The following is a 115,343-nucleotide window of genomic DNA, read 5'->3' on the forward strand; positions in this document are numbered from 1 at the left end:
AGCACTGCCCGCACCTCGGTATCATCCTGCGCGCGCCGCGCCGCCTCGACGAGACCTTGTGTCATGTCCGGATTGAGCGCATTGCGCCGATCAGGGCGGTTCATGGTGATGGTGAGGAGACCCTGGTCGAGGGATTGCAGGACCATCTGATTGTCGCTCATGGCGTTTTGCCTTTCGTTGTTGTTGGTCTGAACCTGACGTCGTCATTGCGAGCGAAGCGAAGCAATCCATGCCTCAATCCGGAAGATGGATTGCTTCGTCGCTATCGCTCCTCGCAATGACGGCGGAACATTGTTATTTCTTCACCAGCGGGCAGCGCGATTCCGACAGCGGCTGGAACGCCTGGTCGCCCGGCACGGTCGCGAGCAGCTTGTAATCGTCCCAGCGGCCCTTCGACTCCGAGGGCTTCTTGACCTCGAACAGATACATGTCGTGCACCATGCGGCCGTCCTCGCGAATCCGGCCGTTCTTGGCGAACATGTCGTTGATCGGGGTCTCTTTCATCACCTTCATGACAGCGGCGGCATCCGTGGTGCCGGCGGCCTTCACCGCCTGCAAATAATGCAGCACCGAGGAGTAGACGCCGGCCTGGGCCGAGGTCGGCACCCGCTTGGTGCGTTCCATGAAGCGCTTTGAGAATGCGCGGGTGTCGTCATTGAGATCCCAATAGAACGCTTCCGCGAGCAACAGGCCCTGCGCGGTCTCCAGCCCGACGCTGTCGATGTCGGTCACGAAGGCCAGCAGCGGCGAGATCTTCTGGCCGCCCTTGGTGATGCCGAACTCGGCACCCTGCTTGATCGCGTTGATGGTGTCGCCGCCGGCATTGGCGAGCCCGATCACCTTGGCCTTCGAGGCCTGCGCCTGCAGCAGGAAGGACGAGAAGTCCGAGGTGTTGATCGGATGCCGCACGCTGCCGAGCACCTTGCCGCCCGACTTCACCACGACATTGCTGGTGTCCTTTTCCAGGTCCTGGCCGAAGGCGTAATCCGCGGTCAGGAAGAACCAGGTATCGAGGCCGGATTTCACCGCGGCAAGCCCGGTCACATTGGCCTGCGCGAAGGTGTCGAACACGTAGTGCACGGTATAGGGGCCGCAGGCCTCGTTGGTCAGGCGGATCGAGCCCGGCCCGTTGAACATGATGATCTTGCCGCGCGCCTTGGCGATCTCGCCGGCGGCAAGCGCAGTCGCGGACGCCGCGACGTCGAAGATCATCTCGACACCCTGGTTGTCGATCATGTCGCGGGCGATGTTGGCGGCAAGGTCGGCCTTGTTGAGATGGTCGCCGACCACGATCTCGATCTTGCGGCCGAGCACCGTGCCGCCGAAATCCTCCGCCGCCATCTTGGCCGCGGTCTCGCTGCCCGTGCCGGTGATGTCGGCATAAAGGCTCGACATATCGAGGATGCCGCCGAGCTTCAGCGGAGGCTTGTCCTGCGCCAGCGACGCATTCGCCGAGATCGCAAACACACAGGCCAACACGCCAGCCAAAACTCGTCTCATTCAAACCCTCCCCTGGAGATGCGGACCTCATTCTGTCAGGTCCGTTTCGAGGAGCGGATCATGCCGCATGGCCCGCACTGCAGCAAGCCGCAGCGGCAGCAATCTGTTTTCCGCTAGCCGGAATGACGCGCTGCGCCGGCGATACCGGCGGCGCGCCTGCGAACGCGATAAGAGGTGCGATCAGAGATGGAAGTCAGGCACGGTCTGATAGGGCGTTCCGGCGGGCAGCCCGAGGAACAGGTACTGCATGCCATAATGACCGGCGAACGCCGATGCCGTCGCATCCATGATGACGTGACCGCCGAGATCGAGATGCAGCTCCGGCCGGGTGATCGCCCCGATCGTGTAGGCCGGCGCCGTTGTCTCGTTGATGTGCAGCGCATCGAAGACGGCGGACACGGCTGACAGCGAGGCCGCATTACCGGCCAGGTCGATCACACTTGCGCCATTGGCGGCGAAGCTGGTTACCGCCAGCGAGGCGGCGCGATCGGTCGACGACACGATGTGATCGAACACGAGCTTCGAGGGATCGCCGAGCAGCGTCGTGGCAGCGGCATCGTAGATCGCGCTGCCGCCATCGTTCAGCGTCAGTGTCGGCGTGCCGCTGATGACGCGAACCGCCTCGCTGAAGCCGACCGTCAGTTGCACCAGCGCGCCCGGTGCCGCAACGCCGCCGGACGGCGTCGCCGTGATCCCGGTGAGATGGGGCGCAGTGGTGTCGAGGGTGAAGGTCAGGCTGGACGACGCGCTGACATTGCCGGCGGCGTCGAGTTCCTGCACTGTTACGGAGTGCACGCCATCAGTCGTGAAGACCGGCGCCACCGTCGAGAAGCCCGACGCGCCGTCGGCCTTGAAGCGCAGTGTGTCGGCCGCATCGGACTTGGTGTAGTCGATCAGCGGATTGCTGGTGATGTGATCGGAACCGGAAACCCCCGTATCCTGATGCAAAGCCAGCCGAGGCGCCGACGGCGCCTTGGTGTCGCCCGAGAAGGCGATGCTGCTGCTTGCCGCGCCGGCATTGCCGGCGATGTCGGTGTAGCTCGCGCCGGCTACCGACAGATTTGCCGACAGATGGTCGGTGACATCAGGCGTGAAGATCGCGGTGTAGATATCCTGGCCGGAGCCGTTCAGTCCGACATGGACCAGGCTGCCCATCAGGCCGCCGTGCACGGTGATGTCGCCGAGCCCGAAGCCCGCGACGGCCTCGGAGAAGGTGAAGGTCATCAGCGCCGCGTCGCCGGCATGCAGCACGGTGTGATTGGCCGCCACCGACACCGTCGGCGCATGCGTGTCGCCACCGATGGTCGCGGTGTTGCTCGCCGCGCCGGCGTTGCCGGCATCGTCGGCATAGCTCGAGGCAATGACCCGGATCGAGCCCGCCAGCACATCGTTGATATCAGGCGTGAACAGCGCGGTGTAGACGTCCTGGCCCGACAAATTGAGCCCGACATGGACCAGATTGCTCAGCGCTCCGCCGGCGACGACGGTGTCGCCGAGCGCGAAGCCCGCGACATGCTCGGAGAAGGTGAAGGTGACAACCGAAGCCTGCCCGGCCAGCACCGTGCTTGGGCTCGCGGCAACCGACACTGTCGGCGCCTTGGTATCGCCGGTGAAATTGACGGTGTTGCTCGCCGCACCGGTGTTGCCGGCAACGTCGGTATAGCTTGACGCCGTGACCTGCACCGAGCCTGCCTCGGTGTTGCTTTCATCCGGCGTGAAGATCGCGGTGTAGATGTCCTGGCCCAATGCGTTGACGCCGACATGGATCAGATGGCCGAGCGCCCCGCCCTGTGCGGTGACATCGCTGAGCGCGAAGCTCGCGATCTCTTCGGAGAAGGTAAACGTCACAAGCGCGGTCTGGCCCGCCAGCAACGCGTTACGGTCGGCCGCGATCGACACCGTCGGCGCCAGCGTATCGCCGCCGATCGTGGCAGTGTTGCTCGCCGCGCCGGAATTGCCGGCAACGTCGGTATAGCTCGATGCATTGACCTTCACCGAGCCGGTCTCAGTGTCGCTGACATCAGGCGTGAAAGTCGCGGTGTAGACGTCCTCGCCCGCGCCGTTGAGCCCGACATGCACCAGATTGCTCAGCGCGCCGCCATGCACGGTGGTATCGCCAAGGCTGAAGCCGGACACCGCCTCCGAGAAGGTGAAGGTCGCAACCGAGAGGTCGCCGGCCAGCACCGCGTCCGGATTGAGCGTGACGGAGACCGTCGGCGCTTTGGTATCGCCGGTGAAATTGATCGTGTTGCTGACAGCACCGGCATTGCCGGCCGTATCGCTGTAGCTCGATGCGTTGACCTCGACCGATCCGACCTCGGCGTTGGTGACATCGGGCGTGAAGGTCGCAGTGTAGATGTCCTGGCCGGAGCCATTGACGCCGACATGGACGAGATTACCCAGCGCGCCGCCGCTGACGCTGACATCGCCGAGCGCGAAGCCTGCGACCGCCTCGGAGAAGGTGAAGGTCACGACCGCGGTCTGGCCGGCGAGTAGCGTGGCATGGTCGGCCGAAACCAACACCGTCGGCGCCTTGGTATCGCCGGTGAAATTGATCGTGTTGCTCGACGACCCGGAATTGCCGGCAACGTCGCTATAGCTCGATGTGTTGACCTGCACCGAACCCGTTTCAGTGTTGGTCACGTCGGGCGTGAACGTCGCGGTGTAGACGTCATGGCCGGAGCCATCGACGCCGACATGGGTGAGATTGCCCAGCGCGCCGCCGCTGACGGTGACGTCGCCCAGGCCGAAGCCGATGACGGCCTCGGAGAAGGTGAAGGTGACGAGCGCGGTATCGCCGGCCGTGAGCGTGCTGTGATCGGCGGTGACCGACACCGTCGGCGCCTTGGTATCGCCCGTGAATGTGATCGGACTGCTTGCCGCGCCGGCGTTTCCGGCAATGTCGGTATAGCTTGACGCGGTGACCTGCACCGCACCCGCCTCGGAATTGGTCACGTCAGGCGTGAAGGTCGCCGCGTAGATGTCCTGATGCGCTGCGTTGAGGCCGACATGGACGAGGTTGCTCAGTGCACCGCCGCTCACCGTCGTGTCCGCAAGCGCGAATCCCGTGACCGCCTCGGAGAAGGTGAAGGTAACGGTCGAGGTTAGTCCAGCCAGCAGCGAGGTCGAGCTTGCCGCCACCGACACGGTCGGCGCGATCGCATCGATCACCAGATGCAGATCGGTCGCCGCATGGGTGACGTCGGCGTCCTGGCCGCCGGGATCCTTGATCGTTCCGCCGTTGAGCGACAGGCTCTGCACTTGCAGATCGGACGTGCTGTCGCCGTCCTGCACCGTGTAGCTGAACACCAGTGCCTGCGATCCGCCGCCGCTGACATAGGTCGCAACTTTGCCGTCACTGAGCAGCAGCTCCGGCGCGCCGGTCACGCTCACGGTGTTGCTGAAGCCGACGGTGATGGTGACGACCTTGCCGGTGTTCAGCGTCGTGAGGTGACCAGTGGTATCAGCCGTGACCGAGGCAATGCTCGCCTGTGACCGGATTTCGAGATGCGGCGAGGCCGAGCCGTCGGACGCCAGCATCAGCGAGCCGAACGAGGCGCCGGCGCCGAAACTCAGATTGAGCGAGGCGAGCGTCGCGCCGCCGCTGCTCTTCACCAGCAGCACGCCGTTTGCATAGGACAGCGTCGCCGTCGCGTCATAGGCGAGATTGCTGAAATCGATGGTATCGCCGCCGGCAAAGCCGGTGATCGACGTGCTGAACGAAGTGCCGGAGAATGCCGCGGCATCGAGCACGAGCTTCTCGGTAGAGCCGTCGGTGAAGGCGATCCCGCCGGTACCTGCCGCGCCGCTCGCCGCCAGTTCGAGGATCGAGCCCTTGACGACGGTGCCGCCCGAATAGGTGTTGTGCGCGGACAGCACCAGCCGGCCGCCGCCGGTGACCTCGACATCACCCGGCGTCGCGCCATCCGAGATGACGCCGCTCTGGGTGACGGTCTCGCCGGCGGCGACATTGAAGACCGGATCGCCGGCGACGGTGATGTTGCGGGTCTGCGTGAAGCCGTCGGTAAAGCTGATGCCGGTGCCGTCGCCGAGCTTCAGCACGTTGCTGACCGCGCCGAGATTGACGTTGGACGAGATCGACACCGTTGTGCCGGCGCCGCTGACCGTGGTGTTGCCGGTGTAGGTGTTGTTGCCGCCGAGAATGACGGTGCCGCCGCCGCTGATCACGAGACTGCCGACGCCTGCATTGGCGCCTGTGCCGCCATTGCCGCTCTGGTCGGCAATGTCGTTGGCGACCGTCAGCGTCTGGCCGCTTGCAGGCGTGAAGCTGAGGTTGTTGTTGCCCTGGATGAAGATGCCGGAGCCGTATGCCGAGCCGCTGGCCTGGCCGATGCCATTGGTGCCGCCGGCGACGGCGTTGAAGCCGGAATCGTTGGAGAGCGAGCCGCCCTTGATGGTCAGCGAACCGCCTTCCTGAACGAACACGGTGCCGCCTGCACCAAGGCCGCCGCCGCCACCCGGCGCGCCGTTGCCGTTGGTGCCGCCATTGCCGCCGCCGAAGCCGCCCATGGCGCCGATGCCGCCGCCGCCACCGAAGCCGCCATTGCCGCCGTAGCCGCCGCCACCGCCGAAGCCGCCATTGCCACCGGCGCCGCCGCCGCCACCGTAACCGCCGTTGCCGCCGTTAAGCGAATTTCCACCGCCGATGCCGCCGCCGGCCCCGTTCGCGCGGGTATTGATGCCGACTTCTCCCCCGGCGCCGCCGCCGCCGCCATTGGCACCGCCTGCCCCGCCTGCTCCGTAGTTGGGGATATATCCGCCATTATAGGGGAAGTTGTATCCATCGCTGCCTTTGCCGCCGCTGGCTGCGCCAGGCACAATGCCACCCGCACCGGCGGTGGTGATGTAGGAGTCGGAGCCTTGGGCGCCGAGACCGATCCCGCCGCCGCCGCTGCTTCCGCCGCGGCCGCCCATCCCACCGCCGCCGCCCAAGCCGTAGAAGCTGGTGATACTTCCAGTGCCGCCGCTGCCGCCATTGCCCCCGATCGCGGCGCTGTTGTGGAAGGTGACATTGTCGATCGTCGCGCTGCCGTTCGACGAGATGAACAGCGCGCCGCCGAGCCCGGCGCCGCCGCCACCGCCGCCGCGGGTCACACCGCCGCCCACCGCGACCGTGTTCTGGATGGTCAGGTTCTCGAGATTGACGTTACCCGCATAGACGAAGAAGCCACGCTGGGCGTTGAGTCCGTCGATCGTGTAGGTGCCGCCATGGCCGTCGCTGCCGTTGATCGTGACGCTCGATCCGCTCAGCAGGTTGAAGGCGAGCAGCTCCGACGTCAGGCTGAAGTTCGCCGTGATGTTGATCGTGTAGTTGGCATTCTGCGCGGCGTTCTGCCCGCCGGAATCCATTTGCAGGATCGCCGCATTGAGATCGGCGACGCTGGCCACATTGAACACGCGCGTCGAGACGATCTGCACGACCGTGCCGCCATTCGCATCCTGCGTGAGCTGGAAGCGGGTGCCGCCGTCGAGCCCGGTCACGGTCAGCGTGTCGGTCGTGGTGCCGTTCGAAATCGAGAGCGTGTTGCCGGACAGGCTGACCGTGTTGAGCGACGGGTTCTGGGTGTTGTACGCCAACCCGGTGAGATCGATCTTCTGACCGGGATTGAAATTCGAGATCGTGTTGGTGAACGCATTGCCGTTCAGCGCGGCGTCGTCGATCTTCAGCGTGCCGCCGAGGCCCGTCGTGAACGAGATGTTGCCGCTGCCGGCAGCGCCATAGGTCGTGAGCCAGGCGGTGCCGGAATAGATCGTCGTGCTGCCATAGGTGTTGGCATGGCCGAGCACGAAGGTGCCGCCGCCGTCGATGCCGAGATTGCCGCCGCCGCTGATCAACGCCGTGTCGGTGACGGTCGCGCCAGTCCCGACCGCAACAACGGAATTGCCGCCGACCACGATCGCGTCGTCAAAAATGCCGCCGGTCGTCAACCCGAGGTGCCCACCGCTCAGGTTGAGCGTCCCGGTCAGCCCTGCGAGCTGACCCATCCCGAGCTGCAACGTGCCGGCACCCGACAGCGTGAACGTGCCGGAGCCGCTGATCGCGCCCGTGTCGGCGATCGTGCCGGACGAGATGTCAAAGGTGCCGCCAGCGGCGGTGACCTGGATGTCGTGGGTGAAGGTGTAGCCGCCGGTCGTGGTCAGCGTGCCGCCGTTGAGGATCAGCGCGCCGGCCGAGCCGCCAATATTGTTGTCGGCGGTGATCGAGAGCGTGTTGCCGGCGTCGATCTGGGTGCCGCCGACATACGTGCTCGCGCCGGTCAGCGTCAGCGTGCCGCCGCCGGATATTTGCAACTTTCCGGTCGTGCCGGTGCCGCTGATTCCCTTCTCGTCCGCGATGGTGTCGGCGATCGTCAGCGTGGTGACGGTCTGCAATCCCTCGAAGACCGTGGAAACGGTGTGCGTCGGCGTGACGACCATCGTGCCCTGGATGAAGATGTCGCCATAGGCCGAGCCGTTGCCGGCGCCATTGGCGCCGGTGCCGCCGGTCTCGGTGGCACCCGACAGGGTGCCGCCGATGACGGTCAGCGTGCCGCCCTGCTGAACGAAGATGTTGCCGCCGGCGCCGAGGCCGCCGCCACCGCCGCCGGCGAGCGAGCCGCTGCCCGCACCGAAGCCGCCGGTGCCGGGCGTGCCGTTCGATCCGCCGCCGCCGCCGCCGAAGCCGCCATTGCCGCCGGTATGCACATAGCCGCTGCCGTTACCCGATCCGCCGCCACCGCCAGCGAACCCGCCGTTGCCGCCGGCATAAATGCCGCCACCGCCTCCGCCGCCAATGCCGCCCACGCCGCCGTAGCCAGCACCGCCAATGCCAGCCACCGAGTTGCCGCCACCGATGCCGCCGCCACCACCACCGACGCCGCCGCCACCGCCGCCGCCATCCGCGCCACCGCCGGCATGCGCGCCGTAGCCGATGCCGCCGTAATTGTCGGCGCCCTGCCCGCCGCCCGCCGCGCCGCCGATCGTCGCCGGTGTGCCACTCGCATTGTTTGCGCCGGTCGAGGGATGCTGGGTGTCAGAGCCCGCCTCGCTGTACCCGTTGCCGCCGGTGCCATGATAGCCGTAGTAGTCCTGGCCGCCGAAGCCGCCGCCACCGCCGCCACCACCATTGCCGCTGCCGCCATCGGCACCGATGCCGCCGCCACCACCGCCGCCACCGGCCGGATCGACTGCGCCGCCATTGCCGCCCTTCGCGGTGTTGCTGCCGAAATTGACATTGTTCAGCGTGACGTTGGCGTTCTGTCCGACGAACAGGCCGCCGCCGAGGCCCGCGCCGCCGCCGCCACCGCCGACGCCGCCATTGCCGCCGCTCGCAACCGCGTTGATGATGGTGAGGTTCTTGAACGTCACCGTGCCTGAGGTGACGACAAAGCCCTGAAAGCCGCGCGCATCGATGACGTCGCTGTAGTCCTGGCCGCCGAGCTGATTGTTGTAGTCGGAGTTGCCGTCGAAGGTGAGCGTCGAGCCGTTCATCAGGTTGATGGCCGGCAGATCGTCGAGCAGCTGCAACGTGCGCGCGCCTGACGAAAGCGAGAAGTTGATGACGTAGTCGGTGTTCGCCGCAGCGAGGCCACCGCCGACGCTGATCGCCGAGATCGCGTTGTAGAGCTGGGTGTAATCGTGGACGGGATCGCTGGTCGTCAGCGTGAGAACAACGGGGTTCGACACAAGGACCTCGGCAATATGCATGTGCGACCGCAATCGGCCGCTATTTCTAAAAATTGCCGAATAGTTACCTTGCGTCGCAAGTCATTGGCAATAATAACGAATTCTCATTCCGCGCACGAAGTTGAGATGGTCAATGGGTAAGGTTGACGCGCGCGAGGACCGCGCTGCGCGCGATCGGACGGGCATCTTCGCCGTGGCAAAGGACATGCGAGGCGCGTTTGTCCCATAGCGCGCACGCATTGATGTGAAACCCGCGATACGTCCCTGCGCGCGATGAGAAGCGCTACCGAAAAAATGTTCGCCGAATCAAGGCGCCTTCGCTTGTGGCTCCGCGACGATCTTTCCGTCAGACTGCCTCTGTGGCCAACGCTCGGAACGGAGCGTCGCCGGAGTGAAGAGTGCAACATGACGCCTCCACACATTCGAGCATGGCAACGCCGTCCGCGGACGGTGACGTTCGCAGCCTGCGCGCTCGCAATCGTCGCATGTGTCGGACGTGCCGAAGCGGCCGCTTGCAATTTCGAGATTCAGGGCGACGGGCGCGTCGCGGCCGTGGTCGATGCACGCAGCCTGCGGCTCGACGACGGCCGTGAGGTCAAGCTCGCCGGCATCGAGGTGGCCGATCGGACCAAGGCCATGGCAATGCTGACCGCACTGCTGGTCGGCCGCGAGGTGACGCTGCGCGGGTCGGACGACACGCCGGACCGCTACGGCCGGCAGCCCGCCTACGCATTCCTCGAAGGCCAGGAGCACCCCGTGCAGGGCGAGCTGCTGCGTCAGGGCCTCGCGCTGGTGTCGTCCGAGATCGCCGACAAGGACTGCGCCGCGGCGCTGATGGCGGCGGAGGGCGAGGCGCGGGCGGCCCGGTCGGGAACCTGGGCCGAGGCCAGTGTCATAAAAAACGCCGAAAGTCCGGACGATATTTTGGCCGGGATCGGGCGCTTTATGGTGGTCGAGGGCAGGGTTTTGTCCGTTCGCCAGGCGGGGGCGACGACCTACCTGAATTTCGGCCGAAACTGGACTCGGGACTTTGCTCTGACTATTTCAAGGCGCATAGTCCCTGCGTTTGAGGCGGCCGGGCTTTCGCCCAAGTCTCTGGAAAATCGTAGGATTCGTGTGCGGGGCTGGGTGGAAGCGCGACGTGGGCCGCGAATCGAACTGCTCCGGGTGGGGCAGATTGAAGTGCTCGGCGGGAACTAGCGGCCCTCAGGACACGCACCCCGTCCGATTTTCGGGACAATTTGTGAGTTTTTGACGTGATGGAGCGCGCAGGACGGCGTGAAAATGGGACTGGCCGCCGGCTTTCGGCTGCGCCTGTGCTCGTCTGCGCGGCCCTGACGCTGTCGGCGTGCGGCAATGTCGGCCGCTTCGAGCAGGTTACCCCGACCGCGGCGGCGGCGCCGGTGAAGCCGAACCGGGTGGTGCAGCAGACGCCCAACAGCGAGCGCGAGCACGAGCGCATCCTGTCGTCCTATGGCGGCGCCTATGACGACCCGAAGCTCGAGGCGCTGATCAGCAAGACCGTCGAGCGGCTGGTCGCCGCCTCCGAACGGCCCGACCAGGCCTACAAGGTGACGATCCTCAACTCCGGCGCGGTCAACGCCTTCGCGCTGCCGACCGGCCAGCTCTACGTCACGCGCGGCCTGATCGCGCTCGCCAGCGACACATCGGAGCTCTCCTCGGTGCTGAGCCACGAGATGGCGCATGTGCTGGCCAAGCACGCCGCGATGCGCGAGGACCAGGCGCGCCAGGCGGCGGTGGTGACGCGCGTCGTCACCGACATGAGCACCGATCCCGATCTCACCGCGCTGGCGCTCGCCAAGACCAAGCTGACGATGGCGAGCTTCTCGCGGCAACAGGAATTCGAGGCCGACGGCATCGGCGTCGGGATCGCCGCCCGCGCGCATTTCGATCCCTATGGCGCGGCGCGCTTCCTGACCGCGATGGAGCGCAATGCCGCGCTCAAGATCGGCAAGACCGCGCTCGATCCGCGCGCGCAGGATTTCACCTCGTCGCATCCGGCAACGCCGGAGCGCATCAACAACGCGCAGACCACCGCGCGGCAATATTCATCGCCCGAGAGCAACGAGCGCGACCGCGAGACCTATCTCGCCGCGATCGACAACATCGTCTATGGCGAAGATCCCAGCGAGGGCTTTGTCCGCGGCCGCCGCTTCCTGCATCCGAAGCTCGGCTTCACCTTCACCGCGCCTGAGAATTTCACGCTCGACAACACCGCGCAGGCGGTGATCGGCGTGCGCGAAGGCGGCAGCCAGGCGATGCGCTTCGACGTGGTGCGAGTGCCGGCCGAACAGTCGCTCGGCGACTATCTGAATTCCGGCTGGATGGAAGGCGTCGAGAAGTCCTCGACCGAGGACCTCAACATCAACGGCTTTCCGGCGGCCTCGGCCACCGCGCATGGCGACCAGTGGCAGTTCAAGGTCTATGCGCTGCGCTTCGGCAGCGACGTCTACCGCTTCATCTTCGCCGCCAAGCAGAAATCCACCGAGAGCGAACGCAATGCGCGCGAGACCGTCAATTCATTCCGTCGCCTGACCCTTGACGAGATCCAGGCCGCGCGCCCGCTGCGCATCAAGGTGATCAACGTGCAGCCCGGCGACACCGTGGAATCACTGTCGCATCGCATGGCCGGCGTCGACCACCCGGCCGAACGCTTCCGCGTGCTCAACGGTCTCGACGCCCACGCCCAGGTCAAGCCGCGCGACCGCGTCAAGATCGTGGTGGATTGAGGCTCACCACTGTCGTCCCGGCGAAAGCAGGGACGACGGAGAGGGCGAGAACGTCTTACTTCGCTTTCTCCTTGAGGAAGGCGATGATGTCGGCTCGATCCTTCGGATCCTCAACCTCGTAGAACATCTTGGTGCCCGGAACCATCGCGTCCGGACCGGTTAGCCATTTGTCGAGATTCTCCTCGGTCCACACGATCTTCGAGTTCTTCAGCGCCGGCGAATAATTATAGCCCGCGACCGTACCGGCGAGGCGGCCCACCACGCCCTTGTGCATCGGGCCGACGTCGTTCTTCTCGATCGAATGGCAATCGCCGCAGCCCTGGTACAGCGTGGCGCCGCGCGCCGGATCTCCCGCCGCCCGGGCGCTGTTCAGCGCGAGCAGGATCGCGATGGCCGCCATCGCCACGATTTTGGCCTGCCGCGGCGCCAACGCGCCTGCGATCGAACGAATGGTCATTCCGGGTCTCCTGTTTGCCACCACAACAGGAGCAGCCACGCTGCCATTCTATTCCCTGAAATGCCGCCCGTCATTGCACTGGACGCCAGCGGCATTGATCGCCGACAATCACGCGTCTTGTTGAAGTTTTTTCTTGCCCGCGAGGAATATCCGCACGGCCTCGTCGATCTTTGATCGCAGCTGCCACCTCCGCAGCCGCGCCGCGCTATTGGAGCATCCCCAGTGTTTCAGACCAGGTTCGGCGCCGTCGCTCGACTTGCCGAACTCGGGTGCGTGCTTGCTGCGCTCACACTCGCAGCAGCCACCGCCGCGCGCGCGGACGGCTGTCCCAAGCCGAGCGACGAAATTGCGACCGACCGGCCCGACGTCACCAATTCGAGTATCGTCGTGCCGGTCGGGAGCCTGCAGAACGAGAACGGCGTCAACCTGACCGGCCGCGACGTTGGCCGCAGCATCGACGGCAGCAACAGCCGCTGGCGGCTCGGCATCGCGCCCTGCCTCGAAGTGCTGGTCGACCTGCCGAGCTATGTCGGCACGCTGAGATCGCCAGGCGCCTCGGGCTTTTCCGACGTCGCGCCGGGAATCAAATGGCAGATCAGCCCGGTGCCCGGGAAGATCGACCTCTCGATCACCGCCGGCATCGCGCTGCCGACCGGTGCTGCGGCCATCGCCGGCCGCGGCGCGCAGCCTTACATCCAATTGCCATGGTCATGGGAGCTGCATGACGGCTGGGGCGTCAGCGGCATGTTCACGGAATTCTTCCGCCCCGCCGAGCTGACCGGCCAGCACATGTCGGAAGCGACCTTCGTGATCGAGAGGAAGCTGACCGAGCGGATCGGCGTGTTCACCGAATATGTCGGCGACTATCCCGACGGCGCACGGCCGATCCAGCTGATCAATTCCGGCGGCATGTACCGGATCACGCCGACCCAGCAGCTCGACCTTCACGTCGCGTTCGGGCTCAACCGCAATTCGCCGAACTATATCGTCGGCCTCGGCTATTCCTTCCGCGTCGACGGACTGTTCCGCTAGATCAGGCCTCCGCTTCGCGCAGGCCGCTCAGCCACAGCGCCAGCAACGTCCACACCGCGCCCGACAACAGATACGCGCCGGCCGAGATCAGGCCGAAATGCGTCGCCAGCAGCAGCGCGGCCAGCGGCGCAAAGCCGGCGCCGAACAGCCAGGCCAAATCCGAGGTCAGCGCCGAGGCGGTGTAGCGATAGTTGCGCGCGAAGTTCGACGCGATCGCGCCCGACGACTGGCCGAACGACAGCCCGAGCAGCACAAAGCCGAGCACCATGTAGATCGTCTCACCGAACGCGCCCGCGTCGAGCAGCTGCGGGGCGAAGCCGCTATAGACCGCGATCGCGACCGCCGAGCCGAGCAACAGCGGCTTGCGCCCGACGCGGTCGGCGATCATGCCGGAGGCTATGATCGCGGCGACCCCGACCATGGCGCCGATCATCTCGATGATGAGGAAGCGCACCGGGCTTTCCTTGGTGAACAGGAACACCCAGGACAGCGGAAACACCGTGACCATGTGGAACAGGGCAAAGCTCGCCAGCGGCGCGAACGCGCCGAGCAGGATGTTGCGGCCCTCCTGCGCGATGGTCTCACCGACCCGCGCCGGCTCCAGATCGCGGCTTTCGAACAGCTCTGAATACTCATCGGTCGCCACCATGCGCAGTCGCGCGAACAGCGCCACCACGTTGATGGCGAAGGCAACGAAGAACGGATAGCGCCAGCCCCAATCGAAGAAATCATCCGCCGAGAGGTTGCCGGCGAAGAACGCGAACAGCGCGCTCGCCACGATCAGCCCGAGCGGCGCGCCGAGCTGCGGTACCATCGCGTACCATCCGCGCTTGTTCGGCGGCGAATTCATCGCGAGTAGCGAGGCGAGCCCGTCCCACGCACCGCCCCAAGCGATACCTTGCACGACGCGCGCGGCGGCGAGCAGCCAGATCGCCGCCGCGCCGATCGTGTCGTAGCCGGGCAGGAAGGCGAGCGCGACGGTCGCGGTGCCAAGCAGGAACAGCGCGATGACGAGCTTGGCGGCCTTGCCGTGGCGACGGTCGACCGCCATGAAGATCACGGTGCCGAGCGGCCGCGCGGCGAAGGCCAGCGCGAAGATGCCGAAGGAGTAGAGCGTGCCGGTCAGCTCGTTGACGAACGGAAACACCAGCTTCGGGAACACGATCACCGAGGCGATCGCATAGACGAAGAAGTCGAAGAACTCCGAGGTGCGGCCGATGATGACGCCGATGGCGATTTCGCCGGGTTTCGCCTGCCCGTGACCTGATGCGGTCGGGGTGCCGTGAGCCATTGCTGGGGCCTGTGCCATCGCCGGAAAACCGTCCTTTGGGAGCATGATCCGGAAAAGTGGAAACCGGTTTTCCGAACCAATCATGCTCGAACTAGAAGAGGCCACGGGCAGACTTTGCCACGCGGTCCACCTCACCTTCTGACCTTCTATCCCGCAGTGCAACATTGGACAAATTGTCCAATGTCAACTTTGCTGCATCGCAGCTACCCCTTGGCCGAACTCATAAAATTCCAGTGGGGTGAGCCGTGCGCGCCTTGAAATTATTGGCCTTATTGCCGTTCGCGGCGCTCCTTGGCGGGTGCGATTTCGTCGTCCTGGCGCCAGCCGGCGACATCGCCGCCCAGCAGCGCGATCTCGTCGTGATCTCCACCGTGCTGATGCTGATCATCGTGCTTCCGGTGATGGCGCTGACGATCTTCTTCGCCTGGCGCTATCGCCAGTCCAATACCCAGGCACCTTACGAGCCGGACTGGGATCACTCCACCCAGCTCGAGCTGGTGATCTGGTCGGCACCGCTTCTGATCATCATCTGCCTGGGCGCGCTGACCTGGATGGGCACCCATCTGCTCGATCCCTACCGCTCGCTCGGCCGCATCGCCGCCGACAAGCCGATCGAGAGCAAGGACGCCCCACTCAATGTCGAGGTGGTCGCGCTCGACTGGAAGTGGCTGTTCATCTACCCCGATTACGGCGTCGCCGCCGTCAACGAGCTCGCAGCTCCGGTCGACCGCCCGATCCGCTTCCGCATCACGGCCTCCTCCGTGATGAACTCGTTCTACATCCCCGCCCTTGCCGGCCAGATCTACGCCATGCCGGGGATGGAGACGAAGCTGCACGCAGTCGCCAACAAGCCCGGCACCTTCCGCGGCTTCTCCGCCAATTACAGCGGCGCCGGCTTCTCCGGCATGCACTTCGAGTTCAAGAGCCTGTCGAATGCCGATTTCGACAAGTGGATCGCGACCGCCAAGGCGAGCTCCAACATGCTCGGCCGCACCGACTATCTGCAGCTCGAGCGCCCGAGCGAGAACGATCCGGTCCGGCTCTATCGCTCGGTCGATCGCGATCTCTACAAGGCGATCCTCAACATGTGCGTCGAGCCCGGCAAGATGTGCATGAGCGAGATGATGGCGATCGACGCCAAGGGCGGCTTGGGACGCGAAGGCTTCAACAACACGTTGCCGCTGACTTACGACAAATATGCCCGCCGCGGCGCGCCGCTCGGCTCCGAGCCCACCTTCGTCGCGGGCATCTGCTCGATGGACGAGATCAAGGATGCGCCGTCGCGCGAGGTCACCGCGCCGCTCGACCTGACGCCGCTGCGCGGCTTCGGGCTGAAGCGCCCGCCGTTCTCGCCGGCCCATCCGTCATCGACATCCTTGCTGCTCGGCCAGCGTCCGAAATCAGAGTCCTGAGGAGGACCGCATGAATCCCGATCTCGTCAAGATGATCTTCGGCCGCCTCAACCTGGAAGCGCTGCCGCTGCACGAGCCGATCCTGGTCGGCACCTTCGCGGTGGTAGCGACCGGCGGCCTCGCGCTGTTCGCGATCGTCACCTACTTCCGGCTCTGGACCTATCTGTGGCGCGAGTGGTTCACCACGGTGGACCACAAGCGCATCGGCATCATGTACATGATCCTCGGCATCGTGATGCTGCTGCGCGGCTTCGCGGACGCGCTGATGATGCGGCTGCAGCAGGCGATCGCCTTCAACGGCTCCGACGGCTACCTTCCGGCCCATCACTACGACCAGGTCTTCACCGCCCACGGCGTGATCATGATCTTCTTCGTGGCGATGCCGCTGGTCACCGGCCTGATGAACTACGTGGTGCCGCTGCAGATCGGCGCCCGCGACGTCTCCTTCCCCTTCCTCAACAATTTCAGCTTCTGGATGACGGTCGGCGGCGCGGTGCTGGTGATGATGTCTCTGTTCGTCGGCGAATTCGCCCGCACCGGCTGGCTCGCCTACCCGCCGCTGTCGAACATCGGCTACAGTCCAGACGTCGGCGTCGACTATTACATATGGGGACTACAGGTCGCCGGCGTCGGCACCACGCTATCGGGCATCAACCTGGTCTGCACCATCGTCAAGCTGCGCGCGCCGGGCATGACGATGATGAAGATGCCGGTGTTCACCTGGACCTCGCTCTGCACCAACGTCCTGATCGTCGCCTCCTTCCCGGTGCTGACCGCGGTGCTGGCGCTGCTGTCGCTCGACCGTTACGTCGGCACCAACTTCTTCACGAACGACTTCGGCGGCAACCCGATGATGTACGTGAACCTGATCTGGATCTGGGGCCACCCCGAGGTCTACATCCTGGTGCTGCCGGCATTCGGCATCTTCTCCGAGGTGACCGCGACGTTCTCCGGCAAGCGGCTGTTCGGCTACACCTCGATGGTCTACGCCACCGTCGTCATCACCATCCTGTCCTATTTGGTCTGGCTGCACCACTTCTTCACGATGGGCTCCGGCGCCAGCGTCAACTCGTTCTTCGGCATCACCACCATGATCATCTCGATCCCGACGGGCGCGAAGATGTTCAACTGGCTGTTCACGATGTATCGCGGCCGCATCCGCTTCGAGCTGCCGATGATGTGGACGGTGGCGTTCATGCTGACCTTCGTGATCGGCGGCATGACCGGCGTGCTGCTCGCGGTGCCGCCGGCCGATTTCGTGCTACATAACAGCCTGTTCCTGATCGCGCATTTCCACAACGTGATCATCGGCGGCGTGCTGTTCGGCCTGTTCGCCGGCATCAACTACTGGTTCCCGAAGGCGTTCGGCTTCAGGCTCGATCCATTCTGGGGCAAGCTGTCGTTCTGGTTCTGGGTCTCCGGCTTCTACTTCGCCTTCATGCCGCTCTACGTGCTCGGCCTGATGGGCGTGACCCGCCGGCTCCGCGTGTTCGACGATCCGTCCTTGCAGATCTGGTTCGTCATCGCGGCCTTCGGCGCCTTCCTGATCCTGCTCGGCATCGGCGCGATGCTGATGCAGTTCGCGGTCAGCATCCTCCGCCGCGAGCAGCTCAAGGACACCACCGGCGATCCCTGGAACGCGCGCACCCTGGAATGGGCGACCTCGTCGCCGCCGCCGGACTACAACTTCGCCTTCACGCCCGTGGTCTACGACAACGACGCCTGGTGGGACATGAAGCGCCGCGGCTACAAGCGCCCGCTGGGTGGATTCAAGCCGATCCACATGCCGTCCAACACCGGCACCGGCATCATCCTCGCAGGGTTCGCGACGGTGATGGGATTCGCGCTGATCTGGTACATCTGGTGGCTCGCCGCCGTCAGCTTCGTTGCGCTGCTCGCGGTCGCGATCGGCCACACCTTCAACTATCACCGTGACTTCCACATCCCGGCGGATGAGGTGGTGCGGACTGAAGATGCGCGGACACGCGTTCTCGCCGCGGGAGCCCAGACATGAGCGTAGCGACAACCATCACCACTCAAGACTCCGAGCCGATCTTCCACGTCGTCGACGAGCACGATCATCCGGAAGGCGCCAGCACCATGCTGGGCTTCTGGATCTACCTGATGAGCGACTGCCTCATCTTCGCGATGCTGTTTGCGACTTATGGCGTGCTCGGCGGCAACTACGCCGCCGGCCCGTCGCCGAAGGATCTGTTCGACCTCAAGCTCGTGGCGCTCAACACCACGATGCTGTTGCTTTCTTCGATCACCTACGGCTTCGCCATGCTGACGATGGAGAAGTCCAAGATCGGCCAGACCCAGCTCTGGCTCGCGATCACCGGTCTGTTCGGCCTCGCCTTCCTCGGCATCGAGCTCACCGAGTTCGCCCACATGATTCATGAGGGCGCCACGCCGCAGCGTAGCGCCTTCCTGTCGTCCTTCTTCACGCTGGTCGGCACCCACGGTCTGCACGTCACTTTCGGCCTGGTATGGCTGGTGACGCTGATGGTGCAGACCGCGCGCTTCGGCCTCACCACGGCCAACCGGCGTCGGCTGATGTGCCTCTCGATGTTCTGGCACTTCCTCGACGTGGTCTGGATCGGCGTCTTCACCTTCGTCTACCTCCTGGGAATGCTGCGATGACATCAGACTCTCACGCCTTGCACTCCGACACCCACGATCACGGTCATGACGACCATGGCGGCGCCGCCCATGGTTCGCTGAAGAGCTACCTGATCGGATTCGGCCTCTCGGTGATTCTCACCGCAATTCCGTTCTGGCTGGTGATGACCGGCGCGATCGCCGATAAGGCGGTCACCGCGCTGATCGTGCTGGTGCTCGCGGCGGTGCAGATCGTGGTCCACATGATCTACTTCCTGCACATGAACACGCGGTCCGAGAACGGCTGGACCATGATGGCGATGATCTTCACCGTGATCATGGTGGTGATCGCCCTGACCGGCTCGCTGTGGGTCATGCATCATCTCAACATCAACATGATGCCGATGCACGACATGAGCCAGATGCCGTGACGATGCGGTCCGCCAGACCATCGCTTGTGCTGCTCACGCTCGGCATGCTGGGCGTGGTGCTGCTGAGCGCGCTCGGCGTCTGGCAGATCGAACGCAGGGCCTGGAAGCTGGCGCTGATCGAACGGGTCGAACAGCGCATGCATGCGGCGCCGGTCGCGCCGCCGCCGCCATCGTCATGGCCGGCAGTCACGGCGGCGAGCGATGAATATCGCCGCGTCACCCTAAGCGGCACGTTCCTCAATGCCGAGGAGACTCTGGCGCAGGCCGTGACGGCCGAAGGCCCCGGGTTCTGGGTGCTGACGCCGCTGCAGATGGCCGACGGAACCACCGTGCTGGTCAATCGCGGCTTCGTTCCGCCCGACAAGCGCGATCCCGCGACACGACGCGACAGCGACCTCCAGGGTCCGGTCAGCGTCACCGGGCTGCTGCGGATGTCAGAGCCGAAGGGCGGCTTCCTGCGCAGCAACGATCCCGCGGCGGGCCGCTGGTATTCACGCGACGTCGCCGCGATCGCCGCCGCACACCGATTGTCGCACGTCGCCCCCTATTTCATCGATGCCGATGCGACGCCAAATCCCGGCGGCACCCCCCTCGGCGGGCTCACGATCGTGCGGTTTCCGAACAACCACCTGATTTACGCGCTGACATGGTTCGCGCTGGCCTTTATGCTGGCCGGCGCGCTCCTGCGCATCGTCGGTGGGAGCCGCGCCGGCGCTTCCGATCCAGGGTGGAGTTCAAGGCGCGCCGCCGTGCGCCGCCTGATCGGCGCAGCCCGCAATCTGTCTCGCGACCCAGGCCCAGATGCTCGAGCGCACATCGGATCCGCATGAGGAGAATGCCGCGACCGGCACGGCCGTGATGCCGTCCGCCGTGAGCCCGGCTGCCGGCATGCCGTTCGATCTCGCAAGCCCCGCCGATATCGCGACCAACCGCAAGAACATGGCCCTCCTGGTCCAGCTGCGCTGGATCGCCGTGATCGGCCAGATCGCCACCATCGGCTTCGTGCAGTTCTGGATGGGCGTCGCGCTGCCGTTGCTGCCGCTTGCGGCCGTGATCTTCGGGCTGGTGGCGCTCAATGTCGTCAGCCTGCTGTGGCTGCGCTACCGCGCCGACATCAACAACCGCGAACTTTTGGTCGCGCTGGCGCTCGACGTCGCGGCGCTGACCGCCCTGCTCTATCTTAGCGGCGGTGCCACCAATCCCTTCACCTCGCTCTATCTGCTGCAGGTGACGCTCGGCGCGGTGCTGCTCGATGCGCCCTCGACCTGGTCGCTGGTGGCGCTGGTCTGCATGAACTTCGCCTGGCTGACCAGCTATTACCGGCCGCTGGAGCTGCCGCAGCAGGGCTTTGCCGACGCCTTTAACCTGTATATCGCCGGCACTTTCATCGGCCTCGTGCTCGACGCGGTGCTGCTCGTCGTGTTCATGACCCGGATCAACCGCAATTTGCGCGACCGCGACCTGCGCCTCGCGGCGATGCGCCAGCACGCCACCGAGCAGGACCATATCGTCCGGATCGGCCTGTTGGCCTCCGGCGCCGCGCATGAGCTCGGCACGCCGCTCGCCTCGCTCTCGGTGATCCTGGGCGACTGGCGCCGGATGCCCGTGCTCGCTTCCGATCCCGAGCTGTCGCAGGACCTCGGCGAGATGGAGATCTCGGTGCAGCGCTGCAAGTCGATCGTGACCGGCATCCTGCTGTCGGCCGGCGAAGCCCGCGGCGAAGGCTCCTCGCCGACCACGGTCGCCGCGTTCCTGACCGCACTGGTGGAGGAATGGCGGACGACGCGGCCGTCGGCCACGCTGTATTTCCGCAACGCGTTCGGCGCTGATCTGGCGATCGTCTCCGACATCGCGCTCAAGCAGGCGATCTTCAACGTGCTCGACAATGCCGCCGAGGTCTCGCGCGAATGGATCGAGCTGATGGCCGAGCGCAATTCCGATAAGCTGCTGCTGTCGGTGAACGATCGCGGCCCGGGCTTCTCGCGCGAGATGCTTTCACATATCGGCAAACCGTATCAATCGACCAAGGGCAGCCCCGGCAGCGGCCTCGGCCTGTTCCTGGTAGTGAATGTCGTCCGCAAGCTTGGCGGCGTGGTGACGGCGCGCAACCGGCCGGACATCGGCGCCACGGTCAGGCTCGAGCTGCCGCTGTCGACGCTTGCGATCGGAGACCATCTTGACGGATGAACGCCAGCTTCTGATCGTCGAGGACGATTCCGGCTTTGCCCGCACCCTGAAGCGCTCGTTCGAGCGCCGCGGCTACGGCGTCGCCGTATCCACCTCGCTCGACGAGGTCCGCGAGCTGCTCGAGCAGCAGTCGCCCGGCTATGCCGTCGTCGACCTCAAGCTCGCCGGCGGCGCGTCTGGTCTCGCCTGCGTCGAGGCGCTGCATGCGCATGACCCCGAGATGCTGATCGTGGTGCTGACCGGATTTGCCAGCATCGCCACCGCGGTCGAATCGATCAAGCTCGGCGCCTGCCACTATCTCGCAAAACCGTCGAACACCGACGACATCGAGGCCGCATTCCAGAAAGCCGCCGGCAACGCCGCCATCGAGGTCGGTGCGCGGCCAACCTCGATCAAGACGCTGGAATGGGAACGCATCCACCAGACCTTGATCGAGACCGACTTCAACATCTCGGAAGCCGCCCGCCGCCTCGGCATGCACCGCCGGACGCTGGCGCGCAAACTCGAGAAGCAGCGGGTGAAGTAGCGCAGGCGAAAGGTTCTCACCGTCATCCCCGCGCAAAGGCTTCGCCTTTGCGCGGGGATGACGGTTGGGCTGCCTACGTAGCCCGGATGCAGGGCATCAAGCAGCGCTCATCCTGAGCGCACGCCGCGGCAGCAATAGCGGCGTCGTCAGCAGCAGCAGTCCGCTGAGCGCGACTGCCGCACGGACCCCCATGAGGCCCGCCAGCACGCCCCACAGCGCCGTCAGCACCGCGATCGTCGCACTGCTGGTGATGGCCCAGGCCGAGAGCACGCGCGCCGTCCGCTCCATCTCGATCTGGGCCAGCCGATAGGCCGCGAACACCGGAGTGAAGATACCGATGCAAGTGACGAGACCGAACTGAAGCACGAAGACGACGGCGATCCCCGCCGCGCCGTGCGGGATCAAGGCGAGGCCGAGCGACCAACACGCACGCAGCGTGCCTGCTGCGAGCAACACATTGTGCTGCCCAAACCGCGCGGCGAGAGAGGGCGCGAGCCGCGCACCGATCAGCCCGCCGATGCAAGGCGCACCGAAAGCGAGCCCGTATTGCCAGGGGGCAAAACCGAGATCGCGCAGCATCAGCACCGCTAGCAGCGGCGCCGTCGCCATGATCAGGCCGTTGACCAGCACGCTGTTGACGAACAGCAGGCGCAGCACGGGGTGCGCGAGGATGGTGCGCCAGCCCTCAATCAGCCCGGCCGCGCGTAAGCCCTGCGCCGGGCGCTGGGCGGGCGCGGGCTCGCTGCCGCCGATCCGGCGGATCGCCGCCGCCGAGAGCAGAAAGCTGATTGCGTTGGCGATCACGGTCACCACAGGACCGAGCACGCCGATCGCCGCACCGCCGAGCGGCGGACCGATCGCGGTTGCGGTCCAGGTCGTCGATTCAAACCGGCCGTTCGCGATCACCAGATCGTCCGGCCTGACCAGCGCCTTCAAGCAGGCGCCGCTCGCCGCTCGGAAAGCGATGTCGGCGGCCGCCATGATGACGGCGACGACGACGAGCTGCGCGAAGCTCAGCCGTCCCAGCACGAACGCGATGGGCACGCTGATCGTCGCGGCGAAACGAATGAGGTCCATCGCGATCATCACCGGCCGCTTGCGGCGAAATTCGATCCACGGCCCGAGCGGCAGCGCGACCGCGGCCCCGGCGAGCAGGCCGACCGACGCCAGCGCCGAGACCGCCTCCGGCGGTGCATGCAGCACCAGGATCGCAAGCAGCGGGAAGGCGTCGAACGCGATCCAGGTGCCGAACGTCGAGACCGCAAACGCGGTCCACAGCCAGTCGTAACCGCGCCCCAGCGACCGTCCTGCAAGCATGCCGCGCCCCTCGCTGGTTCCGCGAGATCGCCGCCAGCGGGCAACAGAAGGTTATGAGTCGCGGCAATCCGCCAAGCGGCGATTGCGGCAGGGGGACATGCAAGAGCAAGTTTGCCGGTGTTGCTCCGCACATTCGGATCGCCTCTCTCCTAGTGGGAGAGGTGAGCAGCGCAAGACGAGGGATTTCACTCCCAAACAAAAAGCCCGGTCTTGCGACCGGGCTTTTGTTTTCAATCCGTCGAACCCTTTCAGGCGGCTTCGTCTTCGACGGCGGTGTCGTCGCCATCGGTATCGGCATCCTCGCCGTCGGCATCGCCCTCGCCTTCACCCTCGAGTTCCGCCTTGGCGCCGCGGCGCGGGCTCTTGGCGAGCTGGCCTTCGATCTCCTTGATCGCCTCGGTCTCGGTCGAGTGCTGCACGACAGCGATCTCGCGCGACAGACGGTCGAGCGCCGCTTCATAGAGCTGGCGTTCAGAGTAGGACTGCTCGGGCTGCGATTCCGAACGATAGAGATCGCGGACCACCTCGGCGATCGCAACGATGTCGCCCGAATTGATCTTCGCTTCGTATTCCTGGGCGCGGCGCGACCACATGGTGCGCTTGACGCGGGCACGGCCCTTCAGCGTCTCCAGCGCCTTCTTGACGAGCGCCGGCTCCGACAGCTTGCGCATGCCGACATTGGCGACCTTCGCCGTCGGGACGCGCAGCGTCATCTTGTCCTTCATGAAGTTGATCACGAACAACTCGAGCTTGGCGCCCGCGATCTCCTGCTCCTCGATGGCCAGGATCTGGCCGACGCCGTGAGCGGGATAGACCACGAATTCATTGGCCTTGAAGCCCTGACGCTGGGTCACGACCTTCTTCGGCTCCTCGACGCGCGGCGCAGCGGCCGGCTTGGCGGCAACCTTCGGAGCAGCGGCGGGGACGGCAGCCTTCGGGGCGGCCGGCTTCGGCGCAGCAGCAGTTTTCGGGGCGACCTTCGCAGCAGCGGGCTTCGCAGCTGCCGCTTTCGCGGCAGTCTTGGCAGTCTTTTCTGGCATCACGCTTCTTTTGTTCTTTGAGGACTTTGCAGCCGCGGCCTTCTTGGCGCCCTTCACAGGCGCCTTGGCACGGCCCTTGGTTGCGCTGCGAGCAACGACAGCGGCTTTCTTTGTCGTCTTTGAAGCACTCTTTTTACGCGTTTTCTGTGACACAGCCTGCGCGCGGAAACTGCCACGCCCCTGTTCGATTGTTGCGGGAACCTCGAAGCCACAAGGTACGCATGGCAGGGGGTTCTTGGCCTGTAATGTGTCCGATATAGCACATTTTCCGCAAAAATCAATGGTTTACGCCCGATTCCGGGCATAACAGGGCATCCTCAGGTCATATGTCCGTCATTAGGGTTAAATCGGCGGCCGAACCAAGGCCGCCGCGGGTCGAAGCCCGCCCTTATCGGGGTAGTCCCGGACCGAAATCCACGGACGTCAGCGAATCAGTCGCCGCTGCCCGGATTCGGAGAAAAATATTTCTCGAACTTGCCGTCCTTGCCTTCCCACTCCTTGGCGTCCTCGGGCGAGTCCTTCTTCTGGGTGATGTTTGGCCAGCTCTTGGCGTAGTCGCGGTTGACCTCGAGCCACTTTTCCAGGCCCGGTTCGGTGTCCGGCTTGATGGCGTCAGCCGGGCATTCCGGCTCGCACACGCCGCAATCGATGCATTCGTCGGGATGGATGACCAGCATGTTCTCGCCCTCGTAGAAGCAATCGACGGGGCAGACCTCGACGCAGTCGGTATATTTGCACTTGATGCAGGCTTCAGTGACGACGTAGGTCATCCAAAACTCCGGAACGATCTATTTTTCTGGGGTTGCGTAGCGCAGGAATACCGGGGCCGCAAGGGAAGCGGCCCCCGAAAAACGCCAGTATTCTCACGCCACTGCCCGCCAGTTTTGTTGGGAGCATGATCCCCGGGCAAACGCTACGCGTTTGTCGCGAGGAAAACCGGACCCACTTTTCCGGATCATGCTCGCTCGGAATAGCAAGCGCTAGATAACTACTCCTTACCGGCTTGCAAATTGCCGGCCTGCAAATCCTCATACAGCACGCGCGCCGAGCTGGCATCGCCGCGCCGCTCGGCGAAGCCTGTTACCTTCAGCACGCGGACGCTGTTGTCGAGCGCAACAGTGACGACATCGCCCGCCTTCACCGCATGGCCCGGCGATTTCTCGCGATTGCCGTTGATCCGGACATGCCCTGATGCGACGAGTTCAGCCGCGCTGGTGCGGGCCTTCACGACCCGTGCGTGCCACAGCCATTTGTCGAGGCGCTGTCGATCCAATCGTTAGACCAAGGGTTGGACTATTCCTTTCGGCCCGCGAGCTGCTCCTTCAGGGCAGCGAGCTTGGCGAACGGTGAGTTCGGATCGATCGGCCGGTCGCGCTCGCGCGGTGCGCTCGAGGCGTAGGGCCGATGCGACGGACCGCCCTCGCGCTTGTCGCGGCCGCCCTTGCCGAAATCGCGGCCGCCACGGTCACGATCGCCGCGCTCGCCCTTGCGATCGCCGCCACCGAACTTGTTATCGCGACGACGCTCATTCTCGCGGTCACGACCCTTGCCCTCGAAGCGCTCGCGGCGCTGGCCCTTGTCATCCCTGTTGTCGCGGGCCTGCGCGCCATCGGCGGGCGCGGCCGACGGATCCGCCGGCGCGCCGGGACGCGGGGTGCGGAAATCCTGGTGACGGCGCGGACGGCGATGCTGCTCGCGCTTGGCCTCGCCCTCGCCGCCGCCTTCAGCGGCCTGTGCGCCCTCGGCGGGCTTACCCTGGTGGCGGCCACGGTTGCGATCGTGGCCGCGATGATGCGGACGGCGCTCGTCGGAGCGGCCACCGGGCCGCCAGACTTCGACCAGCTGCGGCTCGGCCGGCGTCTCCGCGGCAGCAGGAGCGGCCTCGGCGGCAGCTTCAGCGGGCGCAGCGTCAGCGCTTGCGGCCTCGGCGGGCGCTTCGGCAACAGCTTCAGCCGGCGTCTCTGCAGCCGCTTCCACGGCTGGCGCAGGCTCGGCTGCGGCTTCAGCAACCGGCGCCTCAGTAGCGGGTTCTTCGACAGCAGCCGCGGGCTCATCCACCGGCGCGGCACGCTCGGCCACCGCATCCTGATGGGTCTCGACCACGACCGGTGTGGCTTCGCTGGCGGCGACCGCGGCAAAGCCGACATCGGGCAGCAGCGCGGCCGACGGCGCGGGATCGCCGGACACCGGCTGATGATCGACCGCAGCCTCCGGCGCATCGGCCACCACCTCAGCGGCGGCATCGACCGGCGCGTCCACGGCGGCGTCAGACGTCGCCTCGGCAGCGACCGTCTCCGTGGTCTCGGCCGGCGCAGCCTCGACCGGCTTCGGCGGCAACGGCGGGCGGCGGTCCATGCGGTAGCCGAGCGCGCGCAGGATCGAGGCAAAGTCCTCGCCGGCGGAGCCGGTCAGCGAGGTCATCGCCTGGGTGACGACAAAGCCGCGGCCATCGAACGCACCGGCGGGCTTCTCGCCCGGCGAGGTCTCGCGCCAGGCCAGCGCCGGACGGATCAGGTCAGCGAGCCGCTCCAGGATATCGACGCGCACCGCGCGCTCGCCGCACTGGCGATAGCCGAGCACGCGATAGCCGTCGCGCGGCAAGGTCTTGTCGACCGGGAACGAGGTGCGGCCGCTACTCGCCAGATGCTGCACATTCGACAGCGCAGCCATGTCGACATTGTTTTGCTTTTCGGCCCACAGCAGCGAGGCCAGCGAGCGCGCCGCGGGCTTCAAGAGCTGCGGGAAATAGATGTGGTAGGCGCCGAACCGCACGCCGTATTTGCGCAGCGCCGCGCGCGACGGCTGGTCGAGATCCTTCATCTCGGTCGCGATCTTGCTGCGCTCGAGCACGCCGAGCGCCTCGACCAGCTGGAAGGCGATGCCGCGGGCGATGCCCTGGATATCCTCGGCCTTGGACAGCTCGAACAGCGGCCCGAGCAGCTTTTCGATATGCGTTTTGAGCCAGAGATCGAGCCGGGTCTGCACGGCCTCACGCGAGGCGCCGGTCAGCCGCTCGTCGGAAATGATGCGCAGCCGCGGATGCAGCGCGTCGTCGGCCGCGACCAGCTTGGCCACCGCATCGCCGGTCCAGCGGATGGTGCCGTCGGAGGTCAGCACGAACTGCTCGTCGGGGGCGGCGCCCAGTTTCTCGGCACGCGCATCGATCTCGCGCGCCAGCACCTGCTGGGCGGCGGCTTGCAGCGCCTTGGCGTCGCTGCCGGCCTCGGCCGCATCAGGTGCGAAGGTGAAACCATCGAGCCGGCCAATCACGTGGCCTTCCACGATCACTTCGCCGGTCTTGCCAATTTCCGTATTCAAAACTGAGTTCTCCCGCAGGCGGCGCATCAATACACTGGTCCGCCTGTCAACGAAACGCTCCGTGAGCCGTTCATGCAGCGCATCGGATAATTTATTTTCGAGGTCGCGCGTGATCCCCTGCCAGTGGTCCGGGTCGTAGAGCCAGTCGGGCCGGTTGGCAACAAAGGTCCAGGTCCTAATCTGCGCGATCCGGCCCGATAGCGTGTCGATATCGCCGTCGGTCCGGTTGGCCTGGTCGACCTGGGCGGCAAACCATGCGTCAGGGATACGCCCCTTTTGCATCAGGAAGCCATACAGCGTGGTCACGAGTTCGGCATGGGCGGCCGGCGACAGCTTTCGGTAGTCCGGAACCTGGCAGGCCTCCCAAAGCCGCTCCACCGCCTTGGCCCCATGCGCCCATTCGCGCACCTCGGCGTCGCGTGCGACATGTTCGAGCACCCGCAAATCCTCGGCCACCGGGGCCCGCGTCAGTGCCTCATGATTAGGCGTCAGCGCCAGCGACACCTGGAGCGCGCCGAGCGAGGAGAAGTCCAGCTTGGCGTTGCGCCATTGCAGCATCTTGACGCTGTCGAAGGTGTGGTTCTGCAGCGCATTGACGAGCTCCGGCTCGAACGGCGCGCAGCGGCCCGTGGTGCCGAAGGTGCCGTTGCGCGTGGCGCGCCCGGCACGGCCGGCGATCTGGGCGAATTCGGCCGGCGTCAGCCGGCGGAACTGATAGCCGTCATACTTGCGGTCGGAGGCGAAGGCGACGTGATCGACGTCGAGATTGAGCCCCATGCCGACCGCGTCAGTGGCGACGAGATAATCGACGTCGCCGTTCTGGAACATCGCGACCTGCGCATTGCGCGTGCGCGGCGAGAGCGAGCCCAGCACCACGGCCGCGCCGCCGTGCTGGCGGCGGATCAGCTCGGCGATCGCGTAGACTTCATCGGCGGAGAACGCGACGATTGCCGTGCGGCGCGGCTGCCGCGTGATCTTGCGGTCGCCGGCGAATTCGAGCTGCGAAAGCCGTGGCCGCGTGACGATCGACGCGCCCGGCAGCAGCCGCTCGATGATCGGCCGCATCGTCGCAGCACCCAATAGCAGCGTCTCGTCGCGGCCGCGGCGATTGAGGATGCGATCGGTGAAGACGTGCCCGCGCTCGAGATCGGCGGCGATCTGGATCTCATCGACCGCGAGAAACGACACATCGAGATCGCGCGGCATCGCTTCCACGGTCGAGACCCAGAAGCGCGGCGCCTTCGGCTTGATCTTCTCCTCGCCGGTGACCAGCGCGACATTATCGACGCCGGCGCGATCGACGATCTTGTTGTAGACCTCGCGCGCCAGCAGCCGCAGCGGCAGCCCGATCAGGCCGGACGAATGCGCAAGCATGCGCTCGATCGCAAGATGCGTCTTGCCGGTGTTGGTCGGCCCCAGCACCGCAGTGACACCAGCACCGGGCACGCGGTCATTTCCGAACGAAGTTGAGAAAACCATTTTTTGCAGGTGTTTCTTGTTAGGGCGTGTCGCGCGGATGCGCGCCTAGGAAGTCACCTCGCCCCGCGCGCGGGGAGAGGTCGGCGCATCGCGCCGGGTGAGGGGGACCATCCGCGAGCGTGCTTGTGGTGAGAGCCCCTCACCCCGACCCTCTCCCCGCAAGAGCGGGGCGAGGGAGAACATGCAGCGCGCTCTTCCAATATCGTCACTCCGGCGCGATCCAACAACGGCATCGGATTCACGCATCCTTTCGCAAAATCTGTCTCACAATGCGACGCTTCCTGCGCCGCCCTTAAGCTTCGGAACGAGTCTAGAACGAATCGCGGCCGAATCGCTGACTCCCTTCCGGGCCTGAAACGTTCACCGCAACATCTCGGGTAGACCCTACGGCGGCGGCACTAGATCAAGTTTGAGAGGGCTCCACAAGCAGAGGATATGCGGACTGAATTCCTTAAGTTCCAGAGGTGGGCGAGTCGAATCAGAAGCGAACAAGAGTCAACTGGATTCCGGTGACGTTTGTTGCACCACTCGTCATGCCCGGGCTTGACCCGGGCATCCATCGACCAAACAAACCTCTCTCGAAACGGATGGATTGCCGGGTCAAGCCCGGCAATGACGAGGTTGCGCTATCTGTTACTGCGTCTTCGCCACGCGCGGCGGCGCGGCTGTGGTGACGAACGAGGTCGCTTCCAGCATGGCCTGGCCGAGCGGGGTCGGGATCGTCATGCGGAACGGCACCAGCAGGCGGGTGCCGGCGATCGGCACGAAGGCGATCTCGATGTTGCGCTGGGCGGCGAGGTATTTGATCACGGGGCGATCCGGGATGTAGCCCGAGATCGGCACGAAATAGAGCGCGCAGACCAGCGCCGGGCCGTGATAGCCGCGCTCGGCCTTGACGATCTCGACCCGCTTGAAATCGAGCTTGAGGTCGTAGCGCATGCGGCCGTCGAACACGCCGGCGCCGGTGCGGCAGACATCCGGGCTCATCAATTCGGCATTGCCGGGCGCGCGCAGGAACGAGCCGGTCATCGGATCGAACACGTTCTTCTTCTGCGCGTCGGTCACCGGCAGGCGGTCGGCATCGACCGGCGGCTCCGGCTCGATCGCGGATTCCTTGATGCCGCCATTGGCGAGCACCATCCGGATCGTCTCGGATTTCTTCGAGGTGGTGGTGGTCGCGGTGTAGGAGGCGGCCGCCAGCGTCCCGTTGACGACGCGGCCCTGCGAGGCGCCCGAGCCCGAACCGCCGGAAAACGCCTTCAAAAGCCCCGCGGTGCCGCCCTGGGCCGAGGCCGAGAAGCTGTCGTCGCCGATTTCGATGGTCCAGGAGCCCTTGCCGACCGGGATACCGGCCAGGGTGGCCTCATACTGGGCGTCGAGCCGACCCTGCGCGCTGGCGCGCTCGGCACAAAACAGCAAAAGGGCACCGGCGCACAGGCCGAGGAGCCGGCCGAGCGGGGGCAAAATGGCAATGGCGGTCGTCACTTAACCTACCTGACGGTCCTGCTATCGGCGCTTGATCCGTTGTCCATTTTCTAGCAGCACATCGGCCGGACAACACGCGCGTCTCTTATGGAACCAAGACTTGCAGCCGAATACGCCCTTTATATGGTTGCCATTTCAGCCGTTAAGTGGCTGGAACGGCTTATGAACCGGCATTCTCCGATACCGCCATGCGGCGATATAATCTTGACGCTTCGGTGATCTGCCCCTATACACCCGCGGTTCCTGGAAAATGGACGCGAATTCAAAACCCCCGCGCGGGCCGTGTGATTGCACGCCTGGCAGAGCGGCGGGGATGCAATAAGGATTTTGTAAGATGTCCCGGCGCTGCGAACTGACGGCCAAGGGCCCCCAGACGGGCCACAAGGTGAGCCACTCCAACATCAAGACCAAGCGGCGCTTCCTGCCGAACCTGGCCAACGTGACCTTCATCTCGGATGCGCTCGGCCGCAACGTGCGCCTGCGCGTCTCGACCAACGCGCTGAAGAGCGTCGACCACAATGGCGGCCTCGATGCCTACCTGCTCAAGGCCAAGGCCGACGTGCTCTCGCCCCGCGCCCTCGACCTGAAGCGCGCGATCGAGAAGAAGATCGGCAAGCCGGCACCAGTGAAGAAGGCGAGCTGAGCGAGACTGCGAAAGCGGAATTCGCGGAGAGTTTTGAACGGCCGGGTCGATGACCCGGCCGTTTTCGTTTTGTGACGTATCGTCACAGCGCAATGCGACCATCGGAGAAGTAAGCCAACCCTATGCTGCCGACTAGCTACCCGCTATGATCGCAAGAAAGAGAACACTCAACTGCGATGGGGAAGGGGAAAAGGATTGGCTGTCAATGTCGAAGAGCTGAGGGAGATCGCGGCTCAGCGCGATCGTTATCTGGGGCAGCTCAATCGTCTAAAGAAGCTCGGCAAACAAACAACTTGCGTGGAAGCCGCTGTTTCTAGCGCGTGCGAAACGTTGAATGCGGGCACGACTTCGTTTGTCATCTACGGCGAGCCGCAGAGCGGCAAGACAGAAATGATGATCTGCCTTACCGCGAAGCTACTCGACGATGGAAACCGCGTTATCATTCATCTGTTGAACGACAGTGTTCAGCTTCTTCAGCAGAACCTTGACAGATTTCAGCGATCAAATTTGTCGCCAGCCGCACGCAACTTCTCTGACGTCATCGACCCCGACTACTCGTTCGCGAGTGGGTTCCATGTCGTCTTCTGCAAGAAGAACGCTAGCGATCTCGCGAAGCTGAATCAAAAGCTAGAACGCGTGCGCGAGAAGGTCGTAATTGACGACGAAGCCGACTTCGCGACTCCGAACGCGCTTATCAACAAGGGTGACGTAACCCGGATCGGGACTGAGACAAGCGACCAACAAGCCCGCAATGACGACGTCATTAAGCGCATCATTTCGGATCTGAGATTGAGCCCTCGCTTATCTCCAAGACATGAGGCCGTGCTTGCTCATTATATAGAGGACATGCGCTTGTCCGTCGCAGAAGCTGCACGTGTTCTCAAGCCAGGAGGTAAGGCGATTTACGTAGTGGGGGAAAATACGGTCCGAGGCACCTTCATTCCCAACGCGAAGATCGTATCTGCGGTCGCCGAGAGAGCCGGCCTAAGCAGCGAGACACGACGCACTAGAGTGCTGCCGGCTAACCGCCGCTATCTTCCTCCTCCATCCACGCGCAACGGCCAAGAGTCGCTCGATGGGCGCATGCGCCGAGAGGTGATCTTGTCATTTACCAAGCCTGACTAGACGCGGTACATGCGCCGCCGCCACGCCAAAATCGAATTTCTGGCGCAATTCCTCGCAAAGAAAATATTCCTCTTCCATGAGCCCCCAACTCACGGGTAAAGGCAACGCGCCTCGCCTTCTCTGAGAGGGGTGTATCGCGTTCGTCACGGACGTTGGGTGCGGGATGCGGTGGACGCGAGAGGTGCGCGAGACGAGCGCGCCGCGTCGCAGACGATGAAAGCGTGTGGTCCTGACGCCCTAGTGGCAGGTGTCCTCGCGCGGGGCGCGCAAGCGTCTTGCGAAGTCGGTGACAAGCAAGCCCGGTCTCGCCGAAGAGAACAGTGGATTCTTCTTTGAGCGATTGCGCGTGAAGTAAAATCATCCATCACGCCGCATGAAGAGAGATGGATTTCTTCGTCGCTGCACTCCTCGCAATGACGGCGTCCGCGAAGGACGTACCGAGCAATGACAGCTGCCGCCAATGACAGCGGTGTCATTGCTCGCCGCAGCGCGAATCTCTGCCGATGCGCGGGGTTGCGTGAAGAAACACTTAACGCGCCCGCCTTTACCCACATAGAAACCCTATAAATAAAGGCAAAAGCGGCTTCTCGCGTATCCATTAATCACAACATCACTGCGCGTCATCACGAGCGCATGAGGCGCATGCAAAACGCCACGATCTCTTCCAGATATTAGTGTGCAAACAAGCCGTCCGACACGAATGCGATTCGCTTGCGGCCACGCCGCATCGTCTCGAACACCGTGACGGACGTCACGGCCGGTACAACTGATTGTGAGGCATGTGCGCCGCACTCTTGGGAAGAAGCCTGGCCGTTCCTACATCACGTCCAAAGAACGACCCCGATAAAGGAATTGATCAATGCAAGTTCGCGCACTCGATACGCGCGGAAGACTGGTGCCTGCGATTGCAACCGCCGCCGTGGCGGTGCTCGCGACGGCCGCCCTCGTCGTCCTCGAATTCAGCCCGCCCCGCAATGTGCGAACGGGCGAGCCCGGCATGATCACCTCCGCCGCCGCCAGCCGCGCCGGCGCCACCGTGCTGCCGACCGATCCGGTGACGACCGGCAGCGTGCGGTATCGCTGAGTTAGAGTTCTCCCTCGCCCCGCTCTTGCGGGGAGAGGGTCGGGGTGAGGGGCTGCTTCCACCAGCAGTGAATTGAGTTAGACCTGTACCCCCTCACCCGGATCGCATCTTTCGATGCGATCCGACCTCTCCCCGCAAGCGGGGCGAGGTGAGAAGCGCCCCGAGAGATTTTCATAATCATTCCACATCACGGCAGGCCAGCGCACACTCGCTGATTTTGGCGGCCTGATATTACCCCGGCCATCGCCCCCGCCGCATTTTCGCATCCCTGCCCCGGCGTCTCGCCACAAGCCTGCTTCCCCCGACCTCACGTAAGCTTGCCCCTGCGAACAACAAAAAACGCACAGGGAGGCTCACGATGATCTGGAAGGCCATTACGGCAGCCGCAGCGCTTGCGCTCGCGACACAGGTGCACGCCGCCGAGAAGAAATACGGCACCGGCGCCAGCGACACCGAGATCAAGCTCGGACAGACCTCGCCATTCTCCGGCGCGGCATCGGCCTACAGCGTGATCGCGAAGACGCAGGCCGCCTACTTCAAGATGATCAACGACCAGGGCGGCGTGAACGGGCGCAAGATCAACCTGATCACGCTCGACGACGGCTACTCGCCGCCGAAGACGGTGGAGCAGACCCGCAAGCTGGTGGAGCAGGAGGAGGTCGCCGCGATCCTCAATCCGCTGGGCACGCCGACCGGCCTTGCCGTGCGCAAATATCTCAACGACAAGAAGGTGCCGCAGCTGTTCGTCGGCGCCGGCGCCACGCTGTGGGGCGACTATCAGCATTATCCGTGGACGATCGGCTTCCAGCCGTCGTACCAGGCCGAGACCGCGGTCTACGCCAAATATGTGCTGACCCAGAAGCCGGACGCCAAGATCGCGCTGTTCTACCAGAACGACGATGCCGGCAAGGACTACGGCAACGGCTTCAAGAAGGGACTGGGCCCGGAGAACACCGCCAAGATGGTGGTGGCGGAGACGACCTATGAATCGACCGATCCGACGGTCGACAGCCAGATCGTGAAGCTGAAGGCCTCCGGCGCCAACGTGCTGTTCATGCACGCGATCCCCAAGCAAGCGGCGCAGGCGATCAAGAAGATCGGCGAGATCGGCTGGAAGCCGGACCTGTTCTTCCTCGCGGCGACCTCGACCTCCGTGTCCTCGGTGCTGAAGCCGGCCGGCTTCGAGCATTCCAAGGACATCATCTCGTCCTACTCGCTGAAGGATCCGAACGATCCGCAGTGGAAAGCGGACCCGGACGTGATCGCCTGGCAGGACTTCATGAAGAAGTATTTTCCGGACGGCAATCTGCAGGACCAGCTGATCGTCTACGGCTACGTGGTGGCGGAGGCGACGGTGCAGGTGCTGAAGCAATGCGGCGACGACCTCACCCATGAGAACATCATGAAGCAGGCCGCCAACCTCGACATCGCGCTGCCGATGTTCCTGCCCGGCATCAAGGTGAAGACCTCGCCGACCGACTACTTCCCGGTGGAAGCAATGCGGCTGCAGAAGTTCAACGGTGAGACCTGGCAGCTGTTCGGCGACACGATCGGGAATGATTGAGGGGGTTGCTGAGCGCGAAACCATCCACACCGTCGTCCCGGCGAAGGCCGGGACGACGGTGGTTAGACTCCCCGCTCCAACAACACCTTGAAATCCGCCCGCGCCCGCTGCGCCTCGGCGCGCGCGGCGTCCGACGCATCGCCAAGCCCGAAATAGCCGTGAATGAGCCCCTCGCCCGTATGGTACGCGACCTGCACGCCCGCCGCCTGCAACGCCTTGGCGTAGGCATGGCCCTCGTCGCGCAGCGGGTCGAACCAGGCGGTCGTGACCACAGCCGGCGCCACACCCGCGAGAGACTTCGCGCGCAGTGGCGAGACGCGCCAGTCGGACCCTTGCGCCTTGTCCGCGAGATAATGCCCGGCGAACCACTGCATCGTCGCTAGCGTCAGGAAGTACCCTTCCGCATTCTCTTCACGTGACGGAAATTTGGCGTTCTCGCCTGTATCGGCAAAACTGCCGACCACGTCGGTGACGGGATAGACCAGCAGCTGCCCGGCGAGCTTGATGCCGGCGTCGCGGCAGGCCAGCGCCGTGGTGGCGGCAAGATTGCCGCCAGCGGAATCGCCGGCGACACCGACGCGCGAGAGATCGCCGCCAAAGTCTTTGATGCGCGCGACGACGTCGCGGATCGCGGCGAACGCATCCTCGAACGCGCCGGGAAAGCGCGTCTCCGGCGGGCGGCGGTAGTCGACCGAGATCACGACCGCGCCGGTCTCGATCACCAGGTTGCGCGCCTGGCGGTCATGGGTCTCGAGATCGCCGGCGACCCAGCCGCCACCATGGAAGAAGATCACGGTCGGCGCCGTGCCGCTGCCGCTCCGATAAAGCCGCGCGCCGATCTTGCCCGCGGCGCCCTGCACTTCGATATCCCGCGCGACGTCGACGGGCGGCGGCGGCACCGCCTTGCGCGCCTCGGCCAGCGCGCGCAGCGAATCGCGGCAACTCTGCGGCGTCATGGTCGAGGGATCGCGCAGCGGCAGCAGGGGGATGATTTTTTCGATGACGGGGTCGAGCGGAAGCGGCATGGGAGTCCTTCAGGTCAGGTGCTTGCAATTCAGGTGAGGTGCTTCGAAAGCGTGCCGGCCTCGATCGCGGCGATTTGCAAAGCGATGAAGCGGCTGTAGATGCGAGCCTGCGAGAACGCGCCGCCGGTGAACCAAAGGCCGGGCTGCGGCGTGCGCGTCCACATGTTGCGCAGCTCCTGTGTCGCCTCGTCAAAGCCCCAGACGCGACCGACGCGTTCGGCGACGTCGTCGCCGAACAGTTGGCCGACCAAATGGGCGGGGCCCTTGTAGCCGGTCGCGAGCACGAACAGCTCGGCGGCGAGCGACGTGCCGTCGCTGAGCGCGAGGCCGGTGGCGGTAAAATCAGCGATGTCGGCGGCCTGGATCAGGCGGATCCTGCCGTCGGCGATCAGCTCGGAGCAGCCGACGTTGAAATAATAACCGCCGCCGCGAGAGCGGAATTTCAACGGCCAGCCGGTGCCGTCCTCGCCGAATTCGAGGCGGAAGCCGGCGCGCTCCAGCCGCGACAGCAACGGCGCATCGAGCCGCTTCACCTCGTCGGTGATGATCTTGTGCGCGATCTTCATCACCGGCAGCGGCACGCCGGAATTGAGGATGTCGCGCACCTCGATCGGCGGGCCGTCGCCGAGATAGGTCTTGTCGTAGAGCTGCGCCGGCTCGACATTGACCACCATGGTCGGGCTGCGCTGGATCATGGTGACGTCGGCGCCGGCGGCGTGCAGCTCCTGGCAGATGTCATGCGCGCTGGTGCCGGTGCCGAACACGACCACCGAGCGCCCCGCCCATTCGCGTCCCGCCGCGAAGGCGCTGGAATGCAGCACTTGGCCGCCGAAGCGTTCGATGCCGGGGATGGTCGGGATATTCGGCGTGCCGCTGACGCTGGTCGCGAGCACGATATGTTTCGGATGGAGCGTGCGCGGGCCGTCGCTCCGTTGCAGCGTCACGGCCCAGCGCTGCGTCGTGTCGTCATAGCGCGCGCCTTCGAACGAGGTTTCGGTCCAGAAGTCGAGCTCCATGATGTCGACATAGCTTTCCAGCCAGTTCGCGATCTGGTCCTTCGGGATGTAGTCCGGAAAGCTCAGTGGGAACGGCAGATAGCGAAACAGATTGACCGGCGTCTTGTTGTGCAGCTTGAGGCCGCGATAGCGCAGCCGCCAATTGTCGCCGATGCGGCGCTCGCGATCGACGATCAGCGCATCGAGCCCGATCCGCTTGCACTCGACGGCGGCCGCGATGCCGGCATGACCGCCGCCGACGATCAGCACATCGGGCTCGCGGTCGGCATAGGCGCGCGAGGCCTGACGCTGCTCCAGCCAGTCGGGTGCGGCGAAATCGCGGGCGTGGGATGCTTCGCTGGCGCGATGGGCGCGCGCATCGCAGATGCGGTTGAAGTCGAGCATCGCCGAGACCGTCCACGCCACGGAATTTCCGCCGCTGTCATGCACCAGGCGGACCGCGCCGGTGCCGGGCCCGTTCGACGTGTCGAAGCTGAAGACAGCCTCGATCACCTCGCGTCCGGCCACCACGGCGCGCCGCGGGTTCAAGGCGTGGTCATCGATGCGAAATCCCCGCGCGCTGACAGCGGCAGTGCGTTCCAGCAGCTCGGTAACGACGCGCTGCCGCCCGCTGAACGTCGCAAAATGCCAGGAAATGCCGAAGATGTTGCGCCAATGGCTCTCGGGCGCGAACAGCGCGGCAACAGCGTCAGGAGAGCGGCTCGCGAGCGCCGCATCGAGCGCGCCGATCCATCGCTCGGCAACGAGTTCAGGCACGTCCTCCGCAGCCGGGTTCAGTTTGTCCAGCATCGTGCTTTCTCGGGAGCAGTTGCCGTCTATCTGACAACATGCTCCCGGAAAGCACAACCATCATGCCAAGACTGATGCCAAGGCTCATGCGACGTGTTGCTGACGGGCCTCCGGCTCGGCCTCGGTCGCATCGGTATTCTCATCCGCCTGCGGCGCAGGGGCCGGTGCAGCGGCCGCGAGTTCCTTGGCGAGCGCAGTGGCACCGACATAGTCGGTCTTGCCGGTGCCGAGCAGCGGCACCTTGTCGACGACGCGGATGTCAGCCGGCACTGCGAGCTCGGAAGCGCCGGCGCTCTTGGCCTGGCGCTGCATCGCGGAGCGGTCGGCATCCTTCTGCGTGGTGAGCAGCACGATGCGTTCGCCCTTGCGCTGATCGGGCAGCGTGACCGCGACCGACATCGCCTGCGGCCACAGCGTGGTTGCCATCGTCTCCACCGCAGACAGCGAGACCATCTCGCCGGCGATCTTGGCGAAGCGCTTGGCGCGGCCCTTGATCGCGATGAAGCCCTGCGCGTCGACCGTGACGATGTCGCCGGTGTCGTGCCAGCCATCGGGCAGCGGCTCCAGCACGCCGGGATTTTCGGCACGGAGATAGCCGATCATCACGTTCGGGCCCTTCACCGACAGGCGGCCGCCTTCCTCGATGCCGGGGACCGGATCGAGGCGATACTGCATCAGCGGCGAGATCCGGCCGACGGTGCCCTGGCGATTGGCCATCGGCGTGTTCATCGCCAGCACCGGCGCGGTTTCGGTGACGCCGTAGCCTTCGAGAATGCGAATGCCGTAGCGCTCCATGTAGATCTGCCGCGTGCGCTCCTTCACCGCCTCCGCACCGGCGATGACAAGCCGCAGCGTGCGGAAGTCATAGGCATGCGCCGAGCGGGCGTAGCCGGTGAGGAAGGTGTCGGTGCCGAACAGGATGGTGGCGCCGGTCTGGTAGATCAGCTCGGGCACGATCCGGTAGTGCAGCGGCGACGGGTACATGAAGATCGGGATGCCGCCGAGGATCGGCATCATCATGCCGCCGGTCAAACCAAACGAGTGGAACACCGGCAGCACGTTGAACACCTTGTCGTTGGCATTGGCATCGACCCGCGCCAGCGCCTGCGCCGCGTTGGCGAGGATGTTGCGGTGAGACAGCACGACGCCCTTCGGCGTGCCTTCCGAACCGGAGGTGAACAGGATGACGGCGGGATCGTTGGCGTTGCGGGCGACGCGCGGCGCGATGCCGGCGCGGAAGCCCGCGATCTTGTCGGACAGGCTGATGCCGCCACGCACGTCCTCGAGATAGACCACGCGCGCCTGCTGACCGATCGCCGCGATCAGCTTGTCGAGCTTGCCCTTCTCGATGAAGGCCTGCGAGGTCAGCACAGTCTTGACCTGGGCCGCCTTCATCGCGGCCAGCACGTTGACCGGACCTGCTGAGAAGTTGAGCATCGCCGGCACCCGGCCGATGGTCTGCAGCGCCATGAACACGACGGCGACGCCGGCCGAGTTCGGCAGCAGCACGCCGACATTCTCGCCCACCGAAGTCCCCTGCTCGAGCTTGCGGCTCAACACCTGCGCGCAGAGGATCAGCTTGCGATAGGTCAGCTTGGTGCCGAGCGCGTCCTCGATGATCGGCTTGCCGGTCTCGCGGTCGCGATAGGCATGGCCGAGACCTTCGAACAGCGTCTGGTCGAGCATCGCGTTCTGCACCATGGCGTCGATCATGACGTCCTGAAGTGCGGCGCCGGCGGCATTGCGGCGCGCCTTGCCGCGCAGCGCCTGGTCGACCGGCAGCTTCACCGGCGGCAGGATCGAGATCGTCACCTTGGGGAACCAGGAGCGCTTGATCTCGCCGTTCTTGAGATAGCTGAGATGCGAGCGCTGCGCGCCCTCGATGCGGACCGGCACGACGACCGCATCGGCCTTGTCGGCGATCATCGCGGTGCCGTCATAGACCTTCATCAACGAACCGGAGACCGTGATGCGGCCTTCGGGGAAGATCACGACCGGCTCGCCGGCGGCAACCAGCTTGATCAGGTCGCGCGCGGCCAGCGGCTTCGACGGATCCATCGTGTAGTGCTTGATCATCTTAAGGAACGGCTTGGCCCACCACGCCTTGGCGATGCCGGTGTCGACCGCGAAGCTCGCATCGATCGGCAGCGTGGCGTGCAGCAGCGGGCCGTCGACCAGGCTGACATGGTTGGGCGCGATCAGCATCCGGGTGCCGGCGGGCGGCAGGTTCTCCATGCCGCGCACCTCGAGCCGGAACATCGCGCGGAACAGCAGCGCGCCGAAATCGCGCACACCTTCCTTGCCCCACTTGTTAAGCACGAACCAGACGCTGCCGAAGCTCGCAATCGCAAGGCCGAAGAAGATCCAGGCGATCGGCAGGCCGATCGATTGCAGGGCGCCGACGAACACCGCGCCGACGACCATGAAGCCGGCCTGCAGGATGTTGCCGGCGGCGATGATGCGGGCACGCTCGGACGGCGCGGTCCAGGCCTGCACCGCGGCAAATGCCGGCACCACGAACAGGCCGCCGCCGAAGGCGAACAGGAAGAAGTCGGCCAGCATGCGGAAGCCTCCAAACGAGCCTGCGAACGCAGCCGCGGTGACGTCCTTGCCGAGCGAGGTGGTGGCGATCGCCCAAGCGAGGTCGAGGCCAATCACGCCCATCACGATGGCGCCGATCGGCACCAGCGCGATATTCGGGCGGACATGGCTGAGCTGCGCGGCGAACAGCGAGCCGGCGGCAATGCCGATCGCGAACACGGCGAGGCACAGCGTGACCACGCCCTCGGTGCCGCCGACGCCTTCCTTGATCAGCGCAGGCAGCAGCGACAGCACGATCGCGCCGACCATCCAGAACCACGACACGATCACCATACCGTCCCACAGCCGCGGCTCGGCATAGAGCGACTTCAACAGCCGCACCGTCGAGGTCCAGGGATTTTTGGTGATCGGCAGATCAGGCGCCGAGGGCTGCGTGACCGGGATGCGCGATGCGAAGCCCCACGACAGCACCGACAGACCGACCACGGCGGCACAGATCCAGCCCATGTGGCTGGCACCCGCGACGAACAGGCCGCCCGCGATGGTGCCGATCAGGATTGCCATGAAGGTCGCGCCCTCGACCAGCGCGTTGCCGGTCGCGAGCTCGGACACCGACAGCTGGTCGGGCAAGACGGCATATTTCACCGGGCCGAACAGCGCGGCGACAACGCCGAACAGCGCCAGCGCGATGAACAGCAGTGGGATCGAATGGGTGAAGAAGCCGGCCGCGGCAAACGCCGCTGCGAAGATCTCGAAGAACTTCAGCCGGCGCGCGACGATGGATTTGACGTAGCGGTCGGCGAGCTCACCGCCGAGTGCCGACAGCACGAAGAACGGGAAGATGAACACCGCGCCCGCAAGCTGAACCAGCGCCGGCCCCTGCTCATTGGCGATGCCATACAGCAGCATGATGACCAGCGCGTTCTTCAGCACGTTGTCGTTCAGTGCCGAGCAGAACTGCGACCAGAACAGCGGCGCGAAGCGGCGGGACGTCATCAATTCCTTGATCATGACCGGTTCCTTGGGTTAGCGCGCATGGCGCTGGCAGGTCTGCGAGTTCGGGTGGCAGAGAATGCTGAGGGTGGTGAAAATGACGGAGATGCCGCAGCCTTTAGTCTTTTCCGCAACGTATCGGTTCGAACCCGGGCGGATCGGCCGCACCGGAGCCGCCGGGACAATGCCCGGCAGAAATGTACGAGACCTTATTCAGGGTTGTAGCCGGTCGACCTTGAAACGAGTTCGCGAGGGACATGGTGAGTGCTTTGTTGAGGTTTCGGCGACAATTGGAGCCTGGGCGCTTCAGGTCAGTTCACTCAACCCACGGAACGGCGACCAGCGGCAGCGGCGCTGCTTGCAGCGGCCACCGCTCGAAGCTACCGGGCGCGGCGCGCGCCGATCCGCGCGCCGCTGCTCCAGGACGCCTGCGACGTCACAGGCACGGGCGATCCGCTCGATCGGCGCCATCGCCAGTGAGAGGATGCCGCGGCCAAAGCCCTTCACGAGCTCGATCGCGTCATCGACAAGGGTGGTGGTCAATTGAAGTGCTAGGGTCTGCATGTGAGTGGCCTCCTATGCCAACTTGAGCAACGCTCAAATTAGTAGCTCGAAAATGAACATTGTTCAAGAAGAATCGCGCCGGGACCGGAAAAAACTTCAGCGGCGCACCTTGCTGATCGAGATCGCGCGCCGGTCCATCGCGACTAAAGGACTGAGATCATTGAAAGTTCGGGATGTCGCCGAAGCTGCCGGCTGCTCCATCGGGAGCGTTTATAATGAATTCGGCGACTTCGACGGCCTGATCCTGACCGTGAACCGGGAGACCGTTCAGGCTCTGACCACGCGGCTCAAGGCGGTCCCAACAGACGATCCGCTGCGCCAGCTGCACGGGCTCGCCGACGCCTATCTCGGCTTCGCCAGCGAGCACGCCAATCTGCTGCGCTCGCTGTTCGAGCACCGGATGGAGGACGACCGGCCGTTTCCGGAAGATATCCTGGCGATGGTGATGGAGGCCTTCGCGCTGATGCATGCGCCGCTGGTGCGGCTGCTGCCCGATCGCGATCCCAGCGACGTCGCGCTGCTGTCGCGGATGATGTTCTCCGCGGTCCACGGCATCATCTCGCTGGGCCTCGAGGAGCGCATGGTCGCGGTGCCGCCGGAGCAACTGCGCGAGCGCCTCGCGCAGTTCGTCGACACGCATCTTGCGGGATTGGGCATCACACGCAGTGCATAGTCGCACGCGGGTGCGGACGACCTGCATGGCGACGATCGTCACCAACAACCGCTAATTTGGCACGATGCCGTGATCCTGCGGTGCAAGCCAGTTCGCAAATTCCGCCAGAGGATGCCACGTTCCGTGAGCAATCGGTGGCACGGATGCAACAGCCGCGAAGACGATCAGCGACAAGCCAGCGACCAGCAACCATCGGGGAAACGCGGCCAAACGTGCTGCTGTGCCCCAGGACGTCGACGCCCCGCGCGGAGCGTTGTGCATTCCGTGATCATGTGCCGGCGGAATCGTTGCGGCGTCGAGCCGGTAGCCCCGGCGCGTCACCGTCTTGATGATGCGGTGGTCGTCATCGCGCAGCTTCAGGCGCAGCTCGCGGACACATTGGACCAGCGAATCATCCGAGACCGCGACATTGCCCCAGACTGCCGCGTGCAGATCCTGCTTGGAGATCAACCGCCCCGCATTGCTAGCAAGATGGCGGAGCACCGCGAATGACTTCGGCCTGAGATCAAGGTCGACGCCATCCACGCGCACAACGCCGCGGGCAAGGTCCAATACAAATGAATCAAATACCAAAACGGAATCAGTCGCCGGGTCCATAGAGGTCACTCCATGCCCACAGACGGCACCAATCCAGCAAATTTAGCAGGAAATTCGTCGTTCTGTCACTTCTCGATCAGGACTTTCCTGCGGCGAAGCCGATAGTCACAAGCCGGCTCGGCGTCATTTCCGGACACGCGGGAGGTTGGCCATGTCGAGGACGCGGTTTGCGGTGTTCGCTTTGGTCGCTCTGACGCTCGCGGTGGTGCAATCGGGACACGCGCGGGCGCAGGACGTCGTGAAGATCGGACTGGTGATGCCGTTGACCGGCGTGCTCGGGCCGGTCGGCAAACAGGCGGTCGCCGGGGCGCGGCTCTACATGGCGCAGCATGGCGACATGGTGGCCGGTCGCAAGATCGAGTTGATCGTCCGGGACGATGCCAGCGTGCCCGACAATGCCAAGCGCATCGCGCAGGAGCTGATCGTCAACGACAAGGTCGCGATCCTCGGCGGCGGGCTGACGCCGAGCGTGCTGGCACTGGCGCCGCTGGTCACTGAGAGCAAGACGGCAACCGTCGTCATGGTGTCGGGCACGTCGATCGTAACCGATCGGTCGCCCTATTTCGTGCGCACCAGCTGGACCCATGCACAGCAGGCCAGCGTGCTGGCGGATTGGGCGGCAAAAAACGGATCGAAGCGGGCCACCATCATCGCGTCCGACTGGGCACCCGGACACGAGGCCGCCGGCGTGTTTTCGGCAAGCTTCACCGCGGCAGGCGGATCGATCGCCGAAACGCTGAAAGTGCCGCTGGCCAATCCCGACTTCGCGCCGTTCCTGCAGCGTGCGCGGGACAGCAATCCGGATACTTTGTTCATTTTCGTTCCGGCGAGCCAGGCCGCCATCCTCGCCAAGCAGTTTGTCGAGCGCGGGCTGGACAAGAGCGGGATCAAGCTCATCGGCCCCGGCGACATCGCCGACGACGAGGATCTGCCGGGAATGAGCGATGCCATGATCGGCATGATCACGGCGGGGTTCTACTCCGCGGCGCATCCATCCGATCTGAACCGCGACTATGTCGCAGCGTTTCGCAAGGCCAACGCCAATGTCCGTCCGAACTTCATCAGCGTCAGCGCCTATGACGGCATGCATCTGATCTACGAGGGGCTGAAGGCGACCGGCGGCAAGACCAATGGCGAGGCACTGATCGAAGCCATGAAGGGCATGGCCTGGGAAAGCCCGCGCGGCCCGATGTCGATCGACCCGAAGACGCGCGATGTCGTCCACGACATCTATATTCGCAGGGTCGAGAAGATCGGCGGCGAGCTCTATAGCGTCGAGCACGAGACGTTCAAGGCGGTCAAGGATCCTACCAAGATCGCGAACAAGTGAGCAAAGCGGAGCGAAACGAGCAAGGCCTGGCGTCGCCCTGACACCTCACGCACGCGCTCGCGCGATAGTGCCGGCGACGATCTGCATGGCGACGCCGAGCACCCAGCCGGCCATGATGGCCGCGGTCCAGCCGATATCCGGCTCGCTGCGCAGCACGACGACACCGACCGAGAAGAACGCAACCATCGTCGCGAGGAAGGTGCCGATCGCGCTGAGCAGCTCCGCCGCGTCGATCTTGCGCGTCGATGCCGCATCCTTCGGATGGAACAGCTTTGGCGGCGTATCGATGCCGAGATAGAAGCCGATCGCACCGCCGAGCATCATGATCAGCAGGAACGCCTGCGAGGTCAGCGCCGATACGCTCGAGCCGACATGGATGGCGACGAACAGACCGCTCGCAGCTCCCGCCAGGGCAAGCCCGAAGCGCTCCAGGACATGGGCAAATTTTCTGACGCGGCTGCGCATTGCTCTGCCTCATCAATGAATTGCGCCGCTGTCAGGCTAGGCCTTTTCGCAGCATCGCGATAGTCGCGCCTCACTCACATGACTGCGACCAGGTGGCGCTTCGCGGTTGCTGCAGGCCGCCGCAACCGCAACGAACCGTGCGATGCATTCCATCTGTGCGTGACGCCGACCGTCCGCCGCAACCTGAAGCTTGCGGAGCAGCGTTGCCGCTGCCTCGAATTGCTCGCCCCAAGTCTACGCCGCGCGGCCGACCGAGGCGTCGAGATGCTTCAGCTTCGGCAACACCTCCTGCTTCAGCAGCCGCAACGAATTGTGCCAGGCCTCCGGCTTGTGCTTGTAGTCGAAGCCGAACACCAGCAGCACGCCGAAGCCGCCGACCTCCTGGTAGATCTTCTCGATCTTTTCGGTGACGGTGGCGGGTGAGCCGACGATCCAGTTGTTGCGCGCGCAATATTCCACGGTGACGTCGCTGTCCGGCACGTCGGGCGAGGCTTTCAGATAATCCTTGAATCCAAAATGGCCGAGCAGCGGCAGGAAGTATTCGCCCATCATCCGGCCCATCATGTCGCCGGTCGAGAGCTTCCACGCCTCCGCGTCGGTGTCGGCGACGAACACCTCGCGCACCATCCGCCAGTCCTTTCGGCTCGGCTTGCGGCCGGTCTTGGCGGCACCTGCTTCGACCGAGTCCCAGTGGCTGCCGACATAGGCCGGATTGAGGTTGAGGCTCATCGGGATGAAGCCGCGCTCGCCGGCGAGCTTCAGCGTGTCGGAATTCTTCGACAGGCCCGCGACCCCGATCGGCGGATGCGGCGCTTGCTGCGGCTTGATGTGCGGTTTGAGGAAATCGAACATCGTGTCCGGCTTGGTCACCGTCCAGAACTTGCCCTTGTGGGTCCACGGCGCCGGATCGGTCCACATCTTCAGGATGATCTCGAGCGCCTCGCGGGTCATGTCGCGGTTCTGGCCCGACATGCCGTCGACATTGAACATCGCCCAGTCGCTCGGCAGACCCGACGCGGCGACGCCGAAGTTCAATCGTCCGTTCGAGAGATGATCGAGCATCGCGACGCGGTTGGCGAGCTCGGCCGGATGATGATACGGCAGCAGGAAGCCGCCGGGCCCGATGCGGATGTTCTTGGTCTGCAACAGCGCCTGCGCGATCAACAGATCGGGCGACGGATGCGGCTCCCAGGGCGCGGTGTGGTGCTCGCCGATCCAGGCTTCCTGATAGCCGAGCTCATCGAGCCAGCGCAGCACCTGCAGGTCCCAGTCGTGGCCCTCTTTCAATCCGCACTCCGGCGGATGCGACGGCATCGCGAAGTATCCGAGTTCCATGGGTTTCCTCTCTTTGTTTGCTGCGTGTCTTGCGCACGCGTACGGAGAGTAGCTGCCCGAGCTGCGGCAGGACAATGGCTTTCGGGCGTAGCCCGGATGGAGCGAAGCTCCATCCGGGCTACAATTTTAGCGCGCCCCGAACGTGGTCTTGCCGAACAGCGCCTTCTGCGTCGAGGGCTGCGAGCGCCAATATTGCGGCGGCGCGCTCACCTCGCCGCCGAGCTCGGCGGCGGCGTGCCAGCCCCAGCGCGGGTCGTAGAGCATGCCGCGGGCGAGCGCGACCATGTCGGCCTTCCCCGTGGCGACGATCTCCTCCGCCTGCTTCGCTTCCGTGATCAGGCCGACTGCCATCGTGGTGACGCCGGTCGCCTCGCGCACCGCCTGCGCCGCCGGCACCTGATAGCCCGGCCCGAGCGGAATCTTCTGCAGCGCCGAGACGCCGCCGGACGAGACGTCCATCCAGTCGACGCCGCGCTTCTTCAACTCCTTGGTGAACTCGATGGTCTGCGCGACGTCCCAGCCGCCCTCGACCCAATCGGTCGCCGAGACCCGGACGCCGACCGGCTTGCGGTCGGGAAATGCCGCCCGCACGGCATCGAACACCTCGAGCGGGAAGCGCATCCGGTTCTCGAGCGAGCCGCCATAGCGATCGGTGCGCTTGTTGGCGAGCGGCGACAGGAATTGATGCAGCAGATAGCCGTGCGCGCTGTGCAGTTCGAGCGCGTCGATGCCGAGCCGCTCGGCGCGCTTCGCCGACGCGACAAAGGCCTCGCGGATGCGCTTCAGCCCGGCATCGTCGAGCGCCACCGGCGCCGCTTCCCCCTCCTTGTGCGGGACCGCGGATGGCCCGACCGTCTGCCAGCCGCCCTCGGCAATCGGGATCAACTGCCCGCCCTCCCACGGACGCTGGCTCGATGCCTTGCGGCCGGCATGGGCGAGTTGCATCGCGACCGCCGCCTTCGAATGCTTGCGCACTGAGGCCAGGATCGGCTTCAGCGCTGCCTCGTTGGCATCGCTGTAGAGGCCGAGGCAGCCAGGCGTGATCCGCCCGATATCCTCGACATGGGTGGCCTCGATGCAGAACATCGCGGCGCCCGACAACGCCAGTGTGTTGATGTGGGTGAAATGCCAATCATTGGCCGAGCCGTCGATCGCCGAATACTGGCACATCGGCGCGACCATGATCCGGTTGGAAAGTTTGAGGCCGCGCAGTTCGATCGGGGAAAACAGGGTGCTCATGCGGGGACATCCGGGATCGGGGAAAGGGCCCGCATAAGATAGAGGCGGCGGCCGCGATCACCAACAGGTCGGGGTGGCAGACCAGCTTGGACGCAGATCAGCAATGCGCTGACGCCCGCTCTGCGCAGATCACTCTACCAGCGTGAATTGCAGCAGCAGGTTGCGCTGGATCAGGGAGAAATTGTCGTCCGAGATCATGGTCAGCACGGTCTCGCCCTCATCGGTGACATGGGCGTCGATGCCTTCCATGTTGTCGATCTCGTTACCGAGATCGGCGTTGAAGATGGCAGGGCCGTCAACCACGGCACCGGGCGCGATGTCGGACAGCGCGAGGCGACGGATGCGGATGCCGACGCCGCCAAGCCAGGAGAATTTCCGCTCCAGGATCAATAGATCGCCCGACGGCAGCAGCACCGCGTCGCTGATGTCGAAATTCTCGGTGCGGCGCACGCTGAACTGGCCCGGCGTCTTGCCGCCGACCAAAAAGGCCATCAGGTTGCCGCTCGGATCGAGCCCGCGCTCCGACATCGCGATCAGCGTGCCGGCCAGCGGCTGGCTCGCGGGCGTGGCTTTGGGCATGACCTTGGGCACGAAGACCAGCGCCTCCAGCCCCTTGTTGATGGGGAGCTTCTTCGCCGCCGGCGGCAGCGGCACGACCTCGCCGCGCGCGCGGGTGAAGCCATTGGCGAAATCGTAGCGCAGCACCTGATTGACCCGCTCGAGCCCGACATAGGCAAACGAGCCGTCGAGCGCGAGCGATTCCGAATCGTACCAGCCGCGCGTCGCGGTGATCGGCCTGCCGTCGGCTCCCAATAGCGGCGCGGCCTCGACATCGTCGAGCCCGGCCAACTCGCGGCCGCGATAGACGATACGGCCGGTGAACCAGGTGCCCTGGTCACTGACCGCGATGAAGCGTTCGCCCCTGGCATCGAGCCGCAGCGCGGAGAGGCCGCCGAAACCGGAGAACGACGAGGTCAGGATCAGGCCACTGCGATATTCCAGCGCGCCGAACCGCACCCGCGCGCGATCGCGGATATCGAACGACGGCAGCGGCCGCGCGTTGACCTCGACCGCGGCGGGCTCATCGACGCGATGACGGCCCGGCCTGCCCGGTGGTCCCGGCGTCAGCGCGGGCTGGGTTGCGCCCTGCGCCTGCGCAAGACGCGGCAGCACAGCGGCCGACAGCCCCACCGCCACACCTTTCAGGATATGGCGGCGGCTAGGGGGTGAGCGCATGTCTCACGAGTGCAGGCGGCGCCGGGTACCCGGTGCGGGGGCCGAGCCGTGGGTCTCGCTGAACAACTCGGCGAGCTTCTCGGTGATCGCGCCGCCGAGTTCTTCGGCATCGACGATGGTGACGGCACGGCGATAGTAGCGCGTGACGTCATGACCGATGCCGATCGCGATCAATTCGACCGGCGAGCGGGTCTCGATCTCCTCGATGATGTGGCGAAGATGTCGCTCGAGATAGTTGCCGGGATTGACCGACAGCGTGGAATCGTCGACCGGCGCGCCGTCGGAGATCATCATCAGGATCCGGCGCTGCTCGGGACGCGCGAGCAAACGCTTGTGCGCCCAGTCGAGCGCTTCGCCGTCGATATTCTCCTTCAGCAGACCTTCGCGCATCATCAGGCCAAGGTTCTTGCGCGCGCGCCGCCATGGCGCGTCCGCCGACTTGTAGATGATGTGCCTGAGATCGTTGAGGCGGCCGGGATTGGCCGGCTTGCCGGCGGCAAGCCACGCTTCGCGCGACTGCCCGCCCTTCCAGGCGCGGGTGGTGAAGCCCAGGATCTCGACCTTGACGCCGCAACGCTCCAGTGTGCGCGCCAGGATGTCGGCGCAGGTGGCGGCAACCGTGATCGGACGGCCGCGCATCGAGCCGGAATTGTCGAGCAGCAGCGTCACCACGGTGTCGCGGAAGGTCGCCTCCTTCTCATGCATGAAGGACAGCGGGTGATAGGGATCGGTGACGACGCGCGACAGCCGCGCCGGATCGAGGATGCCTTCCTCGAGATCGAAATCCCAGGCACGGTTCTGCTGCGCCATCAGGCGGCGCTGCAGGCGGTTGGCGAGCCGCGCCACGATGCCCTGCAAATGCGCGAGCTGCTTGTCGAGATAGGAGCGCAGCCGCTCCAGCTCATCGTGATCGCAGAGGTCTTCGGCCGCGATCACCTCGTCGAACTTCGGCGCAAACGCGTGATATTCCGGACCGCGCGGTTCGTTCTGGCCGCGCGAATTCGGCCGCGTCGCCTCGCCCGGCGTCTCGTCGTCGCCGAGCTCACCGTCGTCGAACGTGTCTGACGTCGAGGCCTGCGCGCTCTCCATCGCGCTTTCGCTCATCTCGTCGGCGGTGGTCTGCGCCTGGTCGGCGCTCATCTCCTGCGCGGCGTCGGAATCGGGCGAACCCTCGGCGCCGGACTGATCGTTCTCGCCGTCCTGGTTCTCGTCCTGGTCCTCGTCGTCGTCGGAATCCATGTTGCGGTCGTCGCCGAGATCGAGCGCCGACAGCAGATCGTGGACGAGGTCGCCGAACCTGGCCTGGTCCTCGGCGAAGCGGCTGAGCTTGTCGAGCCGCGAGCCGATCTTGTCCTCCAGCGTCGGACGCCAGAGGTCGACCATCTTCTTTGCAGCCGCCGGCGGCGCCATGCCGGTGAGGCGCTCGCGCACCAGCATCGCCAGCGCATCCGACAGCGGCGCATCGGCGCGGTCGGTGATCTCGTCATACTTGCCGCGATGGAAATGATCGTCGAGCATCGCGGTGAGGTTCTTGGCGACGCCCGCCATCCGGCGCGAGCCGAGCGCCTCGACGCGCGCCTGCTCGACCGCCTCGAACACGCCGCGCGCCTGCGGATTGCCCGGCATCAGCTTGCGATGCACCTTGGGATCGTGACAGGCGATCTTGAGCGCGATCGAATCGGCGTGGCCGCGCACGATCGCCGCATCGCGCTTGGTCATCTTGCGCGCCGGCTCCGGCAGCCGCGCCTTACCGGGCGCGAGCCCCGGCCGCTCGGCGGCGAAGGAGACTTCGAGCTCCGGCTTCTTGGCGATCGCCTTCAGGCACGCCGACACCGAGCGCTTGAACGGCTCGGTCGGCGCTTCCTTCGACCCGGGACGGAATTTGATATTGGAGGTTGTCATAGTGATTTCGTAAACCAGTGGCGCGTGACGCCGCCGGGATACCCCTCAATCGAACCGAACTCTTTATATCCGTTGGCGCGGTAGAAGCCCGGCGCCTGGAAGCTCATCGTATCCAGATAGGATCGCGTCGCTCCGAAGCGCCGCGCCTCGTCTTCGATCGCCTTGATCAGCTTCGCGCCAAAACCCTTGTTGCGAAACTTCTGCTCCATCCAGAACAACTGGATGAACAACACCGCGGTCCAGACCTCGCCGACGATACCGCCGACGATCTCGTCGCCTTGCCGCAGCGAGATGGCGAAGCGCTTGTACTTCTGCTTCCCCATCTTCTCGTTGTTGTAGCGGAGCAATCCGCCGAGCACCGCCTTCTTCGTCTGTGTGACTGTGCGCTCGACGGAGATTTTCGGCATGGACTAGCTGAGCGCCACGTTGACCGAGGATTCCGGCAACTCGACGTTGAAGCAGCGCTGATAGAACTCGGCGACCAGCGGCCGCTCCAGTTCGTCACACTTGTTGAGGAAGGTGACGCGGAACGCGAAGCCGATGTCGTTGAAGATGTCGGCGTTCTCGGCCCAGGTGATCACCGTGCGCGGGCTCATCACCGTCGACAGATCGCCATTGGCGAACGCGTTACGGGTGAGATCCGCGAGCCGCACCATCTTGTTGACGATGTCGCGGCCCTCCTGGGTGCGATAGTGCTTCGCCTTCGCCAGCACGATCTCCACTTCCTCGTCATGGGCGAGGTAGTTCAGCGTGGTGACGATCGACCAGCGGTCCATCTGGCCCTGGTTGATCTGCTGAGTGCCGTGATAGAGGCCCGACGTATCGCCGAGGCCGACCGTGTTGGCGGTCGAGAACAGGCGGAACGCCGGATGCGGCTTGATCACCTTGTTCTGGTCGAGCAGCGTCAGGCGGCCGGAGACTTCCAGCACGCGCTGGATCACGAACATCACGTCCGGGCGGCCGGCGTCGTATTCGTCGAACACCAGCGCGATGTTGTGCTGCAACGCCCAGGGCAGGATGCCGTCACGGAATTCGGTGACCTGCTTGCCTTCCTTGACCACGATGGCGTCCTTGCCGACGAGATCGATACGGCTGATGTGGCTGTCGAGGTTGACGCGGACGCAGGGCCAGTTGAGGCGCGCCGCAACCTGCTCGATGTGGGTCGACTTGCCGGTGCCGTGATAACCGGTGACCATCACGCGGCGGTTCTTGGCGAAGCCGGCGAGGATCGCGAGCGTGGTGGCGCGGTCGAAGCGATAGTCCGGATCGGTCTCCGGCACATGCGGGTCGACTTCCGAATAGGCGGGAACTTCCAGATCGCTATCGATCCCGAAGACCTGCCGGACCGACACCTTCATGTCGGGCAAACCGACGGGTTCTTGTTCTTTGGTCTGGACGGCGGTCGTCATTCATCCTCCGAGGTCCCGGGCATTCCCGAAACCAGATTGTAGGTCATTTGGCTGCGGATGGGGTGCTACGCACAAGCCTAGCAGAGAGCATCGGCTGGCAGAAGCCCGCGGGCAAATCAAAGTTTCATTGGTCTATCATAAAGATAGGAGCGAAACTCGATTTTTGGAAGGCTGCCCTGCAAATCCCGCCGTACTTTCGCCGCAGCGCCACGGCGGCCTGCCCGGCCGGGCACTTTTCAGCCCGGCGGGGAGTTGTTAGCTCTCGAACCGGTTTTACCACCGCCGCATGGGATTTTTGTGACTTCATTCCTTGACCCCCTGATCGCCTTCGTCTCGGCCCATGCTTGGCTCGCCTATCTGACGCTGTTTCTGGCCGCCCTGCTGGAAGCCGTCCCGGTGGTGGGCTCCCTGGTGCCGGGTTCGACCATCATCCTGGCGTTGAGCGCGCTGGTGCCGGGCGGCGAATTGAAGCTGGTGCCGGTGCTGGCCGCCGCGGCCTGCGGCGCCATGCTCGGCGACGGCACCGCCTACATGATTGGCCACCGCAGCCAGCGCGAGATCCTCTCCGCCTGGCCGCTCTCCAACTACCCGCGGGTGGTCGCGCAGAGCGAGGCCTTCTTCAACCGCTGGGGCGTGCTCGCGGTGTTCTTCGCCCGCTTCGTGCCGCCGATTCGCGCCTTCGTGCCGATCACCGCCGGCGCGCTCGACATGCCGCCGGTGCGCTTCTACGCGGTCAACATCCCCGCGATCCTGCTCTGGGCGCCGGCGCATGTGCTGCCCGGCGTGCTCGCGGTCACCGCGCTGCATGACTATGCCGGGCTGCCGCATCATGAGCATGTCGGCAAGCATCTGTGGATGTTTGCGGTCGCGGGTGGCGCCGTGATCCTGGCGCTCGCGGTCTGGACCATCCGCCGGCGTCATGGCGGCGGCCTGATCGAACCGTCCAAGCCGGCAGAATAGCTTTTATTTGAGCATGATCTCCTCGGAAAACCGGCCTCCACTTTTCCGGATCATGCTCTAGATGCTGTTGGTTGAACCGGCCCTGCCCGGTGCCGGACCGACATAGCGCGCGCGGGGCCTGATCAGCTTGCCGAGCGCAAGCTGCTCGCTGGCATGCGCGATCCAGCCGACACTGCGGGCCATCGCAAACAGCGCGAGCTCGCTGCCTGCCGGCATCCGCAGCGCATGCACGAGCACCGCCAGCGCGTAATCGATATTGACGAATTCGCCGGTCGCCTCTGCGATCCGCTCCGGCACTTCCCTGGTGAATTTGCGCGGCGCGCCGGCCCGAGTCAGCGCCTCGAGCAGCGAGATCGCGCGCGGATCGCCCTTCTTGTAGACGCCGTGCCCGAAGCCCGCGAAGCGCTCGCCGAGCGCGACCCGCTCGCGAACGACCGGCGCGACGTCGTTGTCGATCATTGTCCTGACCAGGCGCGAGGCGAGCACGCCGGCGCCGCCATGCATCGGGCCCTTCAGCGCGACGAGACCTGCGATCACGGCGTCATACAGATTGAGCCCGGTCGATGCCGCGCAGCGCGTTGTGAAGGTCGAGGCGTTCAATTCATGATCGGCGAGCAGCACCAGTGCGCGGCGAATAAGATCCGGCGCGTGCTTGTTATCGGGCACCCAGACCCGCGCCACCTGCTGATGCAGCGGCTCGGCCGACGGCGCAGCGTTGAGCATGGTCGCGACCAGCAGCCGCAAGATGCGGCCACCGACCATCGCGCGGCCGTCAGGCGCGCGGGTGAAGGCGCCGGGATCGGCGCTTGCCGCCAGCGCCAGCACCGCGACGGTGCGGTCGATCGGCTGGGCGCGCCGCGCGGCCTCGGCGATCAGGCGCATCTCGTCGGAGACGTGTGGCGTATTGTCGGCGGCAAACGGATCGACGTCGGTGACATCCCACAGCAGCGTCGCGGTGTGCTCCAGCGTATCCCGCTCGGCAAGATCGACGCAGTTCACGCCGCGATAGATCGGGCCTTGCTCGGTGATGGTTGCGATCGCCGAATCCATCACCGGCAAATCGGCATCGAAATTGCGGAAGCCGCGGGGCTCCGGCGACGGCGCGCGGCGCTCTTTCAAGCCCCTGATGTCCTCGGCACGGTAGCGGTGACTGCGCGAATCCGGCGACGGCTCGGAGCGGATCAGGCCGCGGCTGACATAGGCGTAGAGGGTCGCCGGCGAGATCGCGAGCTCGGCGGCCGCCTCCCGGGCGGAGAGGTACAGCTCGGCGGATTTTTTCATATTGATTTATATAATCAAGATTGATCAACTCGTCCAGAGGCCCGACCTTGAAGGGATCAAGCAAGGAGATCGGGCCATGAATATGATTCTCACCAAGAGCCAGATCGGTCTGGACGGCGTTCCCGCCGCCGAGACCGTGTTGAGCCATGTCGACGGCGAGCGCGGCGAGTTGATCATCGCCGGCGAGCACGTCGCGAGCCTCGCCGGCAAGTCGAGCTTCGAAGCCGTCACGGCGCGGCTGTGGAACGGCGCCACCGGCAAGTCGCTGAGCGAAGCCAATGTCCGCGCCAGCCTCGGCGCCGCCCGCGACCGCGCCTTCGCCCGCCTGCCGGACCTGCTGCCGGCGACGCGCGGCATGTCGATCGTCGACGGCTTCCGCGCCGCGATCGCTGGCCTGCGCGGCGAGAACGGGCTGGAGCATGAGGCGACCATCGTCGGTGCCTTCCCGGTGATCGCCGGTGCGCTGGTCCAGCACGCCAAGGGGCACGATCCGATCGCGCCGGACCCGAATGCCAGCCACGCTGCCGACACGCTGCGGATGCTGCGGGGCGGCAAGGTCGAGCCGCGCGAGGTCACAGCCCTCGACGCTTACTTCGTCACCGTCTGCGATCACGGCATGAATGCGTCGACCTTCACCACGCGGGTGATCGCCTCGACCCAGGCCGATCTGTTCGCGGCCATCACCGGCGGCTATTGCGCGCTGACCGGCCCGCTGCATGGCGGCGCGCCCGAACCGGTGCTTGAGATGCTGGATGCGATCGGCACAAGCGAGCGGATCAAGCCCTGGGTCGACGGCGCGCTGGCGCATGGCGAACGGCTGATGGGATTCGGCCACCGCGTCTATCGCGTGCGCGACCCGCGCGCCGACGTGCTGAAGGTTGCGATCGAGCGCCTTGAGGCCAACGGCGCCGACCTGCCGTTTGCCGCAGAGGTCGAGGCCTATATCCGCCAGGCGCTGCGGAAGAAGAATCCGGAGCGGCCGCTGGAGACCAATGTCGAGTTCTTCACCGCGATCCTGCTCGATGGGCTGGAAATTCCGCGGCAAGCCTTCACGCCGATCTTCGCGGTGGCCCGCGCCGCCGGTTGGACCGCGCACGCGCTGGAGCAGCGCCGCACCGGCCGCCTGATCCGGCCGAGTTCATCCTATGTCGGCGCGGTGCCGAAGGGTTGAGACAGCAGAAATCATCCGACGGCGGAGCCACAAATTCCGCCGTCGTCCCCGCGAAAGCAGGGACCCATACGCCGCGGCCCTTCAATAGGGCAGTCGGGCAAACATCCTGTGCAGACAATGACCGGCGGTGGTTATAGCCCCCTGCTTTCGCAGGGGCGACGGAGGCGAGAGTTCAGGCCTCGCGCACCACGGTCTTCAGATAATTATACGCCTTGATGATCTCGATCAGGCGATCCTCGGTGGAGCGGTCGCCGCCATTGGCGTCGGGATGGTGCTGCTTGACCAGCGCCTTGTACTTCGCCTTGACGTCTTCCAGCGTCGCTCCGGCGCCGAGCCCCATCACCAGCAGCGCCTTGCGCTCGGCATTCATGACCTTGCGCGTCTCGGGCTTCGGCTCCGCGCCGCCCGGTCCGGGCCGCCAGCGGCCGCGACCGTTGAGTTCGGAGAACACGTGGAACGGATCGGAGGCGGCATCGAGACCGCTCTCCTTCTTGCCGTTGTTGGCGCCCATCTTCCAGGTCGGACGATGACCGGTCAGCGCGTCCTTCTGGTAGCGCGCGACATCGTCGGGATTCATGCCCTGGAAGAAATTGTAGGACTGGTTGTACTCGCGGACGTGATCGAGGCAGAAGTGCCAATACTCACGCGAATTCTCGCGGCCCTTCGGGGCGCGGTGCGCGCCCTTGTTCTGGCAACCCGCCCACTCGCAGGCAACCGCCTGCTCGCCGGCTTGCGCCTGGCGCTTCGCACTCACCTTGGTCGGCTTGATGCGAATGGAGTCGAAGAATTTTGATGAATCGATCGGCATGTTCTCTTTGACTACGCAATGCACAAATCTTCAAGTCTTGACATTGCGCAGACCTCGTTTCCCGCTAACACCATTGACGAAAAGCCGTAGCGAACCTAACTCCGCCGCCATGAGCACCAAAGACGCTATCATAAACAAGTTGCGTGAAGCTTTCTTGCCGGAAAGCCTCGACGTGGTCGATGAGTCACATCTGCATGAAGGCCACGCCGGCCACAGGCCAGGCGGGGAGACACATTTCAGGCTATATATTGTGTCTCCGGCCTTCGAAGGGAAGAGCCGGATCGAACGCCATCGCATGATAAATGCGACGCTGGCGCAGGAACTCGCCGGCTCGGTGCATGCGCTGGCGATCCATGCCCACGGCCCCGGGGAAAAGCCGCGCTAGCTCGCGCTTGCCGCAAGACGACGCAGTGGTTTTCCTTTATGAGGATGATACCTCCGGCGATGACCTGCTCCAGATGTGAGCAGGGAAACTACGGGTCGCATCGCCACGCATGATATGGGGCCATTGATGATCCCTTGCCGGCCACGTCTCCGCTCGATCGTCACCGCCGCCGGCCTGCTCCTGATCTGCGCGATGCGCCCGGCCGCGGCGCTGGATATGCCGAGCCCGTTCGTCCAGGAGGTGCTGATCAAGAGCATTCTGGTGTCGCTCAACGATGCGGTGGCCGCCAACAACTTCACCGTGTTCCACGCCAAGATCTCAAAACCGTTCCGCGACCAGTTTCCGCCCGACAAGCTGAAGACCATCTTCAAGGATCTGGTCGACAAGCACGCGGTGTTCGACGCCGTGGTGGCGAAGCCGATCGTGCTCGATGAGGACGCCAAGATCGACGACAAGGGCGTGTTGCGGCTGAAGGGCCATTTCGACACCACGCCCAAGCAGGTGAAGTACCAGCTCGGCTTCATCCCCTCCGACGGCGCATGGAAGCTGTCGGGCATTTCGATCGATATCGAGTAGGCAGACCCATACCGCTTCCTGATCCGTCATCCTGAGGAGCGCGCATCGCGCGCGTCTCGAAGGATGCACGGCCACCGACCGGGCCGTCGACCCTTCGAGACGCCGCTTCGCGGCTCCTCCAGCGACAACGGCGAAGCCGTTGCGCGGGGGTTGACGGTGATAGACTGCGCAGCACGAACTAGAACGCCGTCCCCGCCCGCTTCGGCTTCTCGAGCTCGGCGGCCTCGCGCGGCACGGCGACGATGCGCAGCGCGGTGATGCGGTTGCGCTCGCGGCGGAGCACGCGGAAACGGAAGCCGTGGAAGGTGAAGCTCTGGCCGCGCTCCGGGATCGAGCGCGCTTCATGAATCACGAGGCCAGCGACTGTGGTCGCCTCCTCGTCCGGCAGACGCCAGTCCATCGCGCGGTTGAGATCGCGGATCGGCACCGAGCCGTCGACCACGACCGAGCCGTCCGGCTGGGCACGGACACCGGCGACGACGACATCGTGCTCGTCGGAGATGTCGCCGACGATCTCCTCCAGGATGTCCTCCAGCGTCACCATGCCTTCGACCTCGCCATACTCGTCGACCACGAGGGCGAAGTGGGTCTTGCGGCGGCGGAACGCCTTCAGCTGCTCGGAGACCGGGCGCATCTCCGGCACGAACCAGGGCGGTAGCGCGATCGCGGAGGCATCGATCGCGGACATGTCACCCTCATTGGCGCGGATCGCGCGCAGCAGATCCTTGGCATGCAGCACGCCGACGATGTTCTCCGGCTTCTCGCGCCACAGCGGGATGCGGGTGTACTCGCTGGCCAGCACCTCGCGCACCAGTTCCTCGGGCGGCAGGTCGGCGTTGACCATGGTCATCTCGGTGCGATGGACCATCACGTCGGAGACCTGCAGCTCGCTGAGGTCGAGCAGGCCGCCGAGCATGTCGCGATCCTGCTTCTCGACCTTGCCTTCGTGATGCAGCAGGTCGACCGCGCCGCGCAGACGCTCGGTCGGCGACAGGATGGCCTGATGCGCGCCGATCTTGATGCCAAGCAGCCGCATCAGGACGCGCACGATCCATTCGATGATGGTGAGAAGCGGCCCGAGCACGAACACCGTCAACCGCATCGGCCGGGCCACCAGCAGCGACAGCCGGTCCGGCGCATTGATGGCGACGGTCTTGGGCAGCACTTCGGCGAAGATCACCACCAACACCGTCATCACACCGGTGGCATAGAGCACGCCGACATCGCCGAACCAGGCGGTGAAGATGCCGGTGGCGAGCGCCGAGGCGCCGATATTGGCGATGTTGTTGCCGAGCAGCAGCGCGCCGATCATCCGCTCGCGCATCGCCATCAGGCTCGAGACCACCGTGGCCTCGCTGTTGCCCTGCTTCGACAGCCGCAACATGCTGGCGCGCGAGGCACCGGTCAGCGCCGTCTCACTCGCCGAGAAGAAGGCGGAGACGAGCAGACAGAGCAGCACGATCGAGAAGGTCAACCATCCCACTGAAATGATCCGTGGCTTCAGGCCTTGAGCTTGGCTTGCAGGAAGTCGCGCACCGGCTGCGGCTCGACATTGTTGGCAATCACGGCGCGGCCGACCGCCTCGAGCAGGATGAAGGTGAGCTTGCCGCGCTTGACCTTCTTGTCCTGCGCCATCAGCGCCAGCAATGCGTCGGCATCGGCAAGGCCTTCCTGCTTGAACCCTGCGATATCCTGCAGGCGCGTCGGCAACCCTACCGCGGAAAGATGACGTGCGATGCGGGCCGCATCGTCCGATGAAATCATGCCGAGCTGCGCCGAGAATTCCGCCGCCAGCACCATGCCGACCGAGACGCCCTCGCCGTGGAACAGGCGATCGGAGAAGCCGGTCGCGGCTTCCAGCGCATGGCCGAAGGTGTGGCCGAGATTGAGCAGCGCGCGCTCGCCGGTCTCGCGCTCGTCACGGGACACGACGCCGGCCTTGGCGCGGCAGGAGGTTGCGATCGCATGCTCGCGACCGGCGCCGCCGGCGAAGATATCGCCATGGTTCTTTTCCAGCCAGGCGAAGAACGCCTCGTCACCGAGGATGCCGTATTTCGCGACCTCGGCGTAGCCGGCGCGGAACTGGCGCGGCGACAGCGTGTCGAGCACCGAGGTATCGGCGATGACCAGCACCGGCTGATGGAAGGCACCGATCAGGTTCTTGCCCTGCGGCGAGTTGATGCCGGTCTTGCCGCCGACCGAGGAATCGACTTGCGCCAGCAGCGAGGTCGGCACCTGCACGAAATCGACGCCGCGACGCAGGATCGCGGCCGCGAAGCCGGCGAGATCGCCGACCACGCCGCCGCCGAGCGCGATCACCAGATCGTTGCGCTCGATCTTCGCCGCGATCAGCGCCTCGCTGACCTGCGTCAGCGTGGCGTAGCTCTTCGAGCCCTCGCCCTCCTCGACGACGATCCGCGACGTCGGCACGCCCGCGGCAGTGAGCGACGCCTCGGCCGGCTCGAGCCAGTGCTTGGCAACGGTGCGGTCGGTGACGATCGCGGTGCGCACCCCGGGCCGCAGCGCTGCGATGCGTTCGCCGAGCGAGGCCAGCACGTCGCGGCCGATGACGATGTCATATGCGCGGTCGCCGAGCGCGACATCGACGGTAACCGAGGCAGAATGTTTCAAGGGCGCAGTCATGGGGTCGCGTTCAATCCATCAGGTGGCGGCTCGTCGGCCGGACGCACGCCGCACAGATGTGCATGCAGGGCCGCGAGACATTCGTCGACGATGCGATCGTGCGGCACGTCCCGCGAGGCAATCGTCAAATCGGCGTTCTTGTAGACCGGTTCGCGCTCGCTGAGCAGCCGGTTGACTGTCGCCTCCGGATCGGCGGTCTGCAGCAGCGGACGGTCGGCGCGGCGGCGGACCCTGCGCATGATGATATCACTGTCGGCCTTGAGCCAGATCGAGATCGCGCGGTCGCGGATCCGGCTGCGGGTCTCCTCGCGCATGAAGGCGCCGCCGCCCGTCGCCAGCACGACCGAGCCGCTGTCGAGAATGCGGGCGATCACCCGCGCCTCGCCGTCGCGGAAATACGGCTCACCGTGGGTTTCGAAGATCTCCGGGATCGTCATGCGGGCCGCCGCCTCGATCTCGGTGTCGGCATCGGCGAAGGGTAGCTTGAGCCGCGCCGCCATCCGCCGGCCGATGGTCGACTTGCCGGCTCCCATCATGCCGACCAGCACGATCGACCGCGTCCCCAGCGCGGCCGCGATATCGGCCTCCAGGGGCGGGTGGGTGGGCGCCGGTACGGCTGCGTCGGACATCAAAAAGCTCGGATATTGGGACGAATTGTTCGGAATTCGAGCCACCTATACTACCCCCGGCGATACCGTTACCAGCGACTCTTGCAACCGCGCGGGGAACATGTTGGATGATTTCATTGGTTAATTCGCCGCCCGAGTCGCCTCCATGCCCAGCCTGTTCCGCTTCCTGACGGTCGTCGCCGTGATTTTCGGGATCGGCTACGGCATCGTCTTCGCCCTGGCGAATTACGTGCAGCCGAAACCACGGGAAATGACGGTGACCATCCCGCCGGATAAGTTCCTCAAGAAATAGCCGCTATGATTCCGGCATGCCCGTAGCAGCCAAGATTCCCGCCAAGCACCAAGCCAGGCCACCTATCAAGTCCTCCGACGCCAAACTGACCGCGTTGTTCCTCGACATGCTCGCCGCGGAACAGGGCGCAGGCGTGAACACGCTCGACGCCTACCGGCGCGACCTCACCGATTTCTCCGACTACCTCGCCCATACCGGCACCGATTTCACCAGTGCCGACACCGAGGCGCTGCGCGGCTACCTCGCGGACCTCGATACCAGGGGCTTCAAGTCGACCAGCGTGGCGCGGCGGCTGTCGGCGATGCGGCATCTCTACCGCTTCCTGCTCAACGAGCGGGTCCGAGCCGACGATCCGGCGGCGATCCTGTCCGGGCCGAAGCGCGGCCGCGGCCTGCCCAAGGTGCTGTCGATCGCCGATGTCGACCGCATGCTGACGCGGGCGAAGGAGCTGACCGAGACCGATGTCTCGCCGGCGCAGCGGCTGCGCGCGCTGCGGCTCTATTGCCTGCTCGAAGTGCTCTACGCCACCGGCCTGCGCGTCTCCGAGCTGGTATCGCTGCCGGTCTCCGCGGCCCGGCGCGACGCGCGGATGATCGTGGTCCGCGGCAAGGGCAACAAGGAGCGGCTGGTGCCGCTGAATGATGCCTCGCGCCAGGCGATGGCGGACTACCTCGCCGCGATGGAGGTGATGCAGCCGAAGGCGAAGAAGGCAGCAGCATCGAAATGGCTGTTTCCGTCCTCCGGCGAGAGCGGCCATCTGACCCGGCAGCATTTCGCCCGCGACCTGAAGGAGCTCGCGAGCGCCTCCGGCCTCGCGCCGCGGCTGGTCTCGCCGCACGTGCTGCGTCATGCGTTTGCCAGCCATCTGCTGCACAATGGCGCGGACCTGCGCATCGTGCAGACCCTGCTCGGCCATACCGATATCTCGACCACCCAGATCTACACCCATGTGGTCGAGGAGCGACTGAAGAGCCTGGTCCGTGACCTGCATCCGCTGGCGGAGAAGTAAGCCCGGGGCACCCTGATCGGGTCGGGACATCGATACCGTCACCTCATCCGCCTTGACTTCCGCGCCGTCTCCGCAGAAAGAGCGTCACCTGCCTGCGATCCCGAAGCGTGCATTCCGCTGGAATGCGCGTTAACCGATTGAAGTTACAAAACTTCTCTTGTCACCGCCGAAACCGCTTCGCCCCTCGCATTGTTCCTCCCTATATTGAGTTGATGCCCGACCCGATGCGCAGCTATCTCGACTTCGAAAAACCCGTCGCCGAGCTTGAATCCAAGATCGACGAGTTGCGCACGCTTGCCGCCAGCGGCAGCGACATCGGCGACGAGGTCGCGCGGATCGAGGACAAGGCGGCGCAGGCGCTGACCGACCTCTATGCCAATCTGACACCGTGGCAGAAGACGCTGGTAGCGCGGCATCCGCAGCGGCCGCACTTCACCGATTTCGTCAGTGGCCTGATCACCGAATTCACGCCGATGGCCGGCGACCGCAAATTCGCCGACGACGAGGCCCTGATCGGCGGCTTCGGCCGCTTCCGCGGCGAGAGCATTTGCGTGGTCGGCCAGGAGAAAGGTGCCACCACCGACAGCCGCATCAAGCACAATTTCGGCATGGCGCGGCCCGAAGGCTACCGCAAGGCGGTGCGCCTGATGGAGATGGCCGACCGCTTCGGCATCCCGGTGCTGTCGATCGTCGATTCCGCCGGCGCCTATCCCGGCATCGGCGCCGAGGAACGCGGCCAGGCCGAGGCGATCGCGCGCTCGACCGACGCCTGCCTGTCGCTCGGCGTGCCCAATGTCGCGATCGTCACCGGCGAGGGCATGTCGGGCGGAGCCATCGCCATCACTACCGCCAACCGCGTGCTGATGATGGAGCACGCGATCTACAGCGTGATCTCGCCGGAGGCAGCGTCCTCGATCCTGTGGCGCGACGGCAGCAAGGCGCAGGAAGCCGCCAACAGCATGAAGATCACCGCGCAGGACATGCTGCGCTTCGGCGTGATCGACCAGATCCTCAAGGAGCCCTCGGGCGGCGCTCATCGCGACCCCGCCGCGATGATCACGACGACCGGCGACGCCATCGCCCAGGCGCTCAACGACCTACGAAATCTTGATCCGGACGCGATTCGCAAACAGCGGCGCCAGAAGTTCCTGGATATCGGCCGCAAGCTGGGCTGAGCCGCCCAAACGGCCGAATTTTTCGCCCAAATCGACCAATTTTGCCGCAATTGGGCCCCGAGCCGGGTCTTTAACGTTCCTTGAACCATGCCTGCTACCGTGAAGGCTGTCAGCCCCGGTTCAGGTTGCGAGCAGGGGTGGTCGAAGGCTAATATTTTACACAATGGCTTCAGGGCATATTCGCCGTGTTGGGGTCGCGAAAATCGCCCGGTGGGTGTGGAGCTCGGACTTGACTCATCGCACGCTCGTACGCGCGCTTCTGACTTCAGCGGTTCTCGCCGCGGGCGTCATGCTCGCCGGTTGTGATAGCGACCAGATCTCGCTCGCCCAGAACGCCAAGGCCAACCAGCCGGTCCCGCCAAAGCTCGTCGCCGCCATGGCCGAGAAGGACATGGACATGCAGTCGCCGATCCTGGTGCGGCTGTTCAAGCAGGAGGCCGAGCTCGAGGTCTGGAAGCAGACCCGCTCCGGTCAGTTCGCGCTGCTCAAGACCTATCCGATCTGCCGCTGGTCGGGCGACCTCGGCCCCAAGGTCCGCGAAGGCGACCGCCAGGCGCCGGAAGGATTCTACTCGATCAACCCGAGCCAGATGAATCCGCAGTCGGCCTACTATCTCTCGTTCAACACCGGCTATCCCAACGCTTTCGACAAATCGCTCGGCCGCACCGGTTCGGAGCTGATGGTGCATGGCGACTGCTCCTCGCGCGGCTGCTACGCGATGACCGATGAGCAGATCGCCGAGATCTACTCGCTCGGTCGCGAATCCTTCTTCGGCGGCCAGAAGGCGTTCCAGTTCCAGGCCTATCCGTTCCGGATGACGCCGGTGAACATGGCCAAGCACCGCAATAATCCGAACATGCCTTTCTGGAAGATGATCAAGGAAGGCAATGATCATTTCGAGGTGACGAAGCAGGAGCCAAAGGTCGATTTCTGCGAGAAGAAGTATGTCTTCGACGCGGTGAAGACGCCTGACGCCACGCGCGATCCGGTGTTCAATGCGTCGGCGAAGTGCCCGGCCTATGTGATCCCCGAGGAGATCGCGAGCGCCGTGCGCGAGAAGGAGCAGCGCGACAACGCCGAGATGGCCAAGCTGGTGTCCAAGGGGACGCCGGTGGCGCGCCTCAACACCGGTATCGACGGCGGCATGAACGCGATCTTCGCCTCGAAGATTCCGGAAGGAAACACCGGCCTGTCCGAAGGCGGCGACAGCCAGGCGCTGGCCTCGATGTCGCTGGCGCGCGCGCCCGGCACGATCCCCGGCACGGTCAATCCGCCGCGGCCCAATCTCGCGGTCCAGCAAGAAGAGCCGGTCGTCGCGACGACGTCGTCGACCACGCCCGCGGCCAACACCCGCGTCGCTTCGGCCAACGCGTCCGATAAGTCGGAAGGCTTCTTCTCCAGCTTTGCCCGCAAGGTCGGCATCGGTGGCGCCACCGCCGACGCCAGCAAGACGGCCGCGCCGGCTCCGGTCGCAGCCAGCCCGGCCAAGCCGAAGGTCGCCGAAGCCAAGCCGCAATCGGTGGTTCGCGTCGCTCCGAAGGCGGAGCCGAAGCAGGCCGCCAAGCCCGCGCCGAAGCCGCAGGCGACCGCCGCCGCAGCCGCACCGGCCGCGACGTCGTCGACCCAACTCGCCGGCTCCGCGCCCGTCGTGCAGACCAACTCGTTCGACGGCCGCTTCTCCGCGGTGAAGTAAGCGCGGCTCGGCCTCGGCGCGCCCTGTCTCGCGACATGATCTGTCCGAGCGTCCTTCTGCCCGCTCCATGAAGAGGGCGCAGGGCAACTAGACACAAGACTCGGACGCAATGGGCCGCGAGATTGCGGATCCATGATCCACAAGCCACGCAACATACGCGACGTCGTCCTGGCGAAAGCCAGGACCCATTACCCCAGATCTCAATCGCTGCGCGACGCTGCGGCCGCCATCCCGTTCATCACCGAATGCGGTGGTTATGGGTCCTGGCTTTCGCCAGGACGACGGCAGTGGATGCGGTGCCGCCGATTGCGCAACCGAGGAGCCCTGATGACGGCCCCGATTTCCTCCGCTAACCTCTCCGCAAAGAACCGCCGAAAAGGCGGACCGTATTGAGGGAGGAGAGCCGCGTGCACCGAGGCCGTGTCGTATTCGGCGCCATGGATGAAGTCGTGTTCGGGCGGCCCGCGTGCGAGGCCATCGTCGAGCAACTGGATCGGCTCGGCGCCCAGCGCGCCTTCCTGATGGTGTCGGGTACGCTGAACCGCGATACCGACGAGATCGAGAAAGTCCGCCGCGCGCTCGGCCCGCGCTGCGTCGGCACCTTCGACAGGATGCCGGCGCATACGCCGCGTGCCGCCGTGATCGCGGCCACGGAACAGGCGCGTGATGCGAAGGCCGATCTGATCGTCACCATCGGCGGCGGCTCGATCACCGACGGCGCCAAGGCGGTGCAGCTCTGCCTCGCCAACAACGTCACGACATCCGACGGCATCGACACCATCCGCACCCGCGGCGGCGTCTCGCCCGAGATGAAGCCGCCTGTCGTGCGGCAGATCAGCGTGCCGACCACGATCGCCGGCGGCGAATTCTCCTCGATCGCGGGCGTCACCAACGAGGACAAGCGGCAGAAGGAAATGCTGCGCCATCCACTGGTGATGCCGCGCGCCACCATCCTCGATCCGGAATTGTCGGTGCACACGCCGGAATGGCTGTTTCTGTCGACCGGCATCCGCGCCGTCGATCATTGCGTCGAAGGCATCTGCTCGCGCGAGGCGCATCCTTACGGCGACGCGCAGGCGCTGAAGGGGCTGGAGATGCTGGCCGCCGGCCTGCCGCGCGTGAAGGCCAATTCGAAAGACATTTCGGCGCGGATGGATTGCCAGATCGGCACCTGGCTCTCCACCGGCCCGCTCGCTTCGGGCGTGCCGATGGGTGCGAGCCATGGCATCGGCTATGTGCTCGGCGCCGAGTTCGATGTGCCGCATGGCTACACCTCATGCGTGATGCTGCCCGCGGTGATGCGCTGGAACAAGCGCGACAATGCCGACCGACAGGCGCTGGTCGCAGCCGCGATGGGTTGCGCGGGCGAGGACGCCGGCGACGCGCTCGACCGCTTCATCCGCGACCTCGGCATGCCGCGCAGCCTGCGGGAGGTCCACGTCGGCCCCGAGCATTTCGACCGTATCGCGGCGGGTGCGATGCGCACGCCCTGGGTGCCGCGCAATCCGCGCAAGATCGACGGCCCATCCCAGGTTCGCGAGATTCTGGAGATGGCGGCTTAAAGCAAGGGCTGAGGGGGAAACAAAGTTCGATGTACACCGGCAAGCACGCTTACCTGCGCCCGCTGCAGCCCGCCTTCATCATGGCCGGGACCGGCGAGATCGTCACCTACCGCGAGCTCGAGGCGCGCAACAACCGCCTCGCGCATCTGTTCCGCAACCGCGGCATGAAGCGGCTCGATCATTATTCGATCTTCATGGAGAACAACAACCGCTACCTCGAGGCCTGTGGTGCCGGTGAACGCTCCGGCCTCTACTTCACCTGCGTCAATTCCTACCTCACGGCCGGCGAGCTCGCCTACATCCTGACCAACAGCCAGTCGCGAATCCTGATCACCTCGAAGCTGAAGCTCGACATCGCACGCGAGGCGCTGAAGGAGTGCCCACAGGTCGAGCTCTGCATCGTGGTTGACGGCAACAGCGAGAGCGAGCGCATCGTCGGGCTGCAACAGGCGACCGCCGGCCTGCCGTCAACGCCGATCGCAGACGAATATGCCGGCACCGCAATGCTCTATTCGTCCGGCACCACCGGCCGGCCCAAGGGCATCGTGCGGCCGCTACCCGAGCAGCCGCCGTCGGAAAACCTGCCGCTGTTCGATTTCCTGACCAAGCTCTGGCACTACCGCGAGGGCATGGTCTATCTGTCGCCGGCGCCGCTCTATCACTCGGCGCCGCAGGCCGCGGTCAATCTCACGATCCGGATGGGCGGCACCGTCGTCATCATGGAGAGTTTCGATCCCGAGCGCTATCTCCAGCTGGTCGAGCAATGGGGCATCACCCACAGCCAGCTGGTGCCGACGATGTTCTCGCGCCTGCTCAAGCTGCCCGAGCAGGTCCGCAGCCGCTACGATCTGTCGACGCTCGAGATCGCGATCCATGCCGCGGCGCCCTGCCCGGCGCTGGTCAAGGACGACATGATCAAATGGTGGGGGCCGATCATCCACGAATATTACGGCGCGACCGAGGGCCTCGGCTTCACCGCCTGCAACAGTGCGGAATGGCTGGCGCATCGCGGCACCGTCGGCAGGGTGCTGCTCGGCGACCTGCATATCCTCGACGAGAACATGAAGCCGTGTCCGAAGGGCACGCCGGGCACCGTGTGGTTCAAGACTGCCACGCCGTTCGAATATTTCAACGATCCCGCCAAGACCAGCGAAGCGCGTTCGGCGGACGGCTCTATGAGCACGGTCGGCGACGTCGGCTATGTCGACGATGACAACTTCCTCTATCTCACCGATCGCGCCACCTTCATGATCATCTCCGGCGGCGTGAACATCTATCCGCAGGAATGCGAGAACCTCTTGATCACCCATCCCAAGGTCGCCGACGCCGCGGTGTTCGGCGTGCCCAATGTCGATCTCGGTGAGGAGGTAAAGGCTGTGGTGCAGCCGGCCGAGGGCATCGCGCCGGGACCGGAGCTCGCCGAGGAGCTGATCGCGTTCTGCGCCAGCGCGCTGTCACGGCAGAAGGTGCCGCGCTCGGTGGATTTCGAGGCCGAGCTGCCACGGCTGCCGACCGGCAAACTCTACAAACGCCTGCTGCGCGATCGCTACTGGGGTAACAAGACCTCGCGGATCGTCTGAGTCTGGCGGTGCGGCGGGCCGGGCGCATGCAGCCGGGAAGTCGGGCGGCGTAACGGACTCGCCCGCCGCGCGGATTTGGCGTTATGCTCCGCCATTGCAAGCCAGCTTCGCCGGAGGCCGCCATGCCGTCGCCCCAGCCGCGCGAGCCGGAGCCGGCGCAGGCCGGAAGGCTCGAATTCACTGCCGCCGAGATCGGCGCGCTAGCCCATCTCTATCGTGGCGAGGTCTACCGCAGCACGGTCTGGCGCACCCGCCTCGACAGCTCGACCAACTGGGCTGTCGTCACGACCGGGATCGCGCTGTCGGCGACCTATAGCAACGCCGAGGCCTCGCCGTTGCCGATGGTGCTGGTCGGGCTGCTGGTCACGGTCTTCCTGCTGTTCGAGGCGCGGCGCTACCGCTACTTCAATGTCTGGCGCGCCCGCGCCCGGTTGCTCGAAAACGATTTCTACGCCCCGATGATCCGTGGCGAAGACCCCTCGCCGAATGCGCCCTGGACTGAGCTGCTCGCCAACGACTATCGCCACCCGAGCTACCACATCAGCTTTGCGCGTGCGGTCGGCCGGCGGCTGCGCCGGACCTATGGCTGGATCTTCGCGATCCAGGCCATCGCCTATTACGGCAAGCTCGCGATCCATCCGCTGCCGCTCACCGAGATGAGCGCGATCTGGGACCGCGCCTCGATCGGTCCGATTCCCGGAACCGTCGTGGTGCTGGCCGGCGTCGCCTTCCACTCCAGCTGGATGCTGTTCGCGTTCATCACCCATCGCATGGAGGTCGCCGATCGGCGTACGCGGCACAATCTGATCGCGATGGGGTGAGGCGGCACGAGCCGCGTTGCCGCTGGCGGGCTTTTCCCCTAACCTTACCTCAACAAGAAAAGTCAGGGAGGACTTGCCGATGGAAGTGATCCCACTGCGCGAGGGATTCGGAGCCGAACTGCGCGGCGTCACGCTGTCAGATGTGGCTGCTAGCGATGCCGCCTATGCGGCGGTGCGCGCCGCGTTCGAGGAACATTCGGTGCTGGTGTTCCGCGGCCAGGAGGTCAGCGACGACATCCAGCTCGCCTTCTCGCGCCGCTTCGGTCCGCCTGAGACGACCAAGGTCGGCTCGATGGGCACCGGCTCGCATTTCGTGATCCTCTCGACCTTCGGACCCGACGGCAAGGTGGTTCCATCCGACCATCGGCAGCAGCTGCGCGCCAAGGCCAACCAGCTCTGGCACACCGACTCTTCGTTCAAGCGCGTGCCGGCGCTGACCTCGATCCTGTCGGCGCGCATCATTCCCGAGCATGGCGGCGAGACCGAGTTCGTCTCGATGCGACTGGCCTTCGAGCGGCTCGACAAGGATGTCGCGAAGCGTCTGGAGAACTCGTTTGCCTGGCACTCCTACGCGCATTCGCGCAGCAAGGTCGCAACCGGGCTTGCAACGACTGAGGAAGTCGACGCATTGCCGCCGGTGTGCTGGCGCATGGTGTGGCGCAATCCCGTCAACGGCCGCGGCGCGCTGTATCTCGCCTCCCACGCCTATGGCGTCGAGGGCATGGATGCCGAGGCCGGCAAGGCGCTGATCGAGCAACTCACCGCGGCTGCGACCGCGCCCGGCGTCAGCTATCTGCATCAATGGAAGCAGGGCGACGTCGTGATGTGGGACAACCGCGCCACCATGCATCGCGGCCGTCCCTGGCCGGCACATGAGGGCCGACTGATGATCCGCACCACGATCTCGGCAACGGATGCGGATGGCGTCGCGAGCGTAAGCCCACCCTCGTCGCAGGCGGCTGAGTGACACGCGAATGTTCTCATCATACCGTCATCCTGAGGTGCGAGCCTTGCGGCACGCTTGCGCCGCTGGGCGAGCCTCGAAGGATGCACGGCCATAGTCGGGTCGTCGATCCTTCGAGACGCGCTTCGCGCTCCTCAGGATGACGAGGAGAGTTACGATGCGCTCATCCATATCGGCGACAAACTGTCGCTGACTGCGCACTGCTTCACGCCGCACACTGCGGCATCAGCAATCGAATTCGCGCGGAGACGCACCGCTGCATAGCAAAACAACCAGAGTTCCCGGCGATCACAGCCATTATTCCCGGTCCGTGGAAATTTTAATGCACTGGTGTCATCCGAATTGCCAATCCCTTCGCGGCCCGCGCTGGTTGCCCGACAGGCTCACCGTGGTATCGTCGATGCCAATCGGCCATTGAGACCGACATGCGGGAGGGGACCATGCGGAGCGTGCAAGCGCTGGCCGTTGCGGCGTTGTCTGTGCTAGCGATCAGCGACATTTCACGCGCAGCCGAGCCGAAATCCGGCGGCATCTTCAGGATCTATCACCGCGACAGTCCCGGCAGCGCCTCGATCCACGAGGGCGCGACCTATTCGGTGAACGTGCCGTTCATGCCGATCTTCAACAACCTCGTCATCTTCGATCAGCACATCGCGCAGAACAGCGCCAGCACGATTCGGCCCGAGCTTGCGGAAAGCTGGGCCTGGAGCGGCGACAACAAGACGCTGACCTTCAAGCTGCGCAAGGACGTGAAATGGCACGATGGCAAGCCGTTCACGTCAGCCGACGTCAAATGCACCTTCGACATGCTGATGGGCAAGTCGCCGCAGAAGTTCCGGCAGAACCCGCGTAAATCCTGGTACGAGCAGGTCGACGAAGTCACGACCAACGGCGACTATGAGGCGTCGTTCAAGCTGAAGCGGCCGCAGCCGGCGCTGCTGTCCCTGCTCGCCTCGGGCTATTCGCCGGTTTACCCCTGCCATGTGTCGCCAGCCGAGATGCGTACCAAACCCATTGGCACCGGCCCGTTCAAGTTCGTCGAGTTCAAGGCCAACGAATCAATCAAGCTCACCAAGAACCCCGATTACTTCAAGAAGGGTCTGCCCTATCTCGACGGCATCGAATTCACCATCATCCCGAACCGCTCGACGGCGATTCTGGGATTCGTTTCGGGCAAGTTCGACATGACCTTCCCGACCGAGGTCTCGATACCCTTGCTCAAGGACGTCAAGTCGCAGGACCCCAAGGCGGTCTGCGTGGTGGAACCGAACAACGTCTCTACCAACATCATCATCAATTCGACCGCACCGCCGTTCGACAATCTTGACATCCGCCGCGCGCTGGCGCTGGCGCTCGACCGCAAGGCCTTCATCCAAATCATGTTCGAGGGCCAGGGCGACATCGGCGGCACCATGGAGCCGGCGCCCGACGGGTTGTGGGCGATGCCGAAGGACATGCTGGAATCAATTCCCGGTTACGGTCCCGACGTCGAGAAGAACCGCGAGGAAGCCCGCAAGCTGATGCAGAAGGCGGGCTATGGCCCGGACAAGCATCTGCAGATCAAGGTGTCGACCCGCAACATCGCGGTCTACCGCGATCCCGCGATCATCCTGATCGACCAGATCAAGAGCATCTATATCGACGCCGAACTCGACGTCGTCGACACCGCGCAATGGTTCCCGAAGATCGCGCGCAAGGACTATTCGCTCGGCCTCAACCTCACCGGCAACGCCGTCGACGAGCCCGATCAGTCGTTCTACGAGAACTATGCCTGCGGCTCGGAGCGGAATTACACCAACTATTGCAACAAGGACATCGAGAAGCTGTTCGACCAGCAATCCGAGGAGACCAACCTCGACAAGCGCAAGAAGCTGGTCTGGGAGATCGACAAGAAGCTGCAGGAGGACGTCGCGCGTCCGATCATCTTCCATGCCCGCACCGGCACCTGCTGGAAGCCTTACGTGAAGAATGTCACGATCATGTCCAACAGCTCCTATAACGGCTATCGTTACGAGGACGTCTGGCTGGATAAATAACTTTCAGATACGGGCGGGACAGGGAGAGAGCCAGGGTGTTTGCCTATATCGTGCGGCGGCTGTTCCTGATGCTCGTGACCCTGTTCGGGATCTCGGTCATCATCTTCGTGCTGCTGCGCGTCGTGCCGGGCAACATCGTCGACATCCTGTTCGATGCCGCCGGCTTCGTCGATCCCGCCGACAAGGCCAATCTCGAGCGCGAGCTTGGCCTGAGCCAGCCGATCGTGATCCAGTATCTGCACTGGATTGGCGGTCTTCTGCACGGCGACCTCGGCTATTCCTATGTCTCGGAGAAGCCGGCACTGGAGGAGATCCTGCCGCGGATTCCGATCACCGCGCGGCTCGCGGGGCTGGCGCTATTGTTCTCCGCCTCGATCGGCATTCCGCTCGGCGTGATCAGTGCCGTGCATCAGGGCTCGAAGCTCGATTATGCGCTGCGCGTCGTCAGCCTCAGCGGGCTGTCGCTGCCGTCGTTCTGGCTCGGCCTGTTGATCCTGATGGCCTCGGTGTCGCTGTTCGGCACCATGCCGATCTTCAATCCGAACCCGAAGACCTGGCTCGAGGCGCTCAGCATCTATGCGGTGCCGGCGATGGCGGTCGGCTTCCGCAGCGCGGCGCTGACCATGCGCATCACCCGCTCCTCGATGCTGGAGATCCTGCGCCAGGATTACATCCGCACCGCGCGCGCCAAGGGCGCCTCCGAGGCCTCGGTGAACTACCACCACGCGCTGAAGAACGCCGTGCTGCCGGTGATCACCGTGATCGGCATCGAAGCCGCCTTCCTGATCGGCGGGCTGATCGTGACCGAGACCGTGTTCAACATCCCCGGCATCGCCCGCTTCCTGGTCGAGGCGCTGCGCTGGCGCGACTACCCGATCGTGCAGAACCTCGTGATGTTCATCGCTGTGGTCGTCGTCGCGGTGAATTTCATCGTCGACATGCTTTATGCGGCGATCGATCCACGTATCCGGTTCGGAGACTGAGCGCGTGGCGACGATCAACTTCGAAAGTGAATTGCGACGCGCCGGGGCCAACGCCACCGGCGGCTGGGGTCGGCTCGTCTTCCTGGCACAGCGCCATGTGCTCGGCACGATCGGCCTCGTCATCATGCTGCTGTTCGTGTTGACCGCGATCTTCGCCGACGTCATCAGCCGCTACGATCCGCTCACCGTCGATTCCGCGCATCGACTGGCCGCCCCCTCTGTGCTGCACTGGTTCGGCACCGATTCCTTCGGCCGCGACGTCTGGAGCCGCATCATCCATGGCGCGCGGATCTCGCTTGCGGTCGGTATCGGCTCCACGACGCTTGGCGCCACGCTCGGCGTGATCGTGGGTCTCGCCTCCGGCTATCTCTCCGGCTGGGTCGATCTCGTGTTCCAGCGCGTGACCGACATCCTGCAATCGCTGCCGCTGCTGGTGCTGGCGCTTGTGATGACCGCGGCACTCGGCCCGTCGCTGCCGAACGTGATCCTCGCCATCGCCATTCCCCTGATCCCGACCGTTGCCCGCGTGATCCGGGCCAACACGCTGGCACTGCGCGAGCAGCCGTTCGTCGAGGCTGCGAAGTCGATCGGCATGAGCGAGACGCGGATCGCGCTGCGACACGTGCTGCCGAACACTATCGCGCCGCTGATCGTGCTGGCGACCGCGCAGCTCGGCTCGACCATCCTGACCGAGGCATCGCTGTCGTTCCTCGGCCTCGGCATTCCCGAGCCCTATCCGTCCTGGGGCCGGATGCTGTCGGAATCCGCCGCCGAATATGTCCGCACCGCACCGTGGCTGGTGATCTTCCCCGGCATCGCGATCAGCCTCGCGGTGTTCGGCACCAATCTGTTCGGCGACGCGCTGCGCGACATCCTCGATCCGAGGCAGCGCGGCTGATGAGCGAGGCACTTCCGGCAGAGACGATTCTCGAGGTGAAGAACCTGCAGACGGTGTTCTTCACCAACTCCGGCCTGTTCCGCGCGGTCGATGACGTCTCGTTCTCGGTCCGCCGCGGCGAGACGCTGGCGATCGTCGGTGAATCCGGCTGCGGCAAGAGCGTCAGCGCGCTGTCGATCATGCGCCTGGTGCCCGATCCGCCCGGCCGGATCGTCGGCGGCTCGGTGACGCTCGAGGGCACCGACCTCCTGAAGCTCGACGATGCCGCGATGCGCGACATCAGGGGCAACCGCATCTCGATGATCTTCCAGGAGCCGATGACCTCGCTCAATCCGGTGATGCGGATCGGCGACCAGATCATCGAGGCGGTGCGGCTGCATCAGAAGGTGAGCAGCAAGGAGGCGTGGAAGCAAGCCGTCGACATGCTCCGGCTGGTGCGTATCCCGGAGCCGGAGCGGCGCGCGCAGGAATATCCGCATCAGCTCTCCGGCGGCATGCGCCAGCGCGCCATGATCGCGATGGCGCTGGCGTGCCGGCCGGCACTATTGATCGCCGATGAGCCGACCACGGCGCTCGACGTCACCATCCAGGCGCAGATCCTGGCGCTGATCGTCGATCTGCAGCAGCGGCTCGGCACCGGGCTGATCCTGATCACCCACGACCTCGGCGTCGTCGCGCAGACCGCGCAGCGTGTGATCGTGATGTATGCCGGCAAGAAGGTCGAGGAGGCGACCGTCGAGGCGCTGTTCGAGACGCCGCTGCATCCCTACACCCGCGGGCTGATGGCCTCGATGCCGGCCGTGATCGCGCTCGGCGCAGAGAGCGACGCGCGGCTCAACGAAATTCCCGGCATGGTGCCGTCGCTGACCAAGCTGCCGCCCGGCTGCGCCTTCGCGCCGCGATGCAAGCTCGCGATCGACCGCTGCCGCCAGGAATACCCCCCGCTCAACGAGATCAAGACCAACCACTGGGCAGCATGCTGGCGCGCCGGCGAGCTGGCGGAGGCGTCATGACCGAGCAGCGCCCGCTCCTCGAGGTCACCGATCTTGTCAAGCACTACGCGGTGCGCGGCGGCGTGCTGCGCCGGCAGGTCGGCACCGTACACGCGGTCGATGGCGTCAGCTTTGCGCTCGGCGCGGGCGAGACGCTCGGCCTGGTCGGCGAATCCGGTTGCGGCAAGTCGACGGTGGCGCGCACCGTGCTGCGACTGGTCGAGCCGACCAGCGGCGCGATCAAGCTCGATGGTGAGGACATCGCGCCGCTCAGCAAGACCGCGCTGCGACCCTACCGCCGCTCGATGCAGATCGTGTTCCAGGATCCGTTTGCCTCGCTCAACCCGCGCATGACGGCCGGCGATATCGTTGGCGAGCCCCTCATCGTGCACGGCCTTGCGACCGGCGCGAAGAAGCAAGAACGCGTCGCTGAGCTGTTCCAGCAGGTCGGCCTCAGGCCCGACCAGATGAAGAACTTTCCGCACCAATTCTCCGGCGGCCAGCGCCAGCGCATCTGCATCGCGCGCGCACTGTCGCTCGGACCGCGGCTGATCGTCTGCGACGAACCGGTCTCGGCACTCGACGTCTCGATCCAGGCACAGGTGATCAATCTGTTGATCGACCTGCAACGCAAGCAGAATTTCTCCTATTTGTTCATCGCGCACGATCTCGCTGTGGTCGCCCACATCAGCCACCGCGTCGCGGTGATGTATCTCGGCCGCATTGTGGAGATCGCCGACAAACACGAGCTGTTTGCCAATCCGCGCCATCCCTACACCCAGGCGTTGCTCGCCTCGGTGCCGATAGCCGATCCCAAGGCCAAGCGAACCGCGCCGCTGATCGACGGCGACGTGCCAAGCCCGATCAATCCGCCCTCGGGCTGCGCATTCCACACCCGCTGCCGATACGCGATCGATCGCTGCAAGACCGAACGCCCCGTGCTGCAGGCGGCCGGCACCGCGCATCAAGTTGCGTGCTGGCTGAATGACGGGACGGGGCGGAGCGAGTAGCCCCACTGTCGTCCCTGCGAAAGCAGGGACCCATAACCACCGATCGAGGTTGTTGGAACAGGCTGTGGCCATAGCCCGGTGCAACGATCTCGATCGGTGGTTATGGGTCCCGGGTCGCGCTTCCGCCTTCGCTCGTTGAGCTACGGCGGACAAGTCGCTTGCCCGGGACGACAGCGGTTATGACAGCGGCTATGCCGCCGCCTCGATCTCCACGACGATCTTCCCCGTCGTCACCTGCTCGCCCTCGGCGACATCGATCGACGACACCGTGCCCGCGACGCCGGCGGTGTGCACGTGCTCCATCTTCATCGCCTCCAGCGTCATCACCGGCTGACCGGCGGCGACCTTGTCGCCGGCTTTCACCAGCACCGCGACAACCCGGCCGTTCATGGCAGCCCGGACCTTGCCGTCGCCGCCGGTGGCTGACGCGCTCTCGGGCGGCGCGAGCGTCAGATCGCGGGCCGACAGCGTGACACCACGGTGAAGGATGTAGAGCCGATCGCCATCGCGCAGGAAACTGGCCTGCTCCATCACGCCATCGTGGTGGAAGCGGATGCTGTCTCGATCGAGCTCGTCGATCACGAAACCGAAGCGATCGCCATTGCGCGTCGCGACATAGCTGCCGTCGCGCTCGCGGACGATCTCGATCTCTTGCACGCCGTGGCCGAGATCGATCCGCAGGCCGAGCGGGAATGTCGCGGCCAGCGACCGGCCGCGTTGCCATGGCGACGCGTGCGGATTGGTGACGTAGAGCAGCAATCCCGCGAGCGCGAGATCGCCGCCGCGATCCAGCCGCGGCGCCAGCAGCGCCTCGCGATTATTGCCTATGAAGGCCGTGGTCGCCTCGCCCTTGGCAAACACCGGATGGCGCAGGCAGTCGATCAGGAAGCCCTGATTGGTGGTGACGCCAAAGGCTGTGACCTGCTCCAGGGCACAGATCAACTTGCCGCGCGCCTCGTCGCGGGTCGCACCATGGCTGATGACCTTGGCGATCATCGAATCGTAGAACGGCGGAATCTCCGAACCGGACTGCAATGCGTGCTCGACGCGGATGCCGTCAGGCATCTGCCACCGCGCCATCGTACCGGATTGCGGCATGAAGTCATGCCCGGCGTCCTCCGAGCACAACCGCACCTCAATGGCATGGCCGGAGAAGGTGATGTCCTCCTGCCTCACGCCGAGCGGCTCGCCGCGGGCGACGCGAAGCTGCAGTTCGACGAGATCGAGCCCGGTGATCGCCTCGGTGACGGGATGCTCGACCTGAAGGCGCGTGTTCATCTCCATGAAGTAGAAATTGCCGGCGCGATCGAGCAGGAATTCCAGCGTTCCCGCCCCCTCATAGCCAATCGCCTTGACCGCCTGAACGGCGACCGCGCCCATCCGCGCGCGCAGCTCCGGCGTGACCGCGGGCGACGGCGCCTCTTCGATCAGCTTCTGATGCCGCCGCTGCACCGAGCAATCGCGCTCGCCGAGATGGATGGCGTTGCCATGGCGATCGCCGAACACTTGAATCTCGATATGACGGGGATCGACGATCGCGCGCTCGAGGATGACGGTGGGATCGCCAAACGCGCCCTGCGCCTCCGATCGCGCGCTGCGCAGCGCATCGGGAAACGCCGCGGCATCCGCGACCAGCCGCATGCCGCGGCCGCCGCCGCCGGCGACCGCCTTGATCATGACAGGGAAGCCGATTGTCTTCGCTTCCGCCAGCATCACAGCATCGCTCTGGTCGGCGCCTTGATAGCCGGGCACGCAGGGCACGCCGGCCTTCTGCATGATGTCCTTGGCTCCGGCCTTGTTGCCCATCGCAAGGATCGCTTCCGGCGACGGGCCGATGAACACCAGCCCCGCTTCGCGGCAGGCCTGCGCAAAGTCTTCGTTTTCGGCGAGGAAGCCATAGCCGGGATGCACCGCGCTGGCGCCGCTTGCCTTGGCAGCTGCGATGATTGCGTCGATCTTCAGATAGGATTGCGCCGGCAGCGCCTCGCCGATCCGCACCGCCTGGTCGGCCTCACGCACATGCAGAGCGTCGCGGTCAGCATCGGAATAGACCGCAACGACGCCATAGCCGAGCCGCCGCGCCGAGCGCATGATGCGCAGCGCGATCTCGCCGCGATTGGCGACCAGGACCTTGAAGAATGGCGTCCGCTTCACGATGCTACCGCTCATGGCCGCGCCACCGAGAACTGCATGCGCTGCGGGGTGCGTGCCTCGGCCTCGCGGCAGATCGAAAGCACCTCTGACAGCACCGTCCGCGTATCGCGCGGATCGATCACGCCGTCGTCGAGCACCCGGGCGCTGGTCGAGAACACATCCATCTGGCCGTCGAACACGCCCGTGATCTGCGCCTTCATCACCTCCAACTTCTCCTTCTCGATCGGCCTGCCGCGCCTGATAGCGGCGGCTTCGGTGACGATCGCCATGGTTTCGGCAGCCTGCTCGCCGCCCATCACGGCGGTCTTGGCATTCGGCCAGGAGAAGCAGAAGCGCGGATGAAAGCCGCGGCCGCACATGCCGTAATTGCCGGCGCCGAACGAGGCGCCGCAATACAGCGTGATCTGCGGCACCGTCGCCGAGGTCACCGCCTGGATCATCTTCGAGCCATGCTTGATCATGCCGGCCTCTTCATAGGCTTTGCCCACCATGTAGCCGGTGGTGTTGTTCATATAGAGGATCGGCGTGCGCGACTGGCAACAGGCCTGGATGAAATGCGTCGCCTTGTTGGCGCCGGGCACATCGAGCGGACCATTGTTGGTGATGATACCGATCGCCTGGCCGTGGATGCGGGCATGGCCGCAGACCGTCGCAGGGCCGTAATTGGCACCGAATTCGGTGAAGTCGGAATCGTCGATGAAGCGCGCGATCGCCTGGCGCATGTCGACGGGACGCTTGTGGTCCATCGGCATGATGCCGAGGAGTTCTTCAGCGTCGTAGCGCGGCGGCTTGAACGCAGCTGGCTCGGACGACGGACGATCCCAAGGCAGCTTGGCCATGATCTCGCGCGCGATACGCAACGCGTCGCGATCATCCTCGGCGAGATAGTCGCCAAGGCCGGAAATCGAGGTGTGCATCTCGGCGCCGCCGAGCTCCTCCTCGGTCGCGATCTCGCCGGTGGCGGCCTTGAGCAACGGCGGCCCGGCGAGGAAGGCGCGGGTGCGGCCGCGCACCATCACGATGTAATCGGAAAGCCCGGTCTGGTAGGCACCGCCCGCGGTCGAGGAGCCGTGGGTGACGGTGACGACAGGAAGCCCCGCCGCCGAGAGCCGCGCCAGATTGCGAAAAATGTTGCCGCCGCGGACGAAGTCCTCGACGCGATACCGCAGCAGATTGGCGCCGGCGCTCTCGACCAGCTGCACATAGGGCAGCTTGTTCTCCAGCGCGAGTTCCTGAACTCGCAGCGTCTTGTCGAGGCCGTAAGGCTGCAGCGCGCCGGCGTCGATGCCGGCATCATTGGCGCTGACCATGCAGCGGATGCCGGAAACAAAGCCGATGCCGGCGACCAGCCCGCCGCCGGGCACGCTCTTGTCCGCATCAGCCACGTCGAACATGTAGCCGGCGAGCGTCGACAGTTCGAGGAAGGGCGAACCGGGATCGAGCACCAGCGCGACGCGTTCGCGCGGCAACAGCTGGCCGCGCTTGTGGAAGCGGTCCTTGGCCGCGGCCGACGCCGCGCGCGTCCGCTCCTCCAGCCCCCGCATCCGGGCGATCAGCGCCAGCATGCCGTCGCGATTGCCTTGGAAGCCGGCGCTGCCGGTGGAAATCGTGTTCTCGATGATGGCCACTAGGCGCGCTCCACAAAATACTCGCTATATTGCTGCCGCAGCTCGACCTTGCGCAGCTTTCCGGTCGCGGTCATCGGCATCTCGTCGAGAATACGCACCAGCTTCGGCACCTGGAAGCCGCCGAGATGCTTTCGGCAATGCGCCTCGATGCCGGCCTCGTCGGCCACCGCCCCAGGCTTCAGCTTGACGAAGGCGGAGACTGCCTCGCCCCATTGCGGATGTGGCAAGCCGACCACGGCAGCGTTCTGCACGGCCGGATGCGCCAGCAGCGTCTCCTCGATCTTGACCGAGGCGACGTTCTCGCCGCCCGACTTGATCATGTCCTTCTTGCGATCGAGGAACAGCACCTCACCATTGGCGTCGATCAGCGCGAGATCGCCGGTGTGGTGCCAGCCGAACTTGCGCGCCTCCTCGGTCGATTTGGTGTCCTTGTAATAGCCCATCATCACGTTGGGCCCCCGATGCACCAGCTCGCCGATCTCGCCGCGCGGCAACAGGTTGCCGTTGTCGTCCATGATCGCGGTCTCGTTGACAATCAGCGACTCGCCCCAATAATTGCCGAAACGATTGAGCTGCACCTCGGGCCGCGACATCGTGGTCGCCGGGTACATCTCGGTCTGGCCGCTGGACAGCACGAAGTTCGGGCAGAGATCGGCAATCGCGCGTTCGAGCAGCGGCTTGCCCATCGGCGCCATGGTGTAGATACAACAACGCAAGCCAGAGAGGTCGTAGTCGCGCCGCCGCGGGTGATCGAGGATCGCCTGGTACATCAAGGACAGGCCGACGAACACCGTGAGCCGGTCGCGGACGATCGCTTCCATGCAGACCACCGGATCAAAGCCGCGCATCAGTGCCATGCGGCCGCCGACCGAGAGATAGCTGAGCAGCAGCACATGGCCGGCGCAGTGGAACAGCGGAAACTGCCCGGTGATCCCGTCGTCGCGCGACAGCTGCATCTCGATGCAGTTGCTCATCACGGCCATGACCACGGCGAGGTGGCAATGCATCGCGCCCTTCGGCCGCGAGGTCGTGCCCGAGGTGTAGATGATCATCGCAAGATCGCGATCGTTGATATCGATTTCAGGCTCGATGTCGGATTGTCCCGTCAGCAGGCCGTTAAACTCCTGCAATCCGGTCTTGCCGGCATTGCCGGTCAGGTCGATTGCGATCATCTCCATGCCGCGGGCTTCCAGCGCCGCGCGCCGGTCGGCCTGAGCGTGGAGGTTGTCGTCGATGACCGCAAAGCGCACCTCGGCATGGCCGAGGATGTAGTCCATATCGGTCGGGCTGAGCATGGTATTGATCGGCACCCAGACGAGACCGGCACGATGGATGCCGAACAGCGCTTTGACGAACTCGACGGAGTTGTTGCAGATGGTCGAGATCTTCTCACCCGGCTTCAGCCCACGCTGCACCAGGTGATTGGCGAAGCGATTAGCGTCGCGCTCGAGCTCGGTGAAAGTGACCTGCCTGCCGCCATCGGTCAGCGCGACGCGATCCGGAAACCGCCGCGCGGCGCGCTTCAGCAGATCGCCGATCGCGACCCGCCCGATGCGGCCCGGCCCGGTCACGCCGCCGGTTGCTGCGAGATTGTCCATGTGATTCCTCCTGCCTCGTCATTGCGAGGAGCGAAGCGACGAAACAATCCACGCTTTCTTCGTGCGGTTGGATGGATTGCTTCGCTGCGCTCGCAATGACGGCTGGCGTAGTCTAGTGCCTCACTCCAAAGATCTGCCGCGCCTCCGCGGGGCTTGCAATCTCGCGCCCCGCACGCCGCGCGCAGGCGGCGAGGCCTTCGACGAGCTGCCCGTTCGACGTCACCTTGGTGCCGTCTGCGAGATAGAACGTATCCTCGAGCCCGCTGCGCAGATGGCCACCCAGATCGGCGGCGCGCTGATGCAGCGGCCAGATCTCGGCGCGGCCGATCGCGGTGACCTGCCAATGCGCGTCCGGCGCCTTCAGCTTGAGCAGGATCGGCAGCAATTCCGGATCGGCCGGCATGCCCGAGGCGACGCCCATCACGAAATTGTATTCGAGCGGGCCGGAATACATCCCGGTTTGCCGGTACATGCCGACGCAACGCACGATGCCGACGTCGAAGCATTCGAATTCCGGGATCGTGCCGGCCGCCTTCATCACGTCGAGATAGTCCTGCACTTTCTCGACCGCGTTATCGAACATCATCGGCGGCCAGGCCCAGGTGTTGTCGGCCTTGACCTTCAGATAATTCAGCGAGCCGGCATTGCAGGCCGCGATCTCGGGCCTGGTCTCGCGCACGCAATCGAGCGCGCCCTGGTAGTTCGGGCCTGAGGTGCCGGTGGTGTGATTGATGATCACGCCGGGGCAGGCCTCGCGGATCGCCTGCTGGATCTCCTTGCTGACGCCGACGTCCCATGACGGCAGGTGGCCTTTGTTCGGCTCCTGCTGGCGCAGATGGATGTGCATGATGCTGGCGCCGGCGTTGAAAGCCGCCTTGGCCTCGCGCGCCATCTGTTCCGGCGTCACCGGGACATTGTGCTGCTTCGGGTCGGTCAGCACGCCGTTCAGCGCGCAGGTAATGACGGCCTTGTCGCTCATGGGTCTCTCATCCGGTTGCAGCGCACCTGCGCCGCTGATTTTCCCATGATGAGAAATTTGCCTTCGCACCATCTTGCGTTGACTGGCTAAGTCGATGCGTTCACGACACAATCCGCCGTCAGCCGGTTAACACAAGACGCCAGGACCATATCGCGCCTAGCCTTGCTGCAAGCAATAGCGGCGCAACAAGCCGGCATCACGGGGAGAACGTCATGGTCTCGATCAACCGGCGCACCTGGCTCACCGGCGCGGCAGGCGCGGGACTTGCCGCAGTCGGAGGCCTCAAGCCTTCGTTGGCCGAGGATACGCCCGGCGTCACAGCGACCGAGATCAGGATCGGCAGCACCACCTCGCTGAGCGGTCCGGTGTCCGCGCTTGGCGTGCAGGCGCGCTGCCAGGAAGCCTATTTCAAGATGCTGAACGAGCAGGGCGGCATCGCCGGCCGGCAGATCAAGTACATCTATTACGACGACGCGTTCAATCCGGCGAAGACGGTCGAGCAGGTGCGCCGCCTGATCGAGAGCGACAATGTCGCTTTCCTGTTCAACATGCTCGGCACCGCACCGAACTCGGCCGTCGTCAAATACATCAACGCGGCCAAGGTGCCGCATCTGTTCCTGTCGGTGAACGGCGACAAATGGGGCGACTACAAGTCCTATCCCTGGACCATGGGCTTTGCGCCGAGCGCACGGACCGAGGCGCAGGTGTTCGTCAAATATGCATTGAGCCAGCACAAGGACGCGAAGATCGCGGTGCTCTACCAGAACGACGATCTCGGCAAGGATTTCGTCGCCGGCACCAAGGATGTGCTCGGCGAGCGGTTCGCGACATCGGCCGTGGTGGCCTCACACGAAGTCACCGATCCCACGATCGATTCCCAGATCGTCGCATTGCGCGGCGCCAATCCCGACGTGCTGATTTCGGGCACGACCGCAAAGTTCTGCGCGCAATCGATCCGCAAGATCTATGAGCTTGGCTGGAAGCCGATGCACTTCATCGCCAGCGGTGCAGCGTCGCTGTCCTCGACCATCATCCCCGTCGGCCTCGACAAGGCGCAGGGCACGATCTCATCGGCCTATATCAAGGACGTTGCCGACCCTGCCTGGGCCAATGACCAAGGCGTGAAGGATTTCCTCGCATTCATGGAAAAATACTTCCCCGACGGCAATCCGAAGGAGGGCTACAATCTCTACGCCTATATGGTGGCGAACGTGCTCAAGATCGTGCTCGAGCAGTGCAAGGGCAATTTTACCCGCGACAACATCATGGCGCAGGCGAACAATCTCAGGGACGTTTATGTTCCGACGCTGCTGCCCGGCATCAAGGTCAATACCAGCCCGACCAATCACCATCCGCTGCAACAGCTTCAGCTGCAACGGATCGAAGGGCCCGGCTGGTTGCGGTTCGGAGAGGTGATCCAGGGCGCGAATCTGTAGCGGGGCTGCATCCCAAGCGTCGTCCCGGCGAAGGACGGGACCTATAACCACAATTGGTTATTGTTTCAGAAGATCTCTGCCATCCCGCATCACGGATAGATCGCGCGGTATGGGTCCCGGCTCCCGTGCGCAATTGCGCACTAGGCCGGGACGACGGATGGCTACGTCAACGCGCGTTCGTTCGCCGCCTGCCCCGTCCGGTAAATCGCAAGATCACGCGAGCCGGAGAAGATCGCGCGCGGCTTCAGGCCATAGAAGCGGCGGATCGAGTGGCTGAAATGGGTCGAGTCGGGATAGCCGATATCCTGCGCGAGATGCGCGAGGTTGATGTCCTGGTTGGCGAAGTGCAGCAGATGCCGCGCGCGCTTCCAGGCGCGGAAGGAGCGGAACGAGATCCCGGTCTCCTCCTTGAACAGATGCAGGAAGCGCGACGGCGACAGCCCGGCCTCGGCGGCACAGCCGGCCGCGGTCACCGGCTCGCCGCAGAACTGCCCAATGCGGCCGATCGCGCGCACGACGCGCGGATCGAGCACGCGCTGCGGCAGTGCGTCGCCGAAGCACATGGTGTCGAACTCGGCATTCGCGATGGCGTCGCGATGCTGCATCTCTGCCAGCGTCGCATAGGCGTTGCGGATCCGGTTGGCGAACAGATGCGAGTCCGGCCCTTGCAGACGGCGCGCGACCGCTTCAAGCGTACCATCGGGCACGCTCTCCGGCTCGATCGCAACGCAGATCGCCGAACGATATTCGCTGGTAATGGTGTGGCGCAGGTTCGGCATCGTCACCGCGAGCTCGCCATGGGACTCGCGACCTTCGCTGGTCGACAGATGCAATCCGTCGCGGATCGCGACATAGACATGGAATGCGCCGGGGCAGCGCTCGCGCGGGCGGCCGAGCAGCCCGGCATAGAACACTCGCTCCGGTGTGATCAGCATCCGATGCCCGGACTGCTGCTGGCCCGAATGGCGAGCGGATTCCTTGCACTTCGCGTCCACGATCGCGTCCATGGCGGTTCCTCCTCGCGCGGCTCTTTGGGCCACTGCGGCTGACCTACCATAGCGCAAATTCGAGGACTGTCACCGACGCGCTGGATCAATTCCGGGACACATCGACGCTGCCGAGATCAGGGCCGCGCGCGCGGCGGAATATTCTGTTCCAGCCCGGCTTTCTGCTCGGCCGCCACCGCGCGCTTATAGCCATCGCGCTGCTGCAGCCGCGCCCAATACGCCGCGACATTCGGCCCGAAATCCTTGGCAAGGCCGATATTGCTGGCGAGCCGCAGCGCGTAGCCATTTGCAATGTCGGCCGCCGTGAAGCGTTCCGCGCAGAGGAATTCCGACTTCGCGGCGGCGGCCTCCACCGCGCGCAGCCGGCCCAGGAACCATTTTGCATAGTCGCCCGAGACCTGCGGATTGCGCCGCTCCTCCGGCTCGAGCTGGCTGTAGCGGAGCACCAATGTCTGCGGAAAGGTCAGCGTTGCATCCGAAAAATACATCCAGTTCAGGAACGCGCCATAGGCCGGCTCGTCGACGCCGACGACCAGCGGCGACGGGCCGTATTTGGTGCCGAGGTAATGGCAGATGCCTGATGACTCCGTCATTTTGGTTTCGCCATCGACCATGAACGGGATGGTGCCGAGCGGGTTGATGCCGAGATATTCCTTGGCGAACACGCGCGGCGGGAACGGCAGCATCTTCAGCTCATAAGGCAGCCCGAGCTCCTCCAGCATCCACAGCGGACGGAACGAGCGCGCGGCATCGCAGTGATAGAGCGTGATCATCAGGCATTTCCCTTCTGCTTCATGCCGGGCAGCGTACCCATCATCTTGCACAATACCATGAGCATGACCTCGTCGGCGCCACCGCCGATCGAGGTCAGGCGGCTGTCCCGATAGGCCCGGCTGACCGGCGTCTCGTTGGTAAAGCCCATGCCGCCCCAATATTGCAGGCAGGCATCGGTGAGCTCGCGGCCGAGCCGGCCGGCCTTCAATTTCGCCATGGTCGCGAGCTTTGTCACGTCCTCGCCCGCGACCAGCGCCTCACCGGCGCGGTAGATCAGCGAGCGCAGCAGCTCGACCTCGGTCTGCATCTCCGCGAGCTTGAAGTGCACCACCTGATTGTCGAGGATCGATCCGCCAAACGCCTTGCGGTTGCGGGTGTAGTCGATTGTCTCGCTGATGATGAACTCATGCGCCTTCAGGCAGGCCGCCGCGCCCCACAGCCGCTCCTCCTGGAACTGGATCATCTGGTAGGTGAAGCCCTGCCCCTCCTCGCCGATCCGGTTGCGCTTCGGCACCCGGACATTGTCGAAGAATATCTGCGCGGTATCCGACGAACGCATGCCGAGCTTGTCGAGCTTGCGCGCGACCTGCACGCCCTTGGTCTTCATCGGCACGCAGATCAGCGACTTGTTGCGATGGACCGGACCGTCGCTGGTGTTGGCGAGCAGGCAGATCCAGTCAGCCTGAGTGCCGTTGGTGATCCACATCTTGCCGCCATTGATGACGTAGTCGTCGCCGTCGGAGCGCGCATTGGTCCTGATCGAGGCGACGTCGGAGCCGGCGCTGGGCTCGGAGACGCCGATGCAGGCGACCTGATCGCCGGCAATCGCCGGCGCCAGAAACTCGCGGCGGACCTCGTCGGACCCGAATCGCGCCAGCGCCGGCGTCGCCATGTCGGTCTGCACCCCGATCGCCATCGGCACGCCGCCGCAGGTGATGGCCCCGAGCTCCTCGGCCATCATCAGCGCGTAGGAATAATCCAGCCCCTGGCCGCCGAACTCGACCGGCTTGTTGAGACCGAGGAAGCCGAGATCGCCGAGCTTCTTGAACAGCTCATGCGCCGGGAAGATGTCGGCCTTCTCCCATTCGTCGACATGGGGATTGATTTCGGCCGCGATGAATTTTTGCAGCGCGCGGCGCGGTTCGTCGTGGTCGGCGGTGAAGAGCATTGTTCTATCTATCCTTCGTCATTCCGGGGCGATGCGAAGCATCGAGCCCGGAATCCATTTCACATCGAATCTGCTGCACGGTGGATTCCGGGCTCGCGCTGCGCGCGCCTTCCCTCAGGTGCGCAATTGCGCTCCGGGAATGAGGGCGAGTGAGTCGAGTGCATTCACAATCCCATCTGCCTTGACGCGAGATCCTTCATGATCTCCTCGGTACCGCCGCCGATGGCGTTGACCTTGACCTCGCGGTAGATGCGCTCGACCTTGACGCCGCGCATGAAGCCGGCGCCGCCGAAGATCTGCACCGCCTCCGACGCGCAGTGCGCCATGGTCTGCGTCGCCTGGTTCTTCATCATGCAGATCTCGGCGACCGGGCTTTCGCCCTGGCCAAGGCGCCACGCCAGCATTTCCAGCATCGCCTGCGAGGCCGCGACCTTCTGCGCCATGTCGACGATCTTGTGCCGGATGACCTGGTGCTGCGCGATCGGCTTGCCGAAGGTCTTGCGCTCCTTGGCATAGGCGACCGCCTCGTCGAGGCAGACCCGCGCATACGCCGTGCAGCTCGCCGCCATCCCGATGCGCTCGCTGTTGAAGTTCTGCATGATGATCTTGAAGCCCTGGCCTTCCTCGCCGATCAAGTTCTCGACCGGCACCCGGCATTCGTCGAAATGCAGCGTGGCGGTGTCCGACGCCCACCAGCCCATCTTCTTCAGCTTGGTGCGGGAGAGACCCGGCGTATTGCCCTCGATCAAGAGCAGGCTGACGCCGCCCGGCCCCTCGCCGCCGGTGCGTACCGCGACCGTCAGATAGTCGGCGCGCATGCCCGAGGTGATGAAGGTCTTCTCGCCGGAGACGACGTAGTGGTCGCCGTCCCGCCGCGCCTTGGTGCGCAAATTGGCAACGTCAGACCCGCCGCTCGGCTCGGTGATCGCAAGCGCGGAGATCTTCTTGCCGGCGAGCACCTCCGGCAGCACCCGCGCCTTGACCTCGGGGCGGGCGGCGCGGGCGATCGGCGGCGAGCCGATGGTGTGGCTCATCAGGCTGGCGGAGACGCCGCCGGCGCCAGCGCGCGCCAGCTCCTGCGAGGCCACGATCTTCATGAACTGGTCGGCGGCGATCCCGCCATATTCCTCGGGGAAGCCGAGGCCAAGCAGCCCGATCTCGGAGGCCTTGGCATAGAGCGCGCGCGGAAATTCGCCCTCCTCGTCCCATTGATGGGCATAAGGCTCGATTTCCTTGGCCACAAAGCGCCGCATCACCTCGCGAAAGGCCTCGTGCTCGCCGGTGTAGAACGGGTTTGCCATCCGCGTGCTCCATTGATTCTCGGGTCCGACGATGTCCGGATTTTTCCCGGTTCACTTGCGTCGAGTGGCTGTCCGCCGGACCGGGTATCCATCTGGCCACCCGCCAGCCACTAAACGCAAGACAGTATCCCGATACGCCCCCTCCACTGCCAATTCATGGCATCAATCGAGCCAGGAACAGGCGGCGCAAGACTGCCGTTCCGGAGGAGGGACATGTGCCGGTTCGTTACTACGACTGGATCGCGCATCATCGCCGGCGCACGCCGGACAAGATGGCGCTTGTCGATCTCGCAAGTGGACGCCGCTTCAGCTATGCGGAGCTCGACGCGCGCGTGTCGCGGCTTGCCGCCTGGCTGCGCGACGGGCTGAAGGTTGCGAGCGGCGACCGCGTCGCGGTGCTGGCGCTGAACACGACCGATACGCTGGAGGTGCAGTTCGCCTGCTTCCGGATCGGCGCGATCTTCCTGCCGCTCAACACCCGCCTCACCGTTCCCGAGTTGCGCTACATCACCGGCGATGCGTCGCCCAAGGTGATGATCCATGACGACGACCTCGCCGAGACCGCGCTTGCGGTCGCCAAACTCTGCGATGTCGCGTCGACCGTGCGGCTCGGCCCCGGCGGCGCCTATGAAGCCGGCATCGCGGCGGCCAAGCCGCTCGAGCGGTTCGAGGAGGTCACGCTCGATGACATCTCGACCATCATGTACACCTCGGGCACCACGGGCCAGCCCAAGGGCGCGATCATCACGCACGGGATGACGTTCTGGAATTGCGTCAATCTCGGCGGCCCCGCCTACATCTCGCCGGCCTCGGTGCTGCTGACGGTGCTGCCGCTGTTCCACACCGGCGGGCTGAATTGCTACACCAACCCGGTGCTGCATGCCGGCGGCACCGTGCTGATCATGCGCGCGTTCGATCCCGGCGAGGCGCTGAAGCTGATCGGTGATCCCGCCCAGGGCATCAACGTGTTCTTCGGCGTGCCCGCGATCTATCAGTTCATGGCGCAGCATCCGGGCTTCGCGACCGCGGATTTCAGCCGCCTCGTGATCGGCGGCGTCGGTGGCGCGCCGATGCCGGTGCCGCTGCTGAAAACCTGGGAGGCGCGCGGCGTCGCGCTGCAACAGGGCTACGGCATGACCGAGACCTCGCCGGCGGTGATGGTGCTCGACCGCGAGGATGCCGCGCGCAAGGCCGGCTCGTCCGGCAAGCCGGTGCTGCACACCGAGGTCCGTATCGTACGGCCCGACGGCAGCGACGCCGCAGTCGGCGAGCTCGGCGAACTCTGGGTCAAAGGTCCCAACATCACGCCGGGCTACTGGAATCGGCCGGACGCCAATGCCTCGTCCTTCACCGATGGCTGGCTGCACACCGGCGATGCCACGCGGATCGACGAGGAAGGCTTCTACTACATCGTCGACCGCTGGAAGGACATGTACATCTCCGGCGGCGAGAACGTCTATCCGGCCGAGGTCGAGAGCGTGCTGCATCAACTCGCAGCAGTGGCCGAAGCCGCCGTCATCGGCATTCCTAACGAGCAATGGGGCGAGGTCGGGATGGCCGTGATCGCCGTGAAGCCGGGCCATACGCTGACCCCGGCCGAGATCCACGCGCATTGCCAAACCAATCTGGCGCGGTTCAAGTGCCCGCGCCTGATCGAGTTCATCGATGCTCTGCCGCGGAACGCGACAGGCAAGATTCATAAGCCGACGCTTCGGCAGCAATTCAGCCAGCCGAAGCCAACCGATACCGCGGCGTGATCTGAAACGCGCTTCGCGCGTTCCGGTTCTCGCCGTGACAACAATTGCCCCGCAACCGTCTGCCGGGACCGGCTGCGGGTTCGTTGCGTAAGTCCCAACCAGAATCAATCGAGGAAATTGCCTTTATGAAAACCACAAAATTGTCGCTGCTGGCTGCCGCTGCGGCGCTCTGCCTGCTCTCCACCCAGGCCGCCTTTGCTCAAAAGAAATACGACACCGGCGCCTCCGACACCGAGATCAAGATCGGCAACGTCGAGGCCTATAGCGGTCCCGCCTCCGCCTATGGCGTCATCGGCAAGACCGAAGAAGCCTATTTCAAGATGATCAATGATCAGGGCGGCATCAACGGCCGCAAGATCAACTGGATCTCCTATGACGACGGCTACTCGCCGCCGAAGACCGTGGAGCAGATCCGCAAGCTAATCGAGAGCGACGAGGTGTTCCTGGTGTTCAACGCGCTGGGCACGCCAACCCAGACCGCGGTGCAGAAGTATCACAACGCCAAGAAGGTGCCGCAGCTGTTCCTCGCCACCGGCGCCAGCAAGTGGAACGATCCGAAGGATTTCCCGTGGACGATGGGCTTCCAGCCGAGCTACCGCGTCGAGGCGCGGATCTTCGGCAAGTACATCCTCAAGGCCAAGCCGGATGCCAAGGTCGCGATCTTTTATGCCAACGACGATTTCGGCAAGGACTACCTGGTCGGCCTGAAAGAGGTGCTCGACAAGTCGAGTGTCAAGATCGTCGCCGAGGAAAGCTACGAGACGACGGAGCCGTCGATCGATTCCCACATCGTTAAGCTGAAGGACACCGGTGCCGACGTGTTCGTCAACATCTCGACGCCTAAATTCGCTGCGCAAGCGATCAAGAAGATCGCCGAGCTCCAGTGGAAGCCGATGCAGGTGATGACCGACGTCTCGATCTCGATCGGCGCCGTGATGAAGCCCGCCGGGCTCGAGGCCTCGGAAGGCGTGCTGTCGGCCGGCTATCTCAAGGATGCCTCCGATCCGCAATGGAAGAATGACGAGGGCATGAAGAAGTTCATGGCCTTCGCTGAGAAGTACATGCCGGGCGCCAATCTCTCCGACGCCAACCTGGTCTATGGCTACGCCGCGGCGCAGACCATGGTGCAGGTGCTGAAGCAAGCCGGCGACAACCTGACGCGCGAGAACGTGATGAAGCAGGCCGCCAGCCTGAAGGACTTCACGCCGGACACGCTGATCCCCGGCATCCGGATCAACACCAGCGCGACCGACTTCGCCCCGGTCGAGCAACTCAAGATGATGCAGTTCAAGAACGGACAGTGGGAGCTGTTCGGCGACATCATCAGCGCCGAGACCGGCGGCTAGCGCTACACGCCGACAGCAAACAATGCCGCGAAGCCGCCCCTCGGGGCGGCTTCGTTGTTTTACACCTCTTTCACCGTCACCCTGAGGAGCGCGCCCTCGCGCGCGTCTCGAAGGGTCGACGGCCCGGCTGTTGGCCGTGCATCCTTCGAGACGCGCGTGCCGCGCTCCTCAGGATGACGGAACTCGCATCGTATCCTGTCAACGCTATCCCGGCAGGAAGATCGCGAACGGCTCGTCGATCGTGCGGCGCAGGTGCTCGCGATAGGCGGCGAAGCTGGCATCGTCGGCCGATACCCGGCCGAGGCTCGGCTTCGGTACGTTCTTTGCCGGCAGGAATGCGATCGGCGCGGCGACCGGGGTCAGCAACGAGCCGCGGCCGGCGAGCAAGGTCGTGATGATGCCGTACATCTCACCGGAATTGCGCGGCCGCGAGACCGTGATGACGCGATGTTGGCCGTGCCGGTTGGTGACGAGATAGACGAAGCCCGATTCGTTCGGCACCGCGACTTCACCGTACTGCGTATAGTCGGCATCCTGCCGCTCGCCCTCGCGGAAGCCGAGCGATGATGTCGCCTCGTCCCAGATGATCTCGGTGCGATAAGCATAGAGCGCACCCGGCTCGCCGAACGACGGGCGCACCGTGATGTAGGTGCCTTCGATCCGCGCCACCGAACGGCGGGAATAGGACCCGAGACTGTCGGGCGCAATCCCGCCATTGGCAGGCACGACCACTTTGATCGCTTCCGGCAGCTTGCGCAGGGGCACGCCGAGCGCCTGCTCCAGCCGCACCGTTGTCGCCAGCGTGAACGGGCGACGACCACCGAGCACCTTCTCCAGGGTCGAGAGGCTGAGCTTCGCCTGCTCCGCCAGCGTCTGCCGCGAGATGCGGCGGCGCGCGATTTCCTCACGGATGGTATCCGCGACCTGCTGGCTCTGCTCGGCGGACAGCTGCTTGTCAGGTGTCGACATTGTGGTCCTGCGGCGGGTTCCCCATGAATCGGCGCAGTCTAGCAGACCGGACAACCCATCACAAAACCGTACAAAACCGCCTCGTCCGGCGGCGGGCGGCGCCGGGCCGCGGCCAATCATTGCCGATCATTCTGCTCGCGCCAAAACCGCCGCTCTCCATGATTGCGAAGCAGCGAAAGCCTCGCTCGGAGTGACGAAAATGACGATTTACGATGCATGTGAGAGCAGTCCGCAAATCCGCCTGTCGCGCAGGATGCGCATTGCGCTGTTCTTCCTGGTGGAAGGTGTGGCCGCGCTGGCGATCGGCTTCGCGGCGCTGTTCGTGAGTTTCGATCCGGTGTGGTCGGCCGAGCTGCCGCAACAGGCGGTGCTGCGGCCATCCGATGCCCGCTCCGGCTCGCTGCTGTTCAAGACCGACGACGGCTACAAGGATGCGTTGAGGCTCGGCATCGATGTCGACCTCACCGTGTCGGGCCCGACCGTCCGCGCCCGCGTCACCCAAATCTTCCGCAACCCGACCAAGGATTGGGTGGAAGCGACCTATGTCTACCCGCTGCCGGCCGGCGGCGCGGTCGACACCCTGAAGATGGTGGTCGGCGATCGTATCGTGGTCGGCGACATCAAGGAGCGGCAGCAAGCCCGCGCGATCTACGAGCAGGCCAAGCAGAACGGCCAGAAGGCCGCGCTCACCGAACAGGAGCGGCCGAACATCTTCACCAACTCGGTCGCCAATATCGGTCCCGGTGAAACCGTGCTGGTGCAGATCGAATATCAGGAGCCGGTGCAGCAGAACGGCAACGAGTTCTCGCTGCGGGTGCCGATGGTGGTCGGCCCGCGCTACAATCCGCGTCCGGTGGTGCAGAGCGTCGACCTCCGCGCCGATGGCAGTGGCTGGGGCGCCACCACGACCGACCCCGTGCCGGACCGCGATCGCATCGCATCCGAAGTGCTCGATCCCGCAACCAATGCACCGGTTAATCCGACCAACATCACGGTGCATCTCAACGCCGGCTTCCCGCTCGGCGAGGTCAAGAGCCATTTCCATCAGGTCAAGATCGAAAGCCTCGACAACACCACGCGCGTCGTCAAGCTCGCCGAAGGCCCGGTACCGGCCGATCGCGACTTCGAGCTGACCTGGAAGCCGGCCGCCGAGAAGGCACCGTCGGTCGGGCTGTTCCGCGAGCATGTCGGCAATTCCGACTATCTGCTGGCCTTCGTCACGCCGCCCTCGGTCGAGCAGGCGCAGCAGAAGCAGCTGCCGCGTGAGGTGATCTTCGTGATCGACAATTCCGGCTCGATGGGCGGCACTTCGATCATCCAGGCCAAGGCCAGCCTTCTCTACGCGCTCGGCCGCCTGCAACCGACCGATCGCTTCAACGTGATCCGTTTCGACGACACCATGGACACGCTGTTCCCGGCGCCGGTCGCGGCAAACAGCGCCAATATCGGCAACGCGACGTCGTTCGTCAGTGCGATCCAGGCCCGCGGCGGCACCGAGATGGTGCCGGCGATGCGCGCCGCGCTGTCCGACACCAACCACGACGACGCCGACCACGTCCGTCAGGTCGTGTTCCTGACCGACGGCGCCATCGGCAATGAGCAGCAATTGTTCGAGACCATCAGCGCGCTGCGCGGCCGCTCGCGGGTATTCATGGTCGGCATCGGCTCGGCACCGAACACGTATCTGATGACGCGCGCTGCCGAGCTCGGCCGCGGCACCTTCACCCATATCGGCTCGGTCGAGCAGGTCGACGAGCGCATGCGCGATTTGTTCGCCAAGCTGGAGAATCCCGCGGTGACAAGCTTGTCCGCGAAATTCTCCGACGCGACCGCCGACCTCACGCCGTCGGCGCTGCCCGACGTCTATCGCGACGAGCCGCTGGTGCTGGCCGCGAAGCTCGACAAGCTCGCCGGCTCGGTCGAGATCAAGGGCCGCATCGGCGACCGTCCGTGGAGCGTGACGCTACCGCTGGCCAATGCCGCCGAGGGCAAGGGCCTGTCGAAACTGTGGGCACGCCGCAAGATCGCGGATGCCGAGGTGGCGCGCACCACGCGGCAGGCGACCCCCGAGGATGCCGACAAGACCATCCTTGCGCTGGCGCTGGAGCATCAGCTCGTGACGCGGCTGACCAGCCTTGTTGCGGTCGACAAGACGCCGAGCCGTCCGGACGGCGAGCCGCTGAAGCTGTCCGAACTGCCGCTGAACCTGCCGGCCGGTTGGGATTTCGCAAAGGTGTTCGGCGAGCGTCCGAGCCTGCCGGCCACTCCCACCGAACGTCGCGCCGAGGCCGGCGACGGCAAGGTGCAACTCGCTGCGCTGAAGCGGTCGCCGGTCGCGACCCAAAGTCCCGGCACGATCCAGCTGCCGAAGACCGCGACCGATGCAGAATTGAAGATGGTCGCCGGTGTGATCCTGCTCACGGTCAGCCTTCTGCTTCTGGTGTTCAATCGGCGTCAGACGTCACCCCAATGACGTCGGATGAAAGGAGCAGGTGCCCCCCGACCTCCTCCTTTCCTAGAGCGCGCGCGGTCTTCCCACCTGTCCCCCAGGGACCGCGCGCGCCACTTCTCTCAACTGTCATTGCGAGGAGCGAAGCGACGAAGCAATCGATGGTTCCGCCTATGCCGCTCGATCGGTTGCTTCGCTTCGCTCGCAATGACGGGAGCCCGATGACAATGCGCCGCTTCATCCTCCCGCTCGCCTTCGCTCTCATCGGCCTGATCCTGTTCGGCCAGGGCGCCTATATCCACGCCAAGGCGCTGGTCGCGCAGGTACTGCTGGAGCGCGCCTTCACACAGAGCATCGCGACCGGCCAGCTGGTGAAGCCGTGGAGCTGGGCCGATACCTGGCCGGTGGCCAGGATCGAGGTGAAGCGCCTGCACGCCTCCGCGATCGTGCTCGCCGGCAGCAGCGGCCAGGCGCTGGCGTTCGGCCCCGGCCATGTCGAGCAGACCGTCGATGCCGGGCAGCCGGGCGTCGCGGTCTATTCCGCGCATCGCGACACCCATTTCCGCTTTCTGAAAGATGTCACAATCGGCGACGAGATCGACGTCACGCGCAGCGACGGCAAGATGTTTCGCTACCGGGCCGATCGCAGCGCGGTGGTCCGCTTCGATCAATCAGGCATCGATCCGATCACGGATAAATACGAACTGGTGCTCTCGACCTGCTGGCCGTTCGACGCACTGACATCGGGGCCCGAGCGTTATCTGTTGCACGCGACCCTGATCGAATCAGGTTCCTGATCCGTATCAATTTCGTCTGCCGGGATATTGCGCGTGACACCCAGACTTGCGTCCCCGTGAGTTGCTACCCCCTTTCCTCAGCCATAAAAACAATGAAAAATCGGGTCCTGCGGTGATCGACCGTGGGCCAGAGGAAACAAAGACAACAAGGATAAGGGCAGGCTCCATGGAAGCACTTGCAAGCACCGCGTCTCATGTGTCCCACAAATGGGCGCCGCCCGCTGACGCCAGTGACATCGTCAAGAGCATCCATGCGATGCTGCACCCGCGCAACATCGTGCTGGTCGGCGCCACCGACAAGCCCGGCAACTATGCCGAACGGATCTGGAACAATCTGGTCAAGTACGGCTACGCCGGGGGCCTTTATCCGATCAACGCCAAGCGCGAGGCGATCTGGGGCGTCACCTGCTACAAGGATTTCGCCAGCCTCCCCGAGAAGCCCGACCATGTGCTGGTGCTGGTGCCGGCGCGCTTTGCCGTGCAGGTGATCCGCGATGCGGCTGCCGCCGGCGCACGCTCGGCGACCATCGTCACGTCAGGCTTCAGCGAGTTGCAGGATGAAGAGAGCCAACGGCTTGCGGTCGAGCTGAAGCAGGCGATCAAGGAGACCGGGCTCGCGGTCACCGGCCCGAATTGCCTCGGCAATCTCAGCGCCGGCGAGAACCTTTTCACCAATATCGACGACCGCATCGTCACCATGGAGCAGGGTGCGGTCGCGATCGCCGGCCAGTCCGGCGCCATCGTGATGGCGATCCGCCAGGCGCTGGAGGATCGCGGCGTCGGCGTCGGCTATATGGTCACGACCGGCAATGAATCCGGTCTCGAGACGCCGGACCTGATGAGCTATTTCGCCGCCGATCCGAGCATCCGCGTCATCGTGGTCTATCTCGAAGGCGTCAGGAATACCAAAATCTTCCGCGAAGCCTGCAAGGCCGCGCGCGCGGCGGGCAAACCTGTCATCGCGCTCAAGCTCGGCGCCTCCGAAGGCGGCCGAGCTGCTGCGATGGCGCATACCGGCGCACTCGCCGGCTCGATCGAGACCTTCGACGCGATCTCGACCCGCGAAGGCGTGATCCGGGTGCGCGGGCTCGACGAACTGATCGAGACCACCGAGTGCTTCGTGCACACCGATCCCCCGAAGGGCAATCGGCTGGCGGCAGTGTCGCTGTCGGGCGGCAAGCGCGGGCTTTTGATCGACGCGTTCTATTCCGCCGGGCTGAATTTCGCGCCACTGAGCCCGAACGCGTCCGGACAACTGGCGCAGATGCTCGGGCCCGGCAGCATCGTCGGCAACCCGCTCGACGCCGGCTTTGCCGCCGTTGTCGACCCCTCCGTCTACATGAAGTCGATCAAGATCATGATCGACGATCCCGATACCGACATCGTCATCATCGACGCCGAATTGCCGAAGGCACCACACGAGCTGCGCGAGCGCAATCTGCGTATCGTCAACGACATGGCGGGCCAGGCCAACAAGCCGGTGATCTATATCAGCGCGATGTCGATCGGCTTCACCGACTTCACCAAGGGCCTGCGCAAATCGCTGCCCAATATCGCGGTCATGCAGGGTCTCGACCGCGCGGTTGGCGCGATCAAGTCGCTGATCGAATATGCCGGCCTGCGCAAGGAAGTGCCCGACATCGCGTCGAGCTCGAAGGCGTCCGCGCGCGCCATGCTGGAGAAGACGCTCAAGGCCGCCAACGGCGCCGCCGCGCTCGACGAGGTCGCCTCGAAAAAGCTGCTCAAGGCCTATGGCATCCCGATTTCAAAGGAAGAGGTCGCGCAGACCGTGGCGGAGGCGGTGAAGATCGCCAAGACGATCGGCTTTCCGGTCGTCGCCAAGGTGGTCAGCCCCGACATCCTGCACAAGTCGGATATCGGCGGCGTGGTGCTGAACCTTGCCAATGCGGCCGAGGTGAAGAAGGCGTTCAACGACATCACCGCGCGGGTGAAGAAGCTGAAGGGCAAGCCGAAGCTCGAGGGCATCCTGATCGCGCAGCAGGTCAAGGCAGACCTCGAGCTCGTGGTCGGCGCCTCGCTCGACGCCGAGATGGGCCCGGTGGTGCTGTTCGGTACCGGCGGCGTCGATATCGAGCTGATGAAGGACGTCGCGCTGGCCGGCGCACCGCTCGATGACGCCGAAGCGAAAGAGCTGATCGCCAAGACCAAGGCCGGCGTCAAGATGAAGGGCTATCGCGGCAAGCCCGCCCTGCACGAACCGTCGGCGGTGAAGGCGCTGGTCGGGCTCTCCAATCTGATGGCCGACGCCAACGGCCGCATCGCCTCGATCGACGTCAACCCGTTCCTGATCAACAGCAAGCTCGGCGTCGCCGTCGATGGCCTGATCGTGCTGAACAACGCCGCCGCAAATAAAGCGGCGGGACATTAGGTTCAATCGTCATGCGCGGGCTTGACCCGCGCATCCATCATCAGAAGCAAGTCGTCTCCGGATGGATTGCCGGGTCAAGCCCGGCAATGACAACCGTCATCAAAAGCTCGCACCCCACTGCCGCACGGTCTGCATCACCCAGTCGCGATAAAGCGTCAGCGGCGTGACGCCGGTGATGCCGCCGCAGCCGGCGGTGCCGTTCGGGCCTGTGGACCAGCTGACCACGCCAACGATGACGGGGCCGCCCTGCTTGTCCTCGAACACGGGTGCACCGGAATCGCCGGTACAGGCGCCGAGCCCGTCGCGCACGCCCTGCCCGACCGGATCAACCAGCCGGATCTGCAGCGTGCCGGGCTTGCCGCTCGCGACCAGTCCGGCGACGCGAATGCTGCCGCCGCTCTTGCCGTCGCCACGCACGGTGACACCGACGCCGGCAATGGTGAAGCGGCCGCCGACCTGGATCGGAATGTTGGGCATGCCGAGCGCGGCCGGCGCCTTGCCTGCGACCGGCATCGCGAGCTGCAGCAACGCGACATCGGCAGTCGCGACATGATTGGTCATCGCCTGCATCCGGAAGGCTGGATGAATCGCGACCGTCCTGACGTCCTGCAACTTGGGTTGCCGGTCCGCGCCATACTCGACGATCTTGTAATCGGCGCCGGGCTGCACACAATGCGCCGCGGTCAGCACCACCTTCGGCGCGATCAACGCACCGGTACAGAAATTGCCGCGTGAGCCGACGATTGTGACGACCGCACGCGCAACGCCATCGGTCGACGGCGCGCCGCCACCGACGATGGCGAAGGCCGGCGTTGCCATCAACAGGATCAGAAAGGCTGCCGCTCGAAACAAGCTCGTCATGGAATCCCGTCGGTTTGCATCGGAATTGATCGGATCCGAGGCGCGGCATTGCGTCGCTCACACTCGGCCTCGGAAGCCGGCAATGCAGTACAGAGCATCCGGACCCGCATGCGTCAATTATCTAAATATCTAGCCGTCAATGACTACGGCATTGAAGTCGCCGCCAGAATCGACGCATGGACGACCCGCGCATACTTCGCGCATCACGGTCCTGTCACGATATGCGACATGTCGATCACGGGGCTGCGTGATCCGCGACGATGCGCTAATGTGAACTGCATCTCTTGATCCTGCGCGCATCGGAGCCGTAATTTCCATTCGATAATAAATACAACCTCTGGCAGCATACCGCATACTTACCTTCATGACTTTCTGGATGCCGGTGCCGTCGAACGTCCGACGGCTTCTCCTTCCGCCATTTCGTTGAGTTCGAGGATATTATGAGGATCGCGGTCGTCACGCCGATAAGGCTGTTCAGCGAGGGACTTACCTCGAGTTTCCAGAACCACGCCGAGTTCGCCATCGAGGCGGCGGTTTCCGATCTGGCCGGGCTGCGCGAGAGCCTCGAGGCGGGCAGCGTCAACGTCATCCTGATCGACGTCACACAGGGGATCGATCTCGACGAGGTGCGCGTGATCGCGAGCGAGCATGCGGAGATCGCTCTGGTGGCGCTCGGCCTCAACGAAGACAGGCGCGACGTGGTTCGCTGCGGCCGGGCCGGATTCAGCGGCTATATTTCTCGCAATGCCAGCTTCGACGAGCTCTGCCGCGCATTGTCGGACGTGGCATCGGGACGGCTCGCCTGCAGCGCAGAGATTTCCGGCGGCCTGCTGCGCGCGCTGTTCTGCATGGAGCGCCAGACGGATACGATCGAAGCGGACCAGGGACTGACGCGCCGCGAAAGCGAGGTCCTCAAGCTGATCGGACAAGGCCTGTCGAACAAGGAGATCGCACGCGATCTCAATCTCAGCCTGGCGACCGTCAAGCATCACGTCCATCACGTGTTGCAGAAGCTTGGCCTGCCGGGCCGCGCGCAGGCGATGCGGCGCGTGCGTGAAGCGCCGTGGATCGCATCAACTGCGCAGATGCTTGATCGTCGCCGCGAGCTCGACTGACCCCAGCCTTCTGAATTCCGTGTGCGGCCAGGCGCGCCGCATCCTTGCGGGGATGCGGCGTGTCTCGGCGAACATGCATGCGCGTCGCGCCGGGGATCGATCCCGACTAAATCCTTTGATCGATCTTTCGAGGCGCAAGATCAACCTTATGGATCGGTCCGGTCCCGATCATCGCCTCGATCCTTTCTGATCCACCGCGACGAATAGGCCTTTCGCGGCACAGCTGCCACAACTGCACCGACGCAACGACGTGCCGCTGTTATCGCTCGCTGCGCAAATTGCAGATTGCCGTGGAAGACGGATCGGCCGCACGAATTCGCGGCAGATCGGTCGGGAATGATTTCATGAATCCGGTTGCCGACATTCCTGGTCTGACTGCCTTGTGGCAGAGAGCGTCGGGTGGCGATCCCGCGGTGAAGATCGCGATCATCGACGGCCCCGTCGATCTCAATCATCCCTCGCTCAGGCAGGCCCGCATCACCATGGGCGGCGAGTTCGTCGCGCCGTCTTCGCCGACGATCCAGTCCGAGCACGGCACCCATGTCACGAGCGTGCTGATGGGCACGCCCGGCAGCCCGGTGCTCGGCGTCGCGCCGAATTGCAGCGCGACCGTGTTCTCGATCTATCGCGAGGATGCCGCCGGGCAGATCGAACCGTCCTCGCAAAGCACATTGGCGCTCGCGATCAACCAGGCGCTGGCCGTGGGCGCCGACATCATCAATATCAGCAGCGGCCAGCAATCGGCGACGGGACAGGCCGATCGCATTCTGGTCGACGCGGTGCGCGCCTGCGAACGCGCCGGCAAGCTGATCGTCGCCGCGGCCGGCAATGACGGCTGTCGCTGCGTCCAGGTGCCGGGCAGCCTCGCTTCGGTGCTTGCGGTCGGCGCATGCGACCTGGCTGGCAATCCGCTGCCGTTCAGCAATTTCGGCGACGCCTATCTCGAGAACGGCATCCTCGCGCCAGGCGAGAACATCGCCGGCGCCTCACCGGTTCGCAATGTCAGCCTGCGATCCGGAACGAGTTTCGCTGCGCCGATCGTCACCGGTGTCGTCGCGCTGCTGCTCTCCTGCTTGCGCCAGAATGGGCGCAAGGCCGATCCGCAAGCCGTCCGTGCCGCGCTGCTCGAAAGCGCGGCGCCCTGCCGCAACGACGGCAGCGCCTCGCGCTGCCTCGCCGGACGGCTCGATATTCCCGCGGCTGTCGCCGCCCTGCTTGGCGAGCAGGCGGACGCCGTCATGCCGTCGGGTGCTACGGCCGCGCCTCCCCGCTTCTGGGGAGTGTCCGCGCGCTCTTTCGTCCAACCGTCATCCGCCGCTCAGCCAACTGCAACCAGAGAGGGTTCCATGGGAGATCTATCAGCAATGTCTGCACCATCGGCTCCGCGCATATTCGGGCCCGACGGCTCGGTCCTGCGAAGCAGCGCCGGGATCATGCCAAGCGAGGCGCAGGCCGCCGCGCCGGCAGCACCTGCGGCCATGGCCGTTCCCGTTGATCACGGTGTCGTTGCCGCGCCGATCGCTGCGCCCGCGCCTTATCCGTATCACGCGCCCCATCCGGGCGGCGACATGGTCTGGATGCCGGCACCGCAGATGATGATGCCGGCACCGATGATGATGCCGCAGATGGCGATGCCGGCGGCCGGCATGATGCCGCAGACCTGGCTGCAGCCGCAGCAACTGCCGGCGCTGATGCCGAGCCACGCGCTTCCCGTCGCAATGCCGCAGCAGGCGCCGCCGATGTACGAAGCGCCCGCGGTCCGGACCAGCGAGAAGAATTGCGGCTGTGGCGGCGGCGGCATGCGTCCGCGGGGCGCTACGGCCGAGTCGACCGGTCAACTCGCCTTCCCGATCGGCCGGCTGTTCTACGATTTCGGCAAGGAAGCCCGCCTCGATTACTTCGTGCAGGCCATCGCCAACTGGCGCGACAGCCTGATCGGACGCGGCGATCCGGCGTTCGGACCCGAACGCGACCACTCCGGCGATACCTCGGCGCCGTACAATCCGGCAATCATGGCGCGCTATCTGCTGAACCAGGCCGAAGGTGAGAGCGCGACGCCGGCCGGTGCCGGCAACAACTTCCCGGACGCCGACGCCATCACCTGGACGATGACGATCGATTCGATCCCGATCTACGCGATCAAGCCGCTCGATGTGTTCGGTCTCGGGTTCTTCGCGGCGCTGATCCTGGCGTTGTGGCACCAGGAGGTCTCGCATGACGATCCCGCGACGACCCGGACCGTCGTCCTGGCGACGGCGGCTGCCGCCGGTGACTCGCGACCGGCGCCGCGCCCGGCATTCCCGGGACCCGGCGGCGTTGCGCGGGTCTCGATGGCGGGTTGGGTCGACAGCACCAACACGACCAAGCTCCTCAACGGCACCGTCGTGCCGACGCTGGTGACCGACTGGCGCGGCTTCTACCAGTGGGATCTGTTCACGTTGTTCGGGCCCAATTCCGATACCTGGCCCGACGGTGCCGAGGGCTTCCTCGACCGCATCTACAACGAGTTCCGCAACGTCGGTCTCTCGCCGCAGGATCGCGCGCTGAACTACTCGGCGATGAATGCCTACAACACGCGGAAGATCTTCGCCGACGTCGCCAAGAAGGGCCTGCGGCTCGACACCGTCGAGGTGGACCAGAGCGTCATCTGCCGGCCGGACTCGGATTGCCACGACGTGACCTACCGCTTCTTCAACCCGACGCAGGTCCTGACCCAGGCCCGCGAAGTCTATCAGTACACGATCGACGTCAGCGACGTGGTGCCGGTGGCGGTCGGGCCGCTGCGGCAGTGGCAGGTCTATTGACGCGATTGCTCCTCTGCGTCCGGAGGAGATCTGAACGTGGCGCGAATTGGCGTCACGTGGTCCGGGGGATCGACGCGATGAGCGATCCCCTGGGCGACGTCCAGCGACGGCTGCCCCGGTCGGTGCCCACCTCCGGTCGTTGCCGTCAATTCAAACCGAAAGAAGGAGCTGAACATGTACGCAAGGAACGACTTTGAGACCTTCGGCAGCGTGCGTAGCCCGATCCAGTGTGAGGGCATCGAGCGCGGTCCGAAGCGGATTGCCGAAGTGGCGACCAACGGGTCGGTCAACCCGCAGGGTTGGCAGGACATCGTGGGCGGCGTCGTGCAGGCGCTGCCGGGCGTCCTCGGTGCCTTCGGCATCTGATCGCCAAACTCGGGGCCCGGCGATGTCGGGCCCCACCCCATCCTCGAGGAGGCCGACATGATCCAGAAATCCACCGCCAGGAGCGCGCAGCAACAGCAGCAGAACGGTCGCCGGATCGAGCCCTCCGGCAAGATTGTCGTGTCGTCCGTCGTGACGCACGCCTCGCTGCTCGCCGCGATCAGCGACCGCAACCCGATCATCGCCAAACGCACCACATCCGACGAGGACAAATCCTGACGTCCAAATCCTGAAATCATCGTCATCACCGAACCTATGGAGCCGATGCCATGGCAAGAACGCCCCGCAATTCCGGATCCGACAGCGCCGCCTCTCCGCCGCCGGCGGAAGCAGCATCCGCAGCGTCAAGCATTGCCGAGGCGCGGCGCCCGTTGGAGGCAGCTGTTGTCGCCCGTCCGCAGATCGCCACCACGCCCGCACCGCCGACAACGTCGGCCTATATGGCGCCGCCGCAGGGCCCGGGTGCTCCGCAGCAGATGCGCCATGATGGCTCGCCGCGTGCGGAGGCGCGGCTCAACACCGCAATGAAGATCCTGCTCGATCCCACAGCGCGCGCGCTGCCGAGCAAGGTCTATTCCGGACAGGCGCGAAACTGGACCCGCAGGCCGTGATCGGTCATGCGCGCTGAACCGCGCTACGCTGCAAAGGCACGCAACGGCCCGCTCGATTCCAGCGGCGCGGCCGTTGCCGCTCGTCGGAGAGAGAGATGAACGAGACCAGCAATCCGCCACGCATCAATCTGCGCCGCGCCGCCCTCACCTTTATCGGCCTCGGGGCACTGCTGTTTCTGGCGGCCGGCACCTTGCGATGGGCCGGCGCCTGGGTATTCCTGTTCGAGATCACGATCGGCGGGCTGATCACCGAGGCCTGGCTTGCGAGGCATGATCCGGGCCTGCTGGCAGAGCGGCGCACCGCGCGCGGCCAGGCCGGATGGGACCGCATCATCACGACGATCATGCCGCTGTTGTGGCTGACATGGCTGCCACTGATGGCGCTCGACACGATCCGCTACCAGGCATCGCTCGTTCCCGTCGGGCTGCAATGCGCCGGCGCGGTCATGATCGCCGCATCGTTCTACATCGTCTACCGGACCTACCGGGAAAACAGCTACGCCGCGCCGGTCGTCAAGATCCAGCGCGACCGCGGGCATGCGGCGGTGACCACGGGACCGTACGCCTATGTGCGGCACCCGATCTATGCCAGCGGCCTCTTGACCTATGTCGGCGCGCCGCTGCTGCTCGGCTCCTGGTATGGCCTCGCCATCGTGCCTGTGATGGCGGCGCTGCTCGGCCTGCGGTCGATGATGGAGGAGCGCATGCTTACCGCCGAGCTCGACGGCTATGCCGACTATCTCACCCGCGTGCGCTATCGCCTGGTCCCGATGGTCTGGTGAGCCCGTTCCGCATGGCGGTCTTTCGACACAAACTGGCGGCTTGCCTGATTGGCGGCAATTCCAATAAAGAGAACGGACACGCGTTTCCCTATCTTCCTGCCAGACGGCCGGAGGACGCGAGGCGAAGCCGCCACTTTGCGACGGGCAGGATTTTGATGATCGAGGCAGTGATCTGGGATTTCGGCGGCGTCTTGACCACCTCGCCGTTCGAGGCATTCGCGCGTTATGAGACCGAGCGCGGTCTGCCCGTCGACATCATCCGCCGCACCAACGCCGCCAACCATCTGGAAAACGCCTGGGCCAAATTCGAGCGCGCCGAGATCGGAATCGATGCGTTCGACGCGCTGTTCGCGACGGAATCCAAGGCACTCGGCGCCGAGGTGCGCGGCAAGGACGTGCTGCCGCTGCTGTCCGGCGACCTGCGCCCCGAAATGGTCGAGGCGCTGAAGCGTATCAAGGCGAAATTCAAGACCGGCTGCATCACCAACAATCTGCCGTCGAACGCGATCGGCAGCCATAGCGGGCGCACGCTCTATGTCGCCGAGGTGATGGCGCTGTTCGACCACGTGATCGAGTCCGCGAAGATCGGCCTGCGCAAGCCCGACCCGCGCATCTACCGGATGATGGTGGAGACGCTGCAGGTGAACCCGAAGCACTGCGTTTATCTCGACGATCTCGGCGTCAATCTGAAGCCGGCGCGCGAGATGGGAATGACCACGATCAAGGTCGCCAACGCCGCGCAGGCGATCGGCGAGCTCGAGGCCGCGACCGGCCTCACGCTGAGGTGAAACGGCCTCCCGGCCTATTCACGCCGCATTCAGGCGGCGGCTTCTAACTGTCGGCCTCCCCGTGGATCACGGCGCGATCGCAAGATTGCATCATGATCCTTTCCTGGTCTGAGCATGACGTTCCGGAGAACCGATATCCGCGTCTCCGGATCATGCCCGCGGAGGCACATCCCATGAAACGTCTCGTCGTCGCCCTTGTCTCGGCTGGTTCGCTGCTGGTCTCGGTCGCAGCATTCGCGCAATCAACCTCCGCACCGGCAGCAGCGCCGGCGGCGGCCCCCGCACAGGAGAGCGCCGCAGCGGCTCCCGTGCCCGGCGCGAAGCGGGCAGCCTGCCAGAGCGCGGCGAAAGCGCTGAAAGGCCAGGACCGGCACGACCAGGTGCAGCTCTGCATGGTGCAGGCGCATCTCGACTGCCTGAAGCAGGCGATCGACCAGAAAATCGTTGGCCCGCAGCGCAAGGATTTCGTCAAGAGCTGCGCAAGCTGACGGCGGCCGCTTCCCTGGTATTGCGCTCGGCGGAATACCGAGGAACCATGCGCTAACCCCAGCCTTTAACCTCCATGCCGTTGCGGGCCGAACGAGCCTTGTGCTTTGCCCGCAACGGGCGCAGAACAGGTCCGAGTTCAAGGCAAATTCGGAGCTGATCCTCGTGGCTGACACCAGGCCCACCGCCTCGATCGAGGCCGTGGAAAGCGGCCTCGCCGCGCAAGGCTATATTGCAAGCCGACAGATCGCGACCGCGGTCTATCTGTCGCAGCAGATCGAGAAGCCGATCCTGGTCGAAGGCCCTGCCGGCGTCGGCAAGACCGAGCTGGCGAAGGCGATCGCCGCCTGGCGCGGCATGAAGATGATCCGCCTGCAATGCTATGAGGGCCTCGACGAGGCCAAGGCACTGTATGAGTGGAAATACGCCAAGCAGCTGCTCTACACCCAGATCCTGAAGGACAAGCTCGGCGAAGTGCTGGGCGGCGCGCAGTCGCTGGCCGCGGCGCTCGACCAGCTCCACACCTTCGGCGACGTGTTCTTCTCCAAGGAATTCGTCGAGCCGCGGCCGCTGCTGCAGGCGCTGGAGCAACCGGCCGGCTGCGTGCTGCTGATCGACGAGATCGACAAATCGGACGCCGAATTCGAATCGTTGCTGCTGGAGATCCTCTCGGACTTCCAGGTCACGATCCCCGAGCTTGGCACCGTCTCCGCGGTGGCGCCGCCGACCGTGATCCTGACCTCGAACAGCGAGCGCGATCTCGGCGACGCCTTGAAGCGGCGCTGCCTGCATCTGCATATCGGCTTCCCCGAGCAGAAGCTGGAAGAGCGCATCGTCGAGAGCCGGGTGCCCGGCATCTCGCAGACGCTGCGCAAGCAGATGGTCGGCTTCATCCACGAGATCCGCTCGCTGGACTTGAAGAAGCTGCCCTCGGTCAGCGAGGCGATCGACTGGGCGCGCGTGCTGGTGCTGCTGCAGGCCGGCGAGCTCGATACCGAGATCGTCAAGGACACGCTGAACGTGCTGCTGAAATACGAGGCCGATATCGAGGCCGCGACGCCGCAGATCTCGTCCTTCATCGCCAAGGCGTCGCGTCAAGGCGTGTTCAGCTAGGCCAAGATGCGCGAGAACCTGCATCGCTTCTTTCGTGCGGCGCGGGGAGCCGGGGTCCGGGTCTCGCCGGCCGAAAGCATCGATGCGATGCGGGCCGTCGCACAAGTCGGCTTTAATGATCGCGACATCCTGCGCGACACCTTCCTGCTGACGCTGGCCAAGACCCAGGACGAGAAGCGCGCGCTCGGCGAATGCTTCGATCTGTTCTTCAGCCAGCCCGAACCGCAGCAGGAGAACGCCGAGCAGAACAAGACCGACGACAACAGCGAATCCGGCGCCAACCCGTCTGCCGACGAGCACGGCGACACGGCAGGCGGCGCCGCCGACGCCGATGTCGGGCCACTGGCGCAGATGCTGCTGTCGCAGGATCGCTCCGCGATCTCGACGGCGATCGCCAACGCCTCCGGCGCCGCCTCGCTGCCCGACATCCGCTACTTCACCCAGCGTGGCATCTTCCAGACTCGCATCCTCGATGCGATGGGCATCCAGCGACTGCGCGACGACATCGACGAGCAGACCACACGCAATCCGGCACTCGCCGAACGGTTGCAGGAGGCGCTCAACGGCCTGCGCGGCACCGTTCGCGACGCCGTCTCGCAAGCCCTGCTGCTGTACGGGCGCGAGGAAGCCGAGAATCTGCGCAACGAGATCCTGCGCAACGCACCGCTGGCGCGGATCGAGCCGCGGCAGGTCGAGCAAATGCGGACGTTGATCCGCCAGATCGCGCGCCGGCTGCGCGAGCGCTACTCGAAGCCGCGCAAGCGCCAGCGCCGCGGCCATCTCGACGTCCGCCGCACGCTGCGCCGGAACGCGGCCTGGGGCGGCGTGCCGTTCCTCACCGCCTGGAAGCGCAAGCATCGCGACCGGCCGAAGATCGTGGCCCTGTGCGACGTCTCCGGTTCGGTCGCCCGCGTCTCGGACTTCTTCCTGCTCCTGATCCACAGCCTGCACGAGGTGGTCGACGACGTCCGCTCGTTCGCGTTCTCGGGCCATTTGATCGAGGTCAGCGACATCCTGGAATCGAACTCGCCGGAAGAGGCGATGAAGGAGATCATGTCCAAGGTCGGCTTCGGCTCGTCCGACTACGGCAATTCCTTCGCCGATTTCGAGGACAATTGGATGAGCGCGATCACGCCGCAGACCACCGTGATCGTGCTCGGCGATGCCCGCAGCAACAACCTCGACCCGCGCGCCGACATCCTGCGCCGCATCGGCGAGCGGTCGAAGCGGCTGGTCTGGCTCAACCCCGAGGGCCGCATGGTCTGGGGTTTCGGCGATTCCGAGATGCCGCGCTATGCGACCTTCTGCACCGTGGTGCGGCAATGCGCGACCGCGCAGCAGCTCGAGCGCGCCGTGTCCGACATCGTCGCGACTTATCAGTAGGTCGCTTCGCCGCGCGGCCTAGATGGCAAGCGACTCGCTGTGGAATAGCCACCCGACGAATGCAATCAGCGTGAGCGCGATCGAGGCGGAAACACTGACCAGCTTGATCGTCGTGATCGCCTTCAGCACCGAGACGGAGCGCGCCGCTGCGTTCGGGTTGCCGTGCAGCAGCAGCCAGGCCAAAAGGCAATCCTCGATCAGGTCACTGAGCAGATAGACCGCCGGCACGACCAAGCCGAGCCACGCCGCGGACGGATAGATCTGATTGAGCCAGTGCGATGACGCAGCACCCATCGCCCCCGCCAGCGCGAGCATGACGATGAGATCGAGCGGAAACAGGATCGGGAAGACATACTTCATCCGCAGTTTGGATTGCACCAGCGCAGCAAGCTGGACACCGCTGTAGCTCAGCGTCTTCTCCGGAAAGCGGGTCGGGAACCTGCCTGCAAATACGCGATCGGAGTAGCGGCCGACCCACCAGAACAATCCGAACGCAATCACCACCAGACCCGCGAGAATGATCGTCACGAGGCCTTGGTGGCTCATGCCGATCCGTTCCTGTCCGTGTTGAGGACGCTGCGAAGAGCAGCAGGCAAGATGATCGCGCGCACCGGCGAAATCCCTGAACGGGAGAAAAATCAACGCAGTACAGCAATGAGTGCCGGTGAGATTTCCACCTTTTCCGAAGTGTTGCAATTGAATTCTGCGGATCGCGGTGAGAGACGCGTACGAGGCCGATACCGGCACCAACGCGCCAAAGGTCACGCCGCGTACACAGAGCCGTATTCAATTGGAGATTGAACCTCACCCGTATTCCGCCGTACATTACGGTCGCGAATTTTCACGGCGACCGCAGGGGCAACGGATGCCGAAAGACATTGTCATTATGTGCGACGGCACCGGCAACGAGATCGGCGCCAATATTTCCAACGTGTTGAAGCTGTTCCGCGTCGCCGACAAGGATGGCCGGCAGCGGATCTACTATCATCCGGGTCTCGGCACGGTCGGCCTGCAGAGCAGCTGGGGCCGCTTCAAGCAAGAGGTGCGCGGCCTGTTCGGGCTGGCCTTCGGCGCCGGCCTCGATAAGGATACACTCGACGCCTACCAGTTTCTGTGCCGGCTGTGGGAGCCGGGCGACCGGGTCTGGATGTTCGGCTTCAGCCGCGGCGCCTACACCGTGCGTGTGCTGGCGGCCTTCGTCCATGTGATGGGCCTGTTGCCGGTCGACCAGCTGGATCTCGCCGGCTACGCCTTCGGCACCTACAAGAAGGCCAGCTCCGATGCCCAGAAGTCCGACGGCACGCTTGACCCCGCGCCCCTGAAGGAAGTCTGGCATTTCAGCCAGATCGCCGGCGGCCGCAACATCGACATCGAGTTCGTCGGGGTCTGGGACACGGTCGCCTCGATTATCGTGCCGCGACAGGACAACTTCCTGTTCGACCTACAGACGCTGCTGTTCACCCGGACCAATTCCAGCGTCAGGCGTTTCCGCCAGGCGATTTCGATCGACGAGCGCAGGCGCATGTTCCGCCTCAATCGCTGGATCGAACCGCAGAAATTCCGTTCCGATCCGTTCGATCCGGCGACAGCGGTGGAGCAGGACATCGGCCAGGTCTGGTTCGCCGGCGTGCACTCCGACGTCGGCGGCGGCTATCCCGAGGATCAGAGCGGGCCGTCGAAGTTTCCGCTGATCTGGATGCTCGAGCAGGCCAAGGCCGCCGGGCTGCATATGGACCAGGCGCTGATCGACCATCTCGCCTGGGGGATGCCGTTGCCGCAGCACGCCCACGACTATGTGCCGCCGAGCGCTACCGCGCCGCTGCACAACTCGCTGACCGCCGCCTGGGAAATCCTGGAGTGGATTCCGAAGCGCGACAAATGGAAGGAATGGCCGGAGCGGAAATCCTTCCTCGGCTTCTATTTGCCACGCGGCGAGCCGCGGCCGATCCCGGAAGGTGCAACCATCCATGCCTCGGTGCTGGAGCGGATGGAGAAGGATGCGACCTACAAGCCGATCAACCTGCCGACGTCTTACAAGGTCGAGCCGATGACGCCTCCCCCAACGCCACCCGCGGCAACATCCTGATATTACTCTTCTGACGCGTTTTCTTCACGCGAGCCGGCGTCCACTTCGCTCGAAAACGCGCTACGCATCGATCGCATCCTTGATCCGCTTGCGGCTAAGCGGCAGGTTGCGCAGCCGCTTGCTGGTCGCGTGCGCAATGGCATTGGCCAGCGACGCGGCGGCCGGGCCCTGCCCGGTCTCGCCGCTGCCGAGGAACGGCTGGCCGGGGCGATTGATGATGTGGACACTGATGCTGTCGGGTACAGCATCGAAGCGCAGGATCGGATAGGTCTGCCAGTCGATGCTGGTGATCCCAACCTCGTCGAACGTGACGCTCTCATAGAGCGTCCAGCTCGTCGACTGCACGATCGCGCCCTCGATCTGGTTGGTGATGCCATCGGGATTGACGACCTGGCCGGCATCGACAGCCGCAACCGCGCGCACCAGCCGGGCGCGCCCGGTTTCGCGATCGACCTCCACTTCGGAGGCGATGGCGCAATAAGCGGCAAGGTTCTTGTAGCGCGCGAACGCAAAGCCGTAGCCGCGGTTTTGCGGCGCCCTCTCGCCCGGCTTCCAGCCGAATTCCTGGGCCGCCTTCTCGACCACCGCGCGGCCGCGCTGATCGTCGAGATGTTTCAAGCGGAATTCGACCGGATCGGCTTCGGCGAGATCGGCCAGCTCATCCATAAAACTCTCGATCGAGAACACGTTGTGATAGGCACCGAGTGCGCGCATCGCAGAGATCCGCAGCGGCATGGCTGGAATGAAGTGATGCGTCACATGCGCATTCGGGAAATTGTAGATCGGGATCGCGTTGCGATCGCCACCGCCTTCGGGAAGCGGCAACGGCCTTGGCGCAGGCACCGCGAACGATCGCGCCATGTGCTGGGCCGCGAGCAGCGAGCCGGCGCCGCCCGGCCGCATCGAATGGGTGTTGCTCCACACCGCAAAGTTCCAGTCGGCGATCTTGCCATTGCCATCCAGCGACGCGCTCAGCTTCGTCACCATCGCCGGACCATACGGCTCCCAGCCGTGCTCCTGCTCGCGCATCCACTGCACCCGAATTGGGCGCCCGGGGAGCGCACGGGCAATCAGCGCGGCATCGGCCGCGGCGTCATCGGCGCCGTTGTGGCCGTAGCAGCCGGAGCCCTCGACATGGATCAGGCGGACGCTCGATTGTGGCATGCCGAGCATCTCGGCGATCGCCTGGCGGTCCGGATAGACGCCTTGCGTGTGCGTCCACACCGTCATCGCGCCGTCGACGAAATGCGCGACCGCGCAGGATGGCCCGATCGAACCGTGCGACTGGTAGGGCCGCGTGTAAGTGGCTTCGAGCGATGTCGCGCCGCTCACCGCCGGGTTGCCGCGCTCGAAGATCGCAAAATCCTGCGACGGCAGCGCAGTCAGCATGCCCGCGAGATCGTGCTGGTTCGGCAGCTTCGCGCTTTCCCGCCACTTCGCTGCGGCCGCTAGCGCGTGCATCGCCTTGACCGCCAAAAACTCCTTCTCGGCCACCACCGCGACGAAATTGCCGTCGCGCACGATTCCAATCACACCGGGCATTTTCTCGATCGCGGCGGTGTCGCATTCGATCAGCTGTGCGCCGTAGCTAGGCGGACGCACCACCCGCGCGTGCACCATGCCGGGTAGCCGCATGTCTTGCACATAGGCCGCGCCGCCAGTGACCTTCGCCGGAATGTCGACGCGCGGCACCGGCTGACCCATTACCTTGAAGCTCGCCGGATCCTTCAGGCCCGAAGTCGGCTGCGCCTGGACATGCAGCATGTTCGCGGCAACGAGTTCGCCATAGCTCAGGCGGCGACCATCGGGGGCGATAACCGCGGCGTTCTCGGTTCGCAATCCGTCGGGCGGCAGGTCGAAACGCTTTGCCGCTTCCGCAACCAGCAGCGCACGCGCTTGCGCAGCGGCATGCAGGATCGCGGTGCCGCTGTCCTGCATCGAATGGCTGCCTGATGTGTAGCCCTCGTTCGCCGTGAGTTTCGTGTCGGCGGTGATCACCTTCAGCGCATCGAAGGGAATATCGAGCTGCTCGGCGGCGATCTGCTGGAACGCAGTCTTGAATCCCTGGCCGAGTTCGGCCTTGCCGGTGAAGGCCGTGATCTGGCCGTCGGCATCGATCCGGATCCAGGAATCCAGATTGGGTGAGGTCGCGAGACTACCCGGCAGCTTCGGCCCCTGCGCTGCCTTCTCCTGCGCCACCGCATGACGCAGCGAGAAGCTGACGATCAGCGCGCCGCCACCGGCCAGCACGCTGCGGCGATCGAGAACCACCGGCGCGGTCATCGGATGCTCCTGTCGCTTGCGGCGTCGACCGTATCCATCAGCCTGGCAGCGCGATGCACCGCGCGCAGGATGCGCATATGAGTGCCGCAGCGGCACAGATGCGGCTCCAGCTCGGCGCGGATCTGCGCATCCGAGGGTTTCGGGTTGCGCATCAACAGCGCCTGCGCCCGCATCATCATCCCGGCGATGCAGTAACCGCACTGCGCGGCCTGCTCTTCCATGAAGGCGCGCTGGATCGGCGCCGGCGCGGCCACGGTGCCGAGCCCTTCCAGCGTCGTCACCTGCTTGCCCTCGACGAGCAGCAGCGGCGTGACGCAGGACAGCACCGCCTTGCCGTCGACGATCACGGTGCAGGCGCCACATTGCCCGAGCCCGCAGCCGAACTTCGCGGCATTGAGCGCAAGATCATCGCGCAGCACGTAAAGCAGCGGCGTATCCGGGTCGGCGTCGACCTGATGATCCCTGCCATTGACCTTCACCATCGTCATGGCTTGCCTCGTTGTCTGGAGTCGGTCGGCGCATCGCGCGCCACAAGCGACGCGGCCTGTACCGCCCGTGCGTCGCGCACGGCCTTGTCGAGATCGCTCCACGCCGGCCGTTTGCCGAACCTGGCGCGCAGATAATTCGCCAGCGCGACCGTCTGCGCATCATCGATGCTGGCCGCGAAGCCCGGCATGATCGGGCTGCGCTCGCCCGCGACGGCGCCGATGCCCGACAGCACGATGTTGAGCATATTGCGCGGATCGGGGCTCGCGATCGCCGTGCTGAGCGCGAGGTTGACGCCGCCATAGGGCAGCGCGCGGTTGCCCTCATGGCAGGAAGCGCAGGTCGCAGCATAGATTGCCGCGCCTGCGGCGTTGGCCTGCGCGGCGTCCGCCGAGGTCGATTGCGTCACAGCATCCGCGAGCGGCTTGCGATCCGGCGCCGGCGCGCCCGAGATGTCGGCCATGTAAACGGCAATCGCCCGCACATCGGTATCCGGCACCGACGCCAGATTGCCGACCACTTCGGCCATCGGCCCGCGCGCGGTGCCGTGATCGCTGTGCCAGCCATGGCGCAGATAGGCGTACAGCGCGTCGGCGGTCCACCGCACCGGGGCGTACGAAGAATCGTTCAGCGCATAGGCGTGCCAATTGTCGACGTCGCCGCCGGCAAACTGCGCATTCACCCGCTCGGCGCCGAGCGCGTTGCGTGGCGTGTGGCAGGCGCCGCAATGCGCGAGCCCCTCCACCAGATAGGCGCCTCGGTTCCACTCCGCGCCCTTCGCCGCGTCGGAAGGCACATCGCCGGCGCGGAGATACAGCAGCTTCCAGCCGGCGATCAGCGGCCGATAGTTCAATGGAAACGCCAGCTGATTCGCCGGCGGCAAGGCGTGGACCGGCTGTCGCGTCATCAGGAACGCATACAGCGCACGGTCGTCCGCCTCGGAGACGTTGGTGAAATGGTCATAGGGGAAGGTCGGGTAGAGGTGCCGACCGTCGCGGCCGACGCCGGAGCGCATCGCGCGGACAAAGGCCTCCTCCGGCCAGCCCCCGATGCCAGTTTCGGCATCGGGCGTGATGTTCGATGAGAAGATGGTACCGAACGGCGTCGGAACCGGAAGCCCTCCGGCATAGTTCGCGCCGCCCTGCACGGTATGGCAGGTGTTGCAATTGCCGATCGCCGCGAGATCGCGGCCGCGCTTGACGATATCAGGATCGAAGGTATCGGGCCGCGGAGGCGCAATGGCCGCGATCCGGGGCCGCCAGGCGACCGCAAAGGCCGCCGCCGCGCCGGCAACCAGCACGATCGCGACGATGCCTGTGATGATCCGCCGCCGACCCGTCATGCCTGAATTGAGTTTGTTGTTGGGACGTGTATTAACACGTTTCGTTCCGGTATCGTTCGCCCAGAAGACCTCGATCACCGCCTGTTGACCCCAAGGACATCCGGGGAAATCCCAAGGGATCAAGCAAGGGATCATGACCGCCCAGCCCGCCCTCGATCGCGTATCCGCTCCGCCCCGCGACGCGCGGTCCGTGCTCAGTTCCGTATTCGGCCTGTCGGGCTTCCGCGGCGCGCAGGAAAAGATCATCCGCCACGTCACCGATGGCGGCAATTGCCTGGTGCTGATGCCGACCGGCGGCGGCAAGTCGCTGTGCTACCAGCTGCCGGCGCTGCTGCGCGACGGCTGCGGCATCGTGGTATCGCCGCTGATCGCGCTGATGCGCGACCAGGTCGCGGGCCTCACCGAGGCCGGCGTCAACGCGGCGGTGCTGAATTCGACGCTGTCCTATGAGGAAGCCTCCGAAGTCGAACGGCGGCTGCTATCAGGCGATCTCGACCTGCTCTATGTCGCGCCGGAACGCCTGCTGACGCCGCGCTGTCTCAATCTGCTCAGCCAGGCGCAGATCGCCCTGTTTGCGATCGACGAGGCGCATTGCGTGTCGCAATGGGGTCACGATTTCCGCCCGGAATATATCGGTCTGTCCGCGCTCGCCGAGCGCTTCCCCAAGATACCACGCATCGCGCTGACCGCGACCGCGGATGCGCTGACGCGAAAAGAGATCGCCGAGCGGCTCCAGCTCACCGACGCGCCGGAATTCGTCGCGAGCTTCGACCGGCCCAACATCCGCTACGAAATCGTCGACAAGCAGAACGCGACCACGCAGCTGAAGAACTTCATCAGGGATCGGCATGCCGGCGACGCCGGCGTGGTCTATTGCCTGTCGCGTGCCAAGGTCGAGGACGTCGCCGCGGCACTCAGCGAGGCCGGCATTCCAGCGCTGCCCTATCATGCCGGGCTCGATGCCGGCGTGCGCGCCCGGCATCAGGACCGCTTCCTCAATGAGGACGGCCTCGTGATTGTCGCAACGGTTGCGTTCGGCATGGGCATCGATAAGCCCGATGTGCGTTTCGTCGCGCATCTCGATCTGCCGAAGAGCATCGAGGCCTATTACCAGGAGACCGGACGCGCCGGCCGCGACGGCAAGCCGTCAGCGGCATGGATGGCCTATGGTCTCTCCGACATCGTGCAGCAGCGCCGCATGATCGATGAATCGACCGGCTCCGACGCCTTCAAGCGCGTCTCGGTCGGCAAGCTCGACGCCCTGGTCGCGCTGGCCGAGACCGTGCATTGCCGGCGGCAGCGCCTGCTCGGCTATTTCGGCGAGACCCGCAGCGATGAAAGCTGCGGCAATTGCGACAACTGCCTGACGCCGCCGCGTGTCCGCGACGGCAAGGTGCTCGCACAGAAGCTGTTGTCCTGCGTCTATCGCACCGGGCAACGCTTCGGCGCCATGCACCTGATCGACGTGCTGGTCGGGAGGCTGACCGAGCGGGTCAAGCAGTTCAACCACGACCAATTGTCCGTGTTCGGCATCGGCCGCGAGCTCAACGAGAAGCA

The 115,343-nt window shown here is 65.0% G+C and carries 93 protein-coding genes and 1 pseudogene (2 of these 94 cut by a window edge); 52 read left to right on the top strand and 42 right to left on the bottom strand.

The window, feature by feature from the left end:
- From JQ616_RS05725 to JQ616_RS39760, 3 genes are all read right to left on the bottom strand, one after another.
- Nucleotides 1–161, bottom strand: partial view of an enoyl-CoA hydratase gene (locus JQ616_RS05725; protein WP_212012860.1) — the 5' portion only. The gene continues 634 nt to the left of window position 1, outside the view; 161 of the gene's 795 nt are visible here — the first part of the coding sequence; the start codon lies at nucleotides 159–161; its stop codon lies beyond the left edge, outside the window.
- 133 nt (nucleotides 162–294) lie between these two features.
- Nucleotides 295–1,500, bottom strand: a complete 1,206-nt coding sequence (locus JQ616_RS05730) for an ABC transporter substrate-binding protein (RefSeq protein ID WP_212012861.1) — start codon at nucleotides 1,498–1,500, stop codon at nucleotides 295–297.
- Nucleotides 1,501–1,680: 180 nt separating this feature from the next.
- Nucleotides 1,681–9,186, bottom strand: coding sequence for an Ig-like domain-containing protein (locus JQ616_RS39760; RefSeq protein WP_212013177.1), 7,506 nt, complete (start codon nucleotides 9,184–9,186; stop codon nucleotides 1,681–1,683).
- Nucleotides 9,187–9,591: 405 nt separating this feature from the next.
- On the opposite strand from JQ616_RS39760, the gene JQ616_RS05740 reads away from it, so the two are divergent.
- Together JQ616_RS05740 and JQ616_RS05745 are read left to right on the top strand one after the other, a co-directional pair.
- Nucleotides 9,592–10,386: a thermonuclease family protein gene (locus tag JQ616_RS05740; RefSeq protein ID WP_212012863.1), complete on the top strand. Its 795-nt coding sequence runs from the start codon at nucleotides 9,592–9,594 to the stop codon at nucleotides 10,384–10,386.
- 59 nt (nucleotides 10,387–10,445) lie between these two features.
- Complete coding sequence (locus JQ616_RS05745; RefSeq protein WP_212013158.1) at nucleotides 10,446–11,936, top strand: M48 family metalloprotease; 1,491 nt, start codon at nucleotides 10,446–10,448, stop codon at nucleotides 11,934–11,936.
- A 55-nt stretch (nucleotides 11,937–11,991) separates the two neighbouring features.
- Here the strand turns inward: JQ616_RS05745 and JQ616_RS05750 are convergent, their stop codons facing one another.
- On the bottom strand, nucleotides 11,992–12,393 hold the full coding sequence (locus JQ616_RS05750) for a c-type cytochrome (protein ID WP_212012865.1): 402 nt from the start codon (nucleotides 12,391–12,393) through the stop codon (nucleotides 11,992–11,994).
- Between the two features lie 222 nt (nucleotides 12,394–12,615).
- Between JQ616_RS05750 and JQ616_RS05755 the strand changes: the two genes are divergently transcribed.
- Nucleotides 12,616–13,425 (top strand): transporter, encoded by an 810-nt coding sequence (locus tag JQ616_RS05755; protein WP_212012867.1) that lies wholly within the window; start codon nucleotides 12,616–12,618, stop codon nucleotides 13,423–13,425.
- A gap of 1 nt (nucleotide 13,426) precedes the next feature.
- Here JQ616_RS05755 and JQ616_RS05760 read toward each other — a convergent pair whose 3' ends face one another.
- Nucleotides 13,427–14,716: an MFS transporter gene (locus JQ616_RS05760; protein ID WP_212012869.1), complete on the bottom strand. Its 1,290-nt coding sequence runs from the start codon at nucleotides 14,714–14,716 to the stop codon at nucleotides 13,427–13,429.
- Between the two features lie 245 nt (nucleotides 14,717–14,961).
- On the opposite strand from JQ616_RS05760, the gene cyoA reads away from it, so the two are divergent.
- Genes cyoA through JQ616_RS05795 form a run of 7 tightly spaced genes read left to right on the top strand, consistent with a single transcriptional unit; the run spans nucleotide 14,962 to nucleotide 21,873 of the window.
- Nucleotides 14,962–16,128 carry a ubiquinol oxidase subunit II gene (gene cyoA / locus JQ616_RS05765; RefSeq protein ID WP_212012871.1) on the top strand — a complete coding sequence of 389 codons (1,167 nt, stop codon included), beginning with the start codon at nucleotides 14,962–14,964 and terminating at the stop codon, nucleotides 16,126–16,128.
- Between the two features lie 10 nt (nucleotides 16,129–16,138).
- A complete protein-coding gene (cyoB, locus tag JQ616_RS05770; protein WP_212012873.1) occupies nucleotides 16,139–18,142 on the top strand; it encodes a cytochrome o ubiquinol oxidase subunit I in 2,004 nt (667 codons plus the stop codon).
- Nucleotides 18,139–18,771 (top strand): cytochrome o ubiquinol oxidase subunit III, encoded by a 633-nt coding sequence (gene cyoC / locus JQ616_RS05775; RefSeq protein ID WP_212012874.1) that lies wholly within the window; start codon nucleotides 18,139–18,141, stop codon nucleotides 18,769–18,771. The genes cyoB and cyoC overlap by 4 nt, the downstream gene beginning before the upstream one ends.
- The gene (cyoD, locus tag JQ616_RS05780; RefSeq protein WP_212012875.1) at nucleotides 18,768–19,160 is read left to right on the top strand and encodes a cytochrome o ubiquinol oxidase subunit IV; all 393 of its coding nucleotides are present in this window, start codon (nucleotides 18,768–18,770) and stop codon (nucleotides 19,158–19,160) included. The genes cyoC and cyoD overlap by 4 nt, the downstream gene beginning before the upstream one ends.
- A 26-nt stretch (nucleotides 19,161–19,186) precedes the next feature.
- The gene (locus JQ616_RS05785; protein ID WP_433995946.1) at nucleotides 19,187–19,990 is read left to right on the top strand and encodes an SURF1 family protein; all 804 of its coding nucleotides are present in this window, start codon (nucleotides 19,187–19,189) and stop codon (nucleotides 19,988–19,990) included.
- 28 nt (nucleotides 19,991–20,018) lie between these two features.
- Nucleotides 20,019–21,347, top strand: coding sequence for an ATP-binding protein (locus JQ616_RS05790; RefSeq protein ID WP_433995954.1), 1,329 nt, complete (start codon nucleotides 20,019–20,021; stop codon nucleotides 21,345–21,347).
- A complete protein-coding gene (locus JQ616_RS05795; RefSeq protein WP_212012877.1) occupies nucleotides 21,337–21,873 on the top strand; it encodes a response regulator transcription factor in 537 nt (178 codons plus the stop codon). Before JQ616_RS05790 ends, JQ616_RS05795 begins: the two co-directional genes overlap by 11 nt.
- 96 nt (nucleotides 21,874–21,969) lie before the next feature.
- Here the strand turns inward: JQ616_RS05795 and JQ616_RS05800 are convergent, their stop codons facing one another.
- The 6 genes from JQ616_RS05800 to JQ616_RS05825 all read right to left on the bottom strand — a co-directional run bounded on the left by JQ616_RS05800 (nucleotide 21,970) and on the right by JQ616_RS05825 (nucleotide 30,491).
- A complete protein-coding gene (locus JQ616_RS05800; RefSeq protein ID WP_212012878.1) occupies nucleotides 21,970–23,190 on the bottom strand; it encodes an MFS transporter in 1,221 nt (406 codons plus the stop codon).
- A 248-nt stretch (nucleotides 23,191–23,438) separates the two neighbouring features.
- Nucleotides 23,439–24,230, bottom strand: a complete 792-nt coding sequence (locus tag JQ616_RS05805; RefSeq protein ID WP_212012879.1) for a CarD family transcriptional regulator — start codon at nucleotides 24,228–24,230, stop codon at nucleotides 23,439–23,441.
- A 431-nt stretch (nucleotides 24,231–24,661) separates the two neighbouring features.
- The gene (gene fdxA / locus JQ616_RS05810; RefSeq protein WP_212012881.1) at nucleotides 24,662–25,000 is read right to left on the bottom strand and encodes a ferredoxin FdxA; all 339 of its coding nucleotides are present in this window, start codon (nucleotides 24,998–25,000) and stop codon (nucleotides 24,662–24,664) included.
- Between the two features lie 218 nt (nucleotides 25,001–25,218).
- Nucleotides 25,219–25,503 carry an RNA-binding S4 domain-containing protein gene (locus JQ616_RS05815; RefSeq protein WP_212012883.1) on the bottom strand — a complete coding sequence of 95 codons (285 nt, stop codon included), beginning with the start codon at nucleotides 25,501–25,503 and terminating at the stop codon, nucleotides 25,219–25,221.
- Between the two features lie 20 nt (nucleotides 25,504–25,523).
- Complete coding sequence (locus JQ616_RS05820; RefSeq protein ID WP_212012885.1) at nucleotides 25,524–29,027, bottom strand: helicase-related protein; 3,504 nt, start codon at nucleotides 29,025–29,027, stop codon at nucleotides 25,524–25,526.
- Between the two features lie 633 nt (nucleotides 29,028–29,660).
- Nucleotides 29,661–30,491 (bottom strand): DUF3108 domain-containing protein, encoded by an 831-nt coding sequence (locus JQ616_RS05825; protein ID WP_212013161.1) that lies wholly within the window; start codon nucleotides 30,489–30,491, stop codon nucleotides 29,661–29,663.
- 355 nt (nucleotides 30,492–30,846) lie between these two features.
- Here JQ616_RS05825 and rpmB point away from each other — a divergent pair, with 355 nt between their 5' ends.
- The 4 genes from rpmB to JQ616_RS05845 all read left to right on the top strand — a co-directional run bounded on the left by rpmB (nucleotide 30,847) and on the right by JQ616_RS05845 (nucleotide 34,928).
- A complete protein-coding gene (rpmB, locus tag JQ616_RS05830; protein WP_095731635.1) occupies nucleotides 30,847–31,155 on the top strand; it encodes a 50S ribosomal protein L28 in 309 nt (102 codons plus the stop codon).
- A 195-nt stretch (nucleotides 31,156–31,350) separates the two neighbouring features.
- The gene (locus JQ616_RS05835) at nucleotides 31,351–32,280 is read left to right on the top strand and encodes a DEAD/DEAH box helicase family protein (protein WP_212012887.1); all 930 of its coding nucleotides are present in this window, start codon (nucleotides 31,351–31,353) and stop codon (nucleotides 32,278–32,280) included.
- 859 nt (nucleotides 32,281–33,139) lie between these two features.
- Complete coding sequence (locus JQ616_RS05840; protein WP_212012889.1) at nucleotides 33,140–33,364, top strand: hypothetical protein; 225 nt, start codon at nucleotides 33,140–33,142, stop codon at nucleotides 33,362–33,364.
- Nucleotides 33,365–33,722: 358 nt separating this feature from the next.
- Nucleotides 33,723–34,928: an ABC transporter substrate-binding protein gene (locus tag JQ616_RS05845; protein ID WP_212012891.1), complete on the top strand. Its 1,206-nt coding sequence runs from the start codon at nucleotides 33,723–33,725 to the stop codon at nucleotides 34,926–34,928.
- Between the two features lie 62 nt (nucleotides 34,929–34,990).
- On the opposite strand, the gene JQ616_RS05850 is transcribed toward JQ616_RS05845, so the two are convergent.
- From JQ616_RS05850 to JQ616_RS05865, 4 genes are all read right to left on the bottom strand, one after another.
- Nucleotides 34,991–35,953, bottom strand: a complete 963-nt coding sequence (locus tag JQ616_RS05850) for an alpha/beta hydrolase (RefSeq protein ID WP_212012893.1) — start codon at nucleotides 35,951–35,953, stop codon at nucleotides 34,991–34,993.
- Between the two features lie 29 nt (nucleotides 35,954–35,982).
- Complete coding sequence (locus JQ616_RS05855) at nucleotides 35,983–37,758, bottom strand: NAD(P)-binding domain-containing protein (protein WP_212012895.1); 1,776 nt, start codon at nucleotides 37,756–37,758, stop codon at nucleotides 35,983–35,985.
- A gap of 84 nt (nucleotides 37,759–37,842) precedes the next feature.
- Entirely contained in the window at nucleotides 37,843–41,310 is a 3,468-nt protein-coding gene (locus JQ616_RS05860) for an acyl-[ACP]--phospholipid O-acyltransferase (protein ID WP_212012897.1), read from the bottom strand.
- Nucleotides 41,311–41,598: 288 nt separating this feature from the next.
- Nucleotides 41,599–41,856, bottom strand: a complete 258-nt coding sequence (locus tag JQ616_RS05865) for a hypothetical protein (RefSeq protein WP_212012898.1) — start codon at nucleotides 41,854–41,856, stop codon at nucleotides 41,599–41,601.
- Between the two features lie 52 nt (nucleotides 41,857–41,908).
- Here JQ616_RS05865 and JQ616_RS05870 point away from each other — a divergent pair, with 52 nt between their 5' ends.
- Complete coding sequence (locus tag JQ616_RS05870) at nucleotides 41,909–42,529, top strand: TetR/AcrR family transcriptional regulator (protein WP_212013163.1); 621 nt, start codon at nucleotides 41,909–41,911, stop codon at nucleotides 42,527–42,529.
- 51 nt (nucleotides 42,530–42,580) lie between these two features.
- Here the strand turns inward: JQ616_RS05870 and JQ616_RS05875 are convergent, their stop codons facing one another.
- Entirely contained in the window at nucleotides 42,581–43,126 is a 546-nt protein-coding gene (locus JQ616_RS05875; protein WP_212012901.1) for a winged helix-turn-helix domain-containing protein, read from the bottom strand.
- A 151-nt stretch (nucleotides 43,127–43,277) separates the two neighbouring features.
- On the opposite strand from JQ616_RS05875, the gene JQ616_RS05880 reads away from it, so the two are divergent.
- A complete protein-coding gene (locus JQ616_RS05880; protein WP_212012903.1) occupies nucleotides 43,278–44,456 on the top strand; it encodes an ABC transporter substrate-binding protein in 1,179 nt (392 codons plus the stop codon).
- Between the two features lie 45 nt (nucleotides 44,457–44,501).
- Here the strand turns inward: JQ616_RS05880 and JQ616_RS05885 are convergent, their stop codons facing one another.
- From JQ616_RS05885 to cobS, 7 genes are all read right to left on the bottom strand, one after another.
- Nucleotides 44,502–44,921 (bottom strand): hypothetical protein, encoded by a 420-nt coding sequence (locus JQ616_RS05885; protein WP_212012905.1) that lies wholly within the window; start codon nucleotides 44,919–44,921, stop codon nucleotides 44,502–44,504.
- 234 nt (nucleotides 44,922–45,155) lie between these two features.
- Nucleotides 45,156–46,256 (bottom strand): LLM class flavin-dependent oxidoreductase, encoded by a 1,101-nt coding sequence (locus tag JQ616_RS05890; protein ID WP_212012906.1) that lies wholly within the window; start codon nucleotides 46,254–46,256, stop codon nucleotides 45,156–45,158.
- Nucleotides 46,257–46,382: 126 nt separating this feature from the next.
- Nucleotides 46,383–47,495, bottom strand: a complete 1,113-nt coding sequence (locus JQ616_RS05895) for an NADH:flavin oxidoreductase/NADH oxidase (protein ID WP_212012907.1) — start codon at nucleotides 47,493–47,495, stop codon at nucleotides 46,383–46,385.
- Nucleotides 47,496–47,624: 129 nt separating this feature from the next.
- Entirely contained in the window at nucleotides 47,625–48,731 is a 1,107-nt protein-coding gene (locus tag JQ616_RS05900; protein ID WP_212012908.1) for an esterase-like activity of phytase family protein, read from the bottom strand.
- Between the two features lie 3 nt (nucleotides 48,732–48,734).
- A complete protein-coding gene (gene cobT, locus JQ616_RS05905; protein ID WP_212012909.1) occupies nucleotides 48,735–50,633 on the bottom strand; it encodes a cobaltochelatase subunit CobT in 1,899 nt (632 codons plus the stop codon).
- On the bottom strand, nucleotides 50,630–51,040 hold the full coding sequence (locus JQ616_RS05910; RefSeq protein ID WP_173640145.1) for a GNAT family N-acetyltransferase: 411 nt from the start codon (nucleotides 51,038–51,040) through the stop codon (nucleotides 50,630–50,632). Before JQ616_RS05910 ends, cobT begins: the two co-directional genes overlap by 4 nt.
- Before the next feature lie 3 nt (nucleotides 51,041–51,043).
- Complete coding sequence (cobS, locus tag JQ616_RS05915; protein WP_212012910.1) at nucleotides 51,044–52,042, bottom strand: cobaltochelatase subunit CobS; 999 nt, start codon at nucleotides 52,040–52,042, stop codon at nucleotides 51,044–51,046.
- 297 nt (nucleotides 52,043–52,339) lie between these two features.
- Here cobS and JQ616_RS05920 point away from each other — a divergent pair, with 297 nt between their 5' ends.
- Nucleotides 52,340–53,002 carry a DedA family protein gene (locus JQ616_RS05920; protein ID WP_212012911.1) on the top strand — a complete coding sequence of 221 codons (663 nt, stop codon included), beginning with the start codon at nucleotides 52,340–52,342 and terminating at the stop codon, nucleotides 53,000–53,002.
- 57 nt (nucleotides 53,003–53,059) lie between these two features.
- Here the strand turns inward: JQ616_RS05920 and JQ616_RS05925 are convergent, their stop codons facing one another.
- Nucleotides 53,060–54,283: a citrate/2-methylcitrate synthase gene (locus tag JQ616_RS05925; RefSeq protein ID WP_212012913.1), complete on the bottom strand. Its 1,224-nt coding sequence runs from the start codon at nucleotides 54,281–54,283 to the stop codon at nucleotides 53,060–53,062.
- Between the two features lie 76 nt (nucleotides 54,284–54,359).
- On the opposite strand from JQ616_RS05925, the gene JQ616_RS05930 reads away from it, so the two are divergent.
- A complete protein-coding gene (locus JQ616_RS05930; protein ID WP_212012915.1) occupies nucleotides 54,360–55,454 on the top strand; it encodes a citrate synthase/methylcitrate synthase in 1,095 nt (364 codons plus the stop codon).
- A gap of 172 nt (nucleotides 55,455–55,626) precedes the next feature.
- Here JQ616_RS05930 and JQ616_RS05935 read toward each other — a convergent pair whose 3' ends face one another.
- Entirely contained in the window at nucleotides 55,627–56,262 is a 636-nt protein-coding gene (locus tag JQ616_RS05935; protein ID WP_212012917.1) for a J domain-containing protein, read from the bottom strand.
- Nucleotides 56,263–56,371: 109 nt separating this feature from the next.
- On the opposite strand from JQ616_RS05935, the gene JQ616_RS05940 reads away from it, so the two are divergent.
- Together JQ616_RS05940 and JQ616_RS05945 are read left to right on the top strand one after the other, a co-directional pair.
- Complete coding sequence (locus tag JQ616_RS05940; RefSeq protein WP_207834542.1) at nucleotides 56,372–56,647, top strand: BolA family protein; 276 nt, start codon at nucleotides 56,372–56,374, stop codon at nucleotides 56,645–56,647.
- 126 nt (nucleotides 56,648–56,773) lie between these two features.
- Nucleotides 56,774–57,223 (top strand): hypothetical protein, encoded by a 450-nt coding sequence (locus tag JQ616_RS05945; protein ID WP_212012918.1) that lies wholly within the window; start codon nucleotides 56,774–56,776, stop codon nucleotides 57,221–57,223.
- 178 nt (nucleotides 57,224–57,401) lie between these two features.
- Here the strand turns inward: JQ616_RS05945 and JQ616_RS05950 are convergent, their stop codons facing one another.
- The 3 genes from JQ616_RS05950 to JQ616_RS05960 are packed head-to-tail and all read right to left on the bottom strand — an operon-like array spanning nucleotide 57,402 to nucleotide 60,495.
- Nucleotides 57,402–58,706 carry an HlyC/CorC family transporter gene (locus JQ616_RS05950; protein ID WP_212012919.1) on the bottom strand — a complete coding sequence of 435 codons (1,305 nt, stop codon included), beginning with the start codon at nucleotides 58,704–58,706 and terminating at the stop codon, nucleotides 57,402–57,404.
- Nucleotides 58,707–58,723: 17 nt separating this feature from the next.
- On the bottom strand, nucleotides 58,724–59,866 hold the full coding sequence (gene aroB, locus JQ616_RS05955) for a 3-dehydroquinate synthase (RefSeq protein ID WP_212012920.1): 1,143 nt from the start codon (nucleotides 59,864–59,866) through the stop codon (nucleotides 58,724–58,726).
- On the bottom strand, nucleotides 59,863–60,495 hold the full coding sequence (locus JQ616_RS05960) for a shikimate kinase (RefSeq protein WP_212012921.1): 633 nt from the start codon (nucleotides 60,493–60,495) through the stop codon (nucleotides 59,863–59,865). Before JQ616_RS05960 ends, aroB begins: the two co-directional genes overlap by 4 nt.
- A 145-nt stretch (nucleotides 60,496–60,640) precedes the next feature.
- Between JQ616_RS05960 and JQ616_RS05965 the strand changes: the two genes are divergently transcribed.
- The 14 genes and pseudogenes from JQ616_RS05965 to JQ616_RS06025 all read left to right on the top strand — a co-directional run bounded on the left by JQ616_RS05965 (nucleotide 60,641) and on the right by JQ616_RS06025 (nucleotide 75,510).
- The gene (locus tag JQ616_RS05965) at nucleotides 60,641–60,787 is read left to right on the top strand and encodes a histidine kinase (protein ID WP_076864023.1); all 147 of its coding nucleotides are present in this window, start codon (nucleotides 60,641–60,643) and stop codon (nucleotides 60,785–60,787) included.
- 16 nt (nucleotides 60,788–60,803) lie between these two features.
- Complete coding sequence (xerD, locus tag JQ616_RS05970) at nucleotides 60,804–61,796, top strand: site-specific tyrosine recombinase XerD (protein WP_212012922.1); 993 nt, start codon at nucleotides 60,804–60,806, stop codon at nucleotides 61,794–61,796.
- A gap of 212 nt (nucleotides 61,797–62,008) precedes the next feature.
- Nucleotides 62,009–62,971 (top strand): acetyl-CoA carboxylase carboxyltransferase subunit alpha, encoded by a 963-nt coding sequence (locus JQ616_RS05975; protein ID WP_212012924.1) that lies wholly within the window; start codon nucleotides 62,009–62,011, stop codon nucleotides 62,969–62,971.
- Nucleotides 62,972–63,368: 397 nt separating this feature from the next.
- A pseudogene (locus JQ616_RS39865) lies at nucleotides 63,369–63,710 on the top strand (L,D-transpeptidase family protein); the annotation flags it as partial.
- A gap of 780 nt (nucleotides 63,711–64,490) precedes the next feature.
- Nucleotides 64,491–64,664, top strand: coding sequence for a hypothetical protein (locus tag JQ616_RS39870; protein ID WP_433995947.1), 174 nt, complete (start codon nucleotides 64,491–64,493; stop codon nucleotides 64,662–64,664).
- A gap of 407 nt (nucleotides 64,665–65,071) precedes the next feature.
- Nucleotides 65,072–66,226, top strand: coding sequence for an iron-containing alcohol dehydrogenase (locus JQ616_RS05985; protein ID WP_212012928.1), 1,155 nt, complete (start codon nucleotides 65,072–65,074; stop codon nucleotides 66,224–66,226).
- 29 nt (nucleotides 66,227–66,255) lie between these two features.
- Nucleotides 66,256–67,806 (top strand): AMP-binding protein, encoded by a 1,551-nt coding sequence (locus JQ616_RS05990; protein WP_212012930.1) that lies wholly within the window; start codon nucleotides 66,256–66,258, stop codon nucleotides 67,804–67,806.
- A 122-nt stretch (nucleotides 67,807–67,928) separates the two neighbouring features.
- On the top strand, nucleotides 67,929–68,627 hold the full coding sequence (locus JQ616_RS05995) for a DUF2270 domain-containing protein (RefSeq protein WP_249136411.1): 699 nt from the start codon (nucleotides 67,929–67,931) through the stop codon (nucleotides 68,625–68,627).
- 79 nt (nucleotides 68,628–68,706) lie between these two features.
- Nucleotides 68,707–69,594 (top strand): TauD/TfdA dioxygenase family protein, encoded by an 888-nt coding sequence (locus tag JQ616_RS06000; protein ID WP_212012933.1) that lies wholly within the window; start codon nucleotides 68,707–68,709, stop codon nucleotides 69,592–69,594.
- Nucleotides 69,595–70,031: 437 nt separating this feature from the next.
- Nucleotides 70,032–71,627, top strand: coding sequence for an ABC transporter substrate-binding protein (locus JQ616_RS06005; protein ID WP_212012934.1), 1,596 nt, complete (start codon nucleotides 70,032–70,034; stop codon nucleotides 71,625–71,627).
- 35 nt (nucleotides 71,628–71,662) lie between these two features.
- The gene (locus tag JQ616_RS06010; protein ID WP_212012935.1) at nucleotides 71,663–72,610 is read left to right on the top strand and encodes an ABC transporter permease; all 948 of its coding nucleotides are present in this window, start codon (nucleotides 71,663–71,665) and stop codon (nucleotides 72,608–72,610) included.
- 4 nt (nucleotides 72,611–72,614) lie between these two features.
- Nucleotides 72,615–73,508: an ABC transporter permease gene (locus JQ616_RS06015; protein ID WP_212012936.1), complete on the top strand. Its 894-nt coding sequence runs from the start codon at nucleotides 72,615–72,617 to the stop codon at nucleotides 73,506–73,508.
- Nucleotides 73,508–74,521 carry an ABC transporter ATP-binding protein gene (locus JQ616_RS06020; protein ID WP_212012937.1) on the top strand — a complete coding sequence of 338 codons (1,014 nt, stop codon included), beginning with the start codon at nucleotides 73,508–73,510 and terminating at the stop codon, nucleotides 74,519–74,521. The genes JQ616_RS06015 and JQ616_RS06020 overlap by 1 nt, the downstream gene beginning before the upstream one ends.
- A complete protein-coding gene (locus JQ616_RS06025) occupies nucleotides 74,518–75,510 on the top strand; it encodes an ABC transporter ATP-binding protein (protein WP_212012938.1) in 993 nt (330 codons plus the stop codon). Before JQ616_RS06020 ends, JQ616_RS06025 begins: the two co-directional genes overlap by 4 nt.
- 189 nt (nucleotides 75,511–75,699) lie before the next feature.
- Here the strand turns inward: JQ616_RS06025 and JQ616_RS06030 are convergent, their stop codons facing one another.
- From JQ616_RS06030 to JQ616_RS06045, 4 genes are all read right to left on the bottom strand, one after another.
- Nucleotides 75,700–77,679, bottom strand: coding sequence for an acetyl/propionyl/methylcrotonyl-CoA carboxylase subunit alpha (locus tag JQ616_RS06030; protein ID WP_212012939.1), 1,980 nt, complete (start codon nucleotides 77,677–77,679; stop codon nucleotides 75,700–75,702).
- Nucleotides 77,676–79,292, bottom strand: coding sequence for an acyl-CoA carboxylase subunit beta (locus tag JQ616_RS06035; protein WP_212012941.1), 1,617 nt, complete (start codon nucleotides 79,290–79,292; stop codon nucleotides 77,676–77,678). The genes JQ616_RS06030 and JQ616_RS06035 overlap by 4 nt, the downstream gene beginning before the upstream one ends.
- Nucleotides 79,292–80,890: an AMP-binding protein gene (locus JQ616_RS06040; RefSeq protein WP_212012943.1), complete on the bottom strand. Its 1,599-nt coding sequence runs from the start codon at nucleotides 80,888–80,890 to the stop codon at nucleotides 79,292–79,294. Before JQ616_RS06040 ends, JQ616_RS06035 begins: the two co-directional genes overlap by 1 nt.
- 112 nt (nucleotides 80,891–81,002) lie before the next feature.
- A complete protein-coding gene (locus tag JQ616_RS06045) occupies nucleotides 81,003–81,869 on the bottom strand; it encodes a 3-keto-5-aminohexanoate cleavage protein (RefSeq protein ID WP_212012945.1) in 867 nt (288 codons plus the stop codon).
- Nucleotides 81,870–82,081: 212 nt separating this feature from the next.
- Between JQ616_RS06045 and JQ616_RS06050 the strand changes: the two genes are divergently transcribed.
- Nucleotides 82,082–83,305, top strand: coding sequence for an ABC transporter substrate-binding protein (locus tag JQ616_RS06050; RefSeq protein ID WP_212012946.1), 1,224 nt, complete (start codon nucleotides 82,082–82,084; stop codon nucleotides 83,303–83,305).
- Between the two features lie 161 nt (nucleotides 83,306–83,466).
- Here the strand turns inward: JQ616_RS06050 and JQ616_RS06055 are convergent, their stop codons facing one another.
- From JQ616_RS06055 to JQ616_RS06070, 4 genes are all read right to left on the bottom strand, one after another.
- On the bottom strand, nucleotides 83,467–84,312 hold the full coding sequence (locus tag JQ616_RS06055) for a helix-turn-helix domain-containing protein (RefSeq protein ID WP_212012948.1): 846 nt from the start codon (nucleotides 84,310–84,312) through the stop codon (nucleotides 83,467–83,469).
- A gap of 116 nt (nucleotides 84,313–84,428) precedes the next feature.
- Complete coding sequence (locus tag JQ616_RS06060; protein ID WP_212012950.1) at nucleotides 84,429–85,085, bottom strand: glutathione S-transferase family protein; 657 nt, start codon at nucleotides 85,083–85,085, stop codon at nucleotides 84,429–84,431.
- Complete coding sequence (locus JQ616_RS06065; RefSeq protein WP_212012952.1) at nucleotides 85,085–86,254, bottom strand: acyl-CoA dehydrogenase family protein; 1,170 nt, start codon at nucleotides 86,252–86,254, stop codon at nucleotides 85,085–85,087. The genes JQ616_RS06060 and JQ616_RS06065 overlap by 1 nt, the downstream gene beginning before the upstream one ends.
- Before the next feature lie 164 nt (nucleotides 86,255–86,418).
- A complete protein-coding gene (locus tag JQ616_RS06070) occupies nucleotides 86,419–87,555 on the bottom strand; it encodes an acyl-CoA dehydrogenase family protein (protein ID WP_212012953.1) in 1,137 nt (378 codons plus the stop codon).
- 215 nt (nucleotides 87,556–87,770) lie between these two features.
- On the opposite strand from JQ616_RS06070, the gene JQ616_RS06075 reads away from it, so the two are divergent.
- On the top strand, nucleotides 87,771–89,312 hold the full coding sequence (locus JQ616_RS06075) for an acyl-CoA synthetase (protein ID WP_212012954.1): 1,542 nt from the start codon (nucleotides 87,771–87,773) through the stop codon (nucleotides 89,310–89,312).
- 125 nt (nucleotides 89,313–89,437) lie between these two features.
- On the top strand, nucleotides 89,438–90,658 hold the full coding sequence (locus JQ616_RS06080) for an ABC transporter substrate-binding protein (protein WP_212012955.1): 1,221 nt from the start codon (nucleotides 89,438–89,440) through the stop codon (nucleotides 90,656–90,658).
- A 204-nt stretch (nucleotides 90,659–90,862) separates the two neighbouring features.
- Here the strand turns inward: JQ616_RS06080 and JQ616_RS06085 are convergent, their stop codons facing one another.
- The gene (locus tag JQ616_RS06085) at nucleotides 90,863–91,627 is read right to left on the bottom strand and encodes a helix-turn-helix domain-containing protein (RefSeq protein ID WP_212012956.1); all 765 of its coding nucleotides are present in this window, start codon (nucleotides 91,625–91,627) and stop codon (nucleotides 90,863–90,865) included.
- Between the two features lie 253 nt (nucleotides 91,628–91,880).
- Here JQ616_RS06085 and JQ616_RS06090 point away from each other — a divergent pair, with 253 nt between their 5' ends.
- The 3 genes from JQ616_RS06090 to JQ616_RS06100 all read left to right on the top strand — a co-directional run bounded on the left by JQ616_RS06090 (nucleotide 91,881) and on the right by JQ616_RS06100 (nucleotide 97,262).
- Nucleotides 91,881–94,100, top strand: a complete 2,220-nt coding sequence (locus JQ616_RS06090; protein ID WP_433995955.1) for a marine proteobacterial sortase target protein — start codon at nucleotides 91,881–91,883, stop codon at nucleotides 94,098–94,100.
- 203 nt (nucleotides 94,101–94,303) lie between these two features.
- Complete coding sequence (locus tag JQ616_RS06095; protein ID WP_212012958.1) at nucleotides 94,304–94,873, top strand: class GN sortase; 570 nt, start codon at nucleotides 94,304–94,306, stop codon at nucleotides 94,871–94,873.
- A 166-nt stretch (nucleotides 94,874–95,039) separates the two neighbouring features.
- A complete protein-coding gene (locus JQ616_RS06100; RefSeq protein ID WP_212012959.1) occupies nucleotides 95,040–97,262 on the top strand; it encodes an acetate--CoA ligase family protein in 2,223 nt (740 codons plus the stop codon).
- Nucleotides 97,263–97,361: 99 nt separating this feature from the next.
- Here the strand turns inward: JQ616_RS06100 and JQ616_RS06105 are convergent, their stop codons facing one another.
- Nucleotides 97,362–98,123 (bottom strand): S1 family peptidase, encoded by a 762-nt coding sequence (locus tag JQ616_RS06105; RefSeq protein ID WP_212012960.1) that lies wholly within the window; start codon nucleotides 98,121–98,123, stop codon nucleotides 97,362–97,364.
- A gap of 440 nt (nucleotides 98,124–98,563) precedes the next feature.
- Here JQ616_RS06105 and JQ616_RS06110 point away from each other — a divergent pair, with 440 nt between their 5' ends.
- The 10 genes from JQ616_RS06110 to JQ616_RS06155 all read left to right on the top strand — a co-directional run bounded on the left by JQ616_RS06110 (nucleotide 98,564) and on the right by JQ616_RS06155 (nucleotide 107,589).
- Nucleotides 98,564–99,238: a LuxR C-terminal-related transcriptional regulator gene (locus JQ616_RS06110; RefSeq protein ID WP_212012961.1), complete on the top strand. Its 675-nt coding sequence runs from the start codon at nucleotides 98,564–98,566 to the stop codon at nucleotides 99,236–99,238.
- Nucleotides 99,239–99,582: 344 nt separating this feature from the next.
- The gene (locus JQ616_RS06115; RefSeq protein ID WP_212012962.1) at nucleotides 99,583–102,042 is read left to right on the top strand and encodes a S8 family serine peptidase; all 2,460 of its coding nucleotides are present in this window, start codon (nucleotides 99,583–99,585) and stop codon (nucleotides 102,040–102,042) included.
- A gap of 174 nt (nucleotides 102,043–102,216) precedes the next feature.
- Complete coding sequence (locus tag JQ616_RS06120; protein WP_021078101.1) at nucleotides 102,217–102,408, top strand: hypothetical protein; 192 nt, start codon at nucleotides 102,217–102,219, stop codon at nucleotides 102,406–102,408.
- Nucleotides 102,409–102,465: 57 nt separating this feature from the next.
- Entirely contained in the window at nucleotides 102,466–102,645 is a 180-nt protein-coding gene (locus JQ616_RS06125) for a hypothetical protein (protein ID WP_212012963.1), read from the top strand.
- 50 nt (nucleotides 102,646–102,695) lie between these two features.
- On the top strand, nucleotides 102,696–103,037 hold the full coding sequence (locus JQ616_RS06130; RefSeq protein WP_212012965.1) for a hypothetical protein: 342 nt from the start codon (nucleotides 102,696–102,698) through the stop codon (nucleotides 103,035–103,037).
- 95 nt (nucleotides 103,038–103,132) lie between these two features.
- Nucleotides 103,133–103,819: a methyltransferase family protein gene (locus JQ616_RS06135; RefSeq protein ID WP_212012966.1), complete on the top strand. Its 687-nt coding sequence runs from the start codon at nucleotides 103,133–103,135 to the stop codon at nucleotides 103,817–103,819.
- 155 nt (nucleotides 103,820–103,974) lie between these two features.
- A complete protein-coding gene (locus JQ616_RS06140) occupies nucleotides 103,975–104,607 on the top strand; it encodes an HAD-IA family hydrolase (protein WP_212012967.1) in 633 nt (210 codons plus the stop codon).
- Nucleotides 104,608–104,780: 173 nt separating this feature from the next.
- Complete coding sequence (locus tag JQ616_RS06145) at nucleotides 104,781–105,095, top strand: hypothetical protein (protein ID WP_212012968.1); 315 nt, start codon at nucleotides 104,781–104,783, stop codon at nucleotides 105,093–105,095.
- A 163-nt stretch (nucleotides 105,096–105,258) separates the two neighbouring features.
- Entirely contained in the window at nucleotides 105,259–106,206 is a 948-nt protein-coding gene (locus JQ616_RS06150; protein WP_212012969.1) for an AAA family ATPase, read from the top strand.
- A 6-nt stretch (nucleotides 106,207–106,212) separates the two neighbouring features.
- On the top strand, nucleotides 106,213–107,589 hold the full coding sequence (locus JQ616_RS06155) for a vWA domain-containing protein (protein ID WP_212012970.1): 1,377 nt from the start codon (nucleotides 106,213–106,215) through the stop codon (nucleotides 107,587–107,589).
- 18 nt (nucleotides 107,590–107,607) lie between these two features.
- Here JQ616_RS06155 and JQ616_RS06160 read toward each other — a convergent pair whose 3' ends face one another.
- Nucleotides 107,608–108,135 (bottom strand): hypothetical protein, encoded by a 528-nt coding sequence (locus JQ616_RS06160; protein ID WP_249136413.1) that lies wholly within the window; start codon nucleotides 108,133–108,135, stop codon nucleotides 107,608–107,610.
- A 319-nt stretch (nucleotides 108,136–108,454) separates the two neighbouring features.
- Between JQ616_RS06160 and JQ616_RS06165 the strand changes: the two genes are divergently transcribed.
- On the top strand, nucleotides 108,455–109,675 hold the full coding sequence (locus JQ616_RS06165) for a DUF2235 domain-containing protein (RefSeq protein WP_212012971.1): 1,221 nt from the start codon (nucleotides 108,455–108,457) through the stop codon (nucleotides 109,673–109,675).
- A 60-nt stretch (nucleotides 109,676–109,735) separates the two neighbouring features.
- Here JQ616_RS06165 and JQ616_RS06170 read toward each other — a convergent pair whose 3' ends face one another.
- Genes JQ616_RS06170 through JQ616_RS06180 form a run of 3 tightly spaced genes read right to left on the bottom strand, consistent with a single transcriptional unit; the run spans nucleotide 109,736 to nucleotide 113,786 of the window.
- Complete coding sequence (locus tag JQ616_RS06170) at nucleotides 109,736–111,958, bottom strand: xanthine dehydrogenase family protein molybdopterin-binding subunit (protein WP_212012972.1); 2,223 nt, start codon at nucleotides 111,956–111,958, stop codon at nucleotides 109,736–109,738.
- Nucleotides 111,955–112,446 (bottom strand): (2Fe-2S)-binding protein, encoded by a 492-nt coding sequence (locus JQ616_RS06175; protein WP_212012974.1) that lies wholly within the window; start codon nucleotides 112,444–112,446, stop codon nucleotides 111,955–111,957. Before JQ616_RS06175 ends, JQ616_RS06170 begins: the two co-directional genes overlap by 4 nt.
- Nucleotides 112,443–113,786 (bottom strand): cytochrome c, encoded by a 1,344-nt coding sequence (locus tag JQ616_RS06180; protein WP_212012976.1) that lies wholly within the window; start codon nucleotides 113,784–113,786, stop codon nucleotides 112,443–112,445. The genes JQ616_RS06175 and JQ616_RS06180 overlap by 4 nt, the downstream gene beginning before the upstream one ends.
- A 133-nt stretch (nucleotides 113,787–113,919) precedes the next feature.
- Here JQ616_RS06180 and recQ point away from each other — a divergent pair, with 133 nt between their 5' ends.
- Nucleotides 113,920–115,343, top strand: the 5' portion of a protein-coding gene (recQ, locus tag JQ616_RS06185; RefSeq protein WP_212012978.1) for a DNA helicase RecQ. Its footprint extends 445 nt past the window's final position; the window shows 1,424 of its 1,869 coding nt (coding positions 1–1,424); its start codon is at nucleotides 113,920–113,922; the stop codon falls past the right edge of the window.

The sequence above is a fragment of the Bradyrhizobium tropiciagri genome, from assembly GCF_018130545.1.
Classification (GTDB): Bacteria; Pseudomonadota; Alphaproteobacteria; order Rhizobiales; family Xanthobacteraceae; genus Bradyrhizobium; species Bradyrhizobium tropiciagri_A.

Excerpts from the sequence above, each read along its gene's own strand:
- JQ616_RS05730 (WP_212012861.1), bottom strand. The coding sequence starts at position 1,500 with ATGAGACGAGTTTTGGCTGGCGTGTTGGCCTGTGTGTTTGCGATCTCG.
- JQ616_RS05740 (WP_212012863.1), top strand. The coding sequence starts at position 9,592 with ATGACGCCTCCACACATTCGAGCATGGCAACGCCGTCCGCGGACGGTG.
- JQ616_RS05745 (WP_212013158.1), top strand. The coding sequence starts at position 10,446 with ATGGAGCGCGCAGGACGGCGTGAAAATGGGACTGGCCGCCGGCTTTCG.
- JQ616_RS05750 (WP_212012865.1), bottom strand. The coding sequence starts at position 12,393 with ATGACCATTCGTTCGATCGCAGGCGCGTTGGCGCCGCGGCAGGCCAAA.
- JQ616_RS05760 (WP_212012869.1), bottom strand. The coding sequence starts at position 14,716 with ATGGCTCACGGCACCCCGACCGCATCAGGTCACGGGCAGGCGAAACCC.
- cyoB (WP_212012873.1), top strand. The coding sequence starts at position 16,139 with ATGAATCCCGATCTCGTCAAGATGATCTTCGGCCGCCTCAACCTGGAA.
- cyoC (WP_212012874.1), top strand. The coding sequence starts at position 18,139 with ATGAGCGTAGCGACAACCATCACCACTCAAGACTCCGAGCCGATCTTC.
- cyoD (WP_212012875.1), top strand. The coding sequence starts at position 18,768 with ATGACATCAGACTCTCACGCCTTGCACTCCGACACCCACGATCACGGT.
- JQ616_RS05790 (WP_433995954.1), top strand. The coding sequence starts at position 20,019 with ATGCCGTCCGCCGTGAGCCCGGCTGCCGGCATGCCGTTCGATCTCGCA.
- JQ616_RS05800 (WP_212012878.1), bottom strand. The coding sequence starts at position 23,190 with ATGCTTGCAGGACGGTCGCTGGGGCGCGGTTACGACTGGCTGTGGACC.
- JQ616_RS05805 (WP_212012879.1), bottom strand. The coding sequence starts at position 24,230 with ATGCCAGAAAAGACTGCCAAGACTGCCGCGAAAGCGGCAGCTGCGAAG.
- fdxA (WP_212012881.1), bottom strand. The coding sequence starts at position 25,000 with ATGACCTACGTCGTCACTGAAGCCTGCATCAAGTGCAAATATACCGAC.
- JQ616_RS05820 (WP_212012885.1), bottom strand. The coding sequence starts at position 29,027 with ATGGTTTTCTCAACTTCGTTCGGAAATGACCGCGTGCCCGGTGCTGGT.
- rpmB (WP_095731635.1), top strand. The coding sequence starts at position 30,847 with ATGTCCCGGCGCTGCGAACTGACGGCCAAGGGCCCCCAGACGGGCCAC.
- JQ616_RS05840 (WP_212012889.1), top strand. The coding sequence starts at position 33,140 with ATGCAAGTTCGCGCACTCGATACGCGCGGAAGACTGGTGCCTGCGATT.
- JQ616_RS05845 (WP_212012891.1), top strand. The coding sequence starts at position 33,723 with ATGATCTGGAAGGCCATTACGGCAGCCGCAGCGCTTGCGCTCGCGACA.
- JQ616_RS05850 (WP_212012893.1), bottom strand. The coding sequence starts at position 35,953 with ATGCCGCTTCCGCTCGACCCCGTCATCGAAAAAATCATCCCCCTGCTG.
- JQ616_RS05855 (WP_212012895.1), bottom strand. The coding sequence starts at position 37,758 with ATGCTGGACAAACTGAACCCGGCTGCGGAGGACGTGCCTGAACTCGTT.
- JQ616_RS05860 (WP_212012897.1), bottom strand. The coding sequence starts at position 41,310 with ATGATCAAGGAATTGATGACGTCCCGCCGCTTCGCGCCGCTGTTCTGG.
- JQ616_RS05865 (WP_212012898.1), bottom strand. The coding sequence starts at position 41,856 with ATGCAGACCCTAGCACTTCAATTGACCACCACCCTTGTCGATGACGCG.
- JQ616_RS05870 (WP_212013163.1), top strand. The coding sequence starts at position 41,909 with ATGAACATTGTTCAAGAAGAATCGCGCCGGGACCGGAAAAAACTTCAG.
- JQ616_RS05875 (WP_212012901.1), bottom strand. The coding sequence starts at position 43,126 with ATGGACCCGGCGACTGATTCCGTTTTGGTATTTGATTCATTTGTATTG.
- JQ616_RS05880 (WP_212012903.1), top strand. The coding sequence starts at position 43,278 with ATGTCGAGGACGCGGTTTGCGGTGTTCGCTTTGGTCGCTCTGACGCTC.
- JQ616_RS05885 (WP_212012905.1), bottom strand. The coding sequence starts at position 44,921 with ATGCGCAGCCGCGTCAGAAAATTTGCCCATGTCCTGGAGCGCTTCGGG.
- JQ616_RS05890 (WP_212012906.1), bottom strand. The coding sequence starts at position 46,256 with ATGGAACTCGGATACTTCGCGATGCCGTCGCATCCGCCGGAGTGCGGA.
- JQ616_RS05895 (WP_212012907.1), bottom strand. The coding sequence starts at position 47,495 with ATGAGCACCCTGTTTTCCCCGATCGAACTGCGCGGCCTCAAACTTTCC.
- JQ616_RS05900 (WP_212012908.1), bottom strand. The coding sequence starts at position 48,731 with ATGCGCTCACCCCCTAGCCGCCGCCATATCCTGAAAGGTGTGGCGGTG.
- cobT (WP_212012909.1), bottom strand. The coding sequence starts at position 50,633 with ATGACAACCTCCAATATCAAATTCCGTCCCGGGTCGAAGGAAGCGCCG.
- JQ616_RS05910 (WP_173640145.1), bottom strand. The coding sequence starts at position 51,040 with ATGCCGAAAATCTCCGTCGAGCGCACAGTCACACAGACGAAGAAGGCG.
- cobS (WP_212012910.1), bottom strand. The coding sequence starts at position 52,042 with ATGACGACCGCCGTCCAGACCAAAGAACAAGAACCCGTCGGTTTGCCC.
- JQ616_RS05925 (WP_212012913.1), bottom strand. The coding sequence starts at position 54,283 with ATGAAAAAATCCGCCGAGCTGTACCTCTCCGCCCGGGAGGCGGCCGCC.
- JQ616_RS05930 (WP_212012915.1), top strand. The coding sequence starts at position 54,360 with ATGAATATGATTCTCACCAAGAGCCAGATCGGTCTGGACGGCGTTCCC.
- JQ616_RS05935 (WP_212012917.1), bottom strand. The coding sequence starts at position 56,262 with ATGCCGATCGATTCATCAAAATTCTTCGACTCCATTCGCATCAAGCCG.
- JQ616_RS05940 (WP_207834542.1), top strand. The coding sequence starts at position 56,372 with ATGAGCACCAAAGACGCTATCATAAACAAGTTGCGTGAAGCTTTCTTG.
- JQ616_RS05945 (WP_212012918.1), top strand. The coding sequence starts at position 56,774 with ATGATCCCTTGCCGGCCACGTCTCCGCTCGATCGTCACCGCCGCCGGC.
- aroB (WP_212012920.1), bottom strand. The coding sequence starts at position 59,866 with ATGACTGCGCCCTTGAAACATTCTGCCTCGGTTACCGTCGATGTCGCG.
- JQ616_RS05960 (WP_212012921.1), bottom strand. The coding sequence starts at position 60,495 with ATGTCCGACGCAGCCGTACCGGCGCCCACCCACCCGCCCCTGGAGGCC.
- JQ616_RS05965 (WP_076864023.1), top strand. The coding sequence starts at position 60,641 with ATGCCCAGCCTGTTCCGCTTCCTGACGGTCGTCGCCGTGATTTTCGGG.
- xerD (WP_212012922.1), top strand. The coding sequence starts at position 60,804 with ATGCCCGTAGCAGCCAAGATTCCCGCCAAGCACCAAGCCAGGCCACCT.
- JQ616_RS05975 (WP_212012924.1), top strand. The coding sequence starts at position 62,009 with ATGCCCGACCCGATGCGCAGCTATCTCGACTTCGAAAAACCCGTCGCC.
- JQ616_RS05990 (WP_212012930.1), top strand. The coding sequence starts at position 66,256 with ATGTACACCGGCAAGCACGCTTACCTGCGCCCGCTGCAGCCCGCCTTC.
- JQ616_RS05995 (WP_249136411.1), top strand. The coding sequence starts at position 67,929 with ATGCCGTCGCCCCAGCCGCGCGAGCCGGAGCCGGCGCAGGCCGGAAGG.
- JQ616_RS06000 (WP_212012933.1), top strand. The coding sequence starts at position 68,707 with ATGGAAGTGATCCCACTGCGCGAGGGATTCGGAGCCGAACTGCGCGGC.
- JQ616_RS06005 (WP_212012934.1), top strand. The coding sequence starts at position 70,032 with ATGCGGAGCGTGCAAGCGCTGGCCGTTGCGGCGTTGTCTGTGCTAGCG.
- JQ616_RS06020 (WP_212012937.1), top strand. The coding sequence starts at position 73,508 with ATGAGCGAGGCACTTCCGGCAGAGACGATTCTCGAGGTGAAGAACCTG.
- JQ616_RS06025 (WP_212012938.1), top strand. The coding sequence starts at position 74,518 with ATGACCGAGCAGCGCCCGCTCCTCGAGGTCACCGATCTTGTCAAGCAC.
- JQ616_RS06030 (WP_212012939.1), bottom strand. The coding sequence starts at position 77,679 with ATGAGCGGTAGCATCGTGAAGCGGACGCCATTCTTCAAGGTCCTGGTC.
- JQ616_RS06040 (WP_212012943.1), bottom strand. The coding sequence starts at position 80,890 with ATGGACAATCTCGCAGCAACCGGCGGCGTGACCGGGCCGGGCCGCATC.
- JQ616_RS06045 (WP_212012945.1), bottom strand. The coding sequence starts at position 81,869 with ATGAGCGACAAGGCCGTCATTACCTGCGCGCTGAACGGCGTGCTGACC.
- JQ616_RS06050 (WP_212012946.1), top strand. The coding sequence starts at position 82,082 with ATGGTCTCGATCAACCGGCGCACCTGGCTCACCGGCGCGGCAGGCGCG.
- JQ616_RS06055 (WP_212012948.1), bottom strand. The coding sequence starts at position 84,312 with ATGGACGCGATCGTGGACGCGAAGTGCAAGGAATCCGCTCGCCATTCG.
- JQ616_RS06060 (WP_212012950.1), bottom strand. The coding sequence starts at position 85,085 with ATGATCACGCTCTATCACTGCGATGCCGCGCGCTCGTTCCGTCCGCTG.
- JQ616_RS06065 (WP_212012952.1), bottom strand. The coding sequence starts at position 86,254 with ATGCTCTTCACCGCCGACCACGACGAACCGCGCCGCGCGCTGCAAAAA.
- JQ616_RS06070 (WP_212012953.1), bottom strand. The coding sequence starts at position 87,555 with ATGGCAAACCCGTTCTACACCGGCGAGCACGAGGCCTTTCGCGAGGTG.
- JQ616_RS06080 (WP_212012955.1), top strand. The coding sequence starts at position 89,438 with ATGAAAACCACAAAATTGTCGCTGCTGGCTGCCGCTGCGGCGCTCTGC.
- JQ616_RS06085 (WP_212012956.1), bottom strand. The coding sequence starts at position 91,627 with ATGTCGACACCTGACAAGCAGCTGTCCGCCGAGCAGAGCCAGCAGGTC.
- JQ616_RS06090 (WP_433995955.1), top strand. The coding sequence starts at position 91,881 with ATGCGCATTGCGCTGTTCTTCCTGGTGGAAGGTGTGGCCGCGCTGGCG.
- JQ616_RS06095 (WP_212012958.1), top strand. The coding sequence starts at position 94,304 with ATGCGCCGCTTCATCCTCCCGCTCGCCTTCGCTCTCATCGGCCTGATC.
- JQ616_RS06100 (WP_212012959.1), top strand. The coding sequence starts at position 95,040 with ATGGAAGCACTTGCAAGCACCGCGTCTCATGTGTCCCACAAATGGGCG.
- JQ616_RS06105 (WP_212012960.1), bottom strand. The coding sequence starts at position 98,123 with ATGACGAGCTTGTTTCGAGCGGCAGCCTTTCTGATCCTGTTGATGGCA.
- JQ616_RS06110 (WP_212012961.1), top strand. The coding sequence starts at position 98,564 with ATGAGGATCGCGGTCGTCACGCCGATAAGGCTGTTCAGCGAGGGACTT.
- JQ616_RS06115 (WP_212012962.1), top strand. The coding sequence starts at position 99,583 with ATGAATCCGGTTGCCGACATTCCTGGTCTGACTGCCTTGTGGCAGAGA.
- JQ616_RS06120 (WP_021078101.1), top strand. The coding sequence starts at position 102,217 with ATGTACGCAAGGAACGACTTTGAGACCTTCGGCAGCGTGCGTAGCCCG.
- JQ616_RS06125 (WP_212012963.1), top strand. The coding sequence starts at position 102,466 with ATGATCCAGAAATCCACCGCCAGGAGCGCGCAGCAACAGCAGCAGAAC.
- JQ616_RS06130 (WP_212012965.1), top strand. The coding sequence starts at position 102,696 with ATGGCAAGAACGCCCCGCAATTCCGGATCCGACAGCGCCGCCTCTCCG.
- JQ616_RS06135 (WP_212012966.1), top strand. The coding sequence starts at position 103,133 with ATGAACGAGACCAGCAATCCGCCACGCATCAATCTGCGCCGCGCCGCC.
- JQ616_RS06140 (WP_212012967.1), top strand. The coding sequence starts at position 103,975 with ATGATCGAGGCAGTGATCTGGGATTTCGGCGGCGTCTTGACCACCTCG.
- JQ616_RS06145 (WP_212012968.1), top strand. The coding sequence starts at position 104,781 with ATGAAACGTCTCGTCGTCGCCCTTGTCTCGGCTGGTTCGCTGCTGGTC.
- JQ616_RS06155 (WP_212012970.1), top strand. The coding sequence starts at position 106,213 with ATGCGCGAGAACCTGCATCGCTTCTTTCGTGCGGCGCGGGGAGCCGGG.
- JQ616_RS06160 (WP_249136413.1), bottom strand. The coding sequence starts at position 108,135 with ATGAGCCACCAAGGCCTCGTGACGATCATTCTCGCGGGTCTGGTGGTG.
- JQ616_RS06165 (WP_212012971.1), top strand. The coding sequence starts at position 108,455 with ATGCCGAAAGACATTGTCATTATGTGCGACGGCACCGGCAACGAGATC.
- JQ616_RS06170 (WP_212012972.1), bottom strand. The coding sequence starts at position 111,958 with ATGACCGCGCCGGTGGTTCTCGATCGCCGCAGCGTGCTGGCCGGTGGC.
- JQ616_RS06175 (WP_212012974.1), bottom strand. The coding sequence starts at position 112,446 with ATGACGATGGTGAAGGTCAATGGCAGGGATCATCAGGTCGACGCCGAC.
- JQ616_RS06180 (WP_212012976.1), bottom strand. The coding sequence starts at position 113,786 with ATGACGGGTCGGCGGCGGATCATCACAGGCATCGTCGCGATCGTGCTG.